General features: G+C 73.4%; 100 protein-coding genes and 3 pseudogenes (1 of these 103 only partly in view). 45 read left to right on the forward strand and 58 right to left on the reverse strand.

What is annotated here, in order from left to right; genetic code table 11:
- The 3 genes from ABZ807_RS12325 to ABZ807_RS12335 form a co-directional block, all read left to right on the forward strand.
- Positions 1-712 carry the 3' portion of a cytochrome P450 gene (locus ABZ807_RS12325; RefSeq protein ID WP_357155712.1) on the forward strand. It extends 473 nt beyond the left edge of the window, so only the last 712 of its 1,185 coding nucleotides appear in the window; its start codon lies off the left edge, out of view; its stop codon occupies positions 710-712.
- Between the two features lie 181 nt (positions 713-893).
- Positions 894-1,817 carry an ATP-binding cassette domain-containing protein gene (locus ABZ807_RS12330; protein WP_357155715.1) on the forward strand — a complete coding sequence of 308 codons (924 nt, stop codon included), beginning with the start codon at positions 894-896 and terminating at the stop codon, positions 1,815-1,817.
- A complete protein-coding gene (locus ABZ807_RS12335; protein ID WP_357155718.1) occupies positions 1,814-2,614 on the forward strand; it encodes an ABC transporter permease subunit in 801 nt (266 codons plus the stop codon). The genes ABZ807_RS12330 and ABZ807_RS12335 overlap by 4 nt, the downstream gene beginning before the upstream one ends.
- Positions 2,615-2,651: 37 nt before the next feature.
- On the opposite strand, the gene ABZ807_RS12340 is transcribed toward ABZ807_RS12335, so the two are convergent.
- Genes ABZ807_RS12340 through ABZ807_RS12355 form a run of 4 tightly spaced genes read right to left on the reverse strand, consistent with a single transcriptional unit; the run spans position 2,652 to position 6,897 of the window.
- Positions 2,652-3,317: a response regulator transcription factor gene (locus ABZ807_RS12340; protein WP_357155721.1), complete on the reverse strand. Its 666-nt coding sequence runs from the start codon at positions 3,315-3,317 to the stop codon at positions 2,652-2,654.
- The gene (locus ABZ807_RS12345) at positions 3,314-4,975 is read right to left on the reverse strand and encodes a histidine kinase (RefSeq protein ID WP_357155723.1); all 1,662 of its coding nucleotides are present in this window, start codon (positions 4,973-4,975) and stop codon (positions 3,314-3,316) included. Before ABZ807_RS12345 ends, ABZ807_RS12340 begins: the two co-directional genes overlap by 4 nt.
- A gap of 54 nt (positions 4,976-5,029) precedes the next feature.
- Positions 5,030-5,773, reverse strand: a complete 744-nt coding sequence (gene bioD / locus ABZ807_RS12350) for a dethiobiotin synthase (protein WP_357155726.1) — start codon at positions 5,771-5,773, stop codon at positions 5,030-5,032.
- Complete coding sequence (locus ABZ807_RS12355) at positions 5,761-6,897, reverse strand: 8-amino-7-oxononanoate synthase (RefSeq protein WP_357155728.1); 1,137 nt, start codon at positions 6,895-6,897, stop codon at positions 5,761-5,763. Before ABZ807_RS12355 ends, bioD begins: the two co-directional genes overlap by 13 nt.
- 122 nt (positions 6,898-7,019) lie before the next feature.
- On the opposite strand from ABZ807_RS12355, the gene ABZ807_RS12360 reads away from it, so the two are divergent.
- Genes ABZ807_RS12360 through ABZ807_RS12375 form a run of 4 tightly spaced genes read left to right on the forward strand, consistent with a single transcriptional unit; the run spans position 7,020 to position 8,919 of the window.
- Positions 7,020-7,193 carry a hypothetical protein gene (locus ABZ807_RS12360; protein WP_357155731.1) on the forward strand — a complete coding sequence of 58 codons (174 nt, stop codon included), beginning with the start codon at positions 7,020-7,022 and terminating at the stop codon, positions 7,191-7,193.
- A gap of 10 nt (positions 7,194-7,203) precedes the next feature.
- Positions 7,204-8,199 (forward strand): biotin synthase BioB, encoded by a 996-nt coding sequence (gene bioB / locus ABZ807_RS12365; protein ID WP_357155734.1) that lies wholly within the window; start codon positions 7,204-7,206, stop codon positions 8,197-8,199.
- The gene (locus tag ABZ807_RS12370; protein WP_357155737.1) at positions 8,196-8,411 is read left to right on the forward strand and encodes a hypothetical protein; all 216 of its coding nucleotides are present in this window, start codon (positions 8,196-8,198) and stop codon (positions 8,409-8,411) included. The genes bioB and ABZ807_RS12370 overlap by 4 nt, the downstream gene beginning before the upstream one ends.
- 1 nt (position 8,412) lies before the next feature.
- Positions 8,413-8,919, forward strand: a complete 507-nt coding sequence (locus ABZ807_RS12375; RefSeq protein ID WP_357155740.1) for a GNAT family protein — start codon at positions 8,413-8,415, stop codon at positions 8,917-8,919.
- On the opposite strand, the gene ABZ807_RS12380 is transcribed toward ABZ807_RS12375, so the two are convergent.
- A complete protein-coding gene (locus ABZ807_RS12380; RefSeq protein ID WP_357155742.1) occupies positions 8,834-9,424 on the reverse strand; it encodes a sigma factor in 591 nt (196 codons plus the stop codon). The two genes, ABZ807_RS12375 and ABZ807_RS12380, sit on opposite strands and share 86 nt — an antisense overlap.
- 136 nt (positions 9,425-9,560) lie before the next feature.
- Here ABZ807_RS12380 and ABZ807_RS12385 point away from each other — a divergent pair, with 136 nt between their 5' ends.
- Positions 9,561-10,610 (forward strand): hypothetical protein, encoded by a 1,050-nt coding sequence (locus ABZ807_RS12385; RefSeq protein WP_357155744.1) that lies wholly within the window; start codon positions 9,561-9,563, stop codon positions 10,608-10,610.
- Here the strand turns inward: ABZ807_RS12385 and ABZ807_RS12390 are convergent.
- A complete protein-coding gene (locus ABZ807_RS12390) occupies positions 10,576-10,749 on the reverse strand; it encodes a hypothetical protein (RefSeq protein WP_357155746.1) in 174 nt (57 codons plus the stop codon). The two genes, ABZ807_RS12385 and ABZ807_RS12390, sit on opposite strands and share 35 nt — an antisense overlap.
- 209 nt (positions 10,750-10,958) lie before the next feature.
- On the opposite strand from ABZ807_RS12390, the gene ABZ807_RS12395 reads away from it, so the two are divergent.
- On the forward strand, positions 10,959-11,726 hold the full coding sequence (locus ABZ807_RS12395; protein WP_357155748.1) for an LPXTG cell wall anchor domain-containing protein: 768 nt from the start codon (positions 10,959-10,961) through the stop codon (positions 11,724-11,726).
- Positions 11,727-12,139: 413 nt separating this feature from the next.
- The gene (locus ABZ807_RS12400; RefSeq protein WP_357155750.1) at positions 12,140-13,708 is read left to right on the forward strand and encodes an aldehyde dehydrogenase family protein; all 1,569 of its coding nucleotides are present in this window, start codon (positions 12,140-12,142) and stop codon (positions 13,706-13,708) included.
- A gap of 48 nt (positions 13,709-13,756) precedes the next feature.
- On the opposite strand, the gene ABZ807_RS12405 is transcribed toward ABZ807_RS12400, so the two are convergent.
- From ABZ807_RS12405 to ABZ807_RS12420, 4 genes and pseudogenes are all read right to left on the reverse strand, one after another.
- Positions 13,757-13,954 carry a DNA-binding protein gene (locus tag ABZ807_RS12405; RefSeq protein WP_357155752.1) on the reverse strand — a complete coding sequence of 66 codons (198 nt, stop codon included), beginning with the start codon at positions 13,952-13,954 and terminating at the stop codon, positions 13,757-13,759.
- Positions 13,955-14,589: 635 nt separating this feature from the next.
- A pseudogene (locus ABZ807_RS12410) lies at positions 14,590-14,917 on the reverse strand (IS982 family transposase); the annotation flags it as partial.
- A 49-nt stretch (positions 14,918-14,966) separates the two neighbouring features.
- Positions 14,967-16,061, reverse strand: a complete 1,095-nt coding sequence (locus ABZ807_RS12415) for a GNAT family N-acetyltransferase (RefSeq protein ID WP_357155754.1) — start codon at positions 16,059-16,061, stop codon at positions 14,967-14,969.
- An 88-nt stretch (positions 16,062-16,149) separates the two neighbouring features.
- On the reverse strand, positions 16,150-16,851 hold the full coding sequence (locus ABZ807_RS12420) for an amino acid-binding protein (protein ID WP_357155756.1): 702 nt from the start codon (positions 16,849-16,851) through the stop codon (positions 16,150-16,152).
- Positions 16,852-16,999: 148 nt separating this feature from the next.
- On the opposite strand from ABZ807_RS12420, the gene ABZ807_RS12425 reads away from it, so the two are divergent.
- Positions 17,000-18,139 carry a phosphotransferase family protein gene (locus tag ABZ807_RS12425; protein ID WP_357155758.1) on the forward strand — a complete coding sequence of 380 codons (1,140 nt, stop codon included), beginning with the start codon at positions 17,000-17,002 and terminating at the stop codon, positions 18,137-18,139.
- A gap of 39 nt (positions 18,140-18,178) precedes the next feature.
- Here the strand turns inward: ABZ807_RS12425 and ABZ807_RS12430 are convergent, their stop codons facing one another.
- The 6 genes and pseudogenes from ABZ807_RS12430 to ABZ807_RS12455 all read right to left on the reverse strand — a co-directional run.
- A complete protein-coding gene (locus tag ABZ807_RS12430) occupies positions 18,179-19,225 on the reverse strand; it encodes a LacI family DNA-binding transcriptional regulator (protein ID WP_357155760.1) in 1,047 nt (348 codons plus the stop codon).
- Positions 19,226-19,314: 89 nt separating this feature from the next.
- Positions 19,315-20,748, reverse strand: a complete 1,434-nt coding sequence (locus ABZ807_RS12435; protein WP_357155762.1) for a GH1 family beta-glucosidase — start codon at positions 20,746-20,748, stop codon at positions 19,315-19,317.
- Positions 20,745-21,587 (reverse strand): carbohydrate ABC transporter permease, encoded by an 843-nt coding sequence (locus ABZ807_RS12440; protein ID WP_357155764.1) that lies wholly within the window; start codon positions 21,585-21,587, stop codon positions 20,745-20,747. The genes ABZ807_RS12435 and ABZ807_RS12440 overlap by 4 nt, the downstream gene beginning before the upstream one ends.
- Before the next feature lie 11 nt (positions 21,588-21,598).
- Positions 21,599-22,567 (reverse strand): sugar ABC transporter permease, encoded by a 969-nt coding sequence (locus ABZ807_RS12445; RefSeq protein ID WP_357155766.1) that lies wholly within the window; start codon positions 22,565-22,567, stop codon positions 21,599-21,601.
- Positions 22,568-22,679: 112 nt separating this feature from the next.
- Positions 22,680-23,975 (reverse strand): extracellular solute-binding protein, encoded by a 1,296-nt coding sequence (locus ABZ807_RS12450; RefSeq protein ID WP_357155769.1) that lies wholly within the window; start codon positions 23,973-23,975, stop codon positions 22,680-22,682.
- A 261-nt stretch (positions 23,976-24,236) separates the two neighbouring features.
- A pseudogene (locus ABZ807_RS12455) lies at positions 24,237-24,320 on the reverse strand (plasmid pRiA4b ORF-3 family protein); the annotation flags it as partial.
- Positions 24,321-24,470: 150 nt separating this feature from the next.
- Between ABZ807_RS12455 and ABZ807_RS12460 the strand changes: the two are divergent.
- Entirely contained in the window at positions 24,471-25,256 is a 786-nt protein-coding gene (locus ABZ807_RS12460) for a pyrimidine reductase family protein (protein ID WP_357155771.1), read from the forward strand.
- Positions 25,257-25,454: 198 nt separating this feature from the next.
- Here the strand turns inward: ABZ807_RS12460 and ABZ807_RS12465 are convergent, their stop codons facing one another.
- On the reverse strand, positions 25,455-26,996 hold the full coding sequence (locus ABZ807_RS12465; RefSeq protein ID WP_357155773.1) for a M4 family metallopeptidase: 1,542 nt from the start codon (positions 26,994-26,996) through the stop codon (positions 25,455-25,457).
- A gap of 603 nt (positions 26,997-27,599) precedes the next feature.
- Between ABZ807_RS12465 and ABZ807_RS12470 the strand changes: the two genes are divergently transcribed.
- From ABZ807_RS12470 to ABZ807_RS12495, 6 genes are all read left to right on the forward strand, one after another.
- Entirely contained in the window at positions 27,600-29,348 is a 1,749-nt protein-coding gene (locus ABZ807_RS12470; RefSeq protein WP_357155775.1) for an ATP-binding protein, read from the forward strand.
- 9 nt (positions 29,349-29,357) lie between these two features.
- A complete protein-coding gene (locus ABZ807_RS12475) occupies positions 29,358-30,506 on the forward strand; it encodes an exonuclease SbcCD subunit D (RefSeq protein ID WP_357155777.1) in 1,149 nt (382 codons plus the stop codon).
- On the forward strand, positions 30,506-32,980 hold the full coding sequence (locus ABZ807_RS12480) for an SMC family ATPase (protein ID WP_357155779.1): 2,475 nt from the start codon (positions 30,506-30,508) through the stop codon (positions 32,978-32,980). Before ABZ807_RS12475 ends, ABZ807_RS12480 begins: the two co-directional genes overlap by 1 nt.
- Before the next feature lie 55 nt (positions 32,981-33,035).
- Positions 33,036-34,004: a hypothetical protein gene (locus ABZ807_RS12485; RefSeq protein ID WP_357155781.1), complete on the forward strand. Its 969-nt coding sequence runs from the start codon at positions 33,036-33,038 to the stop codon at positions 34,002-34,004.
- Entirely contained in the window at positions 34,004-34,861 is an 858-nt protein-coding gene (locus ABZ807_RS12490) for a fused MFS/spermidine synthase (RefSeq protein ID WP_357155783.1), read from the forward strand. The genes ABZ807_RS12485 and ABZ807_RS12490 overlap by 1 nt, the downstream gene beginning before the upstream one ends.
- A 264-nt stretch (positions 34,862-35,125) precedes the next feature.
- The gene (locus tag ABZ807_RS12495; RefSeq protein ID WP_357155785.1) at positions 35,126-36,124 is read left to right on the forward strand and encodes an endonuclease/exonuclease/phosphatase family protein; all 999 of its coding nucleotides are present in this window, start codon (positions 35,126-35,128) and stop codon (positions 36,122-36,124) included.
- A 163-nt stretch (positions 36,125-36,287) separates the two neighbouring features.
- Here ABZ807_RS12495 and ABZ807_RS12500 read toward each other — a convergent pair whose 3' ends face one another.
- From ABZ807_RS12500 to ABZ807_RS12510, 3 genes are all read right to left on the reverse strand, one after another.
- Positions 36,288-38,054, reverse strand: a complete 1,767-nt coding sequence (locus ABZ807_RS12500) for a stealth family protein (RefSeq protein WP_357155787.1) — start codon at positions 38,052-38,054, stop codon at positions 36,288-36,290.
- A 61-nt stretch (positions 38,055-38,115) separates the two neighbouring features.
- Positions 38,116-40,845, reverse strand: coding sequence for a CDP-glycerol glycerophosphotransferase family protein (locus ABZ807_RS12505; protein ID WP_357155789.1), 2,730 nt, complete (start codon positions 40,843-40,845; stop codon positions 38,116-38,118).
- Positions 40,846-40,924: 79 nt separating this feature from the next.
- A complete protein-coding gene (locus ABZ807_RS12510; RefSeq protein WP_357155791.1) occupies positions 40,925-42,853 on the reverse strand; it encodes a stealth family protein in 1,929 nt (642 codons plus the stop codon).
- 503 nt (positions 42,854-43,356) lie between these two features.
- Here ABZ807_RS12510 and ABZ807_RS12515 point away from each other — a divergent pair.
- On the forward strand, positions 43,357-44,277 hold the full coding sequence (locus ABZ807_RS12515; RefSeq protein ID WP_357155793.1) for a DNA-3-methyladenine glycosylase 2 family protein: 921 nt from the start codon (positions 43,357-43,359) through the stop codon (positions 44,275-44,277).
- A gap of 93 nt (positions 44,278-44,370) precedes the next feature.
- Here ABZ807_RS12515 and ABZ807_RS12520 read toward each other — a convergent pair whose 3' ends face one another.
- A complete protein-coding gene (locus tag ABZ807_RS12520; RefSeq protein ID WP_357155795.1) occupies positions 44,371-44,874 on the reverse strand; it encodes a DUF1990 domain-containing protein in 504 nt (167 codons plus the stop codon).
- A 120-nt stretch (positions 44,875-44,994) separates the two neighbouring features.
- A complete protein-coding gene (locus tag ABZ807_RS12525) occupies positions 44,995-47,682 on the reverse strand; it encodes a LuxR C-terminal-related transcriptional regulator (protein WP_357155797.1) in 2,688 nt (895 codons plus the stop codon).
- A 98-nt stretch (positions 47,683-47,780) separates the two neighbouring features.
- On the opposite strand from ABZ807_RS12525, the gene ABZ807_RS12530 reads away from it, so the two are divergent.
- On the forward strand, positions 47,781-48,191 hold the full coding sequence (locus tag ABZ807_RS12530) for a hypothetical protein (protein WP_357155799.1): 411 nt from the start codon (positions 47,781-47,783) through the stop codon (positions 48,189-48,191).
- Positions 48,192-48,350: 159 nt separating this feature from the next.
- On the opposite strand, the gene ABZ807_RS12535 is transcribed toward ABZ807_RS12530, so the two are convergent.
- Complete coding sequence (locus ABZ807_RS12535) at positions 48,351-48,773, reverse strand: SRPBCC family protein (RefSeq protein ID WP_357155801.1); 423 nt, start codon at positions 48,771-48,773, stop codon at positions 48,351-48,353.
- Between the two features lie 236 nt (positions 48,774-49,009).
- On the reverse strand, positions 49,010-49,219 hold the full coding sequence (locus tag ABZ807_RS12540; RefSeq protein ID WP_357155803.1) for a hypothetical protein: 210 nt from the start codon (positions 49,217-49,219) through the stop codon (positions 49,010-49,012).
- A gap of 135 nt (positions 49,220-49,354) precedes the next feature.
- Between ABZ807_RS12540 and ABZ807_RS12545 the strand changes: the two genes are divergently transcribed.
- The 3 genes from ABZ807_RS12545 to ABZ807_RS12555 all read left to right on the forward strand — a co-directional run bounded on the left by ABZ807_RS12545 (position 49,355) and on the right by ABZ807_RS12555 (position 52,632).
- Positions 49,355-50,470 (forward strand): ATP-dependent DNA ligase, encoded by a 1,116-nt coding sequence (locus tag ABZ807_RS12545; protein WP_357155806.1) that lies wholly within the window; start codon positions 49,355-49,357, stop codon positions 50,468-50,470.
- Positions 50,471-50,569: 99 nt separating this feature from the next.
- The gene (locus ABZ807_RS12550; RefSeq protein WP_357156116.1) at positions 50,570-52,087 is read left to right on the forward strand and encodes an alpha/beta hydrolase; all 1,518 of its coding nucleotides are present in this window, start codon (positions 50,570-50,572) and stop codon (positions 52,085-52,087) included.
- Between the two features lie 92 nt (positions 52,088-52,179).
- Positions 52,180-52,632 carry a GNAT family N-acetyltransferase gene (locus ABZ807_RS12555; protein ID WP_357155809.1) on the forward strand — a complete coding sequence of 151 codons (453 nt, stop codon included), beginning with the start codon at positions 52,180-52,182 and terminating at the stop codon, positions 52,630-52,632.
- Between the two features lie 321 nt (positions 52,633-52,953).
- Here the strand turns inward: ABZ807_RS12555 and ABZ807_RS12560 are convergent, their stop codons facing one another.
- From ABZ807_RS12560 to ABZ807_RS12575, 4 genes are read right to left on the reverse strand one after another with little or no spacing between them, the layout of a single operon-like run.
- Positions 52,954-53,676 carry an ABC transporter ATP-binding protein gene (locus tag ABZ807_RS12560; protein WP_357155812.1) on the reverse strand — a complete coding sequence of 241 codons (723 nt, stop codon included), beginning with the start codon at positions 53,674-53,676 and terminating at the stop codon, positions 52,954-52,956.
- Entirely contained in the window at positions 53,673-54,671 is a 999-nt protein-coding gene (locus ABZ807_RS12565) for an ABC transporter ATP-binding protein (protein WP_357155814.1), read from the reverse strand. Before ABZ807_RS12565 ends, ABZ807_RS12560 begins: the two co-directional genes overlap by 4 nt.
- Before the next feature lie 3 nt (positions 54,672-54,674).
- Positions 54,675-57,431 carry an FtsX-like permease family protein gene (locus tag ABZ807_RS12570; protein ID WP_357155817.1) on the reverse strand — a complete coding sequence of 919 codons (2,757 nt, stop codon included), beginning with the start codon at positions 57,429-57,431 and terminating at the stop codon, positions 54,675-54,677.
- Positions 57,428-60,625 (reverse strand): FtsX-like permease family protein, encoded by a 3,198-nt coding sequence (locus tag ABZ807_RS12575; protein ID WP_357155820.1) that lies wholly within the window; start codon positions 60,623-60,625, stop codon positions 57,428-57,430. Before ABZ807_RS12575 ends, ABZ807_RS12570 begins: the two co-directional genes overlap by 4 nt.
- A 157-nt stretch (positions 60,626-60,782) precedes the next feature.
- Between ABZ807_RS12575 and ABZ807_RS12580 the strand changes: the two genes are divergently transcribed.
- The 3 genes from ABZ807_RS12580 to ABZ807_RS12590 all read left to right on the forward strand — a co-directional run bounded on the left by ABZ807_RS12580 (position 60,783) and on the right by ABZ807_RS12590 (position 62,405).
- Positions 60,783-61,184 (forward strand): hypothetical protein, encoded by a 402-nt coding sequence (locus ABZ807_RS12580; RefSeq protein ID WP_357155823.1) that lies wholly within the window; start codon positions 60,783-60,785, stop codon positions 61,182-61,184.
- A gap of 367 nt (positions 61,185-61,551) precedes the next feature.
- Positions 61,552-62,160 (forward strand): DUF2975 domain-containing protein, encoded by a 609-nt coding sequence (locus ABZ807_RS12585; protein ID WP_357155826.1) that lies wholly within the window; start codon positions 61,552-61,554, stop codon positions 62,158-62,160.
- Positions 62,160-62,405, forward strand: a complete 246-nt coding sequence (locus ABZ807_RS12590; RefSeq protein ID WP_357155829.1) for a helix-turn-helix transcriptional regulator — start codon at positions 62,160-62,162, stop codon at positions 62,403-62,405. The genes ABZ807_RS12585 and ABZ807_RS12590 overlap by 1 nt, the downstream gene beginning before the upstream one ends.
- A gap of 416 nt (positions 62,406-62,821) precedes the next feature.
- Here the strand turns inward: ABZ807_RS12590 and ltrA are convergent, their stop codons facing one another.
- Positions 62,822-64,576, reverse strand: a complete 1,755-nt coding sequence (gene ltrA, locus ABZ807_RS12595) for a group II intron reverse transcriptase/maturase (RefSeq protein WP_357155832.1) — start codon at positions 64,574-64,576, stop codon at positions 62,822-62,824.
- Positions 64,577-65,390: 814 nt separating this feature from the next.
- On the opposite strand from ltrA, the gene ABZ807_RS12600 reads away from it, so the two are divergent.
- Complete coding sequence (locus ABZ807_RS12600) at positions 65,391-65,909, forward strand: polyketide cyclase (protein ID WP_357155835.1); 519 nt, start codon at positions 65,391-65,393, stop codon at positions 65,907-65,909.
- A gap of 180 nt (positions 65,910-66,089) precedes the next feature.
- Here the strand turns inward: ABZ807_RS12600 and ABZ807_RS12605 are convergent, their stop codons facing one another.
- Positions 66,090-67,067 (reverse strand): hypothetical protein, encoded by a 978-nt coding sequence (locus ABZ807_RS12605; RefSeq protein ID WP_357155838.1) that lies wholly within the window; start codon positions 67,065-67,067, stop codon positions 66,090-66,092.
- Between ABZ807_RS12605 and ABZ807_RS12610 the strand changes: the two are divergent.
- A pseudogene (locus ABZ807_RS12610) lies at positions 67,057-67,272 on the forward strand (cyclic-phosphate processing receiver domain-containing protein); the annotation flags it as partial. The gene ABZ807_RS12605 and the pseudogene ABZ807_RS12610 overlap by 11 nt on opposite strands.
- 81 nt (positions 67,273-67,353) lie before the next feature.
- On the opposite strand, the gene ABZ807_RS12615 reads toward ABZ807_RS12610, so the two are convergent.
- From ABZ807_RS12615 to ABZ807_RS12625, 3 genes are all read right to left on the reverse strand, one after another.
- Positions 67,354-67,995, reverse strand: a complete 642-nt coding sequence (locus ABZ807_RS12615; RefSeq protein WP_357155842.1) for a GNAT family protein — start codon at positions 67,993-67,995, stop codon at positions 67,354-67,356.
- 70 nt (positions 67,996-68,065) lie between these two features.
- Positions 68,066-68,719, reverse strand: a complete 654-nt coding sequence (locus tag ABZ807_RS12620; protein WP_357155846.1) for a class I SAM-dependent methyltransferase — start codon at positions 68,717-68,719, stop codon at positions 68,066-68,068.
- A 60-nt stretch (positions 68,720-68,779) separates the two neighbouring features.
- Positions 68,780-69,742: a TOPRIM nucleotidyl transferase/hydrolase domain-containing protein gene (locus tag ABZ807_RS12625; RefSeq protein ID WP_357155849.1), complete on the reverse strand. Its 963-nt coding sequence runs from the start codon at positions 69,740-69,742 to the stop codon at positions 68,780-68,782.
- A gap of 205 nt (positions 69,743-69,947) precedes the next feature.
- On the opposite strand from ABZ807_RS12625, the gene ABZ807_RS12630 reads away from it, so the two are divergent.
- On the forward strand, positions 69,948-70,250 hold the full coding sequence (locus ABZ807_RS12630; protein WP_357155853.1) for a YciI family protein: 303 nt from the start codon (positions 69,948-69,950) through the stop codon (positions 70,248-70,250).
- Between the two features lie 152 nt (positions 70,251-70,402).
- Here the strand turns inward: ABZ807_RS12630 and ABZ807_RS12635 are convergent, their stop codons facing one another.
- Both ABZ807_RS12635 and ABZ807_RS12640 read right to left on the reverse strand, forming a co-directional pair.
- Positions 70,403-71,695: a GNAT family N-acetyltransferase gene (locus ABZ807_RS12635; RefSeq protein WP_357155856.1), complete on the reverse strand. Its 1,293-nt coding sequence runs from the start codon at positions 71,693-71,695 to the stop codon at positions 70,403-70,405.
- Between the two features lie 188 nt (positions 71,696-71,883).
- Positions 71,884-72,660, reverse strand: coding sequence for a class I SAM-dependent methyltransferase (locus ABZ807_RS12640; protein WP_357155859.1), 777 nt, complete (start codon positions 72,658-72,660; stop codon positions 71,884-71,886).
- Positions 72,661-72,871: 211 nt separating this feature from the next.
- Here ABZ807_RS12640 and ABZ807_RS12645 point away from each other — a divergent pair, with 211 nt between their 5' ends.
- On the forward strand, positions 72,872-73,168 hold the full coding sequence (locus ABZ807_RS12645; protein WP_357155863.1) for a hypothetical protein: 297 nt from the start codon (positions 72,872-72,874) through the stop codon (positions 73,166-73,168).
- A 368-nt stretch (positions 73,169-73,536) separates the two neighbouring features.
- On the opposite strand, the gene ligD is transcribed toward ABZ807_RS12645, so the two are convergent.
- Complete coding sequence (gene ligD, locus ABZ807_RS12650) at positions 73,537-74,565, reverse strand: non-homologous end-joining DNA ligase (protein ID WP_357155867.1); 1,029 nt, start codon at positions 74,563-74,565, stop codon at positions 73,537-73,539.
- A 47-nt stretch (positions 74,566-74,612) separates the two neighbouring features.
- On the opposite strand from ligD, the gene msrB reads away from it, so the two are divergent.
- A complete protein-coding gene (msrB, locus tag ABZ807_RS12655; protein ID WP_357155872.1) occupies positions 74,613-75,026 on the forward strand; it encodes a peptide-methionine (R)-S-oxide reductase MsrB in 414 nt (137 codons plus the stop codon).
- A 49-nt stretch (positions 75,027-75,075) separates the two neighbouring features.
- Here msrB and ABZ807_RS12660 read toward each other — a convergent pair whose 3' ends face one another.
- A complete protein-coding gene (locus ABZ807_RS12660) occupies positions 75,076-75,435 on the reverse strand; it encodes a DUF305 domain-containing protein (protein WP_357156120.1) in 360 nt (119 codons plus the stop codon).
- A 47-nt stretch (positions 75,436-75,482) separates the two neighbouring features.
- Between ABZ807_RS12660 and ABZ807_RS12665 the strand changes: the two genes are divergently transcribed.
- A complete protein-coding gene (locus tag ABZ807_RS12665; protein WP_357155875.1) occupies positions 75,483-75,740 on the forward strand; it encodes a Prokaryotic metallothionein in 258 nt (85 codons plus the stop codon).
- Between the two features lie 71 nt (positions 75,741-75,811).
- On the forward strand, positions 75,812-76,288 hold the full coding sequence (locus tag ABZ807_RS12670) for a GNAT family N-acetyltransferase (RefSeq protein ID WP_357155878.1): 477 nt from the start codon (positions 75,812-75,814) through the stop codon (positions 76,286-76,288).
- Positions 76,289-76,382: 94 nt separating this feature from the next.
- Here the strand turns inward: ABZ807_RS12670 and hemQ are convergent, their stop codons facing one another.
- The 4 genes from hemQ to hemE form a co-directional block, all read right to left on the reverse strand.
- Entirely contained in the window at positions 76,383-77,084 is a 702-nt protein-coding gene (gene hemQ / locus ABZ807_RS12675; protein WP_357155882.1) for a hydrogen peroxide-dependent heme synthase, read from the reverse strand.
- A 51-nt stretch (positions 77,085-77,135) separates the two neighbouring features.
- On the reverse strand, positions 77,136-77,531 hold the full coding sequence (gene tnpA / locus ABZ807_RS12680; RefSeq protein ID WP_357155885.1) for an IS200/IS605 family transposase: 396 nt from the start codon (positions 77,529-77,531) through the stop codon (positions 77,136-77,138).
- A 365-nt stretch (positions 77,532-77,896) separates the two neighbouring features.
- Positions 77,897-79,306 carry a protoporphyrinogen oxidase gene (gene hemG / locus ABZ807_RS12685; protein ID WP_357155888.1) on the reverse strand — a complete coding sequence of 470 codons (1,410 nt, stop codon included), beginning with the start codon at positions 79,304-79,306 and terminating at the stop codon, positions 77,897-77,899.
- Positions 79,307-79,312: 6 nt separating this feature from the next.
- The gene (hemE, locus tag ABZ807_RS12690; RefSeq protein ID WP_357155891.1) at positions 79,313-80,410 is read right to left on the reverse strand and encodes a uroporphyrinogen decarboxylase; all 1,098 of its coding nucleotides are present in this window, start codon (positions 80,408-80,410) and stop codon (positions 79,313-79,315) included.
- Positions 80,411-80,611: 201 nt separating this feature from the next.
- Here hemE and ABZ807_RS12695 point away from each other — a divergent pair, with 201 nt between their 5' ends.
- On the forward strand, positions 80,612-81,184 hold the full coding sequence (locus ABZ807_RS12695) for a DUF3000 domain-containing protein (protein ID WP_357155894.1): 573 nt from the start codon (positions 80,612-80,614) through the stop codon (positions 81,182-81,184).
- A gap of 14 nt (positions 81,185-81,198) precedes the next feature.
- Here the strand turns inward: ABZ807_RS12695 and ABZ807_RS12700 are convergent, their stop codons facing one another.
- Together ABZ807_RS12700 and ABZ807_RS12705 are read right to left on the reverse strand one after the other, a co-directional pair.
- Entirely contained in the window at positions 81,199-81,981 is a 783-nt protein-coding gene (locus tag ABZ807_RS12700; RefSeq protein WP_357155898.1) for a hypothetical protein, read from the reverse strand.
- 173 nt (positions 81,982-82,154) lie between these two features.
- Positions 82,155-83,408: a trypsin-like peptidase domain-containing protein gene (locus tag ABZ807_RS12705; RefSeq protein ID WP_357155901.1), complete on the reverse strand. Its 1,254-nt coding sequence runs from the start codon at positions 83,406-83,408 to the stop codon at positions 82,155-82,157.
- A 201-nt stretch (positions 83,409-83,609) separates the two neighbouring features.
- Here ABZ807_RS12705 and ABZ807_RS12710 point away from each other — a divergent pair, with 201 nt between their 5' ends.
- From ABZ807_RS12710 to ABZ807_RS12730, 5 genes are all read left to right on the forward strand, one after another.
- The gene (locus ABZ807_RS12710; protein ID WP_357155904.1) at positions 83,610-84,917 is read left to right on the forward strand and encodes a ribonuclease D; all 1,308 of its coding nucleotides are present in this window, start codon (positions 83,610-83,612) and stop codon (positions 84,915-84,917) included.
- A 240-nt stretch (positions 84,918-85,157) separates the two neighbouring features.
- On the forward strand, positions 85,158-86,405 hold the full coding sequence (locus ABZ807_RS12715) for an acetyl-CoA C-acyltransferase (RefSeq protein WP_357155907.1): 1,248 nt from the start codon (positions 85,158-85,160) through the stop codon (positions 86,403-86,405).
- Positions 86,402-88,504 (forward strand): 3-hydroxyacyl-CoA dehydrogenase NAD-binding domain-containing protein, encoded by a 2,103-nt coding sequence (locus ABZ807_RS12720; protein WP_357155910.1) that lies wholly within the window; start codon positions 86,402-86,404, stop codon positions 88,502-88,504. Before ABZ807_RS12715 ends, ABZ807_RS12720 begins: the two co-directional genes overlap by 4 nt.
- Positions 88,505-88,704: 200 nt before the next feature.
- Positions 88,705-89,703 (forward strand): hypothetical protein, encoded by a 999-nt coding sequence (locus ABZ807_RS12725; protein WP_357155914.1) that lies wholly within the window; start codon positions 88,705-88,707, stop codon positions 89,701-89,703.
- A gap of 166 nt (positions 89,704-89,869) precedes the next feature.
- Complete coding sequence (locus tag ABZ807_RS12730; RefSeq protein ID WP_357155918.1) at positions 89,870-90,745, forward strand: hypothetical protein; 876 nt, start codon at positions 89,870-89,872, stop codon at positions 90,743-90,745.
- Between the two features lie 54 nt (positions 90,746-90,799).
- Here the strand turns inward: ABZ807_RS12730 and ABZ807_RS12735 are convergent, their stop codons facing one another.
- From ABZ807_RS12735 to ABZ807_RS12750, 4 genes are all read right to left on the reverse strand, one after another.
- On the reverse strand, positions 90,800-91,186 hold the full coding sequence (locus tag ABZ807_RS12735; RefSeq protein ID WP_357155922.1) for a VOC family protein: 387 nt from the start codon (positions 91,184-91,186) through the stop codon (positions 90,800-90,802).
- Between the two features lie 162 nt (positions 91,187-91,348).
- Entirely contained in the window at positions 91,349-92,401 is a 1,053-nt protein-coding gene (locus ABZ807_RS12740; protein WP_357155925.1) for an AEC family transporter, read from the reverse strand.
- A 29-nt stretch (positions 92,402-92,430) separates the two neighbouring features.
- Complete coding sequence (locus ABZ807_RS12745; protein WP_357155928.1) at positions 92,431-93,639, reverse strand: HAMP domain-containing sensor histidine kinase; 1,209 nt, start codon at positions 93,637-93,639, stop codon at positions 92,431-92,433.
- A gap of 55 nt (positions 93,640-93,694) precedes the next feature.
- Positions 93,695-94,363, reverse strand: a complete 669-nt coding sequence (locus tag ABZ807_RS12750; RefSeq protein WP_357155931.1) for a response regulator transcription factor — start codon at positions 94,361-94,363, stop codon at positions 93,695-93,697.
- A 130-nt stretch (positions 94,364-94,493) separates the two neighbouring features.
- On the opposite strand from ABZ807_RS12750, the gene ABZ807_RS12755 reads away from it, so the two are divergent.
- The gene (locus tag ABZ807_RS12755; RefSeq protein WP_357155935.1) at positions 94,494-95,711 is read left to right on the forward strand and encodes a peptidase C39 family protein; all 1,218 of its coding nucleotides are present in this window, start codon (positions 94,494-94,496) and stop codon (positions 95,709-95,711) included.
- Here the strand turns inward: ABZ807_RS12755 and ABZ807_RS12760 are convergent, their stop codons facing one another.
- Positions 95,712-96,986, reverse strand: coding sequence for a PQQ-binding-like beta-propeller repeat protein (locus ABZ807_RS12760; RefSeq protein ID WP_357155938.1), 1,275 nt, complete (start codon positions 96,984-96,986; stop codon positions 95,712-95,714).
- Positions 96,983-98,281, reverse strand: a complete 1,299-nt coding sequence (locus tag ABZ807_RS12765) for a PQQ-binding-like beta-propeller repeat protein (protein WP_357155941.1) — start codon at positions 98,279-98,281, stop codon at positions 96,983-96,985. Before ABZ807_RS12765 ends, ABZ807_RS12760 begins: the two co-directional genes overlap by 4 nt.
- A gap of 115 nt (positions 98,282-98,396) precedes the next feature.
- On the opposite strand from ABZ807_RS12765, the gene ABZ807_RS12770 reads away from it, so the two are divergent.
- The gene (locus ABZ807_RS12770; protein WP_357156124.1) at positions 98,397-100,268 is read left to right on the forward strand and encodes a hypothetical protein; all 1,872 of its coding nucleotides are present in this window, start codon (positions 98,397-98,399) and stop codon (positions 100,266-100,268) included.
- Positions 100,269-100,310: 42 nt separating this feature from the next.
- Here ABZ807_RS12770 and ABZ807_RS12775 read toward each other — a convergent pair whose 3' ends face one another.
- On the reverse strand, positions 100,311-102,302 hold the full coding sequence (locus ABZ807_RS12775; protein WP_357155944.1) for a hypothetical protein: 1,992 nt from the start codon (positions 102,300-102,302) through the stop codon (positions 100,311-100,313).
- A gap of 198 nt (positions 102,303-102,500) precedes the next feature.
- Between ABZ807_RS12775 and ABZ807_RS12780 the strand changes: the two genes are divergently transcribed.
- Complete coding sequence (locus ABZ807_RS12780) at positions 102,501-103,646, forward strand: hypothetical protein (protein ID WP_357156128.1); 1,146 nt, start codon at positions 102,501-102,503, stop codon at positions 103,644-103,646.
- A 470-nt stretch (positions 103,647-104,116) separates the two neighbouring features.
- Here ABZ807_RS12780 and dxs read toward each other — a convergent pair whose 3' ends face one another.
- The 3 genes from dxs to ABZ807_RS12795 form a co-directional block, all read right to left on the reverse strand.
- Complete coding sequence (gene dxs, locus ABZ807_RS12785; protein ID WP_357155947.1) at positions 104,117-106,066, reverse strand: 1-deoxy-D-xylulose-5-phosphate synthase; 1,950 nt, start codon at positions 106,064-106,066, stop codon at positions 104,117-104,119.
- A gap of 121 nt (positions 106,067-106,187) precedes the next feature.
- Complete coding sequence (locus ABZ807_RS12790; protein ID WP_357155951.1) at positions 106,188-107,453, reverse strand: TRAM domain-containing protein; 1,266 nt, start codon at positions 107,451-107,453, stop codon at positions 106,188-106,190.
- On the reverse strand, positions 107,450-109,522 hold the full coding sequence (locus ABZ807_RS12795) for an APC family permease (protein WP_357155955.1): 2,073 nt from the start codon (positions 109,520-109,522) through the stop codon (positions 107,450-107,452). The genes ABZ807_RS12790 and ABZ807_RS12795 overlap by 4 nt, the downstream gene beginning before the upstream one ends.
- A 162-nt stretch (positions 109,523-109,684) precedes the next feature.
- Between ABZ807_RS12795 and ABZ807_RS12800 the strand changes: the two genes are divergently transcribed.
- Together ABZ807_RS12800 and ABZ807_RS12805 are read left to right on the forward strand one after the other, a co-directional pair.
- The gene (locus ABZ807_RS12800) at positions 109,685-110,350 is read left to right on the forward strand and encodes a TrkA family potassium uptake protein (RefSeq protein WP_357155958.1); all 666 of its coding nucleotides are present in this window, start codon (positions 109,685-109,687) and stop codon (positions 110,348-110,350) included.
- Positions 110,347-111,042, forward strand: a complete 696-nt coding sequence (locus ABZ807_RS12805) for a TrkA family potassium uptake protein (RefSeq protein WP_357156132.1) — start codon at positions 110,347-110,349, stop codon at positions 111,040-111,042. Before ABZ807_RS12800 ends, ABZ807_RS12805 begins: the two co-directional genes overlap by 4 nt.
- A gap of 72 nt (positions 111,043-111,114) precedes the next feature.
- On the opposite strand, the gene ABZ807_RS12810 is transcribed toward ABZ807_RS12805, so the two are convergent.
- The 4 genes from ABZ807_RS12810 to dut form a co-directional block, all read right to left on the reverse strand.
- The gene (locus tag ABZ807_RS12810; protein WP_357155962.1) at positions 111,115-111,798 is read right to left on the reverse strand and encodes a DUF3159 domain-containing protein; all 684 of its coding nucleotides are present in this window, start codon (positions 111,796-111,798) and stop codon (positions 111,115-111,117) included.
- Entirely contained in the window at positions 111,795-112,175 is a 381-nt protein-coding gene (locus tag ABZ807_RS12815) for an OB-fold nucleic acid binding domain-containing protein (protein WP_357155966.1), read from the reverse strand. The genes ABZ807_RS12810 and ABZ807_RS12815 overlap by 4 nt, the downstream gene beginning before the upstream one ends.
- 243 nt (positions 112,176-112,418) lie before the next feature.
- Positions 112,419-113,087: a DUF3710 domain-containing protein gene (locus ABZ807_RS12820; protein WP_357155969.1), complete on the reverse strand. Its 669-nt coding sequence runs from the start codon at positions 113,085-113,087 to the stop codon at positions 112,419-112,421.
- A gap of 25 nt (positions 113,088-113,112) precedes the next feature.
- A complete protein-coding gene (gene dut, locus ABZ807_RS12825) occupies positions 113,113-113,640 on the reverse strand; it encodes a dUTP diphosphatase (protein ID WP_357155972.1) in 528 nt (175 codons plus the stop codon).
- 90 nt (positions 113,641-113,730) lie between these two features.
- Between dut and ABZ807_RS12830 the strand changes: the two genes are divergently transcribed.
- Positions 113,731-114,225 (forward strand): DUF3093 domain-containing protein, encoded by a 495-nt coding sequence (locus ABZ807_RS12830; RefSeq protein ID WP_357156135.1) that lies wholly within the window; start codon positions 113,731-113,733, stop codon positions 114,223-114,225.
- A 3-nt stretch (positions 114,226-114,228) separates the two neighbouring features.
- Here the strand turns inward: ABZ807_RS12830 and ABZ807_RS12835 are convergent, their stop codons facing one another.
- Positions 114,229-114,954 (reverse strand): hypothetical protein, encoded by a 726-nt coding sequence (locus ABZ807_RS12835; RefSeq protein WP_357156138.1) that lies wholly within the window; start codon positions 114,952-114,954, stop codon positions 114,229-114,231.
- Positions 114,955-115,074 lie beyond the last annotated feature (120 nt).

The raw sequence follows: 115,074 nt of genomic DNA on the forward strand, positions 1-115,074 counted from the left end.
GGTGAAGGACTTCGCCCGGGCCGCGCTGGAGCTGTTCTGGGCGCCGCTGGACGCCGACCGTCAGCTCGCCCTCGCCGCCGAGGTGGGCCGGTTCCACACCGTGCTGCGCGACTTCGCCGCCACCGGGGGCGGCCTGGCGGCCGCGCTGCGGGCGGGCGGGCACTCCCCCGACGTGGTGGTCGGCGCGCTGTTCTTCCTGCTGGTGGCCGGCCAGGAGACCACCTCGCAGTTCCTCACCCTGCTGCTGCACCGGCTCGCCGCCGAGCCCGAGGTACGCGCCGGGCTGCGCGCCGGCACGGTCGCGGTCGCCGACGTGGTCGAGGAGGGGCTGCGGCTGGAGCCGCCGATCGTGACCTGGCGGCGGGTGGCCGCCGTGGACACCACGCTGGGCGGGACGGCGGTGGCGGCGGGCACCAGCGTGGTGCTCTGGCTGGCCCGCGCCGGACGCGACCCGGAGGTGGTGGCCGTGCCGGACGGGTTCCGGCCCGGGCAGCGCGGGTCGCGCCGGCACCTGGCCTTCGGGGCGGGGGCGCACCGCTGCGTTGGCGCGCAACTGGCCCGGATGGAGGCGGCGGTGGTGGTGGCCGAGGCGGCCCCGCTGCTCGACGGCGTGACCGTGGTACGCCCGCCGTGGTGCCCGGACAACCTCACCTTCCGGATGCCGGACGCCTTCGTGGTGCGCCGCCCGACAGGGGACCGTCCCCGGCCATGACCCTCCGATCACCCGCCGCCGGCGGTAACCGTCCGCTGGCAGATACCGGGCTACCTGGGGGTGCCGTCGGGCGCCGAGTTACCCGGCCCTGGGCCGCCAGCGTCGGACCTGACGAAGGTGGGGGTGGGCCACCGCCGATCGACAGCAGCGGCGAACGACCGTGGGTTCCTACCGTCAACGCATGATCACATTACGTGGGTTGACGAAGCGGTTCGGGGCGGTGAAGGCCGTCGACAACCTGACCGTCGACATCGCCTCCGGGCGGGTCACCGGGTTCCTCGGGCCCAACGGGGCCGGCAAGTCCACCACCATGCGGATGGTGCTCGGGCTGGACCGGCCCACCGCCGGCCGGGCACTGGTCGGCGGGCGCGCGTACCGGGAGCTGCGTCATCCGCTACGCGAGGTGGGCGCGCTCCTCGACGCCCGGGAGATCCACCCCTCCCGGTCGGGCCGGGCCCACCTGCTGGCGATGGCCCGCAGCAACGGCATCCCGGTCCGGCGGGTGGACGAGGTCCTCATCCTCGCCGGCCTGGACGACCGGGCCGCCGCCAAGCCGGGGCGGACCCTCTCGCTCGGCATGGCGCAGCGCCTCGGGGTCGCCGGGGCGCTGCTCGGCGACCCGCCGGTGCTGATGTTCGACGAGCCGGTGAACGGCCTCGACCCGGACGGGGTGCGCTGGATCCGGCAGCTCACCGCGACCCTCGCCGCCGAGGGACGGACGGTGCTGCTGTCCAGCCACCTGATGAGCGAGATGGAGCAGACCGCCGCCCACCTGGTGGTGATCGGCAAGGGCCGGCTGATCGCGGACGCGCCCATCGCGGAGATCCTCGCGGCCGACACCACCGCCTCCGTGCGAGTCCGCGGGCCACGCCCCGAGTCGCTGGTCACGCTGGCCGGGCGGTTGACCGCCGAGGGGTACGGCGTGGCACCCGACGGCACGCACGGCCTGACCGTCACCGGGACCACCGCCGCCCGGATCGGCGACCTGGCGTACGAGCTGGGCGTGCCGCTGCACGAGCTGACCCCGGTGGCCGCGACCCTGGAGCAGGCGTTCATGCGGCTGACCGGCGACGCGGTCGAGTACGTGGGAGGCGGGGTTCGGTGAGCGCGCTCTCCCCCACTCGCCCGACCACCCGGGGCGGTGGCTTCGCCGGGGCGGTGGCCGCCGAGTGGACGCGACTCTGGTCGGTGCGGGCCACCTGGTGGACCCTGCTGGCCGGGGTGCTGCTGATGGCGGCCACGGCCGCGCAGCTGGCCATCTACGCGTCCAACGACAACACCAACGACGACCCGACCGACGACCGGGGCGTGGTCACCGTCGGCAGCGTCCTGATCGGCGCCATGGAGCTCACCCAGTACGCGGTGCTGGCGATCGGCCTGCTCGCCATCACCGGCGAATACGCCACCGGCACCATCCGGACCACCCTGCGATGCACCCCGTCGCGCGGCCGGGTGCTGGCGGCCAAGGCGGTGGTGGCCGGCGGGGTGACGTTCGGCTTCGGGCTGCTGCTCGGCCTGGTCGGCATCCTCGCGGCCAGTCCGCTGCTCGGCGAGTGGGGCAGCGTCCCACTGGCCGGGACGCTCGGCGACGTGCTGGCGACGGCGACCTACCTGGCGCTGGTAGGGGTGCTGGCCCTCGGTCTCGGGGCGGCGCTGCGCAGCGCGGTGCTGACGCTCACCGTGCTCTTCGCCGTCCTGATGATCGTGCCGCTGTCGTTGCAGGAGCCGGACATCACCCCGCTGACCCGGATCTCCGACGCCTTCCCGGGGGTGGCCGGCGGGCACTTCATGGCCGGGGACACCGACCCGTACCCGCCGGTGGCCGGGCTGGTGCTGCTGGCCGGCTGGGCCGTCGCGGCGCTGGCGGTCGGCCGGTCCACGCTGCGCCGCCGCGACGCCTGAGCGACCGCACCGCACCGCCCGAGGCGGGGCCGGCCGGTCAGCCGGCCAGCCCCGCCTCGTACGCGATGATCGCCGCCTGCACCCGGTTGCGGACGTCGAGGCGGGTGAAGATGCTGGTCAGGTAGCCCTTCACGGTCCCCTCGGTGAGGAAGAGCCGGCGGGCGATCTCGGCGTTGGAGAGTCCCGCCCCGACCAGGCCGAGCACCTCGCGTTCCCGGTCGGTCAGCCCGGCGGTCCGGTCCCGGGCGGCCGGCACCCGGGCCATCCGGTCGCCGTTGAGCTCGATCACCCGGCGGGCCACCCGCGGCGACAGGTACGCCCCGCCCTCGGCGACCGCGCGCACGCCGGTGATCAACTCCCGGGGGTCACCCGCCTTGAGCAGGAAACCACTGGCGCCATGGCCGAGCGCCCGGGCCACGTGCTCGTCCTCGCCGAACGTGGTGAGCATGACGGTGGCCGTCGCCGGCACCAGCCGGCGGATCTGCGCGGCGGCGGCGAGGCCGTCCAGCTTCGGCATCCGGATGTCCAGCAACGCGACCCGGGGCCGGTGCGCCCGGGTCAGCTCCACCGCCGCCCGGCCGTCGCCCGCCTCGGCGACCACCTCGATGCCGGGATCGGCGGCGAGGATGGCCCGCACCCCGGCCCGGACCATCGCCTCGTCGTCGGCGAGCAGCACGGTGACCGGTACGCCGTCACTGGTCACGTCGTCGTCCGTTCCTTGCTGGTCAGGCGGCCGTCGAGAAAACAGAGCCGCCAGGTGGGCTGGGCGAGGGGGAAGTTGCCGTCGGTGTAGTACTCGCAGGTGGCCCCACCGGCCGGGGCGGGCTGGTCGGGGGGTGGCTCGACCTGACGGCGGGGCAACCCGGCCAGCTCGGAGCGGGGCGTGCCGATCCGCATCCGCTCGACCGCGGGGCCGTCGAGCACCGCCCCCGTGGTGACGACGGGGTAGTAGGCCAGCGACAGCAGCAGCGCGACGGCGGGTGGCGCGGCGAGCGCCGCGAGCAGGCTGCGCCGCACCCCGCGCCGGGCGTCCTGCAACCGCTGCCGCGCCACACCCGGGACGTCGGACGGCCCGCCCTCCCACCGGCGGGCCGCACGCCCCGACCCACCACGGTCCGTCGCACCCACCGCCGCCGCGACACCCGTCGCCGCGACACCCGCCGACGATGCGCCCGACGGTGGCGACGGCAGCCGGGCCGGCCCGGCCGGCGACGTCGCGTCCGCCGGGGCCAGCGGCAGCCGGGCCGACACGGCGAAGCCCCCGTCGCCGGTCGGGCCGGCGTCGAGGGTGCCGCCGGCGAGGCGTACCCGTTCGCGGAGCGCGACCAGGCCGGAGCCGTGCGACGGCGGACCGGGCAGCGGACCGGCCGGTGGCGCCGCGTTGACCACCCGCACCTCGACCCGGTCGGCGACGCCGGTGATGGTGACGGTGACCGGTGCGCCGGGGGCGTACCGGGCGGCGTTGGTCAGCGCCTCGCGGACCACCCGGTGCGCGGCGTGCGCGGTCGGCTCCGGCAGGTCCGCGGCCTCCGGCGCGCGGCGCAGGCACACCGCCATGCCCGCCTCGCGCGCGCCGTCGACCAGGTCGGCGACGCTCTCCCCGGCGGGGCGGGTGCTGGCCGGGGCGTCCGCCTCCCGCAGCACCCCGATGATCCGGTGCAGCCGTTCGGTGGCCGCCGCGACGCTGGCCCGCAGCTCGCCGGCCGCCGATCGGTGCCGCGGGTCGAGGTCGCCGGCGACCTCCAGGGCGGCGGCGCGCAGCGCGATCAGGCTCAGCTCGTGGCCGAGCGAGTCGTGCATCTCCTGGGCGATCCGGGCCCGTTCCCGCAGCCGGATCCGCTCAGCGGCGCCCCGCTGCTCGCGTTCCACCGCCTCGGCGTGCTCCCAGCCGGCCAGCACCAGCGCCTGCTGCTGCCGCCGGTAGCGGCCCACCAGCCAGGGGAACACCCCGGCGCCCAGCAGCACGCAGCTGAGCAGGAACCAGGTCGCCATGCCGGTGTCCAGGAGCACCAGGTGCAGCACCGTCCCGCCGGTCGCCACCACGGCGAAGAGCACCCCGGCGGGGGCCGCCCGTTCCCCGCGCCGCCCAGCCAGGTAGCTGAACGCCAGCAGGGCGAAGACGAAGTTGCCGTCCGCCACCGAGCCGAGCAGCACCAGCACCACGGCCACCGCGGGCAGCCGCCGGCCCACCGCCACCGCCGCAGCCAGCAGGAGCACCGAGCCGACCAGCAGCGGTACGACGTACCGCTCGTACGGCGGGGTCAGCCGGGCGTACACCACCGGGGCGGCGAGCACCGCCCAGAGCGCCACGTCGCCGGCCACCCGCCGGTCCACCCGGCGCCAGATTCCGCGTTCGCGCACGCCGGCCAGGATACCGACGCCCGGCCGGCCCGAGCACCGACGAAGGTCAGGTGGTCAGCTGATGTCCTCGGCCCAGGCGCGCCAGTCGTCGAGCACGCCGTACAGGGCGGGGGTGAGCCAGCCGGGAGCGGAGCGGCGGAACACGCCCGGGTCCATCGCCCCGGCGCCCGCCGGCAGCGCGCCGAGCAGGTCCGGCACCAGGTCGGTCAGGTTGGCCCAGTGCACCAGCTCCGGCTCGGCGGGCCAGGCGCCGATCACCACGCCGGCCGGGATCGCCCGCCGTTCCAACGCCTCCAGGGTCAGCGCGGTGTGGTTGAGCGTGCCGAGGCCGGCCCGGGCCACCACCACGGCGGGGGCGCCGAGGGAGACCGCGAGGTCGGCGACGGTCCACGGCTCCCCGGAGGGGCGCAACCCCATCGGTACGAGCAGCCCGCCGGCCCCCTCGACCAGCACCAGGTCGTGCTTGTCGGCCTCCTCGCGGATGGCGTCGACGGCGGTGTAGAGCTCCAGCGGCTCCAGCTCGGCGACCCGGGCCGCGGCGAGCGGGGCGAGCGGGTCCGGGTAGCTGGCCAGGGTCCGCCCGGTCAGCGGGGCGGCCAGCCGGGTCACCGAGTCGACGTCGCCGGGCTCACCGGTGGCCGTACCCGTCTGGCCGGGCTTGACCACCGCGACCCGCATGCCGGCGGCCTGCGCGGCCGCCGCGACGGCCGCGGTCACCACCGTCTTGCCCACCTCGGTGTCGGTGCCGGTGACCAGCACCGCACCCTTCCACGGTGCCGTCGCGCTCACGGGGCACACTCCACAATGATCTCCAGGGCCCGTTCGAAGTCCACCCGCGGCACCCCGGCGGAGATGGTGAGCCGCAGCCGGGATCGGCTGTCCGGGGTGGAGGGCGGTCGGAAGCAGCCGACCGCGACGCCGCGGTCGCGGCAGTCGGCGGCCCAGGCGGTGGCGGCCTCCGGCCCGGGGGCGGTCACCGACACCACGGCCGCGTCGGGCGCGGAGACGGCCAGCCCCGCGGCGGTCAGCCGGCGCACCGCCGACGCGGCCCGGTCGGCCAGCTCCGCCCGCAGGTCGTCGCCGGCCCGGGCCAGGCCGACGGCGGCGTGCACGCCGGCGACGACCGCCGGGGGCGGCGCGGTGTCGAAGATGAAGGTACGGCCGGTCTCGACCAGGTGCCGGACGAACTCGGCCGGGCCGGCGACCATGCCGCCCGCGCCGCCGAGCGCCTTGGACAGGGTGGCGGTGACCACCACGTCCGGCTCGCCGGCCAGCCCCGCTGCGGCGACCGCGCCGGCGCCGGCCGGCCCGGTGACGCCGAGGGCATGCGCGTCATCGACCAGCAGCAGCGCGCCGTGCCGGCGGGCGACCGCGTGCAGCGCGGCCAGCGGGGCGAGGTCCCCGTCGACGGAGAAGACCGACTCGGTCACCACGACGGCCGGGCGGCCGGGGGCGGTGGCGAGTGCCGCGGCCACCGCGTCGACGTCGGCGTGCGGGGTCACCACCGTCTCCGCGCCGGAGATCCGGCAGCCGTCGATCAGCGAGGCGTGGTTGTGCGCGTCGGAGACGAGCAGCGTACGGGGCTGGACGAGACCCCGGACGGCCGCCAGGTTGGCCAGGTAGCCGGAGGAGAAGACCAGCGCCCGGTCGATGCCGAGCCAGCCGGCGAGGGTGTCCTCCAGCGCGTGGTGGGCGTCGGTGGAGCCGCGCACCAGCCGCGACCCGGTGGCCCCCAGCCCGTACGCGGCCAGGGCCCGCGCGGCGGCGGCGGTGACCTCGGGGTGGGTGGCCAGGCCGAGGTAGTCGTTGCCGGCCAGGTCGACCACGGCGTCACCGGCGGGACGGGGGTGCAGCGTACGGGTGAGCCCGGCCCTGGCCCGCAGCTCGGCGCGGCGGTCGAGCGCCGCCAGCCAGTCCGCCACCCGTCACTCCCCACGCCGTCGACCGCATCCGCCGGGCGAAGTTACCACCCGCCCGCCGGGGCCCGGTGGATCCACTCGGTTCGCCTTGACCTCAACCTCGGTTCAGCTCCCAGGGTTGACGGATGAGCCCGACGAAGCGATCTTGGCGCCGCTGGCGCGCTCTCGCCCTGCTGCTGGCCGCCGCCGACCCGGGCCTCCCGGCACCCGCGCGGGCGCTGTTGGCCGGCGAGCTGACCGACACCGGACATCCGGAGCCCGGCGAAGCGGCCGTCTCTCGGCGCCGGGCGGCCTTGTAGGGTACGAGCCATGCCAGACATCCTCGACCAGGCCCGTACCCAGGTGCTGGGCAACGGCGTCGGCCTCGACGAGGCCGGTGTCCTCGCCGTGCTGAATCTGCCCGACGAGCACCTGCCCGCCGTCCTCCAGCTCGCCCACGAGGTGCGGATGCGTTGGTGCGGCCCGGAGGTCGAGGTCGAGGGCATCGTGTCGCTGAAGACCGGCGGCTGCCCGGAAGACTGCCACTTCTGCTCCCAGTCCGGCTTGTTCACCTCCCCGGTCCGGTCGGTCTGGCTGGACATCCCCTCGCTGGTCGAGGCGGCGAAGCAGACCGCGGCGACCGGGGCGACGGAGTTCTGCATCGTGGCCGCCGTGCGCGGCCCGGACGCCCGGCTGATGAAGCAGATGCGCGAGGGTGTCGCCGCCATCAAGGCGGAGGTCGACATCCAGGTCGCCGCGTCGCTGGGCATGCTCAGCCAGGAGCAGGTCGACGAGCTGGTCGACATGGGCGTACACCGCTACAACCACAACCTGGAGACCTGCCGCTCCCACTTCCCGAACGTGGTCACCACGCACTCCTGGGAGGAGCGCTGGGAGACGCTGCGGATGGTCCGCGAATCCGGCATGGAGGTCTGCTCCGGCGGCATCCTGGGCCTGGGCGAGACGGTGGAGCAGCGGGCCGAGTTCGCCGCGCAGCTCGCCGAGCTGGACCCGCACGAGGTGCCGCTGAACTTCCTCAACCCCCGCCCGGGCACCCCGCTGGGCGACCAGCCGGTGGTGGAGGGCAAGGACGCGCTGCGCGCCATCGCCGCGTTCCGGCTGGCCATGCCGCGCACCATCCTGCGGTACGCGGGCGGCCGCGAGATCACCCTCGGCGACCTGGGCACCCGGGACGGCCTGCTCGGCGGCATCAACGCGGTGATCGTCGGCAACTACCTGACCACCCTGGGCCGGCCGGCCACCGACGATCTGAAGATGCTCGACGACCTGAAGATGCCCGTCAAGGCGCTCTCCGCCACCCTGTGAGGCCGACGGTGAGCGACGTTGTGGAGCCAGCGGTGACCTGGTGCGACCGCTGCGGGGAGCCGGCCGGGGCGGGCCCGCACCCGGCGTGCGCCGCGGCCCGGGCACTGGAGCCACCGCGCTACTGCGCGCGGTGCCGCCGCCGCATGAAGGTGCAGGTGCTGCCGGTCGGCTGGTCGGCCACCTGCGTCGAACACGGCGAGATCCGGGGCTGACATGCTGCGGGGGCGGTCGGTGACGCTGCGGCCGGTGACGGACGCGGACGTGCCCGCCCTCGCGGCGATCCGGGCCACCCCGGAGGTCCGCCGCTGGTGGCGCGGCGGTGACGACCTCGTCGCCGCCGTCCGCGCCGACCTGGCCGACGACGACGTGACGGTGTACGCGGTCGAGCACGACGGCCGGGTGGTCGGCGCGATCCAGTGGTACGCCGAACCCGACCCCGACTACCGCCACGCCGGCCTGGACATCTTCCTCGACCCGGCGGTACGCGGCACCGGGCTGGGCGGGGACGCCATCCGCACGCTGGCCCGGCACCTGGTCGACGCGCACGGCCACCACCGGCTCACCATCGACCCGGCGGCGGCGAACACCGCCGCGATCCGCGCGTACGCCAAGGTGGGCTTCCGCCCGGTCGGCATCATGCGCCGCTACGAGCGCGCCGAGGACGGCACCTGGCACGACGCCCTGCTGATGGATCTGCTCGCCGACGACCTGGTCGGCTGACGGTCGGGGCCACCGCCTCGCGGCCCCGACCGCACGCCGGATTCCGGTCAGTCGGGCGGTGGCCGGTCCGGACGCCGGTCCCGCCCCGCCGGCCGGTCCGGACGGCGGTCCCGCCCCGTCGGCCGGCTTCGACAGCCATGGTGGGGGCGGCCAGGGCGGATCGGCCGGGAACCCGGAGCCACCCGGGCCGGCGGGCAGGGTGCGCCGCCAGCGACGGTGCCACCGCCACGGCCAGCACCAGGGCCGGAGGCACCACCACGTTGCGCCAGCATCGTCGCCACAACGAGACGTGCTGGCTGTACATCGTCCGCCGCACGTACGGGTCGGGGTCGCCGCTCGCGCTCACCCGCTCCCAGTGGCGGGCCACCCGGACCAACGTGAGCTGCACCAGGTCCTCGGCCTGGTGCCGGTCGCCGGTCAGCAGCCACGCCGCCCGGGACAGCGCCGAGATCCGCCCGGACACGTACGCCCGGAACGACTCCTCAGGGTCCACACCCACCTCCACCCGGGAACACGCCCGGCGCCCGGCGCCCGCCCCCCCGGGTGGGTACGCCGGCCAGTTTCTCAATCCGTGCGGATCGTGGGCAGGGACTGTCGGGGTTCTGGCGGTGAGGGTGCCGCAGGGCGGTCAGACTCGACCGGTGTCGCCGTCCATTCCCTCCGACCGGGCCGACGCCCTCGACTGGCTGGCGTTCGAGCAGTCCGGCGTGCTGCGGACCACCCAGGCGACCCGGCTGCTCACCGAGGGCGTGGTACGCGGGATGGTCCGGTCGGGACGCTGGCGGTCCATCTGCCGGGGCGTCCTGCTCACCGGAAACGGCCGGCTGACGCGGGACCAGCAGTTGTGGGTGGCCGTGCTCGCCGCCGGCCCGGACGCGGTGCTGGCCGGCGCGACCGCCGCCACCGAGGCCGGCGTACGGGGGCTGCGCCAGGATCCGCTGCACGTGCTGGTGCCTGCGGCGCGCCGGGCCGCCCGGACGGTGCTGCGCCGGATGCCGATCGACATGGCACCCGTCATCCTGCACCGCACGTCGGTGCTGCCCGGCGCGCATCTGCAACTGGCCCGCCCCACCCGCACCACCACGGCCCGCGCACTGGTGGACGCCGCCGGCTGGGCGCGCGACGTCGACGAGGCGCAGTCGACGCTGGCCGCCGGCTGCCAACAGCGCCGGGTCACCCCGGAGGAGATCCGGGCGGTGGTCGACGCGCTGCCCCGCGCACCGCGTCGACAACTGATCCGGCAGACCCTCGCCGACATCGCCGGTGGGGCGGAGGCGCTGTCGGAGATCGACTTCGTCCGGCTGTGCCGCCGGCACGGCCTTCCCCGGCCGGAGCTGCAACATCGTCGCGCCGAGGCCGCCGGACGGGTCCGCTGGCTGGACGCGTACTGGCGGGAATGGGGGCTGCACGTCGAATATCGACGGGTCGCACCACATGGACGTCCGCCACTGGGCGGCGGACATGGCGCGGCAGAACGACGTCTGGGCGTCCGGCGACCGGATCCTGCGCTTCCCGGCGTGGCTGGTCCGCGCCCGCCCCGACGAGGTCGCCGCCACCCTGCACCGCGCCCTGACCGCCGCCGGCTGGCATGCGCAGAGATGGATCTTGGACAGTTGCCGTCCGGTGTGCACGGCAACTGTCCAAGATCTCGGCGAGTCAGTGTCCGGCGACCGTGCCGGGGGCGCCGTTGAGGGTGAAGGCGTGGGCTTGGGGTTCGAGCCGGTGTGGGTGGCCCGCCTTGCAGGAGCCGGCGGCGGGCGGGTCCGCGGTGGTCACGGTGACCGGCGCGGAGGCCGCGGAGACGTTGCCGGCCGCGTCCACCGCGACCACCCGGAAGGTGTACGTCGTGGCGACAGCCCGAAGCGTCCACAGCCTCGTCCGCGTTACATCGACACGCCGCAAACGGGCCCGCCATCTGACCGGATTCCCGGATCGCCTCCGTCGCGGCGCCCCCGCTCAGGCCGATCGCCCGATGTGGCACCGCGATGCCGGGTATGGGATCATGTGCCGTCCCCTCTACCGATCTCGGAGGAATCCTCATGCCCCAGCGTCGGTACGTGGCGCGCGCGGCCCTCACCGCGGCCGCCACCACGGCCTGCCTCGCCTTTGCCGCCCCGGCCTGGGCGAGCGCCGCTCTTCAGGCTGCCCCCGGTGGCCACAACCCGAATGGCGACAACGGCACGGTCAAGATCGACGGCGCTCCGTTCAGTGACAGGGTCGACAACCAGCCGCACGTCACCTGCGAGTTCGAGCTGGAGTTCTTCAACTTCGATCAGGGACAGCGGGCCGACATCACCCTGTGGTCGCAGCCGCCGTCCAGCCAGCCGAAGGACAAGGTCGTCTGGTCGGTCAAGAACCACCTGATCAGCGACGACCCGGCCAGCGGCGCGGAGAACGACCACGACGAGGTCATCAGGATCTCCGCCAAGGACCTCGACCTGGCCGGCCTGGAGATCAACGCGAAGCAGGGCTACCACATCAAGCTGGACGTGGACCTGACCGACGGCAAGTCTTCCGACGCCAAGCACAAGGTCTTCTGGCTCCAGCCGTGCACCTCCTCGACCGAGTCGCCGACGCCGACCGAACCCGGCACCCCGACCAGCCCGGGCGAATCGACCAGCCCAGGCGAATCGACCAGCCCGGGCGCGCCCGGCGGCGGTAACGGTGGCGGCGAGGACGACGGCACCCTCCCGATCACCGGCGTGGCGGCGACCAGCACCGCGCTGGCCGGCCTGGCCCTGATCGGCGGCGGCGTGGCGCTGACGGTGCTGCGGCGCCGGCGCGACCGGATCACCTTCACCAGCTGACCCCTCCACAGCGGACAGCACCGGCCGTCGGACTCCCGTCCGGCGGCCGGTTCCGTCTCTGTGCCGTCCTCCCCCGCGCACGGCGGGTACCCGTTCGCCCACGGGCACCCGCGCGTGCCGCCGATTGGGCAACTCACGAGGATCCCGGCCGGGTCGAACCGTCCGGGTGCCCGGTCGACGTCGCCCGGAGATTCGTCACATTATCGATCAGCCTCGATGACTGAAAGACGTACCCCCTGGTCGTGGTCCTGGCCGGCGAACGGTGAGGTGCCCGCCGGCCGTACCCGGGGCGGGCCTCGTGTCCTGGCATACGAACGTACTGTTGCCGCCGCCCTCGGCCGCGCGGGACAGTACGCGACACCAGCGGTGCCATCGACGCCGCCGCTCCCCCGGTCGACCCTGAGGAGAACGCGATGGCTCTACGACTCGCCGACGGCACCGCCTGGTCCGACACCCTCGCCCGCGCGATGGCCGCCGCGCCGGAGGCCTTCGGGCCCGAGGCCGACGGCGTCACCACCCTGCACAACCTGGTCTCCGGGCAGTGGCGGGCGGTCGGGGCGCCCAGCGCCGTCCGCACCCCGGTCGACAACACCGTGCTGGTCAACCTGCCACGGCTGGACGCCGACACCGCGCGCGCCGCGGTCGCCCACGCCGCCACCGCGCACCGCGACTGGGCGGCGACCCCGCTCGCCGAGCGCAAGGCGCGGGTCGGCGAGGCGCTGGACGCCCTCACCGCGCACCGCGACCTGCTGGCCCTGCTGCTGGTCTGGGAGATCGGCAAGCCCTGGCGGCTCGCCTGCGCCGACGTCGACCGCGCGCTGGACGGCGTCCGCTGGTACGTCGACGAGATCGACCGGATGCTGGCCGGCGGCCGGGAGCCGCTACCCGGCCCGGTCAGCAACATCGCCTCCTGGAACTACCCGATGAGCGTGCTGGTCCACGCGGAGCTGGTACAGCTGCTCGCCGGCAACGCGGTCATCGCCAAGACCCCGTCGCAGGGCGGCGCGGTCTGCCTGACCGTGGCGCACGCCCTGATGCGCCGCGCCGGGCTTCCCGCCACCCTGCTCTCCGGCAGCGGCGAGGAGCTCTCCGAGGTGCTCGTCCGGGCGCCCGAGATCGGCGCGGTGGCCTTCGTCGGCGGACGGTCCAACGGCGGCAAGGTGGCCGCCGCGCTGCTCGACACCGACAAGCGGCACTTCATCGAGCAGGAGGGCCTCAACGCCTGGGGCGTCTGGAACTTCTCCCGGTGGGACCTGCTCGCCGCGCACCTGAAGAAGGGCTTCGAGTACGGCAAGCAGCGCTGCACCGCGTACCCGCGCTTCGTGGTCCAGCGCGACCTGGTCGACGAGTTCCTCGACATGTACCTGCCGGTGGTCCACTCGATCCGGTTCGGCCATCCACTCGCGGTGGACGAGACCTGGCGGGCCGGCGACCCGCTGCCCGAGCTGGACTTCGGCCCGCTGATCAGCGCCGCCAAGGCCGACGAGCTGCGCCGCAAGGTCGACGAGGCGGTACGCGGCGGCGCCGTGCCGCTGCACCGCGGCAAGCTCGACCGGGCGCCCTTCCTCGACGGTCAGGACACCTCGGCGTACGTGGCGCCGGCCGTGCTGCTCGCCCCGCCCGGCCGGTCCCGGCTGATGCACGCCGAGCCGTTCGGCCCGGTCGACACCATCGTCGTGGTGGACACCACCGACGAGCTGCTGGCCGCGATGAACGCCTCCAACGGCGCGCTGGTGGCCTCGCTGGCCTGCGACGACGAGGAGCTGGCCGGCAAGCTCGCGGTGGACCTGCAGGCGTTCAAGGTGGGCATCAACAAGCCGCGTTCCCGGGGCGACCGGGAGGAGCCGTTCGGCGGCCGGGGCGCCTCCTGGAAGGGCGCCTTCGTCGGCGGGGACCTGCTCGTGCAGGCGGTCACCCAGGGCGGCGACGGCCGGCTCTACGGCAACTTCCAAGACTGGACGTCCCTACCGCCGAATCTCTAGCTCGCCCCTACGTCGGCGGCTCGCCGAGATCGCGGCCGAGGAGGCTTCCTAGCCCGCGTCCTCGGCGAGGTGGGGCCGATGCTCCCGTATCCACGCCTCGACGTCGGCGATGCGCCAGACCGCGCCCATGCCGAGGACGTCGTACGGCTCGGGGAAGTCCGGCCGCGCCATGATCTCCGCCGCGCGCTGCCTGCTCACGCCGAGTCGGCGGGCGATCTCGCCCCGTCCGTACAGGTGCCTCGGCATGGGCGCAGGTTAGCCACGCCATGCCCGGTCAAACTGCACCCTGTCAAGCCGCACCCTGCACCTTGACAAGTGACGCGTCAGTCGCGAGCATCGACCTATGCGTCTACGCCGAGCAACGGAGCCGATACCGTCCGATCTCGTCCACCGTCGCCGCCGCTGGTCCCGGCGCTGTGTCTGCGGCCTGCGCTGGCGGGCCTGCCCGGACCGGCACCGGACGCCGGAGCCAGCCGAGCCAGCGCCGCCGCGCCCGGCGTGGGTCGATGCGCCGACGGTCGCGTACCCGCAGCCCGGCCGCGCGGGGTGGTTGACGCCCGCCCAGGCGTACCGGGCCAACGCGGGGCGGCGCTGGTGAGCGCCCACCGGCCGCTACGCCCGGCATGGAACTGTGAGGCGTGTAAACAGCCCTACCCCTGTCCGGACGCGCGTGCCAGCCTCGCGGCCGGCGACCCCTGGGCGGCGACGACCTACCTCGCGGGCCTGTTCGTGACCGCCGTGAACGACCTCCCGATGGTGCCGGTGGTCGACCTCTACGCGCGGTTCCTGCTCGCCGTGCCCGTGCGGGGGTCGAGAGGCGACCGCAGACGGACCGGGACGGCCCGGCCCTAGACGAGTGATGCGGGGAGCTATCTGCCCGTTCACTGGTCGTAGGCGATCAGGCTGCGGGTCACCGGTTGTCCGGTCTTGTGGTTGTGCCAGATTGCGGCCGCCATGGCCAGCAGACGTTGCCCAACCCGGACAGCGATGCCGGCGAAGGTACGCCCGCCGTGCATCTCCAGATCGAGCTGGCCCTTGAGCGTGTCGTTGACCGACTCGATCAGCTGCCGGATCGCCTTGAGCAGTGCCTGCCCTGCCCGGGGCTGTTCCTTCTTGCGCGCCGGGCGCAGCAGCGTGGCCCCGCGTTCGGCCAGGTCGGTCTCGAACCGTTTTGGAGGCGAAGCCCTTGTCGGTGATCAGCAGTAGGCCGGGCGGCCGCCCGCGCCGTCCCGTCTCCGGGCCCGGCACGGCCGTCGTCTCAGCCCGCCCGGTCCCCGCGGGCGGTCGCGTCCGCCTGCCTCGGCAGGGCGAGCCGCCCCGTGCCCTCCCCGCAGGCGGCCAGCGGCACCGTGACGGTGAGCAGCGAGCCGTCCCGCTCGACCGGCGCCGGCCGCCCGAGCCGGCGTACGGTGCGCAGCATCGGGCTGTTCTCCGCCTGCACATGCAGCAGCACGGCCGCGTACCCGGACCGGTCGGCGTGCCCGAGCAGCCGGCGGAGCAGCGCCGACCCGAGGCCGCGCCGCTGCCAGTCGTCCCGCACCAGCAGGGCCGCCTCGGCCTCGTCGCCCTCACCGAGCAGGTTGGCCATCGCGACGACCGGCTCCGCCGCCCCGCCGGTCGTCGCCACCAGCGTGGTCCCCCGGCTCGGCTCCAGCAGGCGAAGCATCCGGGCCGGCGCCGGCAACGCCCCGCCCCCGAAGTACCGCCGCTGCCGGCTGCGCGCCGAGCACGCCTCGTGCAGGTCGACCACGCCGGCCAGGTCGTCGGCGGTGGCCGGACGGACCACCAGCTCCGCGCCGTCGGACAGCACCAGGGTCACCCGGTCGGCCTCCCGGCGGGCCACGGTGGCCGCCAGCTCGACCAGCGCCTGCGCCCGGGCGTACTCGGCCGGGGTGAAGCTGGGCGCCCGCCGGCGCAGCTCGTACGACCCGCCGGCCGGATCGGCCAGCAGCATCCTCGCCGCGCCGACGCCGCCGTGCGGGCCGGCCGGCGCCGGTCGCCAGCTCACCTCGTCCGCGCCGAGCATGGCGCGTAACACCTCCCCGGTCGCGTCCGGGTCCCGCACCAGCCGGGTGGCCAGCCCCAGCACCCGGGTCGGCTGGTCGACCAGGCCGCGCGCCCCGCTGCGCGCCACCCAGCAGTCCCGCCCCCGGCCCCGCTCCACGGCGGCGACCAGGTCCGCCTCGCCCAACGCGTCCGGCGCGTCGACGAGGAAGTCGTCGACCGCTCCCGCCTCGGTGGTGTGCACCTGCACGGTGAGGATGTTGACCCCCCGCAACGCGAGACTCGCCGTGAGCACCGACAGGTAGCCCGGTCGGTCGTCCACGGTGGCTCGAATCCGCCACAGCGCCATGTCCGCTCCCTTCCCCGTTACGACAGTGCCGGGCGGCTGTTGCCACGCCGTTGCCCGGCGGTGACGCATCGGGAACCGTTGCCCGTGCTCACGTGACGCCGGTCACGGGCGGCACGCCGACCAGGTCGAGCCGGTCGCCGAGGATCACCGCGCTGGCCCGGACCAGCTGGGCCAGCCGATCCACCTCGGTGGCGTGGAACGCGGCCGCGGTGAGCGGCTCGGTGTGCTCGCGCGCGACCACCAGCACCAGGCCGGCCCGGCCGAACGGCGCGATCGCGTAGTGGCTGCCGTCCGCGCCGGCCAGGGCCCGTGCCCGCAGCGGGGTCACCTCGGGCAGCACCGGCGGCTCGGGCGCCCGCCAGCTGGCGTGCCCCACGGTCGCCGTCCCCCCGCCGGTACGCGAGGCCCAGTCCACCGGCACCACCGCGGCCACCGCCCAGTCGGCGGCGAGGAGCCCGGGCACCGCGTCGACCAGGGTGGCCACCCCGTCGGCGGGGTTCGCGGCGATCTGGGCCAGCAGCTCAGCGTCCTGACCGGTGGTGATCGGGGCGCCGATCGCCCGCCAGACGCCGTCCACGCGTACCCCGGGGATGGCAGCCAGGCCCGCCATCATCCGCTCCACCCGGGCGGCGCCCGGCCAGACCACGGTGAAGTCGTCCACGGCCCGCCCACCGAGCCGTTCCAGGACGACCACCTGGACGATGTCGGCGCCGGAGACGCCAAGCGTGCGGGCCACCTGGCCGAGCGTGCCGGGGCGGTCCGGCAGGGTCACCCGAACTCTCAGCAGCATGTCTGTCCCTCCGCTCGGCGAACCGACCGTGGCGGCCGGCAGGCTGGACACCAGCCTGCCGGTTGACCATTTCGTCCCTGTTGCGGGGGCATGTCCCGCACGCAAATCCGACCTTGACAACAAAGCTGAGCTGCCATCAACTATTCGGATGACCGATCCGGCCGTCGACGCGCTCCGGCCAGGGAGTTCTCCCGGCTCCCCCGCCGCTTCCGCCGCCGCCGGCCCCGGTGCGCCCGCCACCTCCGCCGCCGACGGATCGCCCCGGGGTCTGGACCTCGACCGGCTCGCCGGCTACCTGGCCGCCCATCGGCCCGAGCTGGCCAACGCGCCACTGGCGGCCACCCTGATCGCCGGGGGCAAGTCCAACCTGACCTACCTGCTGCGCTCGGGCGAGCGGGAGCTGGTGCTGCGCCGGCCCCCGCTCGGGCACGTGCTGGCCACCGCGCACGACATGGCCCGCGAGTTCCGGGTGATCTCCGCCCTCGCGCCCACCGACGTGCCGGTCCCCGCGGCGCTGCTGCTCTGCGACGACACCGACGTGATCGGCGCACCCTTCTACCTGATGGAGCGGGTCCGCGGCGAGGTGTTCCGCACCCGCGCCCAGACCGACCCGCTCCGCCCGGAGCAGCGGCGCGAGCTGGCCCTGGCGATGATGGACACCCTCGCCGCCCTGCACGCCGTCGACCCGGCCGGGGTCGGGCTGGCCGACTTCGGCCGCCCCGAGGGCTACCTCGGCCGGCAGGTACGCCGTTGGGCCGGCCAGCTCGACCGTTCCCGCAGCCGTCCGCTGCCCGGCATCGACGAGCTGCGCGACCTGCTCGCCGAGGCCGTTCCGGAGGGCGCCAACACCGGGCAGATCGTGCACGGCGACTACCGGCTGGACAACCTCCTCGCCACCGTCGACCCGGTGTCGGTCCGCGCCGTGCTCGACTGGGAGATGGCCACCCTCGGCGACCCGCTGGCCGACCTCGGCCTGCTGCTGACCTACTGGGACGTGCTCGGCGACAGCGACCTCGCCACCGGCAACCCGGTCGCCGACGGCCTCGGCCCGCGCGCGGGGTTCCCCACCGGCGCCGAGCTGATCGAGCGGTACGCCGGCCGCAGCGACGTCGACGTCGGGCCGCTGCACTGGCACGTCGCGCTCGGCTGCTTCAAGCTCGCGGTGATCTGCGAGGGCATCCACTACCGGCACACCCTCGGCCAGACACTCGGCCCCGGCTTCGACCGGATCGGCGACATGGTGACACCCCTGGTCGCGCACGGCCTGCGCGCGGTCAGGGGGGAGTGATCGACTTCGGGTTCGACGCAGCAAAGGGGGTGCGGGGGGTCAGGCGGAGGCGCGGTGGATGAGGTGGGTGTCGAGGAGGAGGTGGGGGGCGGGGAGGTCGTCGCCGCGGATGCGGGCGACCAGCAGCCGGGCCATCTGGCGGCCCATCTCCTCCACCGGTTGGAAGACGGTGGTCAGCGGCGGGTCGGCCTGACGGGCGATCGGGGCGTCGTCGAAGCCGATGACCGCGACGTCCTCGGGCACCCGGCGTCCCGCCTCCCGCAGGGTACGCAGCGCGCCGAACGCCATCAGGTCGGAGGCAACGAACACCGCGTCCAGGTCCGGGCAGACCTCCAGCAGCCGGCGCATCCCGGCCGCGCCGCTGCCCTCGCTGAAGTCGCCATACGCGATCATGCGGGGGTCGACCTCGGCGCCGACGGCCCGGACGGCGTCCCGGTAGCCGGCCAGGCGGGCCAGGCCGGCGCCCATGTCCTGCGGGCCGGCGATGGTGGCGATCCGCCGTCGGCCCCGGTGGGCCAGGTGCTCCACCGCCTGCCGCGCGCCGCCGACGTTGTCCACGTCGACGAACCAGGACGGCCGCACGCCGGGCTGGAGCATCCGCGCCGGCCGGCCGCCGAGCACGGTGGGCAGGTCCCGCTCCTCCAGCAGCGTGGGCAGCGGGTCGGAGTCGTGCAGCGACAGCAGCAGCACCCCGTCCACATGCTGGTTGGTCAGGTGGTGCTCGACGCGTTCCCGCTCGATCGGGGACTGCACCATGGCGAGCCAGAGCTGCAGCGACGTCTCCAGCAGGCCGGAGCTGACGCCCCGGACGATGCCGGCGAAGAACGGCTCCGTGAAGACCCGGTCCCCGGACTCGGAGACCACCAGGGCCACCGAGTCGGTCCGCTGGGTGACCAGCGCCCGGGCGGCGCGGTTCGGGACGTACCCCAGCTCGGCGATGGCCTGCTGGACCGCGGCCCGGGCCTCCGGGCTGACCTGGGGTGAGCCGTTGACGACCCGGGAGACCGTGCCGCGCCCGACGCCCGCGCGGGCGGCGACCGCGTCGAGGGTCGGGCGCCCGAGCGACCGGGTGCGCTGCGTTGTCATCGTCTGCTCCTCCGACGTCGGGCGGGCCCGCGCCGCCGAAGGGGAGCGGGCGGGCGCGGAGCCGCCCGGAATAACCGGCTGGCCTTCGCCTATTGTGCGGCCAGACCGTTGCGTCGGATCACCTCGGCGTACCACCTGGCGCTGGACTTGGGAATACGGGCCTGGGTGTCGTAGTCGACCCGGACCATCCCGAACCGCTTGGTGTAGCCCCAGGCCCATTCGAAATTATCCATCAGCGACCAGGCGAAGTAGCCCAGCAGGGGCACCCCGGCGCTGATCGCCTCGTGCGCCGCCCGCAGGTGGGCGTCGAAGTACGCCAGCCGGTCGACGTCGTCGACCTGCCCGCCGACCACCGCGTCGACGAAGGCGGAGCCGTTCTCGGTGACGTAGAGCGGCAGGTCGCTGTACTCCTCGTGGACCCGCCGCAACGTCTCCACCAGGCCGGGGGCGTCGATCTCCCAGTCCATGTCGGTGACCGGCACGCCCCGGGAGACGAACCGGACGTCCTCGCTGCCCGGCCAGCACGACGGCGCCCGCCAGTACGGCTCCGGCTCGGCGCCCTCGACCGGGGCGGCGACCACATGCCGGCTGTAGTAGTTGACGCCGACCAGGTCCAGCGGGGTGGAGACGACCGCCAGGTCGCCGTCGCGCACGTGCCCGAAGTCGGTGACCTGCCGCAGGTCGGCGGCGAGGTCGGTCGGGTACGACCCGCGCAGCAACGGGTCGAGGAAGAACCGGTTGGCCAGCGCGTCGATGCGCCGGGCCGCGTCGACGTCGGCGGGCGCGTCGGTGGCCGGGGTGACCGGGTAAAGGTTGACAGTGACGCCCAGCTGGGCCTGCGGCCGGGACGCCCGCAACGCCTGCACCGCCAGCCCGTGGCCGAGCATCAGGTGGTGCCCGGCGCGCACGGCCTCCGCCCCGTCGGAGCGCCCGGGCGCGTGCACGCCCGAGCCGTAGCCGAGGAACGCCGAGCACCAGGGCTCGTTCAGCGTCGTCCAATACCGCACCCGGTCGCCGAGGGCGTCCGCGACGAGCTGGGCGTAGTCGGCGAACCGGGCGGCGGTGTCCCGGGCCGGCCAGCCGCCGGCGTCCTCCAGCGGCTGGGGCAGGTCCCAGTGGTAGAGGGTCAGCCACGGCTCGATCCCGTGCCCGAGCAGCTCATCGACGAGCCGCCGGTAGAAGTCCAGGCCCTCAGGGTTGGCCGGGCCCGAACCGCCCGGCTGCACCCGCGGCCAGGACACCGAGAACCGGTAGGACTTCAGGCCCAGCTCGGCCATCAGCCGGACGTCCGACGGCATCCGGTGGTAGTGGTCGCAGGCCACGTCGCCGGTGTGCCCGGCGACCACCCGACCTTCGGTGTGGCTGAACGTGTCCCAGACCGACGGGGTCCGGCCACCCTCGGTGGCCGCCCCCTCGATCTGGTACGCGGCGGTCGCCGCGCCCCACAGGAAGCCGGGCGGGAAGGTCAGTTCCGGCCCCTGGTCGAGTACGCCGACGGCGGGCGGATGGTCTGGGTTGCTCACGACTTGACGGCACCTTCCATGATCCCGCCAATGATCTGGCGGCCGAACAGGGCGAACACGAGCACCAACGGGACGGTACCGATGGCGGTCGCGGCGAACACCTGCGAGTAGTCGGTGTAGTAGGCGTACGAGAGGAATGCCAGCGACACCTGCAGGGTCGGATTCTCCGGGGTGAGCACGGCGTACGGCCACAGGTAGGAGTTCCAGGTCTCCATGAAGGTGAGCAGGCCGAGCACGGCCGCCGCCGGGCGCAGGGCGGGCAGCACGATGTTCCAGAAGATCCGGAAGGTGCTGGCCCCGTCGACCCGGCTGGCCTCGATCAGCTCGTCGGAGATGGCCTGGGTGGCGTACTGGCGCATCATGAACACGCCGAAGGCGCTGACCAGGAAGGGCACGGTCACCGCGTAGAGGGTGTCGTACCAGCCGAGGTCCTGGATCATGCCCCAGAGCGGGATGAGGCCCAGCTGGGTGGGGATCATCATGGTCACGATGATCGACAGCAGCAGGACGTTGCGGCCCCGGAAGCGCAGCTTGGCAAAGGCGAAGCCGGCCAGCGACCCGGTGATCACCACCGAGACGGTCACCATGCCGGCCACGATCACCGAGTTGAGCAGTCCGGTGAGGAAGTTCGCCGCGTCGTTGTCGAGCGCCCGGCCGACGTTGTCGCCGAACGCGCCGCCCGGGGTGACCGGCGGCGGCACGTCGTTGATCGAGTCCAGGCTGCGGGTGGCGATGACGATCATGTAGTAGAAGGGGTAGATCGAGAAGAGCACCGCGAGCACGAGGGCGACGTACATCAGCGGGCTGGTGCGCCAGAGGCGCTGGGAGGCGGAGTTCATCCGGTCGCTCCTCACTTGACCGTACGGCGGACGAGCAGGAAGTTGACCAGCGACACCAGGGCGATCATCACGAACATCGCCCAGGCCACGGCGGCGCCGTACCCGGCGGTGTTGAGGTTCTCGATACCCAGCTCGTACATGTACATGGCCAGGGTCTGGAACTCGCGCTGGTCGCCGCCGATGATGTTGCCGTTGGCAAAGACGAGCGGCTCGGTGAAGAGCTGGAGCCCGCCGATGGTGGAAAGGGTGACCACGAAGACGAAGGTCGGGGTGAGCATCGGCAGGGTGATCCGCCAGAACTGCTTCCACTGGTTGGCGCCGTCGATCGCCGCCGCCTCGTAGAGGTCCTTCGGGATGGCCTGCATGCCGGCCAGCAGGATGAGGGTGTTGTAGCCGGTCCACCGCCAGTTGACCATGGAGGCGATGGCGGTCCACGAGCTCCACTTCTGGGCGTCCCAGTCGACCGCGTCGATCCCGACCAGGCCGAGCAGCCAGTTGATCAGGCCGAAGTCGCGCTGGAAGAGCATGCCGAAGACGATCGCCACGGCGGCGACCGAGACCACGTTCGGCATGAAGATGGCCATCCGGAAGAAGGTCCGGGCCCGCAGGAACGTGCGGTTGAGCAGCGTCGCCAGGAAGAGCGCGAGCAGCAGCTGCGGGATCGTCGAGAGCAGGAAGATCCCGAAGGTGTTGACCGTGGCGTTCCAGAAGTACTCGTCGGTGAAGAGCCGGGTGTAGTTGTCCAGCCCGATGAAGCTGTGCGCGCCGATCAGGTTCCAGTCGTGCAGCGACATCCACGCGGTGCGCAGCATCGGGTAGAACCCGAAGATGCCGAAGATCACGAAGAACGGGGCGATGTAGAGGTACGGGGAGAGCTTGAGGTCGAGGCGGTTGAGCGACAGCGCCCGGCTGCGGCGCCGGGTAAGTGGGGGTGGCGACGCCGGGGGTGACGGCGGCGCGGTCGTGGCCGACAGGCTCATGCGGTGTCCTTTCCCGGCGCCGGCGGGGCCGGTGAGGCGGGCGGTACGCGGAACGGGACGCGGCCGGTGGCGCCCGGGAGGCCCGGACGCCACCGCCGTGGTGGGTCAGTGATCAGAAGGCGCCCTGGGTCTTGGCGTCCTTGGCGAACTGCTCCCAGGCCTTGTCCTTGGTCGACTGCCCGTTCTCGTACGACCGCAGCGCCGGCTCGAAGGCGTTCTCCTTCACGGCCTGGTGCTTCGGACCGAGGTGCAACGGCTGGATCTTGGCGACGCTGTCACCGAAGATCTTGCCGGTCGGGGCGTTGTTGAAGTACTCGTTGGTGTAGGCGAGGAACTCCGGGTTCTTCAGCGCCTCCAGGTTGGTCGGCAGCGGGCCCTTGAGCTTGAACGCCGCCACCTGGCTCTGCGCGTTGGTCAGGTACTCGGCGAGCTTCGCCGCCTCCTTGGGGTACTTGCCCTGGGTCGGCACCGACAGCCAGGAGCCGCCCCAGTTGCCCGCGCCGCCGGGGACCGGCGCCACGTCCCACTTGCCCTTGTTCTCCGGGCCGGAGTTGTCCGCGACGATGCCGAGCATCCAGGACGGGCAGAAGGTCGCGGCGAAGGTGCCCTGCTTGAAGCCGGCCGACCACTCCGGCGACCAGGTGGCCGTCTCGGCGGTGATGTTGGCGTCGGCCATCGCGATCGCGGTGTCCCAGGACGTCTTCACCGCCGCGCTGCTGTCGGCGACGACGTTGTCGTCGGAGTCGTAGAACAGGTCGCCGCCCTGCTGGAACATCGCCGCGCTGGCCGCGGTGGTGACCGAGTCGAGCATGCCCTTGCCGGTCGCGGCCCGGTACTTCTTGCCGGTCTCGATGAAGGCGTTCCAGTCCGGCCAGAGCGCCGCGACCTGGTCCCGCTCGACGGGCAGCTGGGCGGCCTGGAAGAGGTCCCGCCGGTAGCAGACGGCGAGGCTGCCGACGTCGGTGGGCAGGCCGATCAGCCGGCCGTCCGGCGCCTTGCCCAGCTCGTACTTCCAGGGCAGGTAGTCCTTGCTGTGGTCGCTCACCAGCGGACCGAGGTCGGCCCAGTTCGCCGGGTTGGCCTTGAACTCGTTGAGGATGCCCTCTTCCAGGGCGATCACGTCGGCCGCGCCCTTGCCGGTGGCCAGCGCCCGGACGATCTTCGGCCGGTACTCGTTGAGCTGGGCGGTCTTGCGTAGCTCGACCTTGATGCTGGTGTCCTTCTCGTACTGCTTGATGATCTCGTCGTAGCCGAATTCGCCGAAGGTGTCCACGACCAGCTTGGCGGGCTTCCCGCCGGACGCCGTGGCGTCGTCGCCGTCCTTGCCGCAGGCCGCGAGACCGCCGATTGCGGTGACCGCGGCCAGGGCGGCGGCCGCGAGGCGGGTACGCCGCGTGGTGACGCTCATCCTGACCCCTCTTTCAGTGGTGAGGCTGGGTTTGGGTGTGGTGGGGGTGCTCTGCGCGCTTCCGCGCCGGCGCGGCGGAACCGGGCCGGCCAGGGTGTGCACGGTGACCCGCACACCCACTTGGGAACGCTCCCATGAGATTGCCGGGAGGTGTCAGGGGTGTCAATAGACCGATGGGAGCGTTCCCAGATCGTTACCGCCGGTGCCGTCCACCGCTCCCTAGGGGACGGAAGGAGATCAGCAGAGCCGACGCAGCAGCGTGCCGCCGGGCACCAGCACCCGCCGCCAGACCGGCGGGCGGATCCCCGCGAGGGACAACTTCAGCTGGAAGATCTGCCGCGGCATGCTGCCCCCTCCTCCCACCGCATAGGCTGCCGGCATGATCTGCCGAGCCTGCCGGGAGCGGCGGCACGACGACTGTCCCGGCCGGAAGTGGTGCGACTGCCAGCACCGTACCCCCGGACCCACCCCTCCGGTCACCGGTCCGGCCAGCGAATGAGCCTCGAAACCCCGATCCGCCGGATCTGGCCGACGCCGGTCACCCCACCCCTGGACGACGCCGAGCTGACCGCGCTCTACGGTCGCGCCGACCGCCCCCACCTGCGGGTCAACTTCGTGGCCAGCCTCGACGGCGCGGTGACCCTGGACGGCTACTCCGCCGGGCTCTCCGGTGCGCCGGACAAGCGGATCTTCGGGCTGCTCCGGATGCTCTGCGACGGCCTGCTGGTGGCCGCCGGCACCCTGCGGCACGAGGGCTACCGCGCGGTGCGGCTGAGCGAGCCGCGCCGGGCCTGGCGGCGCGCGCGGGGGCTGGCCGAGTACCCGACCCTGGTGGTCGTCTCCGGGGCGCTGGACCTCGACCCGGCGCAGGCCGCGTTCGCCGACGCGCCGGTGCGGCCGATCGTGCTGACCCACGCCGGCGCCGCGCCGCCCCCGGGGCTCACCGACGTCGCCGAGCTGATCCGCTGCGGCACCGACCGGGTGGACCTCGCCGCCGGCCTGACCGAGCTGCGCCGCCGCGGACTCGGCCAGGTGCTCTGCGAGGGCGGCCCGCACCTGTTCGGCGCGCTCACCGTCGCGGACCTGGTCGACGAGCTCTGCCTGACCGTCGCCCCGCTGCTCGCCGGTCCCGGCCCCGGCCGGATCACCGCCGGCGACGCCGCCACGCCCCGGGAGCTGCCACTGCGGCACGTGCTGGCCGCAGACGACGGCGTGCTGATGCTGCGCCACGCCCGCGACGCGGCCGAGCCGACGCCCGCCGGGGCCGCCCCGGCCGCGTAGCGACCCGCCGGGGCCGCGTACCCGAAACCCGCCGGGGCCGCGCCGGGCCGTCCCCGCCGGCCACGACGGGGGTACGCGGGCGGTCCGCCCCGGCCACGACGACGGGTGCGGGCACGCCGGTCGGCAAACCCGCACCCGTGACACGAGCCGTGCTCCCCGAGCGGCGGAGGAGGAATCCGCCGCCGGAGACTCAGGTTGTCAGTTGACGCTCACGGCCGACCAGGCGGCGGCGACCGTGTTGTACTCGACGCTGCCCGCGCCGTACAGGTCGTTGGCGGCCGACAGGGTCGCGGTGCGCGCCCCGGCGTAGGTGGTCCGCGAGGTCATGTAGGTGGTCAGCGCGCGGTACCAGATGGCGCCGGCCTTGGCGTTGCCGATGCCGGTCACGGTGCTGCCGTTGCAGGTCGGGCTGTTGCCGTACGAGGAGGAGCCGCTGCCGACCGCGAGCAGGTAGAAGAAGTGGTTCGCCACGCCGGAGGAGTAGTGCACGTCCAGCCGACCGACCCTGCTGGACCAGCAGTCCGCGGACGAGCCGTCCTTGGAGGGCTTGTCCATGTAGCGCAGCGGGACGCCGCTGCTGCGCAGCTTCTCGCCGATCAGATAGTCGCCCGGGTCCTTGCTGTTGGCGGCGTAGAACTCGACCAGCGTGCCGAAGATGTCGCTGGTGGCCTCGTTGAGGCCGCCGGACTCACCGCTGTAGCGCAGCCCGGCGGTGTTGCTGGTGAGGCCGTGGCTCATCTCGTGCCCGGCCACGTCCAGGGAGGTCAGCGGGTACCAGCCGGAGCCACCGTCGCCGTACGTCATGCAGAAGCAGGAGTCGCTCCAGAAGGCGTTGGCGTAGTTGGTGCTGTAGTGCACCCGGCTGTAGGCGCCGACGCCGTCGTTGCGGATGCCGTTGCGGCCGTGGACGTTCTTGTAGTAGTCCCAGGTCTGCTGAGCGCCGTAGGCGGCGTCCGCAGCGGCGGTCTGCCGGTTGGCCAGGGTGCCGTCGCCGAAGACGTTGGCGGCGTTGGTGACCAGGGTGCCGGTGCCGCTGGTGCCACCGTTGAGGTCGTAGGTCCGGTGGTTGCCGCGGGTGGCGTCGGCGAGCTGGTAGGTGCTGCCGGAGAGGGTGCTGCCCACGGTCACCGAGCCGGAGTGGAAGGTGTTGCCGGTGCCGTCGCGCTGCACGCCCTCCCACGAGTCGCGGACCGCACCGGTGGCGGCGTCGACCAGCACGTGCAGCTCGCTCGGGGTGCCGTCGGCGTAGGTGCCGCCGACGACCACCTCGTACGCCAGGGCGGTGCCGGCCTGGTCGGCGTCGTGCACCAGTTGGGCGCCGGAGACGGTGCGCCCGGTGGCGGTGGACGCAGCGAGCGCGAGCCGGCCGGCGGCGGCCTTGCTCAGCTTCGCCTTCGGGGCGCGCTGCGGGGCGGCGGCCAGGCTCTGGCTGGCGCCGCGCCAGGCGTTGCCCTTGCCGAGGTGCACCACGACGTCGCCGCCGAGCACCGGCAGGCCGTCGGAGTAGCGGTTGAGCCGGACGTGCTCGGTGCCGTCCGCGTCGGTGGCGATCTGGCGCAGGGTGAAGCTCTGGCCGTCCGCCGCGAGCCCGGCGCCGGAGTGGGCCTTGAGCTGGGCGACCGCCCGGGTGAACGCGTCACCGGAGACGCCGGGCGCCGCGGCGGCGGCGGTCGGCACCGTGGCGGCGCTGGCCAGGAGTGCGGCCGTGGCGAGGCCGCTCAGCAGGGTGATTCGACGCATAGGGTTCTGCCTCCACAGGGACAGCCGGGGGGTGCCGGCTGACGACGGCCCGGGCGGGGGTGTCTCCCGGGCCGGCCATGGAAAACCGCAGGGCACGGCCATGGCGACAGCCATCGAAAAATAAAGAACCCTCGATGACGTGCTGTGGCTATTTTGAACCCGGGCGACCCTTCTCTGTCACGCCTTGGGCGAAGTTTTTTCCCAGAACTTTTCGCACCGCGTTCACCACCGGGCCCAGCCGTCACGCTCCGCGACCAGCTCGGCGGCACCGCCGACGCCACCCGCTGATGACCTGTGGAGCCAGCCCTCGGGCGCGTAGCCCGACACCGAGCACCACCACCTCCTCCAACACCGGCGGCAGCACGGCGAGGAGCAGGAGCGGGGCCGATCGGCGCCATGTCGAACCCACGTCCAGTCCCCGCCCGCCCGCTCGGGAATCGCACCGCCAGGGGGCACGAAGTGTGGTCGCCCGACTCCGTTGCGCGACGGCGTCGGAGCGCATCGCGTGGCGTCCACCGCGTCGCATGGCAACCTGTCGTACTCCTCGGGCAGGATGCACAACGTGTGCCCTGCCCGAGACGACCAGCTGACCGGAGCCCGCCGATGACCGACGACCCGCTCGACGGCCCCGGCACGGCGGTCGGCCGGGTGCTCGGCACCGCCGACGCCACCCCGCTGCAGTTCTGGACCGCCGTCTCCCCCGACAGCTACCTCCAGCTCGACGACGTGGTCGTCACCCGGCGTGAGCTGCCCGACCGGGAGCCGGTCACCATCGCCGGGGTGGTCACCCAGGTCCGGGCCCGGCACGAGGGCGCCCAGTTCGACTCGGACGTGTTCGCCATCGCCGACGGCACCCTCCCCGCCCAGGTGCAGGAGGCCGCCGAGGTCACCACGACCCGGGTCGACCCGGAGTTCTACGTGCCGCCCACGCCGGGCGCGGCGGTCTACCGGGCCGAGGGCGACGCCCGGGCGCGGGCGCTGCACTTCGACCGGATGGAGCGGCGCATCCCGATGGGCATGGGCCGCGACGGGGTCCCGGTCTACCTCAACGCCGACTTCCTCGACGGCAGCCGGGGCGCGCACGTCTCCATCTCCGGCATCTCCGGCGTGGCCACCAAGACCAGCTTCGCCACCTTCCTGCTCTACTCGGTCTTCCGCTCCGGGGTGCTCGGCGGCGACGCGGTCAACGCCAAGGCGCTGATCTTCAACGTCAAGGGCGAAGACCTGCTCTTCCTCGACCACCCGAACGCCCGGCTCGACGACCCCACCCGCGCCGCGTACGCGAAGCTCGGGCTGGACGCCGGCGCCTTCCCCGACGTGCGGGTGTACGCCCCGCCCCGGGTCGGCGACTCCTCCGGCACGCCGGACGTGAGCAGCCGGCTCACCGGCGTGGACAGCTTCTACTGGACGCTGAGCGAGTTCTGCGCCGACCGGCTGCTGCCGTACGTCTTCGCCGACGCCGACGACGAACGCCAGCAGTACACGATGGTGGTCCACTCGGTCGCCGCCCACCTGGCCCGGTACGCGCAGCCCGCCGACGGCGGGGTGAGCGTCGACGGGGTCCGGCTGGGCTCGTACGCCGACCTGGTCGACCACATCGTCGAGCAGCTCAACGACGACGAGACCCGCGGCGACTGGGCGGGCAGCGCGGTCGGCCTGGGCACGGTCAACGCCTTCGCCCGCCGGCTGATCGGCAGCAAGAAGGACCTGGGCCGGCTGATCCGCGGCGACCTGGCCACCCGCCGCCCGCACAGCATCAACACCGCCGAGAGCGCCCAGGTCACCGTGGTCGACCTGCACAACCTGCCGGACCGCGCGCAACGCTTCGTGGTCGGCGTCACGCTCAAGAGCGAGTTCGAGCGCAAGGAGAAGGCCGGCACCGCCAAGCCGCTGCTCTTCGTCGTCCTCGACGAGCTCAACAAGTACGCCCCGCGCGAGGGCTCCTCCCCGATCAAGGAGGTGCTGCTGGACATCGCCGAGCGGGGCCGCTCGCTCGGGGTGATCCTGGTCGGCGCGCAGCAGACGGCCAGCGAGGTGGAGCGCCGCATCGTCACCAACTCAGCGATCCGGGTGGTCGGCCGGCTCGACCCGGCCGAGGCGTCCCGCCCCGAGTACGGTTTCCTCCCGCCGGCCCAGCGCCAGCGGGCGCTGCTGGCCAAGCCCGGCACCATGTTCGTCAACCAGCCGGACATCCCGGTCCCGCTCTGCCTGGAGTTCCCGTTTCCCGCCTGGGCGACCCGGGTCTCCGAGGCGGGCCGGCCCCCCTCGCAGACGTTGCGCTCGATCACCCAGTCGGCCGACCCGTTCGCGGTGGTCGGCTCGGGTGCCGGCGACGACGACATCCCGTTCTAGGGGGCAGCCATGAAGATCCTGCACACCTCGGACTGGCACGTCGGCAAGGTGCTCAAGGGGCAACCCCGCGCCGAGGAGCACAAGCAGGTGCTGGCGGGGGTCATCGAGATCGCCCACGACGAGCGCCCCGACCTGGTGATCGTCGCCGGCGACCTCTACGACACCGCCGCCCCCACCCCGGAGGCGACCCGGCTGGTCACCCGGGCGCTGACCGCGCTGCGACGCACCGGCGCCGACGTGGTGGCGATCGGCGGCAACCACGACAACGGCCAGGCCCTGGACGCGCTGCGGCCGTGGGCCGAGGCGGCCGGCATCACGCTGCGCGGCAGCGTCCGGGACAACCCGGCCGAGCACGTCATCGAGGGCGCCACCCGCGACGGCGAGCGCTGGCAGCTGGCCGCGCTGCCCTTCCTGTCCCAGCGGTACGCCGTCCGCGCGGTGGAGATGTACGAGCTGACCGCCGCCGAGGCCACCCAGACGTACGCCGACCACCTGGGCCGGGTCCTCGCCCGGCTCACCGAGGGGTTCACCGAGCCCGACCGGGTGCACCTGGTCACCGCCCACCTGACCGTGGTCGGGGCGAGCACCGGCGGCGGCGAGCGGGACGCGCACACCGTGCTCGGCTACGCCGTGCCAACGACGGTCTTCCCGGGCAACGCCCACTATGTCGCGCTGGGCCACCTGCACCGCTCGCAGCGGGTGATCGGGCCCTGCCCGATCCGCTACAGCGGCAGCCCACTGGCGGTGGACTTCGGCGAGCAGGAGAACGTCGCATCGGTGACGCTGGTGGAGGTCACCGCCCGCACCGCCGCGCAGGTCCGCGAGGTGCCGGTGCCGGCGGCGGTGCCGCTGCGCACCGTCCGCGGCACCCTCGCCCAGCTGGCCGAGCTGACCCCGCCCGAGGGCTGGCTGCGGGTGTTCGTCCGCGAGCAGCCCCGGGCCGGCCTGCGCGAGGAGGTGCAGGAGCTGCTCCCCCGCGCGCTGGAGATCCGGATCGACCCGGAGCTGGTCCCGGCGCCGGGCAGCGGCACCCGGGTCGCCCAGCGGGCCGGCCGCTCCCCCCGCGAACTCTTCGCCGACTACCTGGGCAGCCGGGGCCACGACGACGACGGCGTGCGGGAGCTCTTCGACGAGCTCTTCGAGGAGGTCGATCGCTGATGCGCCCGATGCGCCTGGACATGGCGGGCTTCACCGTCTTCCGCGACGAGACCACGGTCGACTTCACCGACGCCGACTTCTTCGCGCTGGTCGGCCCAACCGGCTCCGGCAAGTCGACGGTGCTGGACGCGATCTGCTTCGCCCTCTACGGCACGGTCCCCCGCTGGGGCGGCGCGCGGGGCCTGGCGAACGCCCTCGCCCCGTCGGCCACCGAGGCGCGGGTCCGGCTGGTCTTCGAGTCCGCCGGCTCCCGCTACGTGGCCACCCGGGTGGTCCGCCGGGACGGCCGGGGCAACGTCAAGACGGCCAACGCCGGGTTGCAGCTGATGCCGGCCGGCTTCGACGTCACCAAGCTGGACACCGGGCTGAGCCCGGAGGACCTGGGCGAGGTGGTCGCCGGGACGCCGGCCGAGATGGAGCAGGCGGTGCTGGAGGCGGTCGGGCTGCCGTACGAGCAGTTCACCTCCTGCGTGGTGCTGCCGCAGGGGCAGTTCGCCGACTTCCTGCACGCCAAGCCGGCCACCCGCCAGCAGATCCTGGTCAACCTGCTCGGCCTCGGCGTCTACGAGGAGGTGCAGAAGCGCGCCACCGAGCGGGCCGGGCAGGCCGAGGCCGGGCTGGCCGCGGTGGACAAGGTGCTCGCCGGGCTGACCGGCGTCGACGATGCGGCCCTGGCCGCCGCGACCGCGCAGGTCGACCGGATGCGCGAGCTGTCCGGGGCGGTCGGATCCGCCGTGCCCGAGCGGGACGGTGCGCGGGCGGCGGCCCGGGCGGCGACGGCGGCGCTGGCCGCCCTCGACGCCGACCTGGCCGGACTGGCCGGGGTGCGGGCGCCGGACGGGGTCGCCGAGGTGGCCCGGGCCGTGGCCACCGCCCGGGCCGCGGCCGACGAGACGGCGACCGCGGTGACGCTGGCCGAGGAGCGCGAGGAGAAGCTGCGCGGCGAGCTGGCCGGCGCCGGCGACGAGAGCACGCTGCGGCTGCTGCTGCGGGCGTACGCCGACCGGGAGCGGCTGACCGGCGAGGCCGAGACGGTCCGCGCGGCGGTCGCCGTGGCGCGGCGGGAGCACGACGCGGCGGTGGCGGCCCTCGCGGCGGCGCGGGAGGCGGCGGCCCGGGCCGACGCGGAGCTGGAAGCGGCGTTCCGCGCCCACGAGGAGGCCAAGGCCACCGACCAGGCCGTCGCCCTGCGGGCACACCTGGCCGACGGCGGCACCTGCCCGGTCTGCGAGCAGACCGTGGCGCGGGTGCCGGCGGTGCCGGTGGGCTCGGCGGTGGCCGCGGCGACCGCCGCCGGGAAGGCGGCGCGGGCGGCCAGCAAGGCGGCCCAGGCACTGGTGCAGGAGCGCGACGCGGCGGCCCGCGACCTGGAGCGGGTGCTGGTGCGCGCCCGCGCCCAGCACGACCAGCTGGCCGCCCGGCTGTCCGAACTGGACGCCCAGCTCGCCGACGCGGCGGCCCCGGCGGCGCTGCGCGCGGCGCTGGACGAGCACGCCCGGCTGCGGCGGGCCCTCGACGAGGCGGCGGGGGCGGTGCGCGCCGGCCGGGATGCCGCCCGGCGGGCCCGCGGCGCGCTGGACGCGGCGCAGGAGCGGTTGCGCGCCGCCTGGCGCGGCTTCGACACCGCCCGGGACGGGCTGGCCCGCTTCGGTCCGCCGGCCACCGACCGGGACGACGTCGCCGCCGCCTGGACCACCCTGGTCGACTGGGCCGCCGGGCAGGCGGAGCAGCGGCGGGCGCAGCGGGTCGGGCTGGCCGCGTCGGTGGCCGAGGCGGAGGCGGCCGCCGAGGCCGTCGAGGACCGGATCGCCGGCCTGCTGACGGCCGTCGGGCTGCCCCCCGCCGACGACCCGGTCCACGCGGTCGCGGTCGCCCGGGAACGGGCCGAGGCGGATCGGCGCCGGCTCGAGGAACGCCGCGAGCAGGCCGGTGAGCTGCGCCGGCAGCGGGACGAGCACGAGCGGCAGGCGCGCACGGCGCGGGCGCTGGCCGGGCACCTGCGGGCCAACAACTTCGAGCGGTGGCTGCTCGCCGAGGCGCTCGACCTGCTGGTCGACGGCGCCTCCGGGATCCTGCGCGAGCTGTCGAACGGCCAGTACGACCTGGTCCACGACAAGGGCGAGTTCTCCGTGGTCGACCACCACGACGCGGGGCTGCGCCGGGGGGTGCGCACCCTCTCCGGCGGCGAGACGTTCCAGGCGTCGCTGGCGCTGGCGCTGGCGCTGTCCGAGCAGCTGGCCGGGATGTCCACCACCGCCGCCAGCCTGGAGTCGATCGTGCTGGACGAGGGCTTCGGCACCCTCGACGCGGCCACCCTGGACACGGTGGCCGCCACCCTGGAAAGCCTGGCCGCCCGGGGCGACCGGATGGTCGGCGTGGTCACCCACGTGCCGGCCCTGGCCGACCGGATCCCGGTCCGCTACGAGGTCCGCAAGGACGCCCGCACCGCCCGCGTCGAACGGACCGGCCTGTGAACGCGAGGAGTGCAGCGAAGCGGAGCCCCGCAGTCGCGAACGAAAGGCCAGCCCGGTGACCGGGCCACGGCTCTTCGTCGACGCCTGGGACCCGTCGTACGGGGCTTCCTTCGAGGCCTCGGTGGGCGGGCCGGCGGCGCCGAGCAGCGCCCAGGTCGAGGCGGACGTCGAGCTGCCGGCCGTGGACTGGCGGGCGATCGGCCCCCGCCCCGGCCTGCGGGCGCCGGACGTGGTACTGCTCGTCGACGGGGTACGCCGGATCGACGCCAGCGTCTGGACGGCCGAGGACGACGGCGCCTCGTTCCCCGGCATCGCCGCCTCGTACGCGGCCGGGGTGGTCCGCTGCGACCTGGAGCGGGGCGCGGCGGAGCTGGCCGGGGCGCAGGTCGGGCGCGGGCTGTTCACCGCCAGCCCGTCGGCGCGGGAGGTGGTGTGCGGGCGGGTCCGCTACCCGGTGCACCGGGTGGGCGGCACGGGCGAGCTGAGCAAGCTCCCGGCGGCCGTGCAGGCGCCGCTGACCGCGCTGGAGGTGGCGGTCTCCGACGCCGCGCGGGTGGACGGCGATCTGCTGGTGGTGGACGGGCCGCTGCGCAGCCGGCGGCAGTTGCCGCGCACCCTCGGCTACATCAAGACCCAGCACAGCCAGTACCTCGACGCCCGGCTCACCGCGGTGGTCACCGGGCTGCGCCCCGGCGAGCGATCACCGGTGTTCCGCCTCGGCACCGCCTGGGGCGGCTGGTCCTGGTATCTGCGCCTGCCGGTGGCGCTCGGCGCGCCCTGGGCCGGCATCGTGCGGATCGAGTGCTCGGCGGAGCTGCCGCCGGCGGAGGCGATCGCGCTGGCCGACCTGTCGCTGGTGACGCTGCCCCGGTTCGCCTCCTCGCCGTACAAGGACCCGCGCGCCCCGCAGAACCTGGTGCCGATCGCCGGGCTGGAGCGGCGGCTGCGCGCGCTGCTCGGCGACGCCCGGTTGCTGCACCGGGCGCTGACCATGGCCACCCGGGCCGGCGCGGCGGGTCGCTGATGGGTCGCCGCCGTGGCGACGACCGGATCGTCGCGCCGGTCGACACCGGCCGGGCCGAGCTGGTGCCGGACCCGGACCGGCCCCGCTCGTGGACGCTGCTGCTGGACGGCGCCCCACAGTCGCACGTGGACCTGGCCGACCCGACGCACCTGGAGTTCGAGTACGTCCGCCGCATCGGCGCGGCACTCGACCTGCTCGCCCCGGCCGGAACGCCGCTGCGGGTGCTGCACCTGGGCGGCGGCGCGCTGACCCTGCCCCGCTACCTCCAGGCCACCCGCCCCGGGTCCACGTCTCGGGTGTCCGAGGTGGACGCCGCGCTGGTCGAGCTGGTGCGGCGGGCGCTGCCCTGGCCCGCCGACCCTCGGCTGAAGGTCCGCGTGGCCGACGCCCGCGCCACCCTGACGTCCACCCGGGACGCCGCGTACGACGTGGTGGTCGCCGACGTCTTCGCCGGCGCGCGCACCCCGGCCCACCTCACCTCGGTCGAGTACGCCGCCGAGGTGGCCCGGGTGCTGGCCCCGTCCGGCTGGTACCTCGCCAACCTCGCCGACGGCCCGCCGCTGCGGCACGCCCGGGCCCAGGTCGCCACGGTCCGCGCGGTGCTGCCCCGGGCCTGCCTGGTCGGTGACGCGGCGGTGCTGCGTGGGCGCCGCTACGGCAACCTGGTGCTGGTCGCGGGCCGGGTCGAGCCGCCGGTGCCGGAGCTGACCCGGCGGGCCGCCGGGGACTGGTTCCCGGGTCGGGTGGTGGCCGGCGCGGAACTCGACCGGTTCGCCGGTGGCGCCCCGGTGGTGCGGGACGTCGACGCGACCGACTCCACCCCGCCGCCACCCGGAATTTTCTCGGTACGCCGTTGATCCGTTGAGCCGACCCGCACGTATCACGGGGCGGCCCTCCCCGTGGGCCGGCTGATGTCGTTGGACAGCAGGAGGTCTGCATGAGTGCGGTCGCGGCCGGTCTGCACGGAGAGATGGCCAGGACAGGGTGGATGTTCGCCCGGGTCCAGCCCCGGTCCCGTGCCTCGAGGTCCGCCGACCGCTAATCTGGCAGCCCAGCGGCGGCTGACACATTTGTCCACGGTCGACAGCACGACACCGCCGGTATCCGGGGAGAGGGGCGGCATGGCGGCGAAGCGGAGCCGAGCGCCCCTGCTGGTCGTACTCGCGCTGGCCGGCTCCCTCATCGGTGCCATGGGCGCGACAGCGGCCGCGCGGTGGCCCGTGGACGACGACCGTCCCGCGATCGCGGTGCCCGCCCAGTCCACCTCGCCGGCTCCCGCACCGCCCGCGCTGGTTCCGCTGACGGTGCTCACCTGGAACGCGTGCGCCAACGCCAGACAGCGCTGTCCCGCCGCCACCCGGCACCGGGAGCTCGCCGCCGCCATTGGTCAGGCGGCACGGAATCGCTCGGCGGACGTGCTGCTGCTGCAGGAGATGTGCGCCGACCTGCTGCCCGCGCTGGGAAGCAGCCTCGGCGCTGACTGGAAGGTGGACTTCCGCCAGGCCACGACGGCCGCGGTCAGGCGCGGCACACGCGTCAGCCGACCGGCCACCTGCGGGGCCGACGGAGGCCGGTACGGCCAGGCGGTGGCGGTGCGGGCTGCGGTCGCGCGGGGGGCCGGCGCGGCATCGCCCGTCCAGGCGTCGTGGCTGGTCCAGCTCCCGTCACCCGAACCCAGGAACAGCAGTTGGATGGAGCAGCGGTTCGCGGTGTGCGTCCGGTTGCGCGCGCCCCGGCTCCAGGTCTGTGGCGCCCACCTGTCAACGCCGGAACAGGATCCCGACGGTGGGATTCGGGCGGCGCAGGCCGCGCGGCTCGCCGCCGAGGCGCGCCGCGGCCGCGCACGGGGAAACCCGACCATCGTGGGCGGCGACCTCAACACCACCCCGGCCGCGACGGTGACCGGCAGGCGTCAGCTCGTCCTGCAACCGCTGTACGACCAGAGCGTCGACTGCGACCTGGGCCGGATGCAGGCGACGTTCGGCACGATCAAGATCGACTACCTGTTCTCCGGGCCCGGCATCAAGCCGCTCGGCTGCGAGGCTATCCAGGCACCGCTCTCCGACCACCGGATGCTGGCGGCCCGCTACGACCTCCACCCGAACCCGACCGGCGCCTGATCGGCGCAAGCCCGATCCGGACGGCGGGCGACGCGGCGTCCGGAGGTCACCGAGCCCGTCGGCCCGCTCCGGTAACCGGTCGGCCCCGGCAGAGACCGACACGGTGATCGTCGTCGACGTCAGCCGACCAGCGGCGGGCCGACGCCGCTGCGCGTGCGCAGGGTCAGCCGTTCTCCCATGGGCTGGGCACCGGGAAGTAGGTGTCCAGGAAGGGCGTGAGGACCGAAAGCTGGGCGGTCAGATCTTCCTCCGTGGAGAACGCGTCGTTCAGGCAGAAGACGTGGCGGTCCCGGCGGGCGAGCAGGTGCGCCAGGCGCGCCGGGGTGTCCGGGTTCGACAGCTCCGCGATGGTGTAGCTCAGGTCCCCCGGCACCGCCCGACCGGTGTGGAACGCGTAGTAGTGGTGCAGCGACGAGGCGATCGAGATGTCCGCCATGCTGCGGAAACGGTTGCCGGCGGTGACCCGGTGCGCGGCCGGGAAGGCGTCCTCGATCTCGTACAGCACGCTGCGTCGCAGCGCGTGGGGCATGTGCTTCATCTTCCGGGTGAGCACCGTGCCGAAGCGCTCGGCGATCAGCGCGCGATTGTTCTTCCCGGCGGCCGAGGAGGGGATGTCCTCCGCGGTCGGGGCGCCCGGCGGCACCAGGGCCGGCGACGGGAAGAACCGGGAGATGCCATTGGCCAGGAAGAAGTCGCTGGGCAGCACCTCGGCGCCGAGGAAGACGTCGTCGTTCAGGTAGAGGAAGTGCTCGGAGAGCCCGTCGGCGTGGTGCAGCTGACTCTCGATGGCGTGCGAGTTGTAGGTCGGCAACACGGACGGGTCGGCGAAGATCTCCCGGTGGCTGACCACCCGGATCCCCGACGCCGACGGCTCCAACCACTCCGGCACCTGGTCGTCGGTCACCAGATAGACCTGGCGCACCCAGGGCGCGTACTGGTGCAGCGACCGCAGCGAGTAGCGCAGTTCGTCGCGGCTGAGGAAGCGGGCCGCGCTCGCCGCCTCGGCGTGGTACGGGACGCCGGTGATCGCGGCGCGGCGGCGCAGCCACTCCGGGTCCGCGCCGTCCACCCAGGTGTAGACGACGTCGACCGGGAAGGCCACGTCGTGGGGCTGCCGTCCGGCGAACTCCTGCCGGGTTCGCGCGGTCGCCACGGCGGTGTGCGGCACCAGGCCGGTGAAGAGCGACTCGGACGTCAGCACCGGCGGCGCCGACACCTGGATCCGCTCGGCCACCGGGTTCGGCCGGGGGGCGACGAGCTCGTCGTCCTGCCGCGTCCAGAACTCGACCTCGCACCCGTACGCCTGGCCGAGCACGAGCCGGTGCCGGGGATCGGTCCGGTACCAGGTGAGCCGGACGACCGGAGCGTCCGCCACGCGGTCCCAGGTGCGCGGCTCGAAGCCGGCCGCCGGTGGCCGCTCGGCGTGAGCCCGCGGCACGGCGACGTAGCCGGGGACCCGGGCGCAGGCGGCGGCGAGCGCGGCGTACACCCGTTTCCGGTCCGCCTCGTCGACGGCGACCACCGATGCGCAATCGGTCCTGCCGCGGACGCGGAAGTAGGCCACTCCCGCCTCGTCGAGGGCCGCCGTGACGGCGGTCAGATTCCCCGCCCGGGCGCGCAGCGGGGTGAGTTCCGCGTCGACCCGGGCGATGCGGGGCGCGCGGTCGGCGGTGACGACCACCCGGTCGCCTCCGGCCAGTAACTGCGGCTGTCGCCTCGCCATCCGCTCGCCCCGGCGCCCGGTCACCGCGGTGTTACCGGACGCCCGCGCGACCCACTGCTTCAACTGGTGCCGGGCCCGCGGGCTCACCTTCGTCGCGATGGCGCGGCGGGTCTGCGGGCTCAGCACCCGGCGGTAGACGTCGACGAGCCCCGACGGCTCCGCGAGTGCCGGTGGGGTCTGCGACGGCGTCGGCTCGGGGTCGGTCACCGGTGTCCTCCTGGCCCGCCCGCGCCGGCCGCCGGCTCCCGCACGGGGACGGGTCGCCGACTCACCGCTGGGGGCCCGGCAGCGCGGCGATGGCGTCGGCGACCCGCTGGCAGTTGTTCCGGTCCTGGACAGCGAAGAAATCGGCTGCCCGGCGGGAGTACTCCTCCTCGCGGGCGCACCCGTTCTCCAGGTACGTGACGATCGCGTCCACGGTTTCCTCCGCGGTCACGCAGACCGGGCCGAACCCGTCCTCCCGGGCGTCGAAGTAGCCCTTCTTGTAACCGCCGATCGTGAAGAACTCCTCCTCGTCGAACTGGGCGTAGATCAGCGGGGTGCCGAGGTACGCGACGTCGAAGGCGGTGGACGAGTAGTCGGTGATGAACAGGTCACACTGGCGCAGAGCGTCCTGCACGGTGCGGGTCGTCTGGTCCGCCATGGCGAAGCAGTCGTCGGCCGGCACGACGTCGGTCAGCAGCGAGCGCATCTCGTAGTGCGGAAGGAACTCCAGCACAAAGCCGTGCTGGCGCAACGCCTGCCGCAACCGCTCGCTGCCGTACAGCTCCGCGATGAAGACCTGGTACGCCGATCCCTCGAAGGCGACCCGAGGTCGGGCGGAGCTGTTGTACGACGGGGTCACGAGGTACGTGCGCCAGGTGGGCATGAACAGGATCCGCCGCCTGCCCCGGTCGGGGACCAGCGCGTCGAACCGGGGCATGCCCGTGGTCTTCACCATGTCGCCGTAGTCGAGCTCCTTCGCCACGTACTCGGCCTCACGGTGGGCCGAGGCCACGAAGAGGTCGACGGACGTCCGGCCCCGGTGCAGGCCGGCGCTGACGTCCTTCTCGGTCACACCGTGCTGGAGGAAGACCCGGGACGAGGCGATCCGCCAGTTCAGGTGCTTCAGGAACGGTGAGCGCTCCCAACGCTCCGGCAACATGTATGCGTCGATGTCATACGAGTTGATCAGCTTGGTGGCGTGCAGCATCAGGAACTTGTGCCGGAAGGAGCCGTGGGTGACGACGTTGCCCAACCCCCGCAGCCGCTGCCGGTCGGGGCTGTCCTTCGCCAGCAGGTAGTAGACGTTCCGCCTGCGCTCCACCTGCCGGAGGTGGCGGAACAGGTGCGAGGAGTTGTCCTGCGCGGTGTCCGTGCGCTCGCCGACCAGCCACACGTCACGCCGGCTCATCAGCGGCGTGGTGAGCAGGCGGAGCAGGCGCTGCTTCCAGAAGGGTGCCCGGGAGGCGATGTGCCGCAGGTCCTTGCGCGCCATCAGTCGCCGCCACCGGCGCTGCCCCGCGGCACCGGCCTCCCGCCGCACCAGCAGCGCCGCGTTCTCCCGAGCGGTGAACGTGGGCAGCAGCCGGGTGTCGCCGGCCAGCTTCATCGTGGCGTCCCGCAGGAAGGCGGCGGAGATCAGGCACTGCCGGGACGCCTGGCCGGTCTCGGTCAGGAACACGAGCCGGAGGCTGTGCTGCCCGTTACGAAGCTTGCTCACCGGGATCTCCGCCGAGAAGCCGCTCCACTCCCGGTTGTCGTCGCCGGCCTTGAGGTCGGCCCGTCGTTCGACGGTGACCGGCGCGGTCAGGTTACTGCCCCGCACCCGCAGCCCGAGGGGCGTAGGCATCGGGCCGCGCATCGGCAAGCCGTTGATCACCATGTGCCCGGAGAGCTTGAGGACGTCACCCGAGGGCGAGAGCTTCGCCTGCTCGAGCCGCGCGCTCACGGCGGTCACCTTGGTCAGCGGCAGCAGCGCCGGGGTGACCGGGTAGTCGAGGTGGAGGTCACCACCGCAGGCGACAACACCCCGCACCCGCTCCCAGGGGCGCGCGAAGAGCTCGAAGTCGTAGGACTTGAAGGCCAGGTACGCCACCCGGTGCCGGGTGTCCAGCGTCCAACGCGCGATGAAGGACGGGTCGATGTCGTGGTAGATCCGACTGCACCGATCAAAGATCTTCCACAGGTCCGCGTCCTCGAAGATGTCGTGCGCGCGCATGGCGAAACCCTGGTAGCTGCGGACGAGGAAGCGCTCGAGCACCTCGCGGCGGAACACGTCCAGCTCGGGACGAAGGTCCGCGAGGGTCTCGCAGAGTTCCAGGTGGTCCCAGAAATTCTGTTCCCGTACGAACAGGTTGTCCATGATGGAGCTGCTGACCGCCCGCTTGCGGTACTGGTAGACGACCTCGTCGACCAGGGCGATCCGCTCCGCCTTGAGCAGCATGGGGATGGCCAGGAAGGCGTCCTCGAAGTGGACCCCCTCGCGGAACCGCAGGCCGTGGGCCCGGAGCTGGGCGAGGTCGTAGAGCTTGTGGCACGGGCCGGCGTCGAAGATCAGGTCGGGTGCGTCGACCACGGTCTCCAGGAGGCGGTCGCCCTTGCCGAAGGGCTTCTTCCAGAGGAAGGCGGTGGGCTTGGGGAACGTGTCCATGTCGCCGACGGCCATGCTCGCCTTGTTCGCCACGATCGCCTTGAGCAGCACCTCGATGGCACGCGGCGGCAGGATGTCGTCCGAGTCGACGAACGCGACGTACGGCGTGTCCGCCATGTCCAGTGCCCGGTTACGGGCGGCGCCCGGCCCGCTGTTCTCCTGCTGGATCGCGGTCACGTTCGGGTGCTCCGCGGCGAACTGCTTCGCCAGGATCACGGAACCGTCGGTGCTGCCGTCGTCCACCAGGATCACCCGGCACCGGTCGAACACGGTCTGCGCCGCGATCGACTCCAGTGTCTCGGGCAGGTAGTCCTCGACGTTGTAGACCGGGACGATGATCGTGACCTGGGGGGCAGGGCCTACCACACTGGGCTCCACTGGGGGTTCGCAGAGATGTTGACGAGCTGGTCGAAGCGTAATGTGCGACGGGAATCAGCCGTCCGGTTCACGTGTCCCGCCGCTCTCCCGGCCGCTCGGCGGGGTACGTTCCCCAGCCGGGCGACACAATGTCCTGCTGCGCCTCGCGGGTGGCGGCGATGCGCATCGAGGGCAGCGTGGGCGCGTCCAGTCGCGGACCGACCCGCAGCGGGGGCACAGTAGAGCCGTCCACCTGCCGCCCGAGGGCGGGCGTTGTCGGGGCATCCACCTGCCGGCCGTACCGATCAGCGCCGCGCGACTGCCGCCACAGCGCGCTGGCGCCCAGCTTCCGCCGATCGGCGACCACGTCGTCGGGCAGCTCGAACGGGGCGGGGAACGGCAGGTAGCGGGACAGGAAGTCGGCCAGCATCCGCTCCTGCTCGGGGAAGGCCTCCGAATCGGAGTCGGTGTCGTTGAGGCAGAACACGTCACGGTGCCGCCGGGCCAGCAGCTCGGAGAGGCGGGCGGGCGTCGAGGGGTGACCGACGTCCGCGTACTCGTATTCGATCTCGCCCGGGACCGCCTGCGCGGTCAGGTACGCCCAGTACTGATGCAGCGACGACGGGATCGACAGGTCCTCGTGGTGGCGGAACTGGTGCCGTGCCGTCGCGGTCACGTCCGCCCGCAACATCTGCTCGATCTGGTGCATGATGCCGCGCCGCAGCGCGAACGGGGTGTGCTTCATCTTCTGCGTGATGGTCACGCCGAACTGCCGCTGGATGTGCCGGCGGTTGTTCTTGCCGGCGGCGTTCACCGGCGGGTCGCTGGCTCTCGCCTCGCCCAGCCCGAACTGCGCCGGGGAGAGGAAGAACTTCGCGATCCCGTTGGCATGGAAGAAGTGGGTCGGCAGCAACGGCCGGCCCAGGAAGACGTCGTCGTTGAGGTAGAGGAAGTGTTCCGCCAGGCCCTCGATCCGGTGCAGCCGGGACTCGATGGCGTGCGAGTTGAACGACGATCGACCGCCGAGATCCGCGAAGAGTTCGGCGTGCGAGACCACCGTGATCATCGGGTGGGTCGGGTCGAGCCAACTCGGCAGCTGACTGTCGGTGACCAGGAAGATCCGTCGCAGCCAGGGCGCGAAGCTGTGCAGCGAACGCATGGAATACCGCAGTTCGTCGCGATTGTGGTAACGCGACGAGTTCGCGGCCACCGCGTGCCGCGCGGCGTCGGGGGCGCCGAGTGCGGCCATCTTGCGCTTGAGCCAGTCCGGATCCGAGCCGTCGACCCAGGTGTAGACCGCGTCGATCGGGAAGCCCACCCGGTCCGGCGCGCGGACGGTGAGATCACGGCGGGTGCGGTAGGTGTGGTCGTCCGCCTCGGGGACGAAGTGGCTGAGCAGAGCCGCGGCGACCCGGACCGGCTCCGCCCGGGCCGGCGCCTCGTCGATCACCGCGTTGTGCCGGGGCGCACGGACCATGTCGCCCACGCGGGTCCAGAACTCGATCTCGCAGGCGAACTGGGCGCCCAGGACCACGCCCGCCCGGGCGTCGGTCACCGGGAACCACACCTGGATCACCTCGGCCGGGGCCAGGTCCGGCTGGTTCCGCCCGGGTTGCACCTCCACGGTGCGCACGTGCGCCCCCGACAACGCCGGCGCGGAGCGGACCAGGCGACGCACGGCGTCCCGCTGGTCGAGCAGGATGGCCACCGAGCTGCGCAGGTAGTCGTCGTTGCGCAGGCAGTGGTGGTCGATGCCGGCCGATTCCAGGGCGGACGTGACGGCCATGAGGTTGCGGTGCCACATCTCCAGCGGGGTCGCCGCGGCGACCACCTCGGCCTCGGTGCGGACGCCGCCGTCGGTGGCCGTCACCCGGGAGCCGATCGGGTGCACCGTGTCACCGCCGCGCGGCCGGGTGAAGGTGCGCACGAGGCCGAGCCGCCGGTGTGCGGGAAGCAGGTTGAGCAGCCGGCGCCGGGCGGCGGGCGGGAGGAGGCGGTAGACGCGCAGGGCGATCATGCTGCTGGCCGGTCCGGTCGGACGGCCGCCTCAATGGCGACCATCGTCAGTGCTGGTGGTGGCGGGGCGATAAGCCGGACACGACGTGCTCCGGCCCAACAACCGCACCAGCAGTCATCACCGCACGCCTTTCTCCGCAGCCCCCGGTGCGCTGCCGGACGAGTCGGACGAGGACCGGCGGTGAGTCGGTCTCCTGGCCACCAGTGATCCTCGTGATCTCGTACCGGCGGCCGTGTCCCGTGACGGGACTCCGGCCAGCGCAGGTGGGATGTTAGCAGCGAATTCACCTGCAAGAAATCAAGGAATCAGCGGAACCGGGCCGGACTCGGGCCGCTATGTTGGATAGAGAAGCATTTGTATCAATTGCCGGAAAAATTCTGGCCGTTCAGGTGGTGGATCACACCGGGGCGGGCAGCCGGAAACTGGCCGGGCAGCTCTCCCGCCGCACCGTCGAGCACGCGTCTCTTCCACGGGGTGACGACCCGAGGTGGCACAGTGGGTTGGTGACCGAGACCGAACCCGCCGCGCGCCGGGCACTGCGCCCGCCCGCCGACTACCGGCTGGCCGCCTCCGTCCGGTCGCTCACCTTCAGCCCGTACGACCCGTGCGCGCGGATCGCCGCCGGCACCTTCTGGTACGCCACCCGCACCCCGGCCGGGCCGGCCACCCTGGCGCTGCGCGCCGCCGGCGGAGAGCTGCTGGCCGAGGGGTACGGCCCCGGGGCCGACCGGGTCGTCGAGCACGCCGACGCGATCGCCGGGCTGCGCGACGACCTGACCGGGTTCGCCGAGCTGGCCGCCGCGCACCCGCTGGTGGCCCGGCTCGCCGCCCAGCACCGGGGGCTGCGGATGCCGGCCACCGGCCAGGTCTTCCCCCGGCTGCTGCGGGCGGTCTTCGAGCAGAAGGTGACCGGCAAGGAGGCGTGCCGGGCGTACGCGGCGACCGTGCGGCACTTCGGCGAGCCGGCGCCCGGCCCGATGCAGCCGCTGCTGCTGCCGCCCGGGCCGGAGGTGGTGGCCGCCGCGCCGTACTGGGTGTTCCACCCGTTCGGGGTGGAGCAGCGCCGGGCCGACACGCTGCGCCGGGCCGCCGCCGTCGCCGACCGGCTGGAACGCTGCGCGGACAGCGCCGCGGCCACCCGGCGGCTGACCTCGATCGCCGGCATCGGCCCGTGGACCGCCGCCGAGGTGGTCCGGATCACGTACGGCGACCCGGACGCGGTCAGCGTCGGCGACTACCACGTGCCGAACACGGTCGCCTGGGCCCTCGCGGGCGAGGCGCGCGGCGACGACGCCCGGATGCTGGCCCTGCTGGAGCCGTTCCGGGGGCACCGGGGGCGGGTCTGCGCTCTGCTGGAGGCCGCCGGGATCCAGGCGCCGAAGTTCGGGCCGCGCGCGCCGATCCGCTCCTTCGCCCGCTTCTGAGCCTCCGGCCGTAGCGGTCCCGGCCGTCGCGGTCCCGGCCGTCGCGGTCCCCCGGGGCCGGGCGGCGTCGTGCCCGGCTGCGTGGTGGCCCGGTCAGCGCCGGGCGCAGAGGCGACGCACAGTGCGGGCGAGCCAGTGCGCGTACCCGTGCTGGACGGCCCGGCCGACGGGCCCGGCGGCGCACGTGAACCAGCGGTCCGGCCGGCTGAACGCGGTCACCTCGAACCAGACCGCGCCGGCGTCGTCCCGGGTGACCAGGAACGCCTCCTCGCCGCGCTCGGGGTGCCCCGGCAGCGTGCCGTAACCGAAACCGGCGCGCCGGTCGCCGGACTCGGCCCAGACCACCTCGCACGGGCCCCAGATCCGCAGCGGCCCGACGCCCAGGCCGGGCGTGACCCGTACGCCCGGCTCGGCCCGGGGCGCGTCGGTGCGCATCCGTACCCCGGCCGCCCGGTGCAGCCGCCAGGTCAGCACGGCCTCGGCCGCGACGGCGAAGCACCCGTCGGGCAGCCGGTACCGGTGCCGCAGGTGGTGCCAGCCGGCCGGCAGCCGCCCCTGCCGGGTGGCGCCCACCTCCGGGTACGTCAGCTCGGACACGCCGTCCAGCCTAGGGCTGCGACGGCAGCTGTGGCGGGTGGCCGCGTTGGCGGTAGTGGCTGGCAGGTGTCCGCGGCGCCGCGGCCCGTCATCGGTGCACCCCGGGGATCGCCAGGGCCGTCAGCGCGGCGCCGGCGAAGACCCGACGATGGCTGCCAGTTGGGCTCGAGAGGTGATACCCAGCTTGGGAAACGCCTTGTAGAGGTGGTAGCCGACGGTCCGCGGGCTCACATAGAGCTGGGCGGCGATGTCCCGGTTGGAGGCGCCACCGGCCGCCAGCCGCACGACCTGGCGTTCCTGAGGCGTCAGTACGCTGAGCGGGTCGTGCGCCCTGCGCGGCGCCGCCGGCACGTCCCCGGTTGCGCGTAGCTCCACCCGGGCGCGCTCGGCCCAGAGCTTCGCACCGAGCCGGTCGAAGATCTCCAATGCGCCGCGCAGCTGTGCGCGGGCGTCCGCCCGTCGGCGGGCCCGTCGCAGCCGTTCGCCGTAGGCGAGCTGCGTCCTCGCCTGCTCGTACGACTGAGCGTCCCCATGGAGGCGTACGCCATTCCTGAAGTGTGCCTCATCTCCTTCGACGAGGGCGCGGCAGCGCAGGGCGATCGCGTCCGACGACGGCTGGCGGACGTGCCGTGCCCAGGCCAGGTAGCGGGCAAGCGGCTCCTTCGCCCGCTCCGGCAGCCCGCTGCGGATGGCTGCCTCGACCTGGTCCGCGGCGGAGAGGAGGCCGATGCCCGTCGGCGGGACGGCCTCCAGCTGCCCGAGGGCAGCCTCCGGACGACCCAGGCCGAGTTCGAGCAGGCCGAGTGCCCAGCGCCCGGTGGCCGCCGCGAGCGCAAGTCCCTGGTTGTCGGCTCTGGCCAGGCCTTCCTCGGCCTTCGCGCGACATCCCTGCACATCGCCTTGCAGCGCGAGGATCCAGGCGAGGGAGCACCTGAGGTGGCTGACCCGGTGCTCGTGACCCAGCTCGGTCGCCAGCCGTAGTCCTGCGGTCAGGGCCTCCATGGCCTCGCCGTACCGGCAGAGCCAGCCCAGCGCGAGTCCGTGGTCCTGGAGCGCGAAGGCCAGCCAGCCGATCATCCCGCTCTGCTGGCAGTCCGCCACGACCTGCCGGGTGATCTGCTCGCAGCGCGCCGCACGGCCCAGCGGCAGGCAGAGCAGGGCGGTGAAGGTCAGTCCAGGCACCGCCAACCCGGCAGGCGCGGGTACGTCGAGCGCCTCGCCCATGAGCTTGATCCCACCGCCGATGTCACCGCTCAACAGGTGGGCCAGCCCGAGCGCCCCGCTGACCAGCGGCGAGTCGACCTCGGGGAGCGCGCGGAGGCTCGCGGCGGCCTCCTCCGCCAGCCGCGTGTCACCGGCGAACCAGGCGCAGCGGACAGCCTCCACCAGCATCCAGGTGGCCCGCTCGGGGGATCGGGTCGCCACGGGGTGGACGCCGTCCATGATGATCCGCCCGGCCGCGAGCGGGGTGCCCAGCTCGAATTCGCGATGGGCGCGTACCTGGACCAGCGCACTGATCATGTTCGGGTCGTCCACGTTGGGCGTGGCGCGGTCAGCGAGCGCGGCGGCACGACTCATCAGGCCGGCGTCACTCGCTGCCAGCGCGGCGGCGGCCAGCCGTTCCGATTGTCGTACCGGCTCGACGGTCAACTCGGCGGCCCGCTCGTAGGCGGTCGCGATCGCGGCGTGGCCACCACGGGTACGTGCCCGCTCCGCCGCTTGCTCCAACTCCCGCGCGACGTGCTCATCAGGACCGAGCGCGGTGGTGGCCAGGTGCCAGGCCCGCCGGTCGGCGGCATCGGTGGCGGCGGAACGGGCGAGGGCGTCGGCAAGGGCGCGATGTGCGGCGAGGCGACGGGTGACCGGTTCGCTCTGGTACGCGGCAGCCCTGATCAAGGGATGGCGGAAACCGACAGTCGTCCCGTTGATCTCGATCAGGCGGCTCCGCTCGGCTGCCTCCAGGCCCTGGAGGGAGGCACCGGCGCCTACCAGCGCCGCAAGCTCACCAGACCCGTCCGCCGCCGCGATCAGCAACGCGGTCCGCGCGGACTCGGACAGCGTGGCTATCTGTGCGCGGAATGCCTCCCGGACCCGATCGGCGACGGGCATCGTCCCCACCGGGGACAGTCGCCCCGCTCGCTGGTCCGCGCTGAGTGCGGCGGGCAGTTCGATGAGCGCCAGCGGGTTGCCGTCCGACTCGTCGATGAGGCGCTCTCGCACCTGCGGTGGAAGGCCGGCGGGAAGCAGGGCGCCGGCTGCTGCCCGGTCCAGCCCGCCCAGCCGGAGCTCGGGCAGCCCCGCGGCCTGGAATCCCGCGCGGGCGGCGAAGATCATAACGACGCCTTCCGCCTCGAGGCGGCGGGCGGCGAACAGCAGCGCGTCGATGGACGCCTGATCGAAGCACTGCGCGTCGTCGATGAGGCAGAGCAGCGCGCCATCCCCGGCGAGCTCGGCGAGCAGGCTCAGCGTGGCCAGCCCGACCAGGAACCGGCTGCTTCCTGGAACGATGTCGCCCAGCCCCAGGGCGCCGCTGAGCGCGGTGGCCTGCGCGTCGGGCAGCGCGTGGATCCGGTCGAGGTTGGCACGCAGGAGCAGGTGGAGTGCGGCGAAGGGCAACATGGCCTCGGACTCGACACCGGCCCCGCGCACCACTCGCATGCCCGCTGCCCGCCCGGCCGCATCGTCCAGGAGCGCGGACTTGCCGATCCCCGCCGGGCCCCGGATGACCAGGGCCCCGCTCCGGCCGGTCCTGGCCTCGGCCAGGAGCCGTTCGATCGTCGCCTGCTCTCCAGTCCGTCCGTGCAGCACGCTCAGGAAGCTACCGTCACGATGACTGATTCGGCCCGGTGCGGACCTCCGTAGCTTCGTGATCACACGCACGTCAGCACCACGAAGGGACCTCCGACATGACCGCCGTCGCCAGCACCGTCAAGACCACCGCCGACGCCAAGCTGCTCCGCTTCGCCCTCAAGCAGGATGCGATGGGCACGGGTGCCAACGGAGTCGTCTACGTCGTCGCCGCGGCGATCTTCGGCGAGGTCTTCGGCCTTCCCGCCGCCTTCCTCTACCCGATCGGCGCGTTCCTGGTCGCCTTCGCGGCCGCCGTGTTCCTGCTCGCCTCGCAGCCGACGGTGAGCAGGGCCGGTGTGGGCGTCGTGCTGGCGACCAACATCGCCTGGGTGGCCGCGAGCGTCGAGTTGCTCGTCGCCGGGTGGTTTCCGTTGACCGGCCTCGGCACCGCCCTGGTGATCGTCCAGGCGGTGGTGGTCGCCGGATTCGCCGCCCTGCAGTTCGCCGGCCTCCGCAAGGCCGCGTGAAGTCGCCGCAGAATCCACCGGCGCCCGCCCCTGCACAGGAGCGGGCGCCGGATCGCAGGAGGGTCCGGCCGGGCACGACTCCAGCAACACGCCGTACGTGCCTGCCGACAGGAGGGCAGCGCCAGCCAGGCGCGCGGCGAGACGGTGGAGAGTCGCTGCTCAGCCCCGCTCGCAGCGACTCCTGAGCCCGTCCGCCTCCAGCCGCAGGTAGCGCCGGAGCCCACGACCGCCGAGCCAGCCCACCAGCGGCGCCAGCGGACCGGTCTGGACCACGACCAGCTCCACCCGGACCCGGCCGTCGGGCAGCGGCACGATCCGGTGCTCGCCGCGGCTGCGCACGCCCGGGCTGTTCGACTCCCAGGCGAAGAAGCGGGGCGGGTCGATCTCGGTGACCCGCCAGACCGCCGGGCGCAGCCGGGGCTGCTCCAGCCGGGCGGCGGAGCCGAGCGTGAACGGGCCGGAATCCAGCCGGCGGACGGCGCGGACCGAGGCGGTCCACTCCGGCCAGCGTTCGACGTCGGTCTGCACCGCCCAGACCCGGTCGATGTCGGCCGTGATCTCCGTCGACGTCTCGAACCGCATGACACCCTCCCCGTGCGTGTCCCCGGAACGGCGCAAACCGCCGTCCCGACGGGGACCACGCTGCCGTGGGCATCGTGACGGGGGCATCCACCGACCGGCCATCGACGGGCCGGCACGCCCACTTCGGCGCCCTCGGGCGGCCCGGGGCCGGGGATGCTCCCCCTCCGCGCGGAGCTGGACTCCGGGGCGGCCACCGGCGTCGTCCCGGCCTCCGCGCGGCGCAGGGGCCCGGGGTCTCAGGCGGCTTCGCGCAGGTCGGCCAGGTCGAGCGGGGTACGCCGGCGCAGCAGCTCCGCCAGCTCGGCCACGGTGCCGACCTCGCCGAGCACGTCCTTGCCGCCGCCGAACTCGGCCGGGTAGCGGCGGACCAGCCGGTAGCGGTGCCGGCCCCGGATCAGCTCCACGCTGACCCGCCACCGCCCGCAGCAGCCGCACACCCACTCCACCCGGCGACGATAGCTCTGAGCTGCGCAAACCCGATTCGTACGGGGAGGACGGGCGGGACGGACGGGGACACGCCGCACCACCACCCCCGGTGATCTGCCTCACGACTGTCGGTGCCGTCTGATTGACTGGTCGCCGTGGACCTGCCGATCAATCCGCCCGTGGAACCGATGCTGGCCAAGAGCGTGGCCCGGCTGCCCACCGAGCCCGGCCTGACGTACGAGCCGAAGTGGGACGGCTTCCGCTGCATCGTGTTCCGCGACGGTGACGAGGTCGAGCTGGCCAGCCGGGGCGGCAAGATGATGACGCGATACTTCCCCGAGGTGGTCGAGCAGGCCCGCCGGCAGCTGCCCGAGCGCTGCGCCGTCGACGGCGAGCTGATCGTGATCCGCCGGGACGGCCCGGGCGGCCAGCCCCGGCTCGACTTCGAGCTGCTCGCCCAGCGCATCCACCCGGCGGCCTCCCGGGTGAAGCTGCTCGCCGAGACGACGCCGGCCGACTTCGTCGCCTTCGACGTGCTCGCCCTCGGCGACGAGCTGCTGCTCGACCAGCCGTACCCGCACCGCCGGGCCCGGCTGGAGCAGGCGCTGGCCGGGGTCCGCCCGCCGGTGCACGTCACCCAGGTCACCACCGACCCGGAGACCGCCCGCCGCTGGTTCGACGTGTTCGAGGGCGCCGGGCTGGACGGGTTGATCGTCAAGCCGGCCGACCTGCCGTACGAGCCGGGCAAGCGGTCGATGGTCAAGGTCAAGCACGCCCGGACGGCCGACGCGGTGGTGGCCGGCTTCCGCTGGCACAAGTCCGGCCCGGTGGTCGGCTCGCTCCTGCTCGGCCTCTACGACGACGCCGGGTTGCTGCACCACGTCGGGGTGAGCGCCTCGTTCACCATGGCCCGGCGCACGGAGCTGCTGGCGGAGCTGGCCCCCTACCGGGCCACCGGCGGCGAGCACCCGTGGGTGCACGGCGACCACGAGCGCGGCCAGCGCATCCCGGGCGGAGTGAGCCGCTGGACCGGCACCAAGAACCTCGAATGGGAGCCGCTGCGCCCCGAGCTGGTGGTCGAGGTCGGCTACGACGCGATGGAGGGCGACCGGCTCCGGCACACCGCCCGGTTCGTCCGCTGGCGGCCGGACCGCGACCCCCGATCCTGCCGCTACGACCAGCTCGACCGGCCGGTCCGCTTCGACGTGGACCAGGTCCTGCGCGGCGACCCGACGGCCACCGTGGAGCCGGCCGCCGCCGGCCCGGCGTAGCGTGGCCGTCGACACGATCATGGAGGCTCGCTGGTGACCCGCACTCCCCACCTCGTCCGCCGGGTCCGGCTCACCCTCGCCGGGTTCGCCGCAGCGGCGCTGCTCGCCGCCGGGTGCACGCTGCCGGCCTTCGCGCCGCGCACCGAGACCCACGGCGGGGCGGCGGCGCCGGGCACCACCCCGACCTGGCGGGACTGCCCGGAGGTCGCCAAGGACCTGGTCGGCCGTGGCGCACCGGGGATGCGGTACGAGTGCGCGAAGATCGCCGTGCCGCGCAACTGGGACACCGGCGGCGGCGCGACCGCCGGCCCGGGCGCCGGGGAGACCTTCGAGATCTCGCTGCTGCGGGCCCGGTCGTCCAGGCAGCGGGACCGGATCGGCTCGCTCGTGATCAACCCGGGCGGTCCCGGCGGGTCCGGCGTGGACACCGCCGTCTACCTCTCCTTCGGGCAGGCGTTCGGCGGGCTGCCCGCCTCGATCACCGACCGGTTCGACATCGTCGGGTTCGACCCGCGCGGGGTGGCCCGGTCCAGCCCGATCAAGTGCATCTCCGACGCCGACCTGGACACCAGCTTCGGCTTCGACCCCGACCCGGCCGGCCAGAAGTCCTTCGACGACTACGTGGCGCTGAACCGGAAGATCGGCAGCGGCTGCGGCGCCAAGTACGGCGACCAGTTGCCGCTCTACGGCACCGAGCAGGCCGCCCGGGACATGGACGCGGTACGCGCGGCGGTCGGCGACGAGAAGCTGACCTACCTGGGCTACTCCTACGGCACCCTGCTCGGCGCCACGTACGCCCAGCTCTACCCGCAGCGGGTGCGCGCGCTGGTGCTCGACGGCGCGGTGGATCCACAGCAGAAGCTGATCGCCGGCTCGGAGAGCCAGGCCAAGGGGTTCGAGCGTGCCTTCGGCAACTTCGCTCGCTGGTGCACGGCCAACGCCGGCCGCTGCCCGATCGCGCCGGACGCCCGGGCGGCGGTGACCTCCGCGATCGACAAGGCGAAGGTCTCCCCGGTGCGGGGCGCGGACGGGCGGGAAGCCACCTCCGGCTGGGTCTTCTACGCGGTCATCTCCTCGCTCTACACGGAGTCGGCCTGGGAGGAGCTTGCCCGGGCCATCGACAAGCTGGAGGGCGGCGACCCGACCGACGTGTTCCGGCTCGCCGACGCGTACGCCGGCCGGGGCGAGGACGGGCACTACTCGAACCTCTTCGACGCCAACCTGACCATCAACTGCGCCGACGAGACGGAGAAGCCGAGCCGGGAGCAGATCCGCCAGTTGCAGTCGCAGTGGCGGGAGAAGTACCCGCTGTTCGGGCCGGCCCTGGCGGTCGGGATGCTGGCCTGCGTGGAGTGGCCGGGGCAGCGGGATCCGTACCCGACCGGCAGGGCCGTCGGCGCGCCGCCGATCGTGGTGGTCGGCACCACCGGCGACCCGGCCACCCCATACGAGCAGACCGCGCGGCTGGCCTCGATGCTGGGCGTGGGGCGGGTGCTGACCTGGGAGGGCGAGGGGCACACCGCCTACCCGCAGACCACCTGCATCACAAACGCGGTGGACGCCTACCTGATCTCCTTGACCGTGCCCAGGGAGGGGCTGCGCTGTCCGGCGCGTTGAGCGGCAGCGGGATGATCAGCAGCACCGTGCTGCCCGCTGTCGGCAACCCACCGGCCGCACATCGTCGGGTGCCGCTGTGGCAGGCTGCGGCCATGACTGAGGTGATCTTCCGGGAGGCGGTCCGGGCGGACCTGCCCGCCGTCATCGCCCTGCTCGCCGACGACATGCTCGGCAAGGCCCGCGACTTCACCGAGGTCGACGAGGCGTACGAGCGGGCCTTCGCCGACATCACCGCGGACCCGCGCAACCACCTGATCGTCGCCGACGAGGCGGGTGAACTGGTCGGCTGCATGCAGATCACGTACATTCCGGGGCTGGGCCGGCACGGTGCCGAGCGCTCCCTGGTCGAGTCAGTGCGGGTCCGCTCGGACCTGCGCGGCCGGGGGCTGGGCCGGCGGATGATGGAGTGGGCCGTCGACCAGGCCCGGCAGCGGGGCTGCGCCCTGGTCCAGCTCACCACCGACAAGACCCGCGCCGACGCGCACCGCTTCTACCGCGCCCTGGGCTTCGTCGCCAGCCACGAGGGCATGAAGCTGCCCCTCTGACGGGGCGAGCCGCCGGCCCGCCCGGAAGTCCGCCCCGGGGCGGCGCGACCGGATGACATCACCGCCCTTTGGAGCTGATGTCGTGAACGACTCACCGGCAGGCCGCCGAGGGCCGCCGACCTTTTCGCCCGCGCACCCGGGCCCGGCGCCGGGCGGCACCCCCGGCCGAAGGCCGACCGGCGCCGCCCCGCGCTGATTCGTTCACGACATCAGCTCCACAGCGACCGACCACCCACCCCGAGGCCGGCGATCACCTCGGTGGGCCGATCCTCCGAGCCCGGCGTCGTCGCCCCACCGTGCCCGCAGGAGCGCCGGGGGTGCTCAGCCGTCGACCAGGTGACCGTCGCGCAGGGTCAGGGTGCGGTCGGCCAACTCGATCAGGGCCGGGTCGTGCGTGGCGACCAGCGCCGTCATGCCCCGGGCGTGCACCACCGCGCGCAGCAGGTCCATGATGGAGCGACCGGTCTCCGAGTCGAGCTGGCCGGTCGGCTCGTCGGCGATCAGCAGGTCCGGCTCGTTGGCCAGCGCCCGGGCCACCGCCACCCGCTGCTGCTGCCCGCCGGAGAGCTCGTACGGCCGCTGCGCCGCGTGCCCGCCCAGCCCGACCAGCTCCAGCAGGACCGCCACCCGCTCCTCCCGTTCCGCCGCCGGCACCCGGGCCAACCGCAGCGGCACCCCGACGTTCTCAGCGGCGGAGAGGATCGGCACCAGCCCGAAGGTCTGGAACACAAAACCCACGGTGCTCCGGCGCAGCCGCAGCAGCTCGGCCTCACCGGCGGCGGTCACGTCGTGCCCGGCCACCCGCACCCGGCCGCTGTCCGGCCGGTCCAGCCCGCCGACCAGGTTCAGCAGGGTGGTCTTGCCGGCGCCCGAGCGGCCCCGGACGGCCACCAGCTCGCCCCGGCCCGCGACGAAGGAGACGTCGCGCACCGCGTGCACGGCGTGCTCGCCCCGGCCGAAGGTCCGGCTCACCCCCTCCACCCGGACCACCTCGTCGACGACGGCCGTGTCACCGGCCCGGACGGCGGAAACCTGCTCGCTCATGCGTCACTCCCGTTCGCTGCCGGCTTCTGGTCGCCGGGGCGGACCTCGACGTGATCCGGTTCGAGGTTGAGGCGGACCCGGTCGCGCAGCGCCAACGCGTCGACGAAGGACGCCGGCAGCTGCATCCGGCCGGCCCGGTCGAGCACGGCGTACTCCTCGCTGACCAGCTCGGTGCTGCCGTCGGCGCCGATCCGCGCCGTCCGGCGTACCTCGGAGGCGGTCCGGCCGTCGCGGATCGCGACGGTCCGGCGGACCTGGGTGGCCACGGCCTGGTCGTGGGTGACCACCACGATCGTCACGCCCAGCTCGGCGTTGATGGTGCGCAGCGCGTCGAAGACCTCCGCCCCGGTGGCCTCGTCGAGCTCGCCGGTCGGCTCGTCGGCGAAGAGCACCTCCGGGTCGTTCGCCACCGCCACCGCCACCGCGCAGCGCTGCTGCTCACCGCCGCTGAGCTGGCCGGGACGCCGGTCGGCGCAGTAGCCCACCCCGACCAGCTCCAGCAGTTCCTCGGCCCGCCGCCGCCGGGCCCGCCCACCGCCGGCCCGTCCGGCCAGCCGCATCGGCAGCTCCACGTTCTCCCGCGCGGTCAGGTACGGCAGCAGGTTCCGGCCGGTCTGCTGCCAGACGAAGCCGACCAGGTCCCGCCGGTAGCTCAACCGCCGCCGGTTGGACAGGGCGAGCAGGTCGTAGTCGGCGACCCGGGCGATCCCGGCGGTCGGGGTGTCCAGTCCGGAGAGGATGTTGAGCAGGGTCGACTTCCCCGAGCCGGACGCGCCGACGATCGCCACCAGTTCACCCCGGTCGATGACCAGGTCGAGCCCCTGGAGGGCGACCACCTCGACCCCCTCGGTCTTGAAGATCCGGACCAGGCCGTCGCAGACGATGTGCCCGCGCAGGCGGTCCTGCCCGCCGGCCCGCTCGGCCGCGCGCTGCGCGGCCCGCCGCTGCAGGGCGGCCAGATCCGGTACGACGGACGTCTCGGCGGTAGCGGTCATCTCTCAGCTCTCCTCTCCGAGCCGGAGCACCTCGCCGAGGCGCATCCGACGGTTGTTCACGGCCTCGACCGCGACGGCGAAGGCCAGGGCCAGCAGGGCCAGCCCGAGCACCCCGGCGACCAGGCCGGGTTCGAAGCGCACCGTCACCGGCGCTCCGCCAGTGAACGCGGCCAGCCCCAGCACCGGGTTCAGCAGCACCGGCAGCAGAGCACCCACCACGGCGCCGGTCAGCACCGAGACCACCACCAGCGGGGTGAGTTCGACCAGCAGCAGGCCCCGCCACTGCCGGTGGGACAGCCCCATCGTGCGCAGCCGGGACAGCACCTGCCCCCGGCCGCGCGCGCCCGCGAGCACCGCGAACGCCAGGGCGAGCAGCCCCAGGACGCCGCCGCCGGCCGCGCCGGTGGCGAAGCCGAAGACGAGCAGACCGTTGACCCCGCTGCCACCCAGCTGCTCCCGCTCGGCCGCCCAGGTCGTCACCTGCGGGGGCAGCGGTCGCTTCCCGCCGGTCACCGTCCCGCTGGTCTGGTAGCGGGTCTGCCCCTCCTCGGCGACCCGGCTCACCGCCGCGGGGTCGACCGTGGCGTCCCCGGCGGCGAGCAGGAAACCGGTCGGCGCGAGCGGATGCGGGCCGTCGGCGGGCAGCCCCGGCCAGGGCAGCACCAGGAAGCGTTCCGTCCGGCCCGGGATCAGCGGGAACTCCGCCGCCGTACCGGCGATCCGGAACGGCAGCTTGTTGCCCTGCACGTCCACCCAGCCGGGCCGGCGACCCGCGCCGTCGGCGAGCTGCGCGTCGGCGAGGGCGGCGGCGAAGTCCGGCGACACCAGCGCGGGCAGCGCCGTCGCGACGTCCCCGCCGGCCCGCAGCGCGGCGGGCACCGCCAGGTCGAGCCCCGAGCGCCGGGCCACCTCCGCGAAACCGGCGGGTTCCACCAGCAGCACGTACGCCTCGCCGGCCCCGCCCGGACGGCCGTCGGCGTCGGCGTACAGCCGCTGCCCGGACGTGGCCAGCACGGGGGTGACCGCCCGGACCCCGGGCAGGGCGGCCAGCTCGGTCGCCGTGTCCGGGGCGAACCGGTCGCCGCTGACCAGCGCGTCGGCCGGCACCGTCCGGGTGGCCGCCCGGTCCCGCCCGTCCTCGATGCCGACGGCCACCACCCCGCAGAAGGCGGCCGTGGCGATGGCCAGCACGACCACCACCAGCGGCGCGGCCACCCCGGCCCGGCCGGCGCGCGCGGTGCCCAGGAAGGCGACCGTGCCGCGCGCCCGCGCGGCCATCCGACTGAACAGCCGCAACGGCCACGGGTACGCGCGCAGCGCGAGCAGCGCGGCGGCGACCGCGAGCAGCACCGGCACCGACACCAGCAGCGGGTCCACCGCGCCGCCGAGGGTCAGGCCCCTGCGGCGCAGCAGGAACGCGGCGAACGCGGCCAGGCCGATCACGGTGACCTCGACGGTGAGCCGACCGGCGCCGCCCCGGGCGCGCAGCAGGTCCCGCCGGCCCCCGCCGCCCCGCTGTCCGACCAGCACCGCCGCCGGCAGCGCCAGCGTGGCCAGCAGCGCGGCGACCACGGTCAGTCGGCTCGCCGCGTCGGGCGTGCCGTCGCCCAGCGGGTCGGCGGGGAGCAGGCCGCCGAGCAGCCAGCCGGCCACCGCGGCGACCGGCACCACCAGCAGCGACTCGGCCAGGCCCCGCCGGACCACGGCGGTGACCGAGCCACCCCGGGCGCGGAGCAGGACGAACTCGGTGCGGCGGCGGCGCACCGCCAGCCGGGCGGCGAGCACGGTCAGGCCGGCGAGGGTGGCCAGCACCCCGGCCGCGATGACGGTGAGCAGCGTACGGGCGGCGGCGAGCGACTCCGCGTACTGCCGCAGCGGGATGTCGACGCCCTGGGTGAGCAGCAGCCCGGCGGGGCGCTTGCGGTCCAGCTCGGCGAGGCCGGCGACCAGCGCGTCGAGCCCACCCGGGGTGAGCCGCTCGGGGTCGATCCGGTACCGCCAGCCGAAGCCGACCGTCCAGCCGTTCGTCGCCCGGTCGTCCAGACCGGCCTCGTCGGTCAGCCCGACCAGCAGGAAGGGCTGGCCGTCGTCGACCGGCGGGGTCAGCCGCAGCGCCGAGGGGAGCCCGTCCCAGGTGCCGTCCTCCGGGTCGGTGGGCCGGAACAGCCCGACCACCTCGACGGTCGTGGCCTTGTACTCACCGCCCTCGGGGTCGCGCAGGGCCAGGTGCAGCCGGCTGCCGGCGCGCACGCCGAGCTGCCGGGCCACCGTTTCGGCGAGTGCGGTCTCCACCGGCGCGCCCCGGGTAGCCCCCTCCCCCGGCCAGCGGCCGTCGACCAGGGTGGCCGCCTCCCGCAGCCCGGTCATGGTGCGCAGGCTGAGGTCGAACAGCCCCTTGTCGCTGGTGAGCTCCGGGCCGGTCAGCCGGCCGAACTCGGTCTCGGCGACGTACCAGCGCTCGCCGACCACGTCGCGTACCGGCGCGGGCATCCGCGCCAGCAGGGAGTCCAGGGTGGACCTGTTCGCGGCGGCGACCTGCGGCGTCCTCGGCGGCTGCACCTCGGCCGGCCGGGTGTAGAGCAGGTCGCGCCGGAGGCCCGGCACGTCGGCCAGCTGCTCGCGCAGCCCCTGGCCGGACAGCCGGTCCGCGATCCGCGGCACCCCGGTCACCAGCAGCGCGGTGACCAGCGTCAGCACCGCGAGGAGCAGGAAGTGCCCCCCGTACGCGCGCACCCTGCGCAGCACCGCCAGGACGCTCATCGTTCTCCCCCGATCCGCAGCCGGGCGGCCGCGACACGTTGCCGGATGCCGGCGGCCAGGACGGCGCTGAACGCCAGGGCAGCCAGCAGCAGCCCGAGCGCGGTCAGCCCGATCGGCGTCCAGGGCAGGGTGAAGGCCGCCTCCGGCACGGGCCGGCCGGCGCTCGGGGTGAGGATCACCAGCGGCGCCATGGTGGCGCCCACCCCCGCGCCGACCAGCAGGCCGACGGCCACCCCGATGCCGGCCAGGAAAGTCTGTTCGGCCAGCAGCGCCCGGGCCAGCAGCGGTGGCCCGGCGCCGAGGGTGTGCAGCACCGCGAACTCGCCCAGCCGGTGCCGGGCGGTGGCCCACACGTCCACGGCGAGGCCGACCAGGGCCAGCAGCACCGACCCGAGGGCCGCGGCGAGCAGCCCGGTCCGCGCGCCCCGCCAGTACGGATCCCGGGCAGCCTCCTCGGCGGCCGCCCGCCGGTCGAGAACGGTCACGTCGGGCAGCTCGCGGATCGCCACCGCCGCGGCGGTGTGCCCACCGGCGTCCGTGCGCAGCCACCACTCCGGCACCGGCCGGACGGCGGCTCGCTGCCGGATCAGCCAGTCCGTCGCGGCGGGCAGGTCGATCAGGATCGCGCCCCCGGCGTCGGCGGCGCCCGGCACCGCATCCAGCTCGCCGACCACCCGCACCGGCACGGACGCCCCGGAAAGGGCGAGCGGGACGACGTCGCCGACCCGGACGTTCAGCGCGGCCAGCACCTGCGGGGTGACCAACGCCGGCACCGGGGTGTCCTGCCCCGCCGGTACGACGGCGAAGCGGACCGTCGGCTGGTGGGCGAAGCGACCTCCCGCGGTCATCACGATCCCGTAGGCGGCGTCCACCCCGTCGGCGGTGACGGCCGTCGTCGACACCGGCGCCTCACTGCGCGCGTCCACCATGGACCACTCCCCGGTCAGTGCGACCGGCTGGGACGTCCCGGCCGCGTCGGTCACCCGCAGCCCGTCGACCTGGAGCCGGTAACCGTTGGCCCCCGCGGCACCGGCGTCGGCCTGGAACCCGGCCACCCGCCAGGCAGCACCGGCGGGCAGGTCGACGGCGAAGGGCACCGGGCGGTCGGCGAAGGAGTCGGTGGTGGCGAGCGGCAGGTGCAGGGCCAGCCCGTCGGCCCGGGTGAGCAGCATCGACACCTGGATCCGCAGCGGGGCCACCGGCCGATGTACCGGGGTCCGGACGGTGCCGGTGAGCCGCCGGGCGTCGGCGGGCAGCGGAACTCCGGCCGGCGCGGCGCGTTCCCGGGCCATCCGGGCGAGCAGCTCGCCCGGCGGCTGGTCGGCGAGCCGGTCGGCGATCAGGGCCACGTCCGGGGCGGCGGCCGCGTCCAGGGCGAGCACGGTGGTCGGCAGGCTGGTGCGGCCGAGCCGTACCTCGTCCCGCCAGGCCGGCAGCACCTGCCGCACCCCCGGCACGCCGGCCAACTGGGCCGTTCGGTCGACCGGCGCGGCGCCATCGCGCTCGACGACCCGCAGGTCGGCCCCGACGCTGTGGTCGGCCTGGTCGCTCTGCGACCGTTCCCAGGTACTGACCAGCGACCAGGCCAGGGTGCTGCCACCGACGGCGAGGGTGAGCAGCAGCACCGGCCCGGCGTGCGGGCGGCGGCCCGCCTGCCACATGCCGAACATCGTCGCCGTCCATGGCCGCCGGTCGACGAACCGTTCGGCCACCCGGGTGGCCGGGGGCAGCAGCCGCAGCGCGAGCACCGCCCCGGCGAGCACACCGAGGGTGGGGGCGACGGCGAGCAGCGGGTCGATGCCGAGCTGGCCGCCCGCGCCGGCCAGCGGCGACGAGTACTGCCGCAGCTGCGTCCAGGCGAGCAGGGCGAGCAGCACCAGGGCCAGGTCGACGCCGGCCCGCTGCACGGTGGCGGCCCGGGTGGGCCGGGACCGGGCGGCCATGTCGGCGACGTAGGTGCCGGCGCGGCGCAGGGCCGGCAGCACCATGGCGAGCAGGCAGCCCACCGCCGCGGCGAGCGCGACCGCCCAGACCGCCCCGGCGCCGCCGCCGTCCAGCCGGAGGTCGGCCGCGCCCTCCCCGGCGCCGACCCGGCGCAGCGCCTCGCCGGCCAGCGGCGGCGCGAGCAGCACGGCCGGCAGCACCACCAGCGTCGCCTCCCGCACGGCGAGGCCGGCGAGCTGGCCGCGGGCGGCGCCCCGGGCGCGCAACAGCGCGGTCTGGGCCCGGCGGTCCTCGTTGAGCAGCGCAGCGACCAGCACCAGCGCGTAGCCGCCGAGCACCACGATCAGCAGCAGCGGGGTGAGCAACGCCGAGCGGCCCACCAGGTCGGCCCGGCCGAGCCGGTCGAGCAGCCGGTCCAGGCCGGTGATGCTCTGCGCGGAGGAGCCGAGGCCGGCCTCCTCGGGCACCTTGACGGCGGCGGTCGCGACCGCCCGTTTCACCTCGGGGAGCCGGCTCGACGCGACGCTGCGGAAGTCCGGCTCGACCACCCAGGAGATCGAGGTCGAGCCGGGGAAGGTGCGGACGAAGTCGGCGGGGTCGAGGGCGAACGGGCCGTACGAGCCGCCGTCGCCGCCCGCGTTGCCGGCTCCCGGCGCGAGCTGCCAGTACGCCGCGGCCGGGTCGCGGGGACGGAAGATCCCGGCGACCACCACGTCGGCGGCGCGGCCGGAGCTGCGGTCGGTCATCGGCACCCTGGTCCCGGGGGTGAGCCGCAGCGCGCGGGCGACCCGCTCGGGCACGGTGACCTGGGTCGGGTTCGCCCCGACGGTGGGCCAGTCACCGCCGACCAGTTCGGCGTGCCGGGCCAGGTCGTCGAGGGTGGCCAGGTCGGCGAAGACCGGGTCGTCGTCGGTGCGGGCGGCGCCGAGGTCGCCGGTCAGCTCCCGGCCGGTGCCGTGCCGGGCGCCGGACACGGTGACCCTCGCCCCGCCCAGCCCGCCGGCTAACCGGTCGCGGACCGTCCGGTCCCGGGCGGCGGCCTCGGTGGCGTCCCGGCCGCCGGAGCCGCTGATCAGCAGGCTGCGCTCGGTGGCGGGGGCGGCCTCCAGCATCGCCCGCTGCCCGGCGTCGACCGCCCGCTGGTTGTAGTCGGACAGCCCGGTGACCAGCGCGACGGCGACCAACGCAGCGGCCGCCGCCGCCAGCAGCAGGCCCCGCGCCTCGCGGGCCCGCCTCCACACCAACTTCATCCGTACGCCTCCCCCGGGGCCCTCTGCTGGGCCGGTGACCAGAGAGAGGGGCTACGGGCCGGAAAAGGTTCGCGCCCTTTACATGATCGTTATCCGACGGCCCGCGCGACACCTGGCTGGGGTCGCTGTGGCCCTGGCAATCAACCACGATGAGCGGATGATCGAGCAGCGACCGACGAACGTCGCCCTCTGGCGCGTGATGGCTGCTGTGCTCACCGGTCTGGTCGTCGTTGCGGTGCCAGCCGTGTTTGGTGCCTGGCGCAAACCGTGGCACTGCGTGCATCTGATGCCGTTCGGCCGTTCGTCAGCTGTGGCGGCTGTGCTGATCGCCGTGCCGGTGCTGCTCGGCCGCCCTGACATACAAAGATCCAATGTAGGGGAGATCGACGTCGGCCGCCTTGAGGGCTGCCATCGCCACCAGGGCGGCTGGTTCGTCCGACTACGTTCGGTCACCGCAGGGCGGACGGATGCGCGCGGATCGCGGCAGAAGATGGCACCTGATTCCAGATCCAGCTCGGGCTCGGGCATCTCGGCTTCGTCGTCGTCGAGGTCGCCGTAATCAGCGTGTCGACCGTCGTCGGGTCGGCACGCACCGCTGCCAGCTCTTCGGCCGACAGCCGACGCCCGACCAACACCATTCCCACGGAGCTGCCCCTTCTCCTTTTTCGTCGGCGTGCTGTCACGCCGGCCGACGGCTCTCTCGGGCGGCACCATACTGCAGCCTCGATCTGCCCTAGAGAGGATCACCAGGGCCCACCCGGGCGACCTCACCCGGAGCCGCCACGACTACCCAGCGTGATCGCTTCGGCTGAGCCCGCGCGCACGGTCGGCGGCAGATCAGGATGGTTGGCGACACCACTATGGGGTTGACAGCACGACTCCTCCTCATCGACTATCGGCATATCGCTAAACGATAAGGAGCGGTGATGAAGGCACGCGAGTCGCTGCGTCGGGCTGACTGGTTGCGCGAGCTGCACGGGTTGTTGCTCGTTGCCGTGGTGGTGAGCGGTGTCGTCGGTGTCGTCGGCATGATCGCGACGCTCACCGGCCAGCCGGTTGACATCGAGGCACCAAGCGGGGGTGTGCTGCGTCCCGACTCGCTGGTCAACGCGCGCGCCGGCGCGGTCATCGATGCCGACGCCAGCATCTACCTGCGAGTTGAGCAACCCAGCGGTGTCCAGATCGGCTTGGCGACCGTTGCGGCGCTTCCCACCTATATCTTGGCGACCACGATGCTCGTAATGCTCTGGCGGCTGGTCGGCGAGGCACGTCGAACGGATCCGTTCACCGCAGCCACGGCCCGCCGGCTCCGGACACTTGGCTGGCTGCTCATCGTCGGCGGCCCCGTCGCATGGCTGGTGGAGTTCCTGGCTCGATTCGCGCTCAGTGGCACCGTCGCAACCGGCGGACACCAGGCCACACTCAACCTCGGTGTACCGGCGGTGTGGTTCCTCGCTGGTTTCGGGATACTCGCGATCAGCGAGGTCGTGCGCCGTGGGCAGGCGCTGCGCGCAGAGCTTGACGAGGTGGTGTGATGCCGCCCGAGGATAAGCATCGCGTCGAGGTGCACATCGACAAGCTGGTCGCCGAACGAGGACTCACCCTCACCGAACTCGCCGACCGGGTCGGGATTACGCTCGCAAACCTCTCTGTGCTCAAGAACGGCCGGGCCCGGGCCGTGCGATTCAGTACGCTCACCGCGCTGTGCGACGCGCTGCGGTGCCAGCCTGGCGACCTGTTCACCGTCCGCGGGCCCGATTCGTCGCATGCGGACACCTGACCAGCACTCATGCACCGTAAATGGGCGGAAGAGCAGTCGACGAAGATCGGCTGGCCTCTCTGTCGGACTGGTTGGCCGCGCTGTCCAGACCATGGGCGAGAGACCGTGGCCCCGGGAGTGGACAGCGCGGCGTCTCTCGCAGTACGTGCGGGCAGCGGTGGCCGACGAGGAGACTGCGGCTGCGCCATAGCCCAGCGGCTACGGTCCGCCGGGCTGGGCGCCGTGAAGGGCGGCATCCCCTACCGCCGATGAGGCCGCCATTCCGGTGCTCAGCGGGCATTGCCAGGGTTGCCGGTCAAGGAAACGCTTGGCGGACCCAGTCGGGTAGCCCCGGCGCATTGCTGCGCCGGGGCCCCCTGAGAACCGTGCGTGCAACTCATCGCGGCACACGGCTCAAGCAAGCCACTGGGGCGATTTTAGGAGTGCAGAGGTGCTGCCTCCTGCTGTCCGTCGGTGGTTCGGCGGTGGCAGGTGGAGTGAACGAGTCGGGTCTTGTCCGGTAGGCCGCTCCCGTAGGCGATGATGTTTTGCCTGGTCATCGCCTTGCGGGTGGTGCGGTGCCATTGTTCCCATTCGCGGGGGCTTTGTGGCTCGCGGTCGGCGTGCAGGAGCAACTCTCCGCAGATTGGGCAGGCCCCGTGCTGCCTGCGAAGCAGGTGCAGGGTTCTGCGGTCGCGCAGCGGTTTGCTCTTGCTGCGCCGTTCGGCCCAGTAGCCGGCCTGGGTGGGATCGTCCGGAGACGCGTCGCCACGGACCAGGCTGTGCCGGACGATTTTCGTCCAGGCGAACTTGGGGAGGTAGGCGCCGCTGGTGCGGTCGCCGAACACCCAGCGGTCCTGCCTGTCCGGGTTGTACCGGCCGAAGTACCGGTTGATGATCCAGGGCTTCGGCTTGTGGGGGTGGCGGTGGCAGGCCCACTTGTAGCTGAGCCGCCACAGATGCATGTCCAGCGCTGCGAACACGATGGACGATGCTGCCCCTCGGTAGTAGTTCGCCCAGCCCCGCACGATCGGGTTGATCTTCGCGAGGACTGCCGCCGGGTTCGTGCCGCGCAGGGCCCGGAACTCGGCGGAGAGGCGTTGCCTGACTCGTTTGACGGCGGCCTTGCTCGGTTTGATCAGAAGCTTGCCGTTGCGTCGGCGGGCGGTGAACCCGAGGAAGTCGAACCCGTCATCGAGGTGGCTGATTCTCGTCTTGTCCTCGTTGAAGGTCAGACCTCGGGGTGCCAGCCATACGGCGAGTTTCGCTTTGACGTCTTCGGCCTGCTGCTTGGAATAGCAGAGGGCGACCATGTCATCGGCGTATCTGATCAGCGAAGGGGAGCCGCGTTTCGTTCGCTGCGGGTCGCTGCGTTCTTTGCGAACTCCTGCCGCCTCTTCAAGCCCATGCAACGCGATATTCAACAACAATGGACTGATTACTCCGCCTTGCGGGGTTCCCGCGTCGGTCGGCGCGAATCCTTTGCCTGGTTCGAACACGCCCGCTTTCAGCCAGTCCCGGATCTTTGCCCGGCCGGGGAATGCCCCGATGGTGGCGAGGAGATGGTCGTGGTCGATCCTGTCGAATGCCGCGGTGAGGTCCGCGTCCAGCACCCACAGACGTTGCGCGGTCGCGCCGCACGCCGTTACGTGGATAACCGAGATCGCGTCCTGGCAGCTGCGGCCCGGCCGAAACCCGTAGCTCTTGGGCTCGAACTGGGCTTCCCACTCGGGTTCCAGTGCGTTACGGTGTCGCGCCTGGTGGACGCGATCCGAGATGACGGGAATGCCGAGCGGTCGCTGCTTCCCATTGGCTTTCGGAATGTACACCCGCTTGACCGCGAGCGGCATGAACGACTGCGCGGTGCGATGCGCCTGCTCCGCCAGGTCCATGCGTGCCGGGGAGGTCAACGCGACCTTCCCGTCGATGCCCGCCGTCGCGCGGCCAGCGTTACGCTGCGTGACCTGGCGCACGCTGACAAGCGTGTTGGACCAGCTCCGCAGCATCAGTTTCTGCAGGTTCCTGACCTGGGGCCAGTTACCGTCCTTCGTCGCCTTGAAGATCCTGCCCCGTAGCCGCCGTACGTTCTCCTCATGGCGTCGCCAGGCGACGGTGTCCCACTGTGGAGTCTCGTCCTCAGGTCCGTTCACTCCGAGGGCCGCCCTCGCAACATCGAAAGCAAAAGCCGTCATCGCGTCTAACTTGTCCTTCGGTTCTGGTGGTTCCGGTGCTTCGTCGTCAAAGGCTCACCCGCCACACGTCAGCCTGCTTTCGCAGCCGGGCTCCAGGCCCGGTATCCGGCCAGTTATACGACAGCGGCCGATCGGAGGGTCAGCCATCACGCTGTCGCTTTCCTGTCGCCTTTCAGCCACCGGCATTCGCTTCTTGGGCGTCCTGTTCCCGCCACGGAGTTAAGCTCTCCTCGCGGTCGGCCTACCGCAGCAATGCTGCGGACCATAACGGGGTTTCCACGTTCCACACGCGTGAGACACGGCCGGGTCGGGTGCCCTCTTAACCCCGGAGGCGACGGTATCCACACGACCGTCGAAGAGTCCTCGGTCGCCGTCTGCCGACTTCCAGCGGCAAGCCTCTTTGTCTCCCCAGTACTACTGTCCGACCCGGAGAGTTGCCGTGACGAGGCATCAACGAGGGTTCACCATATTCACCCTTTCGGCCTTCCCCTCACCTGTGACACCCAGTCGGAATAGGTGGCCTTGGGATTTTCCCTGAGCTTCGCACCCGGCGATTACTCGCCACGCACGTCAGAGCGGGGACCGGTCTCAGATACTAACCGGGAGTTACGTCTCGGGCATTAACCCGACCTCCAATCAACGTACTCACTCACTACGTGCGACTTCGTGTCGCACCTCATCTCGGCAGATCAGGACGTCCGCACGGGCGCTCACGCCACGGTCGGTGTCCACGGAACGTGACCGTGCTGGGAGGCTCAGCGGCGCCCGGTCGACGGCAGATCCGGATGCCCGGGCGGCGGTGGAAGATGGATGCATGATGGGTGACCGGTGGGGCGTGACCGACAGCGAGATATTGCGCTCCTATCCGTGCGACGACCTCGTCGTCTCACCCGCTCTGCAGGCGTGGCGGGGGGTGCGAGTTGAGGCGCCCGCCGCAGCGGTGTGGCCGTGGGTTGCCCAAGTGAGGCTTGCGCCGTACTCCTATGACTGGATCGACAACCTCGCCCGCCGCTCACCTCGACAGCTGGTGGGCCTTCCCGAGCCTCAAGCCGGAGAAGCATTCACTACTGCTGGCGGACGGAAGTGGGGCAGGATCGTCTCGGTCGACCCCGGGAAACAGCTGACGGGCACCATCATGGGTGCCTTCATGTCCTACGTCCTTGTGCCCGAGGAGCACAACACGACGCGCTTGCTGCTCAAGGTCGTCATGCAGACGACCCGCTGGGTCGCCCCCGGGCTCTCCGTCGGCGACCTGGTCATGGCTCGACGGCAGTTGCTGAACCTGAAGCAACTCGCCGAGCGCCACCAACACCAGGGCACGGCCACGGAATGAAGATCAGACGCGCGCTGATCGGCAAGACCGAGCGCTCTCTTGAGCGACCAACGATAACGCTACGCAACGCCCGGTCGGCTGGTGTGCGGATGCACCCCGAGAGGCCTCCGGTGCGCTTCGGCCAGTTCTGGTTGGAGATCATCCGATTGACCGGTGGCGCACCGGCGCCTTTGGGCAGGTTTATCGGGTGTGGCGCCGGAGTCGGTTGTGCTCATCGGTGCTGAGCCACGAGCCGTCGCCGAGTGGTTCAATGTCGTACGCGTCGCGGGTCTGGGTGTCGAGCGTTCCGTGTACCTGTCCGGTGCCTGCGTCGACGAGATGGTGCCGGTACCACTCCTGTTCGTCCTCGGTCTCCCCGCCGATGATGACGATGGCGGTTTCGGAGTCGAGATAGCCACCGGTCCACTCCACGTACGCCTCGTCGGGGTCGTAGCCGAAGGACTCCACCGGAATCCGGACCAACACCTCGCCGTCGGGGTACGCGTGGAAGGCGACGTCCTCCTGGTCGTGATGGACGGTCATGAAGTGGTGGCCGTCCGGCGCGAGACTCACGAGGCTACGGTCGGTCCACGGGTAGGAGGTCAGTTCGATGACGTCCCGGTCGAGATGACCGCGGTACACCCGCGAACCGTCCTGCCCCTCGCCGACGTCGAGCAGCATGTGTACGCCGTCCGGGTGGGCAATCTGGTGCCCACCGTGACCGGCGCAGTCGAGTTCGGTCCGCGTGATGACGGCCCCCGTCTCGGCGTCGATGGCAAGCCAATGGTCGAGGCCGTCACCGCGTCCTGCCATGGCGTCAGGCAGGTAAAGCCACACCACCGTCCCGGCCAGCGAAAATGCACAGCTCGCTATGGCGTTGTACGGCTCCTGCGCCCCGGGGCCGAAGCCGAACCGCCACAACGTCTTGCCTTCGCGGTCGATGCATACCACCTCGCCGGCCGTCGCATACACCGCACGCAGTAGGCTCGGCGCGACCGCGTGGCCTTTCACCTCGATGGCCGCCCCGACGGGGAACACGGCGACCGGCACCGCCGCCGACTCCACCACAGGGCTCCCGGAGAAGTCGTAGCCGTGGACAGAACCGGCCACGAAGCGGGTCACCACACTAGAGATCACAGCCACGTCGGCCGAGGCTAGCCGACGGTTGATGACCAGCACTGGTTGGTGGCGAATCGTTCTGACAGACGACCTGCGATCCTTCGTTGATGGTCGTAGTGCCGAGGTGGCACGGAGCAGCGCCGCTGGGGTCGCCCTCCTCGAACACCACCGCGACGAGCGGCTGGACGAGTTGTGGCTCGATCACGATCTCGGTGAGGCCGACACGATCTGGCCGGTCGTGGAGGTGTTGGAGCGTGCGGCCTTCCCGCCCGGCTGTGCCTGAGCCAACAGCCGTCGCCATCACCCCGCCGTGCTCGCGCACGACCAGCGGCATGAGCGGCTACCGTCAGAGGCCGAACATCGGCCGGCAGGCCGCCATGCCGTCGACCGTCACTGCGGGCCGCTTCTGCTGGCTCCACTTCTCTCGGGTGAGCCGTAGGCGGTCGGATACGACGGCCTCGTCGCCACGGGCGTCAACAGAGATGCCGTCGTGCTCATAGCCGAGCTTGCGGGACACGCCTTGGGAGGAGTGGTTGTCCTGGAACACCTCGGTGAGCGCGGCGTTGGCTCCGAGGTGGTCGAAGGCCAGCGTGAGCAGACCGATGCGAGCTTCGGTTCCGTAGCCCTTGCCCTGGTGTTCGATTCCCAGCCACGCCGACGTCGTGACCTCCCCAACAACCAAGAAGTCGCGTGCTCGAAGCGTGACCACGCCAAGCGGATTTCCATCGTGGAAGGCGCCGAGCCCGAGCCGCCACGCTGATACGCTCCACCCTCCGAGCCCGCCCCAGTGTCCCTGCAGCACGAACCGCGCCCGATCCTCGGGGCTGCCGTCGGTCCACGGCGTCAAGAACGGGCGTTCGTCTGCGCGGTGCACGCCCCTGCCGGCGAGGTGAGCGAGTTCCGCCAGTTCCTCCTCGCGGGGCAGGCGAAGCTCAAGCCGTGGCGTGGAGATGGTGAGGCCGTATTGGGGCCACAGGTCGACAAGCACGAGCCCGATCTTGACGATCAGGACGCCGCCACGCTACTGGTTTACCGATGTGCGGACGCGTGTCGGACAGCTACGACATCCCGGGCCTGCGGGCTAGAAGGCAGGCCTGCTGGACCTTCTCGCGCGTCTCCGGCTCGCGGAGCAGCCGGGCGTGTACGACCAGCCCGGCCTGGCTCAACAGCTCGGCAATATGGTCAGGTGGCAATCGGTAGGCGTCGAGCGACACACTGTGGCCGTACCCCTGCTCGATGTGCCGACGCTCGTTGCCGACCTGGAACGCGATCAGCAGGTGGCCACCAGGAGCCAGCACCCGGTGGAACTCGGCGAATACCACCGGCAACAGCTCTGGTGGGGTGTGGATGATCGAGTACCAGGCGACGATGCCGCCGACAGAGTCGTCCTTCAGGTCCAGTGCGGTCATGGAACCCTCGTCGAACCGCAGACCAGGGTATGTCCGGCGGGCCACCGCCACCATCGCCGGCGACAGGTCGATGCCGAAAGCGGTCAACCCAAGAGAGCGCAGGTGTGCCGTAATGCGGCCTGGGCCGCAACCGAGGTCAGCGACCGGTCCGGCACCGGCGGACCGCACAAGTTTCGCGAACGCCGCAAGCATCGCAAGGTCCAGCGGCGTTTCCGGAGGTTCCGTACCCAGGAGGTTGGCATAGTCAACGGCGACGGTGTCGTAGGCCGCGCGGGTGGCGCTCAGGTAGGACGGCTCGGTCACGCCGCCTCCCGCGGCCGGTGACCACCCGTCTTGCCGGACACCAGACCCACTACCGCTCCATCACCAGGCTCTCGGTCGGGAATCTTCGCCGTTGTGGTGGATCGAGCCTGCGCGGTGTTCGACCTGGCCGCCTGGAGCGGCCGCCAACTGCTGGGCACCCGCGCGGAGCTGCTCGACAGCGCCGGCATCGTGAGCTGCCGGGGCGAACGCACGCTGGTTGCGCGACTCGGTCGGGCAAACGGCGGTGAGCAGCGCGTCAAGCGGCCGTGGCAAGACATCCCGGCCGACTGCCGCCTCGACGAGCAGCCGTGCGTAGCGCAACTTGCGGCGCGAGCCGCTGCCCAGGAACCGACGCATCTGCGCTTCGGGCTCCCGGCCGCGCCAGGCGGGCTGGCTCTGAAACGAGCGGAACGACCCGAGGTCGCCCTGCGAGTCGAAGAGTGCTTCGACTCCTACGGTGCCCACGGCGCGGATCAGCTCGTCCTCCAGATCGTTGACGCAGACGTAGAACCCGAGGTGCTCCAAGTCGGTGTTCGTGCGGGGTGAGCCGACGTCGGTGGTGATCAGTTCCCGGCGGAATATCTCCGCCTCATGCAGATCGCACAGACCGGCAAGTCGCACCCGGGTGCGCAGCGGGCCCAACATGGTCAGGAAGCGGCCGATCGCGTGCGCTCCGCCGATCGGCACGATCACGACCCGCTCAGCCTCGAGATCCCGGCCACGGCCCACCGCAGCCGCTTCCAGGGCGATTTGGTCGCTGATGCCCTCGACGAGCACCACAGCCACGGCGTTGTCGACCTTCTCGAGGGCGCGGGCCGTTGCCCGGATCGGAGCGGCAGGACCACTCACATAGCCATCGAGCGCCCTGCGAGCAAGCTCATGGCGTTGGGTGATATCCATGGTCGCTTCCCCGTCCGGTGGCTGTTCGGAGGCGTTGACGGCGAGGGCTTCGACCGGTGTTCTGCGCTCCTCGCCCACCGTTGGTGCGGTCTCACGCAGGTCGTCTTTAAGATCGACGAACATACCGGCCCGTCGGGTCGCGGCCGTGGCCGCCATCATCGGCGACGCGCGGGGCAGCCGACAAGCGATTAACGAAGCCCAGGCTCACGGCCACTACGGCGGTGCACGCTCATCGGCATGACAGCCCCTCGGCACGAGCTGGCGACCGCAGGGCATCCCTACGGAGGGTGACGGAGCCACATCTGCCCGATGTGCTCGCTCTGGCGCGATGGCCTTCCCCGAGGAGGAGGGGCCCGCCGTGGGCGAGGCCGCGCACGCGGTGGTCCGGGAGGCTCAGGATGCAGGGGTGTGGATCTTCGGCGGCGGGGTGGAAAGCCAGAGGGCGAGCATCGTGGCGACCGACGGGATGGTCACCGACGGCCCGTACCCGGAGACCAAGGCGGTCATCGGCGGGTTCGCGATGGTCGACGTGCCCTCACGCGAGGAGGCGCTGGAGTGGGCTGCCAAGTTCGCTGTCGCCTGCCGCTGCGCGCAGGAGGTCCGGGAAATCATGTTTGACCCGCTCGTCTGATCGCAGGAGGCCCGCCCCGGCCAGAGCAAGACTCGCCTGGGGCGGCTCCCAACATCACAACCCGCTCATCGGCGCCCGCGCGTCGCCACCCGTGGACAGCCGGCCGCGCTCCGTCACGCGCGGTCCACGGCATGAGCGGACGCGCCCTCGGATCAGAATCCGATCGAGTTGAAAGGCTCGGGATCGGTGCGGAAGAGTCGTGAAAGGGTGGCCAGGGCATCCGCTTCTTGTGGGCGGATCTTGCCGGCGCGAGCCAGGGTGGCGGCGGACATCCCCCCGAGGTAGAGCGATCCGAGTGCCTGTATGTCCAGGGTCAGGTCCGCGGCGCCATCAACGCGCCGACATTCGGCTTCACCTTTGCTGATCTCGAGTTCCCACGTACCGATGTTGTGGGGGCACTCGGGGTCTTTCTCGACGGCGATCCTGAGGTGGCCGTCGGTGTCGTAGCCGCGGCTGGTCAGGGCTTTGGGCAGGTCGAGGACTCGCACCCAGAGGTTGTCCGACTGCCGCGTGACGCGCATGGCTCGCGGGTTGCGTAGCATCCAGCGCAGAGGTTCGTCGGCTGGTCGTGTCGGGGCGACGACTTTGCGCGTGAGGTCGAAGTCAAGTAGCAGGGACCACATGGCTCGGTAGGCCTCATCGGTGAGCGCCTCCAGCGCTTCGACCACCAGCACGCCGACTCCACCGGGGTTTGTCGACCACGGCAGGCGGTAGTTCGCGATGCCGTCCACCTGCCCTGCCGCGTCGCGGTGGATGAGGTATCGCAGCGGCCCGTCGGTGCCCTTGGCCTCATCGGACAGGTCCGCCCAGCGGCCCTTGGTTGCCGTGATCTCGCCGACCCGTGCCCGTCGCACCCGGTCAAAGATCCCGGGCCACACCTCCCGCGCTGTCGCTGCATCGACCAACTCCAGGCTGCCCAGGTCAGGATCGGCGTCGACAAGCCGACCGTCCGAGCGTTCGATCTCCCACCGGGTGCGCAGCGTCGCTGGGGAGAACCCGAACCGCCCATAGATGCCGCCCTCGCTCGCGCTGAGCTCGGCGATCGCCTCACCACGCTCCAGGGCGTCGGTGAACATCGCCTGCATCATGCCCCGTAGCAGGCCCCGCCGCCGGTGAGTGGCGATGACGCCGGTGCCGGTGACGCCACCCATGGGCACAACACGCAATCCTGGAGTGGTCACCTCGAGCGACAGCATCGCCGTGGCCCCCACCACCTTGCCGTCCACGATCGCCGCTTGCGGTCGGAAGGTGTCGTCCTCCATCAACTCATCGACCCACGACTCCAGCTGCTCGCGAGTCGCTGGCGGCCGCGGGCACGGCCAAGCCTCCGCGCCGCCGTGCCACGCTGCAGGGTACGGCTCCCAGCTCGGTAGCCCGTTCGCGAACGGCAGCGCCCGCAAATACTCGACGAACTCGTGACGCTCGACAGAGCGAATCTCAGTCACCACATGGCCCATCCCTCCATAAAGGGGGCCAAGCACGCAACCGAGTTACGGAAAAGCAACCTCACCAACGTCCGCTTATCGGCACGTCCGGATGCAGGCACCCGCGATCCGGGTTACCTTCCGTGACGAGCGCTTCGCGGCATGTCCGGATGGCCGTTGGCATGCGGGGACATCTGGCTACCGAGGCACTACTGCTCCCGGCGCCGACGCGCGAGATGGACGGTGATGTCGGCGGCAATCTCGACCGTCTCAGGCAGGACCTGCATGATCCGGCTGTATGCCTGCTCTTGCTCGTAGGTCGGCAGTTCGAGATAAGCCGAGATGGTCGAGAGGAGGCCCACGTGGTCACGAGCGCTCATCGTGAAGCGCCGCTCGATCACGGACTGCTGAACATCGGCGAACCATTCAGACCGTTGGAGCTCCGTACCCGGCCACTGCATGTCGTGTCCCGGGGGCGTCCCGTCTGGAGACGGGACCTCGTCGCTCTGCAAGAACGGTGCCCGGGCCGCGCGCACAGCTTCCTCCACAGCCGGGTCAGCCAGCTGGACTGGTCCGCCGAACGAGGCGAACACGCCACCCGGCTCCAGCAGCGCGGCCATGCGCGACCACCGCCCCTCCGGGTTTGTCCAATGCAGCGCCGCTGCCGCATAAACCAGCCCATAGCTCTCGCCTGGTCGCAGGTCCTCGAACGCGGCTTGCACGGTCTTGACGTTTGCTGGCATGTGCTTACGCAGCTCGGCGAGCATGGCCCCGTCAGGCTCGGTCGCGGTGACCGTCACCCCCCGTTGAGCGAACAGACGGGTTGCTTTGCCTGTCCCGGCGCCAATCTCGAGGGCGGCCCGAACCGGCTGACCCGCGTACGTCATCACCATGTCAAACAGCTCCACGGGATACCCCGGCCGGAACCGTTCGTATGCTTCCGCCACCGCTCCGAAGCTCAGTGCGCGACCAGACATGCCGAGCATCCTGACACGATGGGCGCCGTCAATGCTCGGTCTTTCGCGCGACCCGGCCGCCCGATCATGGGCAGCGGAACGCTGAAGCAACGACGATCGCTCATCGGCACGACCGGACGTTGACTTGATCAACGCAGTGTGACGCTGCGTGACGGGCGGGACCAGACACCCGGAGGCCCCTTGGTGGGCCTCCTCCACTCGGTCTGCTTGGATCACCGACATGGAAGCCACCCTCGTGATCCTGCTGGCGCTCGTCGTGGCGCTGCTCGCGGCGCAGTTGTCCGCCCCGACGGCCCGCCGGGACGGGGCGGCGGTGCGGATTGCCGAGATCGAGCGCCGGCTCCAGCTGGTGATGGACCACCTCGGTGTCGTGGACGAGGGCCCGGCGCTGCCCGGGGTCCGCGAGCACCTGGCCCGGGGCGAGAAGATCAAAGCGATCAAGGCGTACCGGGCGGCGACCGGCGCGGACCTGAAGACCGCCAAGGAGGCGGTGGAGGCGATGGCCGGGCCCCGCTGACCGAAGCGTCGCGGTGTCCGCCGCGCCAGCTGGCTCCGGGGCTCGGCGCACTCTCTCAGTCCGTCGACTGCTCCGGCCGGTGCTGCCTGATCCACTTCTCGCCATGCACCCGCACGTACCGATGCGGCCCCGGTGGCTGTGCCGGGTATGCGCCGCCGCCTCGCCGTGCCAGCCGGCGCGGCTGCTGTCGGGTGTGGAATACCGGCGGGACCGGGTAGCCCTCTCCGTCTACCTGGCCGGCCTCTTGTTCGACGCCACGGCCGATCTGATCAGGCTCAATCCGAATCCCGCCCCGTCCCCGGCGGACCTGTTCGAGAGATTCCTCGCCTGGACAGCCCGCCCGGCCAGGCTGACATGGACGACCGGGATCAGCGGGGGCGGTCGCGGTCCTTGGAGGGCTGGACGCGCTTCGGCTCGCCGGGCATCTTCGGGTGGTCCGGCGGGTACGGCATGTCGCCCTGCCCGGCGGCCGCGTCCCGCTCGGCCCACTCCAGCAGCGGGGTGATGTCGTACGCGGTGTCGTCGATACCCGCGTGCGGGTCGCCTCGCTCGGCGAGCCGGGCGGGCACGCTGCGCAGGTCGAAGTCGTCCGGGTCCACGTCGGGCAGCTCGTCCCAGGTGACCGGGGTGGAGACGGTGGCCCGGGCGTTGGCGCGCAGCGAGTACGCGCAGGCGATCGTCCGGTCCCGGGCCATCTGGTTGAAGTCGACGAACACCCGCCGGCCCCGCTCCTCCTTCCACCAGGCGGTGGTGACCAGGTCGGGGCGGCGGCGCTCCAGCTCGCGGGCCAGCGCGATGGTGGCCCGGCGCACTTCGGTGAACGCCCAGCGGGGCGCGATCCGCAGGTAGACGTGCACGCCCCGGCCGCCGGAGGTCTTCGGCCAGCCGGTGGCGCCCAGCTCGGCCAGGAGCGCGCGCAGCTCGCCGGCCGCGGTCGCCGCGTCGGCGAAGTCCGTGCCGGGCTGCGGGTCGAGGTCGACGCGCAGCTCGTCGGGGCGGTCGACGTCGGCGGCCCGCACCGGCCAGGGGTGGAAGACGAGGGTGCCCATCTGGGCGGCCCAGGCGACGTGGGCGAGGTCGGCCGGGCAGAGCTCGTCGGCGTTGCGCCCACTGGGGAAGCTGATCTTCGCCGTACGCACCCACGGCGGGACGCCCCGGGTGGGCACCCGCTTCTGGAAGAACATCTCCCCCTCGACGCCCTCGGGGAAGCGCTGGAGCGTGGTGGGGCGGTCCCGCAGGGCACGCATGATCCCGTCGCCGACCGCCAGGTAGTAGTGGAAGACGTCCGCCTTGGTGAAGCCGCGCCCCGGGAAAATGACCCGGTCGGGGCTGGTCAGCCGGACGGTGTGCCCGGCGACCTCGATCTCGGTCACCGTCGCCTTCGAGGAGCCGCCCATCCCGCGACCATATGCGACGCCCCCGACATCCGGCGTACCGTTGACGGGTGAGTCTTGACGAGAACGAGCTGCCCCGCACCGAGGACGAGTGGCGGGTCCGGCTGAGCCCGCAGGAGTTCCGGGTGCTGCGCGAGGCCGGCACCGAGCCGCCCTGGACGGGCGAGTACGTCGACACCAAGACCCCCGGCGTCTACCACTGCCGGGCCTGCGGCCTCGAGCTCTTCTCCAGCAACACCAAGTTCGACTCGCACTGCGGCTGGCCGAGCTTCGACGACGCCATTCCCGGCCGGGTCAAGGAGATCGAGGACCGCAGCCTCGGCATGACCCGTACGGAGATCCGCTGCGCGCGCTGCGACAGCCACCTGGGGCACGTCTTCCACGGCGAGCGCTTCACCCCGAAGGACACCCGGCACTGCGTCAACTCGCTGTCGATCCGGCTGGAGCCGCGCGCCGACGCCTGACCCGTCGGGTGCCGCCGCCGGCCGCGCCCGGCCGGCGGCGCATCGTCGCCTACCGGCCGCTGACCGCCGGCGCCGCCATCAGCCGCACCTCGGCGGTACGCGACTGCTCGATCCGCCTGGCGAGTTCGCGTACCCGCGGGCTGGTCGCGGTCTCCAGGTGCGCCCAAGCCAGGTCGGCGGCCGCCTGCTGGTGGGCGCCGAGCACCTGGCGCAGCACGGCGTCCACCTGGCCTGCCGGGGCGTCCCGCAGTCGGGCGAGGTCCGCCGGGCAGCGCGCTCCCTGTGGGGCCAGAGCAGCAGCAGGCCGCCCTTCTCGTCGACCCGGTCGGCGGAGTCGTCGTCCAGCCGGACGTGGCGAAACGCCGCCCCGACCGGATCCACTCGCGGTATTTCGCCCCCGAGAGCCCAGCCTTGCCGCATCCTGGTATTACATGTCCTGATTTGGGGGTTTTCATCGTGGCTACCTGTGAGGTCTGCGGCAACGACTACTGGATGGCGTTCGAGGTGCGCACGGTCAGCGGCGACACGCACACCTTCGACTGCTTCGAGTGCGCGGCGCACAAGCTCGCGCCGATCTGCGAGCACTGCAACGTCAAGATCCTCGGCCACGGGGTGGAGGTCGGCGGCCGATTCTTCTGCTGCGCCCACTGCGCCCGCGCCGAGGAGGCCCAGGGCGGCGAGATCCGCGACGCGGTCGGCGCCCGCCCGGCCTGACCGCGCGCCCGGCCCCCACCGGGGACCGGGCTCACGCGGGTCCGCCGCACCGCGCGGCCTACCATCGCGGGATGCCGTCGCAGACCGCCCACGTCCGGGTCGCCGCCTTCGCCGACCTGGACGCCCGCACCTTCCACGACCTGCTCCGGCTGCGCATCGACGTGTTCGTGGTCGAACAGCACTGCCCGTACCCGGAGCTGGACGGCCGGGACGTCGAGCCCGGCACCCGGCACCTCTGGCTGGAGCACGACGGCATGGTCCTGGCGTACCTGCGGATCCTGGCCGACCCGGACGGAGCGGCGCGGATCGGCCGGGTGGTGGTGGCGCCCACGGCGCGCGGCGGCGGCCACGCTGGCCGGCTGGTGACCGAGGCGCTGCGGCTGGTCGGCGACCGGCCGTGCGTGCTGGAGGCGCAGTCCCACCTGGTCGCCTTCTATGCCCGGCACGGGTTCACGGTGACCGGCCCGGAGTACGTCGAGGACGGCATCCCGCACGTCCCGATGCGCCGGGAGCGCGGGCCCGCCCGCCCTGGATACATCCACGGATAGCGTTTTTCGTGGGAGCCTGCGGGGCTGCACCGCAACCGTCTGACCCGGCCGGCCGGGGTCGCGCACCGCGTGGCCCCGGCCGCCGGCGAGCCCGTTACACCAGGCTGTTGACGAGGTCGGCGACCGAGCGGTGCCGGCCGGTGTAGAACGGGATCTCCTCCCGGACGTGCCGGCGGGCGCCGGAGCCGCGCAGGTCGCGCATCAGGTCGACGATCCGGTGCAGCTCGTCGGCCTCGAAGGCGAGCATCCACTCGTAGTCGCCGAGGGCGAACGAGGCGACCGTGTTGGCCCGCACGTCCGGGTAGCCGCGCGCCATCCGGCCGTGCTCGGCCAGCATCTCGCGCCGCTCGGCGTCCGGCAGCAGGTACCACTCGTACGAGCGGACGAACGGGTAGACGCAGAGGTAGGGGCGGGGCTCCTCGTTGGCGAGGAACGCCGGGATGTGACTCTTGTTGAACTCGGCTGGCCGGTGCAGGGCCATCTGCGACCAGACCGGGGTGAGCGCCCGACCCAGTGTGGTCCGGCGGAATCGCAGGTAGGCGTCCTGGAGCGCGTCGCTGGAGGGTGAGTGCCACCAGATCATCACATCGGCGTCGGCGCGCAGGCCGGCCACGTCGTAGACGCCGCGGATCGTGACGTCCTTGCCGGCCAGCTCCTCGAAGAGCGCCTCGACCTCGTCGACGACGTTCTCCCGCAGGGCCGGCAGCGGGCTGCTGGCCCGGAACACCGACCACATGGTGTAGCGGATGCTGGCGTTGAGCTCCCTGATCCGGGCCGCGTTGGTCTGCTCGGTCATCGTGTTCCGCCCGTGAAACCCGTGGCTCTGGCCATGGGGAGGTAAGGGCGGTTAGGCGTTGCGCTGGTTCTCGACATATCTCTTGACGACCTCCGAGGTTGCGCCGCCGACGGTGGCGACGAAGTAGCTGTTGGTCCACAGGGTTGGTAGGCGCGACCGAAGGCTGGGGTACTCGGCGCGCAGTACGCCCGATGACGTGGCCTTGATCTGCTTGACGAGCCGGTGGATGCCGAACTGCGGGTCGCAGGTGACCAGCAGGTGCACGTGGTCGGGCATGGTCTCCAGCTCGACGATCGGTGCGTCTCGCTCAGCGCACACTTCGCGAATGACCTTTTTGAGCCGGGTGTCCACCTCCCCGGTGATGACGGGCCGGCGGTACTTGGGGCACCACACGACGTGGTAGGTGCAGCGGTACACGACGTTGTTGTTCGACCGAACCTCATCCATGCCGACACTGAATAGCGCGGTGGTGCATAGTGTCTGGTGTGGATGAAACAGTGCGGTACACCTACCGGTTGCGCCCCGGCGCGACCGCGGTGGCCGCGCTGTTGTCTGAGTGGGGTCGGTGCCGGTGGCTCCGAGTTCGGTACGAGAACCAAGGAACGCCTGGGGCTGGGTGTCAGAACTTTCAGGTGCGACGACTGCGGGTACACCGCCGGGCGCGACCTGAACGCCGCCAGGACGGTCCTGGCCACGGTAGAGCGCGACCGTGCTGGTGTTGATGACGTAAGACATCCGGTCGGCTCCCTTCGGGGCGGCGGCTCGGGTGCGGTCAGAGTCAGAAATCCCCCGGATTCATCCATGGGGAAGCGTTAAGACCCCGTTCCTCCTAGTGCTTCGATGATCTCTCCGGCCGCCGTCTCGCCGGAACGGACGCAGACCGGGATGCCGACCCCGTCGAAGCCGGCGCCGGCCAGGGCCAGCGTCGGGTGGGCGGCGCGCAGCGCCGTCCGGGCGGCGGCGACCCGGTCGAGGTGGCCCGGGGCGTACTGCGGCAGGGCCCCGCCCCAGCGCTGCACGTGGCTGGCGAGCGGCGCGGGCAGCGCCACCGTGAGCACGCCGGACAGCTCCCGGTGCACGGTGGCCACCAGGTCGGGGTCCGCCAGGTGCAGCGACGTCTCGTCGCCGTACCGGCCGACGGAGGCGCGGACCAGGGCGATCCCGTCCGGCCGGGCCAGGTGGCCCCACTTGGTGGTGAAGAACGTGGCCGCCTTGATCAGCAGCCCCTCGGTGGCCGGCACCAGGAAGCCGGAGAGCGCCGGCAGCTCCGGCCGCGGCAGGGCCATGGTGACCAGGGCGACGCTGGCGTAGTCGAGGCCGCCGATCGTCGTGGCCACCTCGGGGCTGACGTCGGCGAGCAGCCGGGCGGCGGGCCGGGCCGGCACGGCGAGTACCACGGCGTCCACCTCGACCAGTTCGGGGTCGCGGGTCGGGCCGACGGTCAGCCGCCAGCCCCGCGCGGTGGGCGTCAGCTCGCGTACCGCGGCGTCGCGCCGGACCGTCGCGCCGCTGGCCGCCGCCGCGGCCTCGACCAGCGTGGAGAGCCCGCCGGCCAGGGTGCCGAAGATCGGCGCGCCGGGGGCGCGCGGCGCGGCGGCCTGGGCGGCGCGGACCGCCCCGGTGAGGGTGTGCTCGACCCGGGCCGCGCGGGCCAGCGCCGGCATGGTGGTGACCAGCGACAGGTCGTCGGCCCGGCCGGCGTAAACGCCGCCGAGCATCGGGTCGACCAGCCGGTCCACCACCTGATCGCCGTGGCGGGCCCGGACCAGGGCCCCGACGGAGACGTCCTCGTGCGGCCCGAGCAGCGGCCGGCCGCCGTCGCGGTCGGCGTCCGCCGCCGGCCGCGCGACCGTCGCCACCCGCTCCAGATCCCCGGGTACGCCCACCAGCGTGCCGCCCGGCACCGGGCGCAGCCCGCCGTCGACGGCGAGCGCGGCCTGCCCGGCGGTGGGGTGAACGATCTTCCCGGCCAGCCCGAGCCGGCGGACCAGCGCGACGGCCCCGGACTCCCCGCCGGCCGCGTCGCGCATCAGGAACGACTCGGCGCCGAACTCCACGGGCGCTCCGGCGAGCGCACCGGTGCGCAGCTTGCCGCCGAGCGCGCCGGACTGCTCGTACACGGTGATCTCGGTGCCGGCAGGGGCACGGTCACGCAACCGGACGGCGGCGGCCAGCCCGGCGATCCCGCCGCCGACCACCGCCACCCGCCACGGCCGCCGCACGACGCGTCAGCCCTGCTCGGACCGGCGCGCGGACACCTCGTGCACCAGCGCGACCACCCGGGTCAGCACGTCGGGGTCGGTCTCCGGCGGGACGCCGTGGCCGAGGTTGAACACGTGGCCGGGAGCGGCCCGGCCCTGCTCCAGGATCCGCCGGACCTCGGTCTCCACCACCGGCCAGGGGGCGAACAGCACGGCCGGGTCGAGGTTGCCCTGCACCGCCCTGCCCTTGCCGATCCGGCCGGTGGCCACGTCCAGCGGGGTACGCCAGTCCACGCCGACCACGTCGGCGCCGGCCTCGCCCATCGCGCCGAGCAGCTCGGCGGTGCCCACCCCGAAGTGGATCCGGGGCACGCCGGCGTCGGCCAGCCCGGCCAGCACGGCCGTCGAGTGCGGCAGCACGTAGCGGCGGTAGTCGGCCTCCGACAACGCGCCGGCCCAGGAGTCGAAGAGCTGCACCGCGGAGACCCCGGCGTCGATCTGCACCCGCAGGAAGGCCAGGGTCACCTCGGCGAGGCGGGCGCAGAGCGCGTGCCAGAGCTCCGGCTGGCCGTACATCAGGGCCTTGGTCTTGGCGTGGGTCCGCGACGGGCCGCCCTCGACCAGGTAGCTGGCGAGGGTGAACGGCGCGCCGGCGAAGCCGATCAGCGGGGTCCCGCCCAGCTCGGCCACGAGCAGCCGGACCGCCTCGTCCACGTAGGAAACGTCGTCGCGGGTGATCGGACGGATCCGCTCGACGTCCTCGGCGGTACGCACCGGCTCGGCCACCACCGGCCCGGTGCCCGGCACGATGTCCAGGTCGACGCCGGCCGCGGCGACCGGGACCACGATGTCGCTGAACAGGATCGCGGCGTCGACCCCGTGCCGGCGGACCGGCTGGAGGGTGATCTCGGCGACCAGGTCCGGGCGGCGGCAGGAGTCGAGCATCCCGACGTTGGCCCGGATCTCGCGGTACTCCGGCAGCGACCGGCCGGCCTGGCGCATGAACCAGACCGGGGTGTGCGGGACGGGCTCGCGGCGGCAGGCCCGGACGAAGGGCGAGTCGGCCGGCCCGCCGGGGCGGGGTTCTCCGTCTCGGGCGGCAGTGCCCGTGGTGTCGGTGCTCATCGCGGCAATCGTGCCACGTGGCCGGGGGCCGCCCACCGGCACCGCCGCCTTTTGTGACCCTCGCCCACCGGGCCGTCCGGCCCTGGCGCGCCGGGGCCGGACCCGTACCGCGCCCCGCGGCCCGCGGTACGGGTCCGGCGCGTCCCGGCCTTCGGCGCGCCGTCCGGGCGGGCGGGCCGGCGGCGACATAGGCTGCCGGTCATGGCCCCCCCGATCGCGCTCCCGGAGACCTTCGCCCGCGCGGTCGCCGGGCTACGGTCGGTGACCCCTCGGGCGGAGATCATGCTGGAGGAGGTCGGCGCCCCGCAGCGGCTCGCCCCGTACGCGTTCGCGCTCTCCGCCGCCGTGCGGCGCGACGAGGACGAGGTGGCCACCGGGCGGCTGATCCTGCTGCACGACCCGGCCGGGCACGAGGCGTGGCGGGGCACCCTGCGGCTGGTCACCTATGTCACCGCGGAGCTGGAGGTCGACCTGGCCGCCGACCCGCTGCTGCCCGGGGTGGGCTGGACCTGGCTGGTCGACGCGCTGGCGGCGCACGACGCGCGCTACCAGGCGGCCGGCGGCACGATCACCCAGACCATGTCGACCCGGTTCGGCGAGCTGGCCGGCCCGCCCGCCGCCGGGGACGTCGAGATCCGGGCGTCCTGGACGCCGCTCGGCGAGGACCTGGCCCCGCACCTGGAGGCCTGGTGCGCGCTGCTCGCCTCGACGGCGGGGCTGCCGCCGCCCGGGGTGACCGCGCTCTCCGAGCGCCGGTCGGCCGGCGCGGCCTGACCCGGGCGATCGACTCAGAGGTAGTTCTCGGCCTCGTCGCAGACCTTGTCCATGCCCTTGCTGGCCTTGTCGAAGGCGCTCTTGTTGTTGGCCGCCGCCGCGGCGAGCGCGGTGGTCAGCTTGTCCAGGCAGGAGGCGATGACCTTTTTCTGCCGGGCCTGCTCGTCGCGGTCGTTGCGGGTGCCGGTGAGGTCCTGCTGAGTGTCCGCCAGCTTGTCCTGGGCGCCCTGCAGCTCGGCCCTGATCTGCTCCATCTCCTTGGTGTTCGCGGCGATGGTGCCGTCGCGCTCGCTCACCTGGCCGGAGAGCCGCCGCTCGGTGTTGTCCAATTCGTTGCTCTTGGCGACGAACAGACCGCTCATCACGCCGCTCAGCACGAAGAGCAGCCCGGCCACGACGGCCAGGATCAGCACCGTGCGGCCCTTGCCGACACCAGGCGCGGGCGCGCCGAACGGGGGCACCGACCCGGGCGGGGCGGACGTCGGCTGCCCGAACGCCGGCCCGGAGACCGGCGGAACCGACATCGGCTGCCCGTAGGCGGGCCCCGAGACCAGCGGGGCGGGCATCGGGGCGTACAGGCCGGGAACGGGGGGCGCGGAGACCGGCCCGCCCGGCGCCGGCGGCTGGCGGGGCGGCGCGAACGCCGCCTGGCCGGGGCCGTACTGCTGCGGCGCGGGCGGGGCGCCGTAGGGGGTGCCGTGGACGGAACCGCCCGACGGCTGCGGACCGGGCGCGGCCGGCTGCTGCGGCGGGTACGCCGGCCGGAAGCCCTCCGGCCCGGTCGGTGGCTGGGACATCTGCTTCTTCCTCCAGGTGACTGGTCCGGTGCGGGAAAGCCGCGCCGGAACCGGATGATCCGGGTTGATGGCCGACGCGGGGTCGGCGGGGACGGCCGGGTACGGCCGACAGGAAGGTCGAGCGGTCCCTGACGCCAACCCGAGTTGGTCGGCGGGATGGCCCGCGGTGCGGGTCAGCAGATCCGGAAGCCGTCGCAGGCGGTCTTGATCGGTACGGCGAGGCCGATGCCCTCGGCGTCCCGGGCCTTGGCGGTGGCGATGCCGACGACCTGTTTCGAGCCGTTGATCACCGGACCGCCGGAGTTGCCCGGGTTGATCGGGGCGTCGAACTGGATCACCTCTCCGGAGCCGTCCTCGTCCTTGCGGAAGGCGCTCACCACACCCGTGGTCACGCTGTCCTCCAGCCCGAGCGGGGCGCCGACCACGACGATCTGCTGCCCGGACTTCACCCGGGTGGGCGCGGTGGTCAGGCCGGTGAACCGGCCGGTGGTCCGCAGGTGGGCGATGTCGTTGTCCTTGTCGACCTTGACGATGGTGGCCGGGAAGCGCTGGTCGGTCCGCTCCAGGAAGACCTGCCGGCCGCCGCCCTCGAAGACCGACTCCACCACGTGGAAGTTGGTGAACAGGTTCGCCCCGCCTCCGGCGGCGGGCTTGCCCACGACGAACGCGGTGCCGGTGAACCGGCCGGCCCGGACACGGAAGACGCTGGGCAGCACGGCGCCGGCGACAGCCTCCGGATTGAAGGCGGAACCCGCCTGCTTCTCCAGTGCCTCGGCCCGCTGCTCCAGGCCGTCGAAGCGGGTGCCGGCGCCGTCCTGGGCCGCCGCGAGCTGCCGGTCGTTGTCAGCGATCCGGTCCGAGAGCCGGCTGATCTGATACGCCTGGACGCCGGCCACCGCGGCCAGCACGACCGCGAGCACGAGGGCGGCGACGGTGAGCGGACGGCCCCGGTCCGGTGCCACCGCGCCGGCTGGTGACAGCACGCCGGCTGGTGACAGCACGCCGGGGTGGGCGGGGCCGGCGGCCGGCGTACCGGGGAGGACCGGGCCGGGGACGGATCCGGGCGTACCCGGGAAGACCGGCCCAGAGCCTGGCGCGGCCGGTGCCGGGCCATTCCACTGGCCGGTGTTCGGCGGCGGCGACCAGGTGGTCCGGGGCGTCGGGAAGGCCGGCGGCGGGAAGCCACCTGCAGGCGGCGGGTTGGTGGTCGCCTGCCCCGCGGCGGCTGGGTGACCGGGAGCGGAGGGAGCGAAGGCGGCACCCGGCTGGCCGGACGCGGGCGGCGGCGGGTACGACGACGCCGGCGGCCGGGGCGGTTCGATCCGGGGTGGCAGTGGCCCGGGACGACCGTCGACGGCGGCCTCCGGCCAGCGGTCAACGGCACCGTGCTCCGGCGTCCCGCCGCCCGGCCCGTACCCAGCCGTCATTATCGCCACGTCCTCCCCGTAGACGCCCGTGCCGCGGCACCTCCGGGTGGTGACCGGCGCGATGCCCGATGGACCGTACCGGCGCGAACGAGGTTTGTCTCCCCCGTTGTCCGACTTCCCACGACATCTGCCGGCCGCCTCCGGAGACACACGCCGGACCGGCTGCGCACGCCGGATCGCGCGGCGCACTAGGGTTGTCAGGTGACCGACGAACCACCCCTGCGCCGTCGGGCCGCCGAAAGCCGTACGGGAGACGCCCAGCCCTCGGCCGCGCCGGAGCCGGTGGACGTGGGGACCGACCAGTCCAGCGGCGGCCCCGTGCCGCTGACCGCTCCCCGCGACGGCACGCCCCAGCCGGTGGCCACCCCGAGCGAACTCGACGAGGTCGTGGCCCGCTTCGCCGCGGGCGACGGCCCGGTGGCCCTGGACGCCGAGCGCGCCTCCGGCTACCGCTACAGCCAGCGCGCCTACCTGGTGCAGTTGCGCCGGCAGGGCGCCGGGACGGCGCTGGTCGACCCGCTGCCGCTGCCCGACCTGACCGCGCTCGACGAGGCGATCGGCGGGGCGGAGTGGGTGCTGCACGCCGCCAGCCAGGACCTGGCCTGCCTGGCCGAGGTGGGGCTGTGCCCGCGCCGGCTCTTCGACACCGAGCTGGCCGCCCGGCTGGCCAACTTCGAGCGGGTCGGGCTGGCCGCCCTCACCGAGCAGTTGCTCGGCTACACGCTGGAGAAGCACCACTCGGCGGCCGACTGGTCCAGCCGGCCGCTGCCCGAGTCCTGGCTGACGTACGCCGCCCTGGACGTGGAGATGCTGGTGGACCTCCGCGACGCCCTGGACGAGGAGCTGACCCGGCAGGGAAAGTCGCAGTGGGCGGCGGAGGAGTTCGCCGCGCTGATCCGCAACGGCGCCCGCCCGCCGCGGGTACGCGCCGAGCCGTGGCGGCGCACCTCGGGCATCCACCGGGTACGCGGGGCGCGGGCCCAGGCCCGGGTCCGCTCCCTGTGGTACGCCCGGGACCAGATCGCCGCCCGGCGGGACGCCGCGCCGGGGCGGGTGCTGCCGGACTCGGCGATCGTCGCCGCCGCCGAGCTGGACCCGAAGGACGAGAAGACCCTACTGACCCTGCCCGGGTTCGGCGGCCGTTCGGTCCGCCGGCTGTCCCGCACCTGGCTGGCGGCGCTGGACGACGCCCGGCAGTTGCCGGAGGACGCGCTGCCGGTCGCCCCGACGGTCGAGGGTCCGCCCCCGCCGCACCGCTGGACGGAGCGGGACCCGGTGGCCGCCGGCCGGTTGGCCCGCTGCCGGGAGGTGGTGGTCCGGGTGGCCGGGGAGCACAACCTGCCCCCGGAGAACCTGATCGCGCCCGACTCCGTACGCCGCCTGGCCTGGCTCCCCCCGGAGGAGATCACCGAGGCCATCGTCGCGGAGACCCTCCGCGGCTACGGCGCCCGCGAATGGCAACTCACCCTCCTCACCCCCGCCCTGACCGAGGCCCTCCCCACCTCCTGACCCGTCTGTTGGTCATGAGGTGGTGCCCCCGGCCCGCCGGGTGGAGGGGGAAGAACTTCATGATCAGCCACGGGTGGGCTGGGCGAAAAGGTGTGGGGTTGGCCACATGGGGGGTGGTGTCGGGGTTGGTTACTGGCGAGTAGCATCCGGGGGAACACGCCCGTGCCGGCGGCCTTCATTCGGTCCGTAGTGCCGCCTCTCGGCGCCGAGGCCGAATTATGGTCGAAAAGGAGGCTCCAAGTGCCCCGTGAAGTTCGGGATGTCGTCTTCGTCGACGGCGTCCGCACCCCGTTCGGCAAGGCGGGTGGCATGTACGCCAACACCCGCGCCGACGACCTGGTGATCCGCTGCATCCGCGAGCTGCTGCGCCGTAACCCGCAGCTGCCGCCGGAGCGGGTCGAGGAGGTCGCCATCGCCGCCACGACCCAGATCGGCGACCAGGGTCTGACCATCGGCCGCACCGCCGCCCTGCTGGCCGGCCTGCCCAAGACCGTGCCGGGCTTCGCCATCGACCGGATGTGTGCCGGCGCGATGACCGCCGTCACCGCCGTCGCCGGCGGCATCGCCATGGGCGCGTACGACATCGCCATCGCCGGTGGCGTCGAGCACATGGGCCGGCACCCGATGGGCGAGGGCGTGGACCCCAACCCGCGGATCATCGCGGAGCAGCTGGTCGACCCGTCCGCCCTGGTCATGGGCGCCACCGCGGAGAACCTGCACGACCGGGTCCCGCAGATCACCAAGGAGCGCACCGACGCGTTCGCGCTCGCCTCGCAGCAGAGGACCGCCAAGGCGTACGCCAACGGCAAGCTCCAGGACGACCTGGTGCCCGTCGCGATCCGGGACGCCGACGGCGGCTGGGGCCTGGCCACCACCGACGAGGCTCCCCGGGAGACCTCGCTGGAGAAGCTCGCCACCCTGAAGACCCCGTTCCGCCCGCACGGCAAGGTCACCGCGGGCAACGCGGCCGGCCTGAACGACGGCGCCACCGCCAGCCTGCTGGCCGCCGAGTCCACCGCGCGCGAGCTGGGCCTCCCGGTCGCCATGCGGCTGGTGTCGTACGGCTTCGTGGGCGTCGAGCCCGAGGTGATGGGCGTCGGCCCGATCCCCTCGACGGAGAAGGCGCTGCGGATCGCCGGCCTCACCATCGACGACATCGGCCTGTTCGAGCTGAACGAGGCGTTCGCCGTGCAGGTGCTCGCCTTCCTCGACCACTTCGGCATCGCCGACGGCGACCCGCGGGTCAACCCGTGGGGTGGGGCGATCGCCATCGGCCACCCGCTCGCCTCCTCGGGCGTACGGCTGATGACCCAGCTCGCCCGGCAGTTCGCCGAGCACCCCGAGGTCCGCTACGGCCTCACCGCCATGTGCATCGGCATCGGCATGGGCGGCACGGTCATCTGGGAGAACCCACACTGGACGGAGTCCAGGAACCCACACTGGACGGAGTCCAGCAAGCCGGCACAGCGGGAGGGTGGAGACAAGTGAGCGCGCTCGCCGCACCGAACGAGGTCGTCACCAGGGCGCTGCTGCGCGAGGTGAAGGTACCAGGGCTGGACCGTCCCGCCGCCCTGATCACCCTGGACAACGGCTTCGACCACACCAAGCCGAACACCTTCGGCCCGGCCGGTCTGACCAGCCTGGACGAGGCGATCACCGCCGCGCTGGCGGCGAACCCCGCGTTCGTCGCGGTCACCGGCAAGCCGTACATCTTCTGCGTGGGCGCGGACATCACCAGCCTCCCGCAGCTCGCCGACCGTGCGCAGGCCGTGGAGATCGGCCGGCTCGGCCACCGGGTCTTCGCCCGGCTCAAGGACAGCCAGATCCCGACCTTCGCCTTCGTCAACGGCGCGGCGATGGGCGGGGGCCTGGAGCTGGCCCTGCACTGCCACTACCGGACGCTGTCCGGCGGCGCGGCAGCGCTGGCGCTGCCCGAGGTCTCCCTCGGCCTGGTGCCCGGCTGGGGCGGCACCCAACTGCTGCCGAACCTGATCGGCATCCCGGCGGCAACCCAGGTGATCATCCAGAACCCGCTGATGCAGAACAAGATGCTCAAGCCGAAGCAGGCCGCCGAGATGGGCATCGCGGACGTGCTGCTGGAGCCGGCCGACTTCCTGGAGCGGTCCCTGGAGTGGGCCGCCAGCGTCGTCCGGGGCGAGGTCACCGTCACCCGGCCCGAGGTCGACAAGGACATGTGGGCGGGCGTGCTCTACTTCGCCCGGCAGACCCTCGACCAGCGGCTGCACGGCGCGGTCCCGGCCGCGTACCAGGCCCTTGATCTGCTGGAGACGGCGAAGGACGCGGACTTCGCGACCGGCACCGCCGCCGAGGACGAGGCCCTCGCGGACCTGATCTTCTCCGAGGAGCTGCGCAGCGGCCTGTACGCCTTCGACCTGGTGCAGCGGCGGGCCAAGCGGCCGGCCGGCGCGCCGGACAAGGGCCTGGCCCGGCCGGTCACCAAGGTCGGCATCGTCGGCGCCGGCCTGATGGCCAGCCAGCTCGCCCTGCTCTTCGCCCGCCGCCTCCAGGTGCCGGTCGTCATGACCGACCTGGACCAGTCCCGGGTGGACTCCGGCGTCGGCTACGTGCACACCCAGATCGAGAAGGCCGTCACCAAGGGCCGGATGGACAAGGGCACCGCCGCCAAGCTGTACGGCCTGGTCAGCGGCGCGCCGAAGGCAGAGGCCTTCGCCGCGCCGGCGCCGGGCCAGCTCACTTCGTTCGCTGACTGTGACTTCGTCATCGAGGCCGTCTTCGAGGACCTGACCGTCAAGAAGCAGGTCTGGGCCGAGCTGGAGAAGATCGTCAGGCCGGAGGCGGTGCTCGCCACCAACACCTCGTCGCTGTCGATCACCGCGATGGCCGCGGAGCTGGAGCATCCCGAGCGGGTCGTCGGCTTCCACTTCTTCAACCCGGTGGCGGTGCTGCCGCTGCTGGAGATCGTCCGCGGCGGGCGGACCGACGACGCCACCCTCGCCACCGCGTTCGCGGTCGGCAAGCAGCTGAAGAAGTCCTCCGTGCTGGTCTCCGACGCCCCGGCGTTCGTGGTGAACCGGCTGCTCACCCGCTTCCTCGGCACGGTCTTCGCCGCCGTGGACGCGGGCACCCCGCTGGACGTGGCGAACAGCGCGCTGGACCCGCTGGGCCTGCCGATGCGCCCCCTCGCGCTGCTCCAGCTGGTCGGGCCGGCCGTGGCGTACCACGTGGGCGGCACCCTGCACGCGGCCTTCCCGGACCGGTTCGGGGTCAGCGAGAACCTCAAGCGGATCGCCGACTCCGGCCAACCGATCGTGGTCGACGACCAGATCAACGCCGACGTCGCCAAGCTGCTCGTGGTCGGCGACCAGCCGCTGACCGCCGAGCAGGTACGCCAGAACGCGCTCGACGCGCTGGCACAGGAGATTCGGCTGATGCTCGACGAGGGCGTCGTCGCCGAGGCGCAGGACATCGACCTGTGCATGATCCTCGGCGCCGGCTGGCCGTTCCACCTGGGCGGCGTCACGCCGTACCTGGACCGGACCGGCACCTCCGAGCGGGTCACCGGCCAGCGGTTCCTGCCGCGCGGGGTCGCCAGCCTGCGCGGCTGACCCCTGCCCCGCTGCACCGCGATCGCGGTGGTCGGCACTCCCCGAGCGGGCGTCGCCGGCCACCGCGATCGTCGTCTCCGGCACCGGCGCGGACCCGCGCGGGCGCCACCGTGCCCGGCTGGGTCAGACTCGGACGGGGCAGCGCAGCCGCCCGCGGCTCGCTACCATCGCGCGTTCCCACCCTCGCCTGGAGCTGATGCATGTCCACACCGCCGGCCGACCCCTGGTCCACACCGCAGGAGCCCGGCTCGTACCCGCCCCCACACCAGCCGCCACCGGGCACACCCCCGGGCACCGGGCCGACCCAGGCCTGGCCCCACGTCCCGCAGCAGGGCGGCCACCCCGACGCCACGCAGGCGTACGGCGGTTTCCGGCCGGCCGACCCGCAACCCACCCAGCCGTACCCCGCCTACCAGTACGGGCAGGCGGGGGTCCAGCCGCCGGGGCAGCCGGGCGGATACCCGGGCGTGCAGCCGGACGGCTTCGCCGGCACCCCGGCGTACGGCCTTCCGCCGGCCCCGCCGCCGGCAAAGAAGTCCCGGCTCGGTCTGATCCTGTCGCTGGTCCTCGCCGGGCTGCTGGTCCTCTGCGCGGGCGGGGGTGGCCTGGCCTACGTCGCCCTCTCCGGCGGCGGCGACCCGGACCCGACGGCCGGCCCGACCCCCGGTGTCTCCCGCGCCGCCCCGACCACGTCGGCCCCCGAGCCGACCCCGTCGGAGGAGGAGGTGGTGGAGCCGGCCCCGGAGATCCGGCTGGTCACCCCGAAGACCCTCGCTGGCCGGTCGAAGAACACCGAGCCGCAGCTGCGCCGGATCGCCGACGAGATGGTCCGGGACATGAAATCCGGGGTAAGCAACGAGACCGGCGCGGTGGGCGCCTTCTACGGCAGCGCGGGCAAGCGGAACCTGGTCATGGTGGCCGGCGCCTCCGGCCCGGTGCTCCTCCCCGAAAAGGAACTCGACGACGCGGTCGAGGGTCTGTCCACGTCGCTGGCCGTCAAGAAAATGTCGACGGTCGACCCCGGCCCGCTCGGGGGCGTGGCCAAGTGCGGCGCCGGCAACAGCTCCGGCATCGCGCTCGGGGTCTGCACCTGGGCCGACGAGGGCAGCGTGGGCCTGATCGTGATGTTCTTCTCTTCCGCTGCCAAGGCGAAGACTGAGTTCGTCACCATCCGGGGTCAGGTCGAGAAGCGCTCCTGAGGGAGAAGGCGCAGGTCGCGGCGGCCGGACATCCCGTACGGGCGGCACCGGCCACCGCGACCGTCGCAGCCGGACCGACCGGCCGTGCCCGGCGCGACGGGGCAGCGGGTCGCCGGTGGGCTGGCTAAGCTCACCCGTCCTGACCTGACGATCTGGAGCTGACCTGATGTCGCAGCCGCCAGCCAATCCCTATCCTCCGCAGCCGGACAGCGGCGCGCCCTACGGCTCGTACCCGCCGCCACACCAGCAGGGCGGCTACCCCGCACCACAGCAGCCCGGCGGCTACCCCGCGCCGCAGCATCAGGGCGGCTACCCGGCGCAACAGCAGGGCGGCTATCCCCCGCCGCAACAGCCCGGCGGTTACCCGCCGCCGCAGCAGGGCGGCTACCCCGCGCAGGGCGGCTACCCGGCGCAGGCCGAGCAGCCGTACGGCGACCCGAGTCTGCCGCCGGCGAAGAAGAAGTCCAAGGTCGGCAAGATCGTGCTGATCTCGCTCGCCGTGGTGCTGGTGCTCTGCCTGGGCGGCGGCGCCATCGCGTTCTTCGCGCTCAAGGACGAGGTCAAGGAGACCGTCGACGCCACCAAGACCCGGGTGGTCGCCCCGGCGACGCTCGCCGGCCGGGCCAAGTCCACCGACCCGACCCTGCTCAACCTCGCCAAGCAGCTGGAGACGGAGCTGAACAAGTCCCTCCCGGACGCCACCAGCACCGTCGGCGCGTTCTACGGCACTGCGGAAAAGAAAAACCTGGTGATGATCGCGGCCGCCTCCGGGCTGAACGCGAACCCGTCCAAGACGCTCGACGACACCATCAAGAGCGCGGGCGAGAGCGACGTGCAGCTCGGCGAGATGAAGACTGTCAACGCCGGGCCGCTCGGCGGGGAGGCCAAGTGTGGTGACGCCGAGGCCTCCAACGTGCCGCTCGGGGTCTGCGTGTGGAGCGACAAGGGCAGCCTCGGCATGATCATCGTCTACTTCAAGTCGGGTGACGAGGCCGCCGCCGAACTGCCCACCATCCGCGGGCAGATCGAGCAGAAGTCCTGACCCGTACGACCTGACCGGGGCCCCGTCCACCGAGGTGGACGGGGCCTTCGTCGGTCAGCCGGCCGTGGCGGCCCGCTCGGCGGCGCTGCGCAGCACGCAGAACTCGTTGCCCTCCGGGTCGGCCAGCACCACCCAGCCGGACCCGTCCGGCCGGCGCTGGTCGGCGACCTGGACCGCGCCGATGCCGAGCAGGCGCTCCACCTCCTCGTCCCGGGTCCGGTCGGTGGGCTCGAGGTCGAGGTGCAGGCGGTTCTTCACCACCTTCTCGTCCGGCACGGCCAGGAAGAGCACCTCCGGCCCGCCCGGCGGCAGCAGCATGGCCTCCGGGTCACCGGGGAAGTCGTCCGGCTGGCGGGGGCACTCGAAGACCTGGGCCCAGAATCCGGCCAGGGCGTACGTGTCGCGGCAGTCGATGCCGATGTTGTGGATCCGTGCACTCACGGTGTTCCTCCGCAATGGATGGACGCGCCCCTGGTGCGTGGGATGTCAGCGGTGACCGGGGTGGGGCGCGGCAATGGTTGTGATGGACATCTGCGCACCCCCTCTCGCCCGTCGGGCTGACGCGATGATGTTGCCATCCCGGCCCGGCGCCGGCAAGCCCGTTCAGCCCAGCAGCGCGCCGATCACCGCCAGGGTGCCCATCGAGCAGGCGGTGGTCACCACCACCGTCTCCCGGGCCACCGCCTCGGCCCGGCCGTACTCGCGGGCGAAGATGTAGGTGTTCTGCGCGGTGGGCAGCGCGGCGCAGACCACCAGGGCCAGCAGGTCCGCCCCCGTGACGCCGACGAGCCGGCCGACCGACCAGGCGATCACCGGCTGGACCAGCAGCTTCAGGCCGGACAGCAGGGCCACCTCGGCGGCCCGGCCGCCGAACCGCGGCCCGCCGCCGGTGTCGCCGCGGTGCGGGCCGTCGGCGGGGTGCGGGCCGTCGGCGGGGTGCGGGCCATCGGCGGGGTGCGGGCCATCGGCGGGGTGCGGGCCATCGGCGGGATCCGTCCCTCCGCCGGGATGCGGGCCGTCGGCGGCACGCGGCGCACCGGTGAGCGAGAGCCCGAGCGCCACCAATGCGGTCGGCACGGCCGCGGCGCCGAGCAGGGCGAGCGGCGCGCCGACCACGTCCGGCGGCCGCCAGTGCAGGGCCGCGCATGCGGCGCCGAGGGCCGGCCCCGCGATCACCGGGTTGCGCAGCGGCAGGGTCAGCAGCCGCACCGGCCGCCACTTGCGACCGGCGGACCGGTCCAGCAGAACGAGGACCACCGGGGTGACCACCAGGACCTGGAAGAGCAGCACCCCGGTGAGGAAGGTGGCGTCGCCCAGGACCTGGAGCGCCACCGGGATGCCCAGGTTCGCCGAGTTGACGTACCCGGCCGCCATCGCCCCGATCGTCGCCTCGCCGCCCCCATGGCGGCGACGCAGCGCGCACACGCCGAACGCCAGCGCCATGGTGACGGCGGTGCTCGCCGCGAAGGCGCCGAGGGCGGGTGGGTGCACGTCCAGCCGGGTCCGGGACAGCGCGGTGAAGAGCGCGGCGGGCATCGCCAGGTAGAAGACGAAACCGCCGAGCACCCGCTCGGCCTCCCCGCCCAGCAGCCGGCGCCGTCCGGTCACCCAACCGAGCCCGGTGAGCACCCAGATGGGTACGAAGGCGGCGAGCACCCGGGCAGCCTACGCAAGGGCGGCCCGCGTCACCGCCTCCGGTGCGGCTCCGAACGGAGAGCCGGCGCGACGCCGCCGGGGCGGGCCGTGGTCAGCGACCCCTCGGCGGCCGGCAGCGCCACGGTCACCTCCAGGCCGCCGCCGGGGCGGGCGAGCACCGTCACGGTGCCGCCGTGGGCGTCGCAGACCGCCCGGACGATGGAGAGCCCCAGCCCGGAGCCGCGCGCGCCGGTCCGCTCCCGCCCGCCCCGCCGGAACGGCTCGAACAGCCCCGGCACGTCGACCTGGTCCACCTCGAACCCGGTGTTCCCCACCACCAGCCGAGAGGTCCGCCCGTCGGTCTCGGTGCACACCCAGAGCCGGCCGTGCAGGTGGTTGTAGCGGACCGCGTTCTCGATCAGGTTGCCGGCCAGCCGGTCCAGCAGCCCGGGGTCACCGACCACCGGGGCGGGCCGCAGCGAGGTCTGCACCCGCAGCCCGATCCGTTCCACCTCCCGCGCCACCGCCGACAGGGCGTTGGCCGTGCCGGTGGCGAGGTCGCACTCGGTGCGGCGGGCCAGCCGCCGGCCGGTCTGCGCCTCGCTGCGGGCCAGCACCAGCAGCGCGTCCACCAGGCCGTTGGCCCGCTCCGAGGCGTCGCGCACCACGGTGGCCATCCGGCGGTACTCGGCGGTGTCCGCCTCGTCGTCGCTGAGCGTCACGTCGATCTCGGTACGCATCACCGCCAGCGGCGTGCGCAGCTCGTGCGAGGCGTTGGCCACGAAGCGTTTCTGCGACTCGAACGCGGCGGCGATGCGGTCCAGCATCGCGTCGAACGTGCGAGCCAGCTCGGCCACCTCGTCGTCCGCCCCGGACCAGCCGATCCGCTGATCCAGGGTGGCCTCGCCGAGCCGCTGCGCGGTGGCGGTGACCTGGTGCAACGGGCGCAGCGCCCGGCCGGCCACCAGGTACGCCCCGGCCACTCCGACCACGCTGATGGCCAGCAGCGCGACGAGGCCCTTCACCAGCAGCTCCTGCGAGGCGGCGTCGACCAGCTGGCGCTGCCAGACGGCGGCGTCCAGCGACCGGCCGTCGGCCAGCAGCACGGTGGTGCCGGGCCGCAGCTCGTCGCTCGGGCGCAGCGCGTCGCGGACCAGCAGCCAGGCCAGCACCACCAGGACCGCCCCGGCGCCGACCAGCAGCACCCCGTTGAGCAGGGTCAACCGCAGCCGCAGGGTGGGACGCGGCCGGCGGGTCACGCCGCCACCTCAGCTCGCGACTGCGGGGCTCGCAAACCCGGCTCACTCCTCGCGCTCACACCGCCACCTCGGCGGTCCGGTAGCCGGCGCCGACGACCGTTTCGATCAGCGGTGGGTCGCCGAGCTTCTTGCGCAGGGTCATCACGGTGACCCGGACGATGGTGGTGAAGGGGTCGGTGTTGGCGTCCCAGACCCGTTCCAGCAGCTCCTCGCTGGAGACCACCGCGCCGCGCGCCTTGACCAGCTCGCAGAGGACGCCGAGCTCCTTGTTGGTCAGGTCGACCGGCGACCCGCCCCGGGTGACCACCCGGCGGGCCGGGTCGATCACCACGTCGCCCACCTCCAGCACCGGCGGGGCGGCCGGGGTGGCCCGCCGGCCGAGCGCCTGCACCCGGGCGACCAGCTCATCGAAGGCGAACGGCTTGGGCAGGTAGTCGTCGGCGCCGAGGCCCAGCCCCTCCACCCGGTCGGCGACGCTGTCGCTGGCGGTCAGCATCAGCACCCGGGTCAGGGTGCCGGATGCGGCCAGGTCGGCGCAGATCTGGTCGCCGTGCACGCCGGGCAGGTCCCGGTCGAGGACCACCACGTCGTACCGGGTGACGAAGGCGGCCTCGTGGCCGGCGTCTCCGTCGTACGCCACGTCGACCGCCATGCCGCGCTTGCGCAGCCCACGCGCGATCGCGTCGGCGAGATTCCGCTCGTCCTCGACCACCAGCACCCGCATCCCAACCTCCTCGCCGACCTGACCGACAACCTAGTGCCGGCCGCCAAACCGGCGTCGCCGGCCGCCGGCCGTTGCAGAAGACCTCCGGGGTACGGGATGCTTTCGGCGCTGATCCACAGGGGGACGGGCCGTGACCGCAACACCTTCCGGGCGGGACATCGCCTACCGGGGCTTCCGCCTCGCCGTCGACACGCACCTCGGCACCGGCGTGGGGGTGCGGGCGACGGCCACCGGGCTGGAGCTGGCCGACCCGGTCGACCGGCGGGAGCACGACGGCGCGACGTACCAGGCCGGCAGCTGGACCTCTCCCCCGGTGCCGGCCGGTTTCGCCGTCTGCGAGGTGGTGCCCTCGTGGACGGCGCGGACGCCGCCGGGCTGCTGGATCGAGGTGGAGCTGCGCGGCTGGCACGGGGACGCCCCGGCCACCGGCTGGTACGCGCTGGCCCGCTGGGCCGAGGGCGAGGGCGAGGGCGAGGGCGAGGGCGAGGAGACGGTACGGCGTACCTCGGTGCCGGGGCAGCGCGACCCGGACGCCCGGGTGGACACCGACACGCTGGTGGTCGGGGCGGCCACGGTGACCGGGTGGCAGGTCCGGGTGACTCTGCTGCGCCCGGCGGGCGCGACGGCCGGCCCGGTGCTGGGCACGGTCGGCGCGGTCGCCTCCGGGCCGGCGGGCGGCTCGACGGCCGGGCTGGCGCGCGGGGCCGACGGGCTGACAGCGGGCGCGGCGGGCGCCCTGGGCGTCGTGCTGGACGTGCCGCGCTACTCGCAGCGCCGGCACGCCGGGGGCGAGTCGCGCTGGGGCGGTGGCGGGGACTCCTGGTGCAGCCCCACCTGCACCTCCATGGTGCTGGCCTTCTGGGGCGCCGCGCCGGCGCCCGACCGGTACGCCTGGGTGCAGCCGCCCGGCCCCCGCCCGGTGGTGGTGCACGCCGCCCGGCACTGCTACGACCACGCGTACGCCGGGGCCGGCAACTGGGCGTTCAACACCGCGTACGCCGGGCTGCACGGGATGGAGGCGTTCGTCACCCGGCTGCGCTCGCTGGCCGAGGCGGAGGCGTTCGTGGCCGCCGGGGTGCCGCTGGTGGTCTCCGCGGCGTTCCGCGCCGGCGAGGTGCCCGGGCTGGACTACGACACCCGCGGGCACCTGATGGTGCTGGTCGGCTTCACCGACGCCGGCGACCCGGTGCTCAACGACCCGTACGCCCCGGACGACGGGTCGGTGCGCCGGAGGGTGGACCGGGCGCGGTTCGAGGCGGCCTGGCAGGACGGCAGCGGCGGAGCGGCGTACGTGATCCGTCCGGCGTCGGTGCCGCTGCCCGTGCCGCCCGCCCAGCCGAACTGGTGATCAGCCGCCGAGCCGCCACACCCCGAATTCCCCGTTCGAGCGCCAGCAGACGAGGGTGCGCCCCCGGTGCGAGCAGAACGCCCAGCCGCCGGGCAGCACGTCGCGGATCCGCACCTCGCCGGTGCCGACGTCCAGGTCGCCCAGGAGCTGCCGGCCGCCGGAGACCGCACGGGTCACCAGCAGCGGTCGCTCGACCAGCCGCCCACCCCACACCTCCGAGCCGACCAGCTGCCACGGCCCCAGCGCGGTGAGCACCCGACCGGTGGCGGGGTCGAGCAGCCCGAAGCTCTCCCGCTCCCGGTCGTAGCTGATCGCCAGCAGGCTGCCGTCGACCAGCCAGGCGGGGCGCCACCGGTCGTCGGCCCAGCGCAGCCGCCCGGTGGTCGGGTCGAGCACCCGGACCCCGGGTGGCTGCTCCAGGCAGATCGCGTCACCGCAGGCCCGGGCGAAGGAGGTGGCTGGGTCGAACGGCACCTGCCAGCGCAGGCTCCCGGTGTCGAGGTCGTAGCCGGCGAGCTGGCCCTGATCACCGTCGACGAGCAGCATGTCGCCGGCGACCCGCGTGGTGTCGTGGGCGGGGCCGCGCGCCGGTGGGACCCGGAAGGCCACCGCCAGCCGGCCCGTGTCCGGGTCCCGCACCTCGACCCGGCCGGAGTGGGTGACCAGCACGATCTGCGCGATCCCCTGGTCGTCGTAGCGGTAGCCGAGGGTGCCCCGGCCGATGGCGACCGACCAGCGGGTCGCCCCGGAGCCCACGTCCACGCCCCGTACGGCGATCCGCTCGGGCGCCCCGTCCTCCAGCAGCAGTCCACCGTCACCGGTCGGGACCGCGAAACCGGGCTGGCGCCACCGCACCCGCCCGCTGGCCCGGTCGAGCAACGCCGACACCGGGTCGCCGCCCGAATCGGAGGTCACCACCACGCCCCCGCCCACCTCGGCCAGCACCGATAGGTGCCCGACGGGCAGCGGCGACCGCCACCGGGTCCGCCCGTCCGCGAGCCCCACGGCGGTGAGTTCCTGCACCGTCCCCGACGAGGCGGAGGTCGGCACGGCGAGGACGAGCAGGTCACCGGCGACGAGGTGACCGGGCTCGGGCCCGGCCGGCACGGCCAACCGGGCGGGCTGCGGCGACCCGGGCGCCGCCCCGGCCAGGCTCAGCAGGGCCAGCAGCGCGACCAGCGCGAGGCGCAGCGGGCGGCCGACCGGCCGGGGCGGTCGCGACGGCCGGACCGGTTCGGCGGCACGGCCCAGCTCGCCCAGGTCGATGACGCTCACCGGTCCAGCCGCCAGACCCCGTAGGCGCCGGCGCCCCGGCGGCAGGCCAGCAGTCGGGCGCCGGCCTGGCAGTCGCCGGCGACCCCGGCGACCCCGGCGAGCACGTCGAGGGCGCGAATCCGGCCGCCGGCGGTGTCCAGTTCGGCGACGAGCAGCCGGTCGCCGCCGGCGGGCCGCACCCCGATCAGCGGGCCTTCGGCCGGATACCCGCCGGCCAGGGTCCACGTGCCCAGGTCGGCGACGACCCGGCCGGTGGCCGTGTCGAGGACCGCGAAGGAGTCCTGCCCGTCGGCGGCCGGGCCGGCGACCAGCATCCGGCCGTCCTGCTCGGTCAGCGCCGCGCGCCAGCGGGTGACGCGCCACCGGACAGCCCCGGTGGCCGGGTCGAGCGCCCACATCCCGCCGGTCTGCCCGTACGCGCAGAGCAGCGGCCCGCAGGCGTTGACGTACGCCACCAGTCCCAGCCGGATCTCCCAGCGGCGGTCCAGCCCGTCCAGCCCGTACGCGGTAACCAGGGCGGCATTGTCCCGGACCACCAGCAGCAGGTCGTCGACCGGCTGCGCCCGGTGGTGGACGGGCAGCTCGCCGGGGCGGACGTTCGCGCTGCGCAGCCGCGCCCCGCTGCGGGCGTCCCAGACCTCGACCTGCCCCGAGGAGCGGCTGACCACGATCCGGTCGATCCCGTCGGCGCGGACGCGGTAGCTGGTCGCCTCCTCCGGCGTCGGCACCGACCAGCGGACCTGGCCGGTGGCCGCGTCGACGGAGCTGGCCGTGCCGGACTCCTCCCCGACGAGGTCCAGGACGAGCAGGTCCGGTCCGGCCGGTAGGACGTCACCCCGCCACTGCCAGCGGAGTCGGCCGGTGTCCAGGTCGAAGGCGAAGGCACGGCGCGGCCCGTCCTCGAACGAACCGCCGGTGACCACCACCAGGTCGCCCCGGACGTAGACTCCCCCGTCGGGACGGGTGACCGGCAGCGGCGCACGCCACAGTGGGGCGAGCGGGCCGTTTCCCGCCGCCGGCACGGCGTACGCGGTCAACTGCCCGTCCCGCCCGGCCGGGGCGTCCATCGGCTCCATCAGGAACAACCGGTCGTCCTGCAGGAAGGCCGTCGTGGCGGGCCCGGCCGGGACGGTGAAGCTGGTCGGCTGCGCCGCCGGCGCGGCCCCGGCCAGCGAGACGAGGGTGAGCACAAGTGCGGCCGCCACCCGCGCCGGCCGCCCGACGGCGCGCGGCGCACGAAGGCCCGGCTCGGGCCCGGACTCCTCCCGGACGTCCCCCAGATCGATGAGCGCCACGCCCGACCTCCCCCGACCGCCGCCTGCCGGCCCCCGGCGCACCCCGCGGAACGCCCACCGGCCCGGCGGATGCCACCCGTCATCGCCTGTACGATGGCCCGTCGTGGCTGTGCCGGTGGTAGACCCCTCGTTGAACCCGACGTCCGCGCCCGACGCGGTCGAGCCCGTCGCGGCCGATCCGACACGGCGGCCCCGTCGGCGCCCGAGCCGGGCCGACATCCTGGCCATCGCAGCCTATGTGGTGCACGGCGTTTTCGTGTGCCTGACCTACTGGGTGGACGTGCAGCACCGGGTCTCGTCGCACCTGCCGACCGACCACAGCTGGTTCGAGTGGCTCTTCCAGCACGGCGCGTACTCGGTGCGGCACCTGGAGAACCCGCTGTTCAGCGCCCGGCAGAACGCCCCGGACGGGGTGAACATGATGGCCAACACCTCACTGTTGGGCATGACCCTGCCGCTCGCGCCGGTCACCCTCCTGTTCGGTCCACAGGTGACGTACGCGCTCTACCTGGGCGGCGCGCTCGCCGCGACCGCGGCCACCTCGTACTGGATGCTGTCGCGCCACCTGGTGCGCTCGCGCGCGGCGGCCTTCGTCGGCGGCGCCTTCCTCGGCTTCGCGCCGGGCATCGTGCACCACGCCAACGGGCAGCCGAACTTCGTCTCCAACTTCCTGCTGCCGGTGATCGTGGCCCGGGTGCTGCGCCTCGGCGAGCCGGGCCGGTGGCGGCGCGACGGGATCGTGCTGGGGCTGCTGGTGGCGTACCAGATCTTCATCAACGAGGAGATGCTGCTGCTCACCGCGCTGGCCTGCCTGGTGGTGGTGCTGGCGTACGTGGCACAGCGGCCCCGCGCGGCGCGGGCCCGGGCGGGCGCTTTCCTGGCCGCGCTGGGCCTCGGCGGCGGGCTGGCCCTGCTGCTGACCGCCTACCCGATCTGGTATCAGTTCAACGGCCCGCAGTCCTACCGGGGCCTGCAGGGCGGGGTGTTCCACAACTGGGGCGAGGACCTGGTGGCCTTCGTCACCTTCGCCCGGGACACCGTCGCCGGCGACGAGGCGGTGGAGAAGACCATCGGCCTGACCGAGCAGAACACCTGGTTCGGCTGGCCGCTGGTGCTGGTGGCGCTGGCCGCCCTGGTGCTGCTCTGGCGCCGCTCGCTGCCGGCCCGGATCGCCGGCGTGCTGGTGGTGGTCTTCACCGTCGCCGCGATCGGCCCGAAGGTGCGCTTCGACGGCGTGGAGACGGCGGTCGACGGCCCGTGGGCGTACCTCTCGGACGACCTGCCGCTGGTGGAGATGATGATGCCGACCCGGCTCGCCCTGGTGGTGACGGCGGCGGTCGGCGTCCTGCTCGCGCTCGCCTGGGACGCGGCGGCGAGCCACGGCCGCAGTCTGGTCCCCGCGCCCCGCGCGGCGGCCGACGAGGTCGGCACGGCGGCGAGGACCGCCACGCCGGCCCGGCGGCGCTGGGTCCGGCCGGTCGGGTACGCGGCGATCACGCTCGCCGTGCTGCCGCTGTTCCCGCGCCCGCTGCCGGCGCAGCCGGTGGACGCGCCGCCGCACTTCATCACCGCCGGCGGCTGGCGCCCGTACGTCCCGGCTGGCCGGACCCTGGTGCCGGTGCCGATCCCGAGCAACGTGCACGGCCTGCCCACGCTGCGCTGGAGTGCGCTGACCGGGCATGAGTTCCCGGTGCCGGGCGGCTACTTCATCGGGCCCAACCTGGACGGCCAGGGCGTCTTCGGCGCGCCGAACCGGCCCACCAGCACCCTGATCTACTCCACCATGGACACCGGCGCGGTGCCGGCGCTGACCGAGGAGAACCGCCGCCAGGCGGTCGAGGACCTGCGCTACTGGAAGGCCTCGGTGGTGGTGCTCGGCGCCCACCCGCGCGAGGCGGTGCTGCGCGAGCTGATGACCGGCCTGATCGGGCCGCCGCAGCGGGTCGACGACGTGTGGCTCTGGGACGTGCGCCCGCTGGTCGGCTGACTGCAGCCCCGGGCCGGGAACGGTCCGGCCGCAGGCGGGGCCTCAGGCGGTACGGGCGGTCAGCGGCCGGACGTCCCACACCCAGACGTCCAGCTCCCGCTTCCCGGGGCCGACCAGCTGTTCGACGGTGCGCCGCAGCGGTTCGGCGTGCTGCTGGTGCGCCGGCAGCACCATGACCGCGGCGTTCCAGTGGCGCAGCTCGTCCAGGCAGCGACGGCGCTGCCGGTCGTCGAGTTTGGGCATACGCCCGGTGCTGGCGACCTCGCCGAGCAGCTCGCCGATGCCACTGGGCCGGCCGCCGAAGCGGCCCGGGTCGCCGGTGTTGCCGTTGCGCGGGGCGAGGAAGTAGCCACCGGGGATCTTGAAGTCGAGGTTGGTGGAGGCGGCCCACCGCATCCCGTTCGTGTTGCCCATGCTCGGCACGGGCACCGGCACCAGGGTCTGGTCCGGGCCGACGTACTGCCGCCAGCGGTCGGCGGTGATGAAGGTCGGCACGGGCGGGCGGGAGGTCACCTGCAACGGCATCGGCACGATCGGCAGCAGCGCGAGCACCAGGGCGGCGACGGTGACCGTCTTCGCGTGCCGCCACTCGGCGCCGCGCAGCGTCCAGGCCCGCTGCACGGCCAGCGCCAACAGCATGCCGATCACCACGCTGGTGATCAGGGCGAACCGGGTCGGCACCACCGCGTCGAGCAGCGGCAGCCGGACCAGCAGGTCCCACGGGCCGGTGAAGAGGTCCTGGTCCCACCAGGACACCCGCTCGCCGAGGGAGAGCACGGCGAAGAAGAACCCGGTCGCGGCGAGCGCCCGGACCAGCACCTCGCGGCGCAGCCAGACCACGATGCCGACCGCGAGCAGCGACAGGCTCCAGCCGAAGAAGGCGTTTTCCTCGGAGTAGTTCGGGGCCAGGTTGACGTTCGCCCGCTCGTTGCCGCCGAAGGTCGGCGAGCCGGGGGCGAAGAAGGCGGCGATGTCGTTGCCGTAGTCGCGGACCGCGTCGCTGAGCCCGTGGTACGCCATCGGCCCGGCGAACTGGATGTGGAGCGGGTACGCCAGCAGCGCGCCCGCCACCACCGCGCAGACCGGCAGCCCCTTGGCGAGGGGACGCCAGGCCGCCGACCACAGCGCCGGCCGATGCGCCACCATCGCGGCCAGGAAGACGCCGCAGGCCAGCGCGGTGAAGAGCAGGATCTCCTCGTTGATGAACGCCTGCGCGGTGACCAGCACGGCCAGCAGCAGGCCGTCGCGCACCGGCCGGGTGGAGCGGGTCAGCACCATCACCCGCCAGACGATGAACGGCAGCAGGAACTGCGAGATGATGTTCGGGTGCCAGTTGGCGTGCGAGAGCATCGCCGGTGAGAACCCGCAGAACCAGGCGCCCACCGCAGCGGCCAGCCGCCGGCGGACCAGGTGCCGGGAGAACACGTGGTACCAGCCGGCGGCCGTGCCGGCGAGGCCGAGGGTGACCAGCAGCACGAACGACACGGCCGGTCCGAAGAGCAGGGTGACCGGCACCATCGGGATGCCCAGCGCCAGCACCGCCGTGTTGGCCATCAGGTTGACGCCGTCGGGGTAGTTGAACTGGTCGGTGAAGAACGGGAATTCCCCGTGCAGCACCACGCGTACCGAGTGGGCGAGGAAGAACTGCACCTGGGCGGGGTCGCTGCTGTAGAGCGCGGCGACCCGGCCGGCCGGGTCGACCCAGAGCTGGCTGGTCACCCAGAGCGCGACGAGCAGGAAGATCCCGTAGACGGCGAGGTCCTTGCGCCGGGGCGTCCAGCGCCACCGCCGCGCGGGCGCCGCCGCGCCGGCGCGGTCCGCCGCCGCCGGGCGCTCTGCGGGTACGCGCTGCGCCGGCGGGTTGACGGCCGGCGCTGTCCGGGCCGGCGCTGCCGCCGGAGCCGGCGCGGCCACCGGCGGTGCGTCGAAGACCGGCGCCGGGGGCGCCGTCGCGGTCGCCGTGGCGCCGCGGGCGGAGCCCGTAAAGGCGTCGGGGTCCAGTGCGGAGGCGCCACGGGGCTCGACAGACGTCACAGTCGGCGGAGTCTACCGGAGCCGGAGAATAGCCCGAAATTCATGCTGCTGTCCCTTGTGACCGCCGGACAGGGCTGTGAAGCGCTTCCCGACGGTTGCGTACCATGTGTGCTTCCGACAACGACGGCGACGCGATCGGAGGGCGTACAGGTGGCTTCAGTCCGCCGCCGCGGCACGAGGGCCACCGCACTGCTCACCATGGTGCTGGCCGTGACCGCCTGCGGCCCGGTCGTCGACCGGTCGGCCCGCGAGCTGCGGGTCGGCTACGACAGCTTGGACGGCACCCTGCCGGTCTGGCCGCCGCGCGGCCCGCTCGCCGGGGACGCCACCGCGACGAGGGCGGTGACCGAGGCGGTGCGCGCCTGGCGGTCGCCGATCGACGACCGGGTCCACCTGCCCTCCTCCGGCATTCTCTGGTCCGGCGAGGTCGATGGCGCGCCGCTGGCCCTGGTCGCCGCCGACGTGCCCGGCGAGGGCGCGTCCTGGCTGCTCCAGCTCACCGGCGACGGCGGCCGGTACGCGATCACCCGGGCCAGCGAGTACCCCGACCCCGGCTACCTCGCCTACGCCGACGTCCTGCCGGTGCAGCTGGCCGACGGCCGCCGCTACCTTGCCTCCGGCCGGGTGGAGCGCCTGCTCGGGCCGGACGGCCGGGCGCTGGTGCTCGCCGACGGGCTGAGCCGCCGGGTCACCGTGCCGGCCTGCGCGGCGGTGCCGGTCACCGCGACGCTGCGGGCCACCGAGTCGCTGCCGCGGGGTCGCGCCGCCGAGCGGCTGCTCGACCTCGGCACCGCCACCGCCGATCCCCGCTACCCGCTGGTGCGGGACGAGACCGGCTCCGGCCGCCGGGCCCTGGCCGGGCTGGACACCTGCGTGCTCGCCGACGAGCGGGGCCCCTTCGGCAGCGTCCCGCGCCGCATCGGCGACCGGGACGCGCCCCGCTCGGCCCCGGAGTCGTGGCCGATGGAGAAGGTGGCCGTCCGGGCGATCGGCGAGATGGCGCTGGGCGGCGGCGACCCGGGCGACCTGGAGCAGCTGACCTGGGAGACGGACGCCGGCACGATGACCGCGGTGGTCTACCGCCCCGCCGACGGCGGCGCCCCGGTGGTCTCCCCGGCCGACCGGTCCGACCCCCTGCAGACGTACGTGCTGCCGGTGCCCGGGCAGCCGCTGGTGGTGCTGACCTGGCGGGGCAACCGCGACGCCTCGCTCTCGGTGCCGCCGGGCACCCCCCGGCTGGTGGACCGCCCCGGCCTGGCGGTGGTGCCGATGCCGAGCGCGAAGCAGACCTTCAGCCTGGCCGGTGGGGAGAAGACCCACTACCGCTCCGTCGGCGGCCGCTGACCCGCCGGTGGGTACGGCCGCCCGGAAGTCCCACCGCGGCGGACTGGCCACGTGCCGTCAGGGCAGGCCCCCAACGACGGGTGGGGACCGCCGGCTCTGCCCGGAGCGGTGGTGGGTGCTCAGGCGCTGTCGAGCTGATGACGCAGACGACTCAGCAGGATTCGCGTTGCGGCTGCCGTCCCGGCCGGCGCCGTGCCGCTACCCGGCGGTGGGCACGCGGGGCCCGTCGCTTCCCCCGGGTCCGCCGGGTCCCCCGGCCCCTGATTCGTTTACGACATCAGCTCCAGAGGGACCGGCAGCCCCCTGCCGGCTTCCGGCAGCGGCCTCGACCGGACGGGCTCGCGAACCCGACCGATCAGCTCGAACCCCGGGTGACCAGCTCGAACCCCGGGTGACCAGCTCGAACCGAACCCGGAGACGCGCCGATGGGCGGCCCCGGTGCCCGGACCGCCCGTCTGCCGGGGCGTATCTCAGTTGTGGCTGGCCTCGCCGGCCGGCAGCCGGACCGGCTCTACCGGCTGGGCGTCCAGGCCGGAGATCCAGCCGGTGACGTCCCGCGCCACGTCCTGCGCGGTCAGCCGCAGGTCGGTGAGGATCTGCGCGCGGGTGCCGTGCGGGTGCCAGTCGGCGGGCACGCCGAGGTCGCGCAGCGGCACCCGGACGTCGGCGTCCCGCATCGCCTGGGCGAGCGCGTCGCCGACGCCGCCGACCCGGACGCCGTCCTCGACGGTGACCACGAGCCGGTGCCCGGCGGCCAGCTCGACAAGTTCGGCCGGGACCGGGCGTACCCAGCGCGGATCGACCACGGTCACGCCGTAGCCCTGCTCGGCGAGGCGGGCGGCGACCTCCATGCCGAGCTGGCCGAAGGAGCCGACCGCGACCAGCAGCACGTCGGTACGCGCCGACTCGGCCAGCACGTCGACCGTGCCGACCCGGCGTACGGCCGGCAGGTCGGCGGCCACGGTGCCGGTCGGGAAGCGGAGGATGGTCGGGCCGTCGTCGACGGCGATCGCCTCGCGCAACTCCTCGCGGAGGCTGCCGGCGTCCCGGGGCGCGGCGATCCGCAGGCCCGGCACCACCCCGAAGACCGACATGTCCCAGATGCCGTAGTGGCTCGGCCCGTCCGGGCCGGTGATGCCGGCCCGGTCCAGCACGAAAGTCACCGGCAGCTTGTGCATCGCCACGTCCAGCAGGACCTGGTCGAAGGCGCGGTTGAGGAAGGTCGCGTAGACCGCCACCACCGGGTGCAGCCCGCCCATCGCCAGGCCGGCCGCCGAGGTGGCGGCGTGCTGCTCGGCGATGCCGACGTCGTACACCCGCTCGGGGTGCTTGCCGGCCAGGGTGGCGATGCCGGTGGGCTCGGCCATGGCGGCGGTGATGCCGACCACGTCGGGCCGCTCGTCGGCGATCGCCACCAACTCCTCGGCGAAGACCTGGGTCCACTTCACCGATGGGGCGGCGAGCAGCTTGCCGGTCTCCGCGTCGAAGGCGCCGGGGCCGTGCAGGCAGTCCGCCTCGTCCTCCTCGGCCGGGCGGTAACCGTAGCCCTTGCGGGTGACCGCGTGCACGATCACCGGGCCGCCGAAGTTCTTCGCGGCGCGCAGCGACGACTCGACCGCGACGATGTCGTGCCCGTCGACCGGGCCGACGTACTTGATGCCGAGGTCCTCGAACATCGCCTGCGGGGCGACCGCGTCCTTGATGCCCTTCTTGACCGCGTGCAGCACCTCGTACATCGGCTTGCCGACCAGCGGGGTGGAGCCGAGGGCGTCCTTGACCGTGTCGAGGACCTTCTCGTAGCCGGGGCTGAGCCGCAGCGAGGAGAGGTGGTCGGCGAGGCCGCCGATGGTCGGGGAGTATGACCGACCGTTGTCGTTGACCACGATGACGAGGGGGTTGCCGGCGGTGGCGATGTTGTTCAGCGCCTCCCAGCACATGCCGCCGGTGAGCGCGCCGTCGCCGACCACGGCGACCACGCTGCGCTGCTCGCCACGCAGGGCGTACGCCTTGGCCAGCCCGTCGGCGTACGACAGGGCGGTGGAGGCGTGCGAGTTCTCGATCAGGTCGTGCTCGCTCTCGGCCTGGCTCGGGTAGCCGGAGAGCCCACCGCGCTGGCGCAGCTTGTCGAAGCCGTCCTGCCGCCCGGTGAGGATCTTGTGCACGTACGACTGGTGGCCGGTGTCGAACAGCAGCCGGTCGCGCGGGGAGTCGAAGACCCGGTGCATGGCCAGGGTCAGCTCCACCACACCCAGGTTGGGCCCGACGTGCCCGCCGGTGCGGGAGACCTTGGCGATCAGAAAGTCACGGATCTCGGCGGCGAGGATGTCCAGCTGCTCGGCCGTCATCCGCTTCACGTCCTGCGGACCCCGGACGGTGCCCAGCAGCCGACCGTGGTTGGCCGTGCCCTCTTCAACACTCATGACGAGAGAGTCTATCGGCCGCCCGCCGCACCGCAGCTCGGCCGTGGATCGTCCCAGCTGGCCCCCAGGTTCACCGGTCGACGACCAGCCGCCGGTGCCGGACATCAACCGGTCAGGCCAGTCACTCGGCGGGCGGCAGGAGCAACCCGACCAGCTCCACGTGCTGGGTCATCGGGAACAGGTCGTACCCGCGCAGCGCGGCCAGCCGCCAGCCCAGCCCGGTGAAGGTGCGCACGTCCCGGGCGAAGGCGGCCGGGTCGCAGGCCACGTACGCGACGGCGCGCGGCCCGGCGGCGGCCACGGCCCGCACCACGGGCGCGCCCACGCCGGAGCGGGGCGGGTCGAGCACCACCAGGTCGACCGGGCCGGTGACCCGGCGGCGGGCCAGCGCGGTCTCCACCCGGGCGGCGACCACCTCCACCCGGGGCAGGTCGGCCAGGTTCTCCCGGGCGGCGGCGACCCCCTGCGCGGAGGACTCGACCAGGGTGATCCGGGCCTGCGGGCCGACCCGGCCGGCGAGGGCTGCGGCGAAGAGCCCGGCCCCGCCGTACAGGTCCCAGGCGGACTCGCCGGGACGCGGGTCGAGCAGGTCGAGGACCGCCCCGACGAGGGTGTCGGCGGCCGCCGGGTGGACCTGCCAGAAGCCGGCGGCGGGCAGCGTCCAGTCCCGGCCGGCGGCCACCTCGCGGACGGTCCCCGGCCCGCTGACCCCGGTGGCCGCCCCGTCGGTGACGGTGGCGACGCTGACGTCCCCGCCGGTGGAGGCGACGGTCTCGACCGCCTCGGCGTCCGGCCAGCGCGCGCCCGACGGGGCGAGCACCGGCAGCTCCCGGATCGCCGGGTGGGCGATCAGGCAGCGGTCGATCGGGACGACCTCGTGCGAGCGGTGCTTGAGCAGCCCGGCCCGGCCGGCGGCGTCGACGGCGTACCGGACCCGGGAGCGCCAGTCGAGCGGCCCGCCGGGCAGCGCCTCGACGGCCACCCCGAGCGCGTCCACCTCGGCCTCGGTGAGCCCGCCCAGGCGGGTGAGCTGCTCGCGCACCACCGCGGTCTTCCAGGCCAGTTGGGCGGCGGGCGCGACGTGTTGCAGGTCACAACCACCGCAGCGGCCAGGCTTCGCGTACGGGCAGGGCGGCTCGACCCGGTCCGGGGAGGCGGTCAGGATCTCGATCGCGTCGGCGCGGGCGAAGCCCTTGTGCAGCTCGGTCACCTCGGCCACCACCCGCTCGCCGGGCAGCGCGTGCCGGACGAAGACGACCTGCCCGTCGACTCGGGCCACGCAGTGCCCGCCGGGGGCGACCGCGCCGACGGTCAGCTCGACCCGCTCGGCCTCCTCCAACCCGCGCCGCTCTTCGGCGCCACTGGTCTCGCGTTTCACGGCGGTCACGGGCGCACCTCGGTCGACGGGCCGCTCTCGCCGGGCGGGGCGGGGACCACCGGCGGCGCGCTCGGCGACAGGGTGCTGCGCGGGGCCACCCGGGGCCCGCGGGCCGGGGTACGGCTCAGCGTGGCGTCGAGCCGGTCCAGGTCCTTGCTGGCGGTCGAGGCGAGCTGCCAGGGCACGCTGGTCACCATCACGCCCGGCTCGAAGAGCAGCCGCCCCTTGAGTCGCAGCGCGCTCTGGTTGTGCAGCAGGTGTTCCCACCAGCGCCCGACGACGTACTCGGGGATGAAGACGGTGACCACGTCGCGGGGCGACTCCCGGCGGGTGGAGGCGACGAAGTTGAGGATCGGCCGGGTGATCTCCCGGTACGGCGAGTCGACCACGGTGAGCGGGACGGGCAGCTCGCGCTGTTCCCACTCAGCCTGGAGCTGCCGGGTGTCCTTCTCGTCGACGTTCACCGTCACCGCGGTGAGCGTGTCCGGCCGGGTGGCCCGGGCGTACGCGATGGCCCGCAGGGTCGGCTGGTGCAGCTTGCTGACCAGCACGATGGCGTGGTTGCGGGCGGGCAGCACACCCCGGACCTCGGTCGGCTCGAGCTCGGCGGCGACCCGGTCGTAGTGCCGGCGGATGGCGAGCATCAGCAGGTAGATCACCGCCATCGCGGCGATCGCGATCCACGCGCCGAGCAGGAACTTGGTGACCAGCACGATGACCAGGACGGTGCCGGTCAGCACCATGCCGAAGCCGTTGATCGCCCGGGACCGGATCATCCGCCGCCGCGCCTCCGGGTCCCGCTCGTGGCGCAGGTGCCGGTTCCAGTGCCGGATCATGCCGGCCTGGGAGAGCGTGAAGGAGACGAACACCCCGACGATGTAGAGCTGGATCAGCCGGGTCACCTCGGCCTGGAAGCCGACGATCAGCACGATGGCGAAGGCGGCGAGGAAGACGATGCCGTTGGAGAAGGCCAGCCGGTCGCCCCGGGTGTGCAGCTGCCGGGGCAGGTAGCGGTCCTGGGCCAGGATCGAGCCGAGCACCGGGAAGCCGTTGAACGCGGTGTTCGCGGCCAGGAAGAGGATCAGCGCGGTCACCCCGGCGACCAGGTAGAGCAGCACCGAGCCGTTGCCGAAGACGGTCTCGCCGAGCTGGGTGGTGACGGTCTTCTGCACGTACCCGTCCGGGCCGGAGAGGATCTGCGTCCCCGGGTCCTCGACGAACTGCAGGCCGGTCAGGCGGGAGAGCCAGATGATGCCGACCAGCATGGCGACCGCGATGGTGCCGAGCAGCAGCAGGGTGGTCGCCGCGTTGCGGCTCTTCGGCGCCTTGAACGCGGGCACGCCGTTGGAGATGGCCTCCACACCGGTGAGCGCGGCGCAGCCCGAGGAGAAGGTGCGCAGCAGCAGGAAGACCAGGGCGAACCCGGTCACGCTGTGCTCGGCCTGGATCACCAGGCCGGCGCTGGGCGCGCGCAGGTCGTCGCCGAGCACGAACACCCGCACCAGCCCGGTGAGGATCATCCCGACCATCACGATGATGAAGCCGTAGGTGGGGATCGCGAAGGCCGTGCCCGACTCGCGCAGACCCCGCAGGTTCATCGCGGTGAGCACCGTCACCGCGAGCACGGCGATCAGCACCTTGTGGGCGTTCACGAAGGGCAGCACCGAGCCGAGGTTGGCCACCCCGGAGGAGACCGACACCGCGACGGTGAGCACGTAGTCGACCATCAGCGCACTGGCCACCGCCACCCCGGCCCGCGGCCCGAGGTTGACCGTGGCCACCTCGTAGTCACCGCCACCCGACGGGTACGCGTGCACGTTCTGCCGGTAGCTGGCCACCACGGTGAGCATCACCACGACCACCGCGAGCCCGATCCACGGGGAGAAGACGTACGCCGACGCCCCGGCGATGGAGAGCGTCAGCAGGATCTCGTCGGGGGCGTACGCGACGCTGGAGAGGGCGTCGGAGGCGAAGACCGGCAGGGCGATGCGCTTCGGGAGGAGGGTGTGCTGGAGCCGGTCGGACCGGAAGGGCCGACCGACGAGGAGTCGCTTCAGCAGCGAGGTGGGACTTGCCACAAGCGCTAAGGGTACGGCCAACGCACGCCGCCCGCCGGGGGTGCCTGATCACCACCCCGCGCGCCGGCACGGTACGGTCGGTCCTCCGTCGGCCGGGCGGACGTGGCACGCTCGCAGGGGACGCCGTCGTCGCCGACGGGCGGCACCGTTGGGAGGGGCACCGTGCATGTCGTGATCATGGGCTGTGGCCGGGTCGGCTCGACCCTCGCCCACAGCCTGGAGTCCCGGGGACACTCCGTGGCGGTGATCGACCAGGACGCCGACGCGTTCCGCCGCCTCGGGCCCGATTTCGCCGGCATCACCGTCACCGGCGCCGGTTTCGACGGCGAGGTGCTGCGTCAGGCCGGCATCGAGCGCGCGGACGCCTTCGCCGCGGTCTCCAGCGGCGACAACTCCAACATCATCTCGGCCCGGCTGGCCCGCGAGACGTTCGGCGTCTCCCGGGTCGCCGCCCGCATCTACGACCAGCGCCGGGCCCAGGTCTACGAGCGGCTCGGCATTCCCACCGTGGCCACCGTCCGGTGGACCGCCGACCGGATGCTGCGGCACCTGGTCCCCGAGGGCAACGTCGAGATCTTCCGCGACCCCACCAGCACCGTCTCGATCGTCGAGGTGCCGGTGCACAGGGAGTGGGTCGGGCGGCCGCTGCACCAGCTGGAGGAGGCGGCCGGCACGCGGGTGGCGTACCTCACCCGCTTCGGCATCGGCACCCTGCCCACCGCCTCCACGGTGGTGCAGGAGGGTGACCAGCTCTACGTGCTGGTCACCGACGACATAGCCGCCTCGGTCACCGCGGTGGCCGCTTCGCCGCCCGAAGGAGGGCTCTGAGCATGCGGATCGCCATCGCCGGCGCCGGCAACGTGGGCCGTTCGATCGCCCAGGAGCTGATCGACAACGGCCACCAGGTGATGCTGATCGAGCGCCAGCCCAAGATGCTCCGGCCGGACCGGGTGCCCGCCGCCGACTGGGTGCTGGCCGACGCCTGCGAGCTGACCAGCCTGGAAGAGGCCAACGTCGCGGGCTGCGACGTGGTCGTCGCGGCGACCGGTGACGACAAGGTCAACCTGGTGGTCTCGCTGCTGGCCAAGACCGAGTTCGCGGTGCCCCGGGTGGTCGCCCGGGTCAACCGGGCTGAGAACGAGTGGCTCTTCACCGAGCAGTGGGGCGTCGACGTGGCGGTCAGCAAGCCGCGGGTGATGGCCGCGCTGGTCGAGGAGGCGGTCACCGTCGGCGACCTGGTCCGGCTGATGACCTTCCGGCAGGGCGAGGCGAACCTGGTCGAGATCACCCTGCCGCCGACCGCGCCCTACGTGGGCCACCCGATACACACCGTGCCGATCCCCCGGGACGCCGCGCTGGTGGCGATCCTGCGCGGGAAGCGGGTGCTGGTGCCCAGCCCGGACGACCCGATCGAGGCTGGCGACGAGCTGATCTTCGTGTGCACCGCCGAGGTGGAGGACGACGTCCGCGCGGTGATCCTCGGCCCGGACAGCGTCGAGCGGACCCGCGGCAACGCCTGAAGCCGGCCGGGGGCGGCGACCTGCCGCCGGCGGGTCGGGCCGGGTGGCCACCGCGAGGTGAGCCGGGCGGGGTCAGCCGCCCGGCAGCGGCTGCGGCGCGGCCTGCTGGGTCACCCGGCGGACCGTCCAGACCGTGATCAGCAGCAGCAGCGCGTACGGCGGATAGCCCAGCGCCAGCCGGGCCACGCCCAGCGCGGTGTCCTGGTGGGCCAGGTAGAGCCCGGCCTGCACCCCGACCTTGGCCAGCCAGACCACACCCCAGAGCACGGTGAGCTGGGTGAAGGTGCGGACCAGCCGAGGGTCGTCGCGCCACTCGGCGCGCCCCTTGGCGACCAGCACCGACCAGATCCAGCCGACCAGGGGCTGGCGGATCGCCGCCGAGATCAGCAGGGCCACCCCGTAGCCGATGCCGTAGAGGATGCCGGGGAGGTAGAAGTCCCGCTCGTCGCCGGTGCGCCAGGCGATGGAGGCGCCGATGCCGATGCCGACGAGCCCGTTGACCGCGTGCCGGACCGGGCGCCGCTGGGCCAGCCGGGCGACGGCGATCAGCACCGCCACCCCGACCGAGGCGATCACCGCGGGCCGCAGCTCGCCCACGATGTTGGCCAGCACGAAGATCACCACGGGGACGCTGGACTCGACCAGGCCCCGCCAGCCGCCGAGCTGGTCGGCCATCTGCTCGGCGAGGCTGGGCAGCCGCTCGTCGTCCTCCGGAGGCGTCTGCGGCTCGGTGGCCGGGGACTGTCCCGTCGTCACTTCGGCGACTCCAGCTCGTAGTACGGGTTGTAGATGACCTTGCGGTCGTCCCGGACGGCCACCCGGCCGCGGGCGGTGAGGTGCCGGCCGGGCTCGATGCCGACGATGTGCCGCCGGCCCAGCCAGACGAGGGTCACCACGTCACTGCCGTCGTAGAGGTCCGCCTCCAGGGTGGGCAGGTTGGTCCGCGGGGTGTAGACCACCGTGCGGAGCCGACCGGCGACCGAGACCAGCTGGCCGCGCATGCACTGCCGGGCCGGGGTCCCGCCGGACTCGGCGCTCTCCCGTTGCAGCTCCTGCGCCTCGATCTCGGCCTCGCTCGCGGTGAACCGCCGCAGGATGCGCCGCAGCGACACCCGGCCCTCGTCGGTCGTCATGACCTCCGCGTCACCCTCTCCACGCTGACCGGCCCGCGCCGGCACTGGCCCGGCCCCGAGATGCCGGAAACCGTCCCGCCAGCGTACGCCGAACCGGCCCGCCCAGCGGGTCCGGCGTCCGCGGGGACGCCGGGCGGGCCCGCCCGGGCGCGCGGAACGGGCCGTGACCGGCGGGACACGGCATCGGGCCCGGCTCCGTCGAGGGACGGTGCCGGGCCCGGTGAGAGGTGGTTCCCGTGCTGGTCAGGCCTCGCGCGGGGCGGGCGCCGGAGCGCCGCCGTCCCCCTCCGCGGCCTGCTCGGCGACCTCGCGGGGCAGCCGCAGCGGCAGCGGCTCGCGCACCGGCTTCGCCTCCTGCCCCCGGTCGACGACCAGGCCGTCGAGGCACTGCGCCAGCGGCCCGGCCGCAGCCGGGTCGGTGGCGACGGCGCCCTGGTAGACCCCGCGGACCATCCAGCGCGGCCCGTCGACACCGACGAAGCGCAGATCCGTCAGTCCGTCCGGGGTACGCACCTGGGCGTGCAGCTCGGGGCCGTACTCGCCGTCGACCTCCTGGGCGGCGGCGCCGTCGGCGGACAGGGACTGGCGGATCTCCTCGCGCACCTCGTCCCAGATGCCCTCCGACCTGGGCGCGGCGAAGACCCCGAGCTGGAGGGCGTTCTCCCCGTGCACCAGCACGACCTGCTGGATCACGCCCTGCGGGTCGGCCTGCACCCGCACCTCGACGCCGGGCACCGCCGGGATCTGCAGGCTGCCCAGGTCGAGCCGCTGCACATCGTCCGGCGCCTCCGAGCTGTCGTAGGGGCCGCGCGACGGGCCCGTCGGCTCGGCGTCGTACGAGTCGAGGACCTCGGCGGCCCGCTCGTCACGGGCACCCCGCCCGCCCTCGGCCCGCTTCCGGCTGAAGATCACTGCGCCCACCCTCCGCTGTTCGCACTCACCCTGCCACCTCTTCCGTCTGTCCGCCCGCCCGGTCGGGATCTTCCCGTCGACCGGCTGCGGGCGGCGGCACCAGACCGGCGTGTCCACCGGTCGAGCCGTGCCCGCCCGCCCCGCGCCGCGACCCGGGCAGCTCGGCCACCGGCTGGAAGTCGACCCGCTCCACCCGCTGGACAACGAGCTGTGCGATGCGATCGCCACGGGAGATCTTCGCCGGCGTGTCCCGATCATGGTTGATCAGGTTGACCAGGATCTCACCCCGGTAACCGGCGTCGACCGTACCGGGCGCGTTGAGCACCGTCACGCCGAGCCTGGCGGCCAGGCCGGAGCGCGGGTGCACCAGGCCGACGTACCCCTCCGGCAGCGCCAGCGCCACCCCGGTCGGGACCAGGGCCCGGCCGCCGGGGGGCAGCTCGACGTCCGCGGCGGCCACCAGGTCGGCGCCGGCGTCACCGGGATGGGCGTACGCGGGCAGCGGCAGCTCCGGGTCGAACTGCCGCACGGGCACGGGTACGACGTGGGTCACGGTGCTCCTCTTCCGTCGGATTCGCGGGGTGGCCCTGCCATCCTGCCGGGTCGGACGGCCGCGCCGCGCCGTACCCTCGCAGGTGTGAGCGTGTCGCCTTCCCCGTCGTCGCCAGCCCCGCGCACCGCGGCGGTCGCGGAGCACTCCGAACGGCTGAGTCTGCCCTGGTGGCTCTGGCTGGCCGGGCTGCTCCTGTCCGGGCTGCTGGCCGCCGAGGTGTGGATGGGCGCGTCCGGGGTGCGGGCCTGGCTGCCCTTCGTGGTGCTCCCGCCGGCGACCGCGGCCGGGCTGTGGTGGCTGGGCCGGGTCCGGGTCGCGGTCCGCGACGGCGAGCTGTTCGTGGACGATGCCCACCTGCCGGTGCGGTACGTGGCGGACGCGGTCCCGTTGGACGCGGCCGGGCGGCGCGAGGTCCTCGGCGTGGGGGCGGACCCGCTCGCCTTCGTGGTGCAGCGGCCCTGGATCGGCGGCGCGGTGCAGGTGGTGCTCCACGACCCCGCCGACCCGACCCCGTTCTGGGTGGTGAGCACCCGCCACCCGGTCGAGCTGGCCCGCGCGATCATGGCCGCCCGCGACGCGGCTTGACGATCAGGGCCGGGCGCGCCAGCCGCCGGGCAGCGCCCCGCCCTGCCGGCGCAGGTCCCGGCGGAGCTCGTCGGCGAGGTTCCGGGTGGCCCGGCGGTTGAGGTAGCTGGCCACGGCGGCGCCGGTGAGGAACGGGCCCAGCGTGGTCAGGTTGCGCCCGAACCGCTTGAGCAGGGTGTCCCGCAGCTCCTTGCGGGCCGCGGTGCCGAGCACCGCGGCGACGCCCACCCCGGGCATCATCGGGTTGATCCCCCGCTGGCTGGCCCAGGACTGCACCAGGCCGATCGCCCGCTGGCTGCCGCCGGCGGGCAGCGGCACGTGGTAGACCTCGTGCAGCTCGCCGATCAGCTTCAGCTCGATCGCCACCACGGCGACCGTCTCGGCGGCCAGCAGCACCGGCGCGGACAGCAGCGTCGGGGCGACGGTCCACTCCACGGCGGCGACGCCGCCGCCGGCCGCGCCCACTCCGGCGGTGGCCCGGGCGGCGTTGCGCACCAGCCGCTCGGCCAGCGCCTCGTCGTCCAGCCCGGGGAAGTGCCGGCGCAGCGTGGCCAGGTCCCGGACCGGTACGTGCGGCGCCACGTCGGAGACCGTGTCGGTCATCCACCGCAGCGCGGCCTTCGGCTTGAACAGGTCGGCGATCCCGCGCGAACGCGCCTGCCCGACCAGCCGGGCGAGCAGTTGGCGGCGGCGGGCCGGCTCGATGTCGTCGGCGGTCAGCGCCGCCACGGTGGCGCCGAGTTCGTCACCGGCCCGATCGGCCGGGTCCTGGGTGCCGGCCGCGACGGAGGACCCGCCGGCGGTGCCGCCGGCGGGTTGCGCCGCACCGCCGGACGCCGCACCGCCGGA

The organism is Micromonospora sp. NPDC047548, assembly GCF_040642975.1.
Taxonomy (GTDB): Bacteria; Actinomycetota; Actinomycetes; order Mycobacteriales; family Micromonosporaceae; genus Micromonospora.

Coding starts and splice junctions, on each gene's coding strand:
- ABZ807_RS12330 (WP_357155715.1), top strand. CDS start 894: ATGATCACATTACGTGGGTTGACGAAGCGGTTCGGGGCGGTGAAGGCC.
- ABZ807_RS12360 (WP_357155731.1), top strand. CDS start 7,020: ATGAGCCCGACGAAGCGATCTTGGCGCCGCTGGCGCGCTCTCGCCCTG.
- bioB (WP_357155734.1), top strand. CDS start 7,204: ATGCCAGACATCCTCGACCAGGCCCGTACCCAGGTGCTGGGCAACGGC.
- ABZ807_RS12375 (WP_357155740.1), top strand. CDS start 8,413: ATGCTGCGGGGGCGGTCGGTGACGCTGCGGCCGGTGACGGACGCGGAC.
- ABZ807_RS12395 (WP_357155748.1), top strand. CDS start 10,959: ATGCCCCAGCGTCGGTACGTGGCGCGCGCGGCCCTCACCGCGGCCGCC.
- ABZ807_RS12400 (WP_357155750.1), top strand. CDS start 12,140: ATGGCTCTACGACTCGCCGACGGCACCGCCTGGTCCGACACCCTCGCC.
- ABZ807_RS12405 (WP_357155752.1), bottom strand. CDS start 13,954: ATGCCGAGGCACCTGTACGGACGGGGCGAGATCGCCCGCCGACTCGGC.
- ABZ807_RS12415 (WP_357155754.1), bottom strand. CDS start 16,061: ATGGCGCTGTGGCGGATTCGAGCCACCGTGGACGACCGACCGGGCTAC.
- ABZ807_RS12420 (WP_357155756.1), bottom strand. CDS start 16,851: ATGCTGCTGAGAGTTCGGGTGACCCTGCCGGACCGCCCCGGCACGCTC.
- ABZ807_RS12425 (WP_357155758.1), top strand. CDS start 17,000: ATGACCGATCCGGCCGTCGACGCGCTCCGGCCAGGGAGTTCTCCCGGC.
- ABZ807_RS12430 (WP_357155760.1), bottom strand. CDS start 19,225: ATGACAACGCAGCGCACCCGGTCGCTCGGGCGCCCGACCCTCGACGCG.
- ABZ807_RS12440 (WP_357155764.1), bottom strand. CDS start 21,587: ATGAACTCCGCCTCCCAGCGCCTCTGGCGCACCAGCCCGCTGATGTAC.
- ABZ807_RS12445 (WP_357155766.1), bottom strand. CDS start 22,567: ATGAGCCTGTCGGCCACGACCGCGCCGCCGTCACCCCCGGCGTCGCCA.
- ABZ807_RS12450 (WP_357155769.1), bottom strand. CDS start 23,975: ATGAGCGTCACCACGCGGCGTACCCGCCTCGCGGCCGCCGCCCTGGCC.
- ABZ807_RS12460 (WP_357155771.1), top strand. CDS start 24,471: ATGAGCCTCGAAACCCCGATCCGCCGGATCTGGCCGACGCCGGTCACC.
- ABZ807_RS12465 (WP_357155773.1), bottom strand. CDS start 26,996: ATGCGTCGAATCACCCTGCTGAGCGGCCTCGCCACGGCCGCACTCCTG.
- ABZ807_RS12470 (WP_357155775.1), top strand. CDS start 27,600: ATGACCGACGACCCGCTCGACGGCCCCGGCACGGCGGTCGGCCGGGTG.
- ABZ807_RS12475 (WP_357155777.1), top strand. CDS start 29,358: ATGAAGATCCTGCACACCTCGGACTGGCACGTCGGCAAGGTGCTCAAG.
- ABZ807_RS12480 (WP_357155779.1), top strand. CDS start 30,506: ATGCGCCCGATGCGCCTGGACATGGCGGGCTTCACCGTCTTCCGCGAC.
- ABZ807_RS12490 (WP_357155783.1), top strand. CDS start 34,004: ATGGGTCGCCGCCGTGGCGACGACCGGATCGTCGCGCCGGTCGACACC.
- ABZ807_RS12495 (WP_357155785.1), top strand. CDS start 35,126: ATGGCGGCGAAGCGGAGCCGAGCGCCCCTGCTGGTCGTACTCGCGCTG.
- ABZ807_RS12510 (WP_357155791.1), bottom strand. CDS start 42,853: ATGATCGCCCTGCGCGTCTACCGCCTCCTCCCGCCCGCCGCCCGGCGC.
- ABZ807_RS12530 (WP_357155799.1), top strand. CDS start 47,781: ATGACCGCCGTCGCCAGCACCGTCAAGACCACCGCCGACGCCAAGCTG.
- ABZ807_RS12535 (WP_357155801.1), bottom strand. CDS start 48,773: ATGCGGTTCGAGACGTCGACGGAGATCACGGCCGACATCGACCGGGTC.
- ABZ807_RS12555 (WP_357155809.1), top strand. CDS start 52,180: ATGACTGAGGTGATCTTCCGGGAGGCGGTCCGGGCGGACCTGCCCGCC.
- ABZ807_RS12560 (WP_357155812.1), bottom strand. CDS start 53,676: ATGAGCGAGCAGGTTTCCGCCGTCCGGGCCGGTGACACGGCCGTCGTC.
- ABZ807_RS12565 (WP_357155814.1), bottom strand. CDS start 54,671: ATGACCGCTACCGCCGAGACGTCCGTCGTACCGGATCTGGCCGCCCTG.
- ABZ807_RS12570 (WP_357155817.1), bottom strand. CDS start 57,431: ATGAGCGTCCTGGCGGTGCTGCGCAGGGTGCGCGCGTACGGGGGGCAC.
- ABZ807_RS12575 (WP_357155820.1), bottom strand. CDS start 60,625: ATGAAGTTGGTGTGGAGGCGGGCCCGCGAGGCGCGGGGCCTGCTGCTG.
- ABZ807_RS12580 (WP_357155823.1), top strand. CDS start 60,783: ATGATCGAGCAGCGACCGACGAACGTCGCCCTCTGGCGCGTGATGGCT.
- ABZ807_RS12585 (WP_357155826.1), top strand. CDS start 61,552: ATGAAGGCACGCGAGTCGCTGCGTCGGGCTGACTGGTTGCGCGAGCTG.
- ABZ807_RS12590 (WP_357155829.1), top strand. CDS start 62,160: ATGCCGCCCGAGGATAAGCATCGCGTCGAGGTGCACATCGACAAGCTG.
- ltrA (WP_357155832.1), bottom strand. CDS start 64,576: ATGACGGCTTTTGCTTTCGATGTTGCGAGGGCGGCCCTCGGAGTGAAC.
- ABZ807_RS12600 (WP_357155835.1), top strand. CDS start 65,391: ATGATGGGTGACCGGTGGGGCGTGACCGACAGCGAGATATTGCGCTCC.
- ABZ807_RS12625 (WP_357155849.1), bottom strand. CDS start 69,742: ATGTTCGTCGATCTTAAAGACGACCTGCGTGAGACCGCACCAACGGTG.
- ABZ807_RS12630 (WP_357155853.1), top strand. CDS start 69,948: ATGGCCTTCCCCGAGGAGGAGGGGCCCGCCGTGGGCGAGGCCGCGCAC.
- ABZ807_RS12640 (WP_357155859.1), bottom strand. CDS start 72,660: ATGCTCGGCATGTCTGGTCGCGCACTGAGCTTCGGAGCGGTGGCGGAA.
- ABZ807_RS12645 (WP_357155863.1), top strand. CDS start 72,872: ATGGAAGCCACCCTCGTGATCCTGCTGGCGCTCGTCGTGGCGCTGCTC.
- ligD (WP_357155867.1), bottom strand. CDS start 74,565: ATGGGCGGCTCCTCGAAGGCGACGGTGACCGAGATCGAGGTCGCCGGG.
- ABZ807_RS12670 (WP_357155878.1), top strand. CDS start 75,812: ATGCCGTCGCAGACCGCCCACGTCCGGGTCGCCGCCTTCGCCGACCTG.
- hemQ (WP_357155882.1), bottom strand. CDS start 77,084: ATGACCGAGCAGACCAACGCGGCCCGGATCAGGGAGCTCAACGCCAGC.
- tnpA (WP_357155885.1), bottom strand. CDS start 77,531: ATGGATGAGGTTCGGTCGAACAACAACGTCGTGTACCGCTGCACCTAC.
- hemE (WP_357155891.1), bottom strand. CDS start 80,410: ATGAGCACCGACACCACGGGCACTGCCGCCCGAGACGGAGAACCCCGC.
- ABZ807_RS12695 (WP_357155894.1), top strand. CDS start 80,612: ATGGCCCCCCCGATCGCGCTCCCGGAGACCTTCGCCCGCGCGGTCGCC.
- ABZ807_RS12700 (WP_357155898.1), bottom strand. CDS start 81,981: ATGTCCCAGCCACCGACCGGGCCGGAGGGCTTCCGGCCGGCGTACCCG.
- ABZ807_RS12705 (WP_357155901.1), bottom strand. CDS start 83,408: ATGACGGCTGGGTACGGGCCGGGCGGCGGGACGCCGGAGCACGGTGCC.
- ABZ807_RS12725 (WP_357155914.1), top strand. CDS start 88,705: ATGTCCACACCGCCGGCCGACCCCTGGTCCACACCGCAGGAGCCCGGC.
- ABZ807_RS12730 (WP_357155918.1), top strand. CDS start 89,870: ATGTCGCAGCCGCCAGCCAATCCCTATCCTCCGCAGCCGGACAGCGGC.
- ABZ807_RS12750 (WP_357155931.1), bottom strand. CDS start 94,363: ATGCGGGTGCTGGTGGTCGAGGACGAGCGGAATCTCGCCGACGCGATC.
- ABZ807_RS12780 (WP_357156128.1), top strand. CDS start 102,501: ATGGTGCTGGCCGTGACCGCCTGCGGCCCGGTCGTCGACCGGTCGGCC.
- dxs (WP_357155947.1), bottom strand. CDS start 106,066: ATGAGTGTTGAAGAGGGCACGGCCAACCACGGTCGGCTGCTGGGCACC.
- ABZ807_RS12815 (WP_357155966.1), bottom strand. CDS start 112,175: ATGACGACCGACGAGGGCCGGGTGTCGCTGCGGCGCATCCTGCGGCGG.